The 115,343-nt window shown below is 41.3% G+C and carries 96 protein-coding genes, 1 tRNA gene and 2 rRNA genes; 68 read left to right on the plus strand and 31 right to left on the minus strand.

What is annotated here, in order from left to right:
* The 3 genes from AC19MV_RS12000 to AC19MV_RS12010 all read left to right on the plus strand — a co-directional run.
* Nucleotides 1-85, plus strand: a 23S ribosomal RNA gene (locus AC19MV_RS12000); the annotation flags it as partial.
* Nucleotides 86-231: 146 nt separating this feature from the next.
* Nucleotides 232-347, plus strand: a 5S ribosomal RNA gene (gene rrf, locus AC19MV_RS12005).
* A 104-nt stretch (nucleotides 348-451) separates the two neighbouring features.
* A tRNA-Asp gene (locus AC19MV_RS12010) sits at nucleotides 452-528 on the plus strand.
* A 399-nt stretch (nucleotides 529-927) separates the two neighbouring features.
* Here the strand turns inward: AC19MV_RS12010 and rbsK are convergent.
* Together rbsK and rihA are read right to left on the minus strand one after the other, a co-directional pair.
* Nucleotides 928-1,836 carry a ribokinase gene (gene rbsK / locus AC19MV_RS12015; RefSeq protein WP_498307792.1) on the minus strand — a complete coding sequence of 303 codons (909 nt, stop codon included), beginning with the start codon at nucleotides 1,834-1,836 and terminating at the stop codon, nucleotides 928-930.
* A 48-nt stretch (nucleotides 1,837-1,884) separates the two neighbouring features.
* Nucleotides 1,885-2,817, minus strand: a complete 933-nt coding sequence (gene rihA, locus AC19MV_RS12020; RefSeq protein WP_498307794.1) for a pyrimidine-specific ribonucleoside hydrolase RihA — start codon at nucleotides 2,815-2,817, stop codon at nucleotides 1,885-1,887.
* 242 nt (nucleotides 2,818-3,059) lie between these two features.
* Here rihA and AC19MV_RS12025 point away from each other — a divergent pair, with 242 nt between their 5' ends.
* Both AC19MV_RS12025 and AC19MV_RS12030 read left to right on the plus strand, forming a co-directional pair.
* Nucleotides 3,060-3,311: a YkgJ family cysteine cluster protein gene (locus AC19MV_RS12025; RefSeq protein WP_432405936.1), complete on the plus strand. Its 252-nt coding sequence runs from the start codon at nucleotides 3,060-3,062 to the stop codon at nucleotides 3,309-3,311.
* A 35-nt stretch (nucleotides 3,312-3,346) separates the two neighbouring features.
* Nucleotides 3,347-3,802: an Rrf2 family transcriptional regulator gene (locus AC19MV_RS12030; protein ID WP_160056216.1), complete on the plus strand. Its 456-nt coding sequence runs from the start codon at nucleotides 3,347-3,349 to the stop codon at nucleotides 3,800-3,802.
* Here the strand turns inward: AC19MV_RS12030 and AC19MV_RS12035 are convergent.
* The 3 genes from AC19MV_RS12035 to gpmM form a co-directional block, all read right to left on the minus strand.
* Nucleotides 3,777-4,535: a divergent polysaccharide deacetylase family protein gene (locus tag AC19MV_RS12035; protein ID WP_498307796.1), complete on the minus strand. Its 759-nt coding sequence runs from the start codon at nucleotides 4,533-4,535 to the stop codon at nucleotides 3,777-3,779. The genes AC19MV_RS12030 and AC19MV_RS12035 overlap by 26 nt on opposite strands.
* Nucleotides 4,536-4,667: 132 nt before the next feature.
* Entirely contained in the window at nucleotides 4,668-5,801 is a 1,134-nt protein-coding gene (locus AC19MV_RS12040) for a murein hydrolase activator EnvC family protein (RefSeq protein WP_498307798.1), read from the minus strand.
* 10 nt (nucleotides 5,802-5,811) lie between these two features.
* Complete coding sequence (gene gpmM, locus AC19MV_RS12045; protein ID WP_498307800.1) at nucleotides 5,812-7,353, minus strand: 2,3-bisphosphoglycerate-independent phosphoglycerate mutase; 1,542 nt, start codon at nucleotides 7,351-7,353, stop codon at nucleotides 5,812-5,814.
* A 240-nt stretch (nucleotides 7,354-7,593) separates the two neighbouring features.
* On the opposite strand from gpmM, the gene AC19MV_RS12050 reads away from it, so the two are divergent.
* The 13 genes from AC19MV_RS12050 (at nucleotide 7,594) to AC19MV_RS12110 (ending at nucleotide 28,915) form a co-directional block, all read left to right on the plus strand.
* The gene (locus tag AC19MV_RS12050) at nucleotides 7,594-8,028 is read left to right on the plus strand and encodes a rhodanese-like domain-containing protein (protein WP_432405921.1); all 435 of its coding nucleotides are present in this window, start codon (nucleotides 7,594-7,596) and stop codon (nucleotides 8,026-8,028) included.
* 203 nt (nucleotides 8,029-8,231) lie between these two features.
* Complete coding sequence (gene secB / locus AC19MV_RS12055; protein ID WP_188958027.1) at nucleotides 8,232-8,705, plus strand: protein-export chaperone SecB; 474 nt, start codon at nucleotides 8,232-8,234, stop codon at nucleotides 8,703-8,705.
* 3 nt (nucleotides 8,706-8,708) lie between these two features.
* Nucleotides 8,709-9,725: an NAD(P)H-dependent glycerol-3-phosphate dehydrogenase gene (gpsA, locus tag AC19MV_RS12060; protein ID WP_498298567.1), complete on the plus strand. Its 1,017-nt coding sequence runs from the start codon at nucleotides 8,709-8,711 to the stop codon at nucleotides 9,723-9,725.
* 125 nt (nucleotides 9,726-9,850) lie between these two features.
* Nucleotides 9,851-11,032 (plus strand): BaiN/RdsA family NAD(P)/FAD-dependent oxidoreductase, encoded by a 1,182-nt coding sequence (locus tag AC19MV_RS12065; protein WP_498307802.1) that lies wholly within the window; start codon nucleotides 9,851-9,853, stop codon nucleotides 11,030-11,032.
* Nucleotides 11,033-11,578: 546 nt separating this feature from the next.
* On the plus strand, nucleotides 11,579-12,244 hold the full coding sequence (queC, locus tag AC19MV_RS12070) for a 7-cyano-7-deazaguanine synthase QueC (protein WP_498307804.1): 666 nt from the start codon (nucleotides 11,579-11,581) through the stop codon (nucleotides 12,242-12,244).
* Between the two features lie 54 nt (nucleotides 12,245-12,298).
* Nucleotides 12,299-15,412, plus strand: a complete 3,114-nt coding sequence (dpdE, locus tag AC19MV_RS12075) for a protein DpdE (protein ID WP_498307806.1) — start codon at nucleotides 12,299-12,301, stop codon at nucleotides 15,410-15,412.
* The gene (dpdF, locus tag AC19MV_RS12080) at nucleotides 15,412-17,823 is read left to right on the plus strand and encodes a protein DpdF (protein ID WP_498307808.1); all 2,412 of its coding nucleotides are present in this window, start codon (nucleotides 15,412-15,414) and stop codon (nucleotides 17,821-17,823) included. The genes dpdE and dpdF overlap by 1 nt, the downstream gene beginning before the upstream one ends.
* 2 nt (nucleotides 17,824-17,825) lie before the next feature.
* Complete coding sequence (dpdG, locus tag AC19MV_RS12085) at nucleotides 17,826-18,824, plus strand: protein DpdG (protein WP_498307810.1); 999 nt, start codon at nucleotides 17,826-17,828, stop codon at nucleotides 18,822-18,824.
* The gene (gene dpdH / locus AC19MV_RS12090) at nucleotides 18,824-21,964 is read left to right on the plus strand and encodes a protein DpdH (protein WP_498307812.1); all 3,141 of its coding nucleotides are present in this window, start codon (nucleotides 18,824-18,826) and stop codon (nucleotides 21,962-21,964) included. Before dpdG ends, dpdH begins: the two co-directional genes overlap by 1 nt.
* Entirely contained in the window at nucleotides 21,954-22,688 is a 735-nt protein-coding gene (dpdI, locus tag AC19MV_RS12095) for a protein DpdI (RefSeq protein WP_498307814.1), read from the plus strand. Before dpdH ends, dpdI begins: the two co-directional genes overlap by 11 nt.
* Nucleotides 22,689-22,699: 11 nt before the next feature.
* On the plus strand, nucleotides 22,700-27,154 hold the full coding sequence (gene dpdJ / locus AC19MV_RS12100) for a protein DpdJ (RefSeq protein WP_498307816.1): 4,455 nt from the start codon (nucleotides 22,700-22,702) through the stop codon (nucleotides 27,152-27,154).
* A complete protein-coding gene (gene dpdK / locus AC19MV_RS12105; RefSeq protein ID WP_498307818.1) occupies nucleotides 27,151-27,714 on the plus strand; it encodes a phospholipase D-like domain-containing protein DpdK in 564 nt (187 codons plus the stop codon). The genes dpdJ and dpdK overlap by 4 nt, the downstream gene beginning before the upstream one ends.
* Nucleotides 27,698-28,915 carry a hypothetical protein gene (locus AC19MV_RS12110; protein ID WP_498307820.1) on the plus strand — a complete coding sequence of 406 codons (1,218 nt, stop codon included), beginning with the start codon at nucleotides 27,698-27,700 and terminating at the stop codon, nucleotides 28,913-28,915. Before dpdK ends, AC19MV_RS12110 begins: the two co-directional genes overlap by 17 nt.
* 427 nt (nucleotides 28,916-29,342) lie before the next feature.
* Here AC19MV_RS12110 and dbpB read toward each other — a convergent pair whose 3' ends face one another.
* From dbpB to queD, 4 genes are all read right to left on the minus strand, one after another.
* Nucleotides 29,343-30,440 (minus strand): DGQHR domain-containing protein DpdB, encoded by a 1,098-nt coding sequence (gene dbpB / locus AC19MV_RS12115; RefSeq protein ID WP_498307821.1) that lies wholly within the window; start codon nucleotides 30,438-30,440, stop codon nucleotides 29,343-29,345.
* Nucleotides 30,441-30,449: 9 nt separating this feature from the next.
* The gene (gene dpdA, locus AC19MV_RS12120; protein WP_498307823.1) at nucleotides 30,450-31,691 is read right to left on the minus strand and encodes a tRNA-guanine transglycosylase DpdA; all 1,242 of its coding nucleotides are present in this window, start codon (nucleotides 31,689-31,691) and stop codon (nucleotides 30,450-30,452) included.
* Nucleotides 31,688-32,527, minus strand: a complete 840-nt coding sequence (locus AC19MV_RS12125; RefSeq protein WP_498307824.1) for a hypothetical protein — start codon at nucleotides 32,525-32,527, stop codon at nucleotides 31,688-31,690. The genes dpdA and AC19MV_RS12125 overlap by 4 nt, the downstream gene beginning before the upstream one ends.
* Before the next feature lie 86 nt (nucleotides 32,528-32,613).
* Entirely contained in the window at nucleotides 32,614-32,982 is a 369-nt protein-coding gene (gene queD, locus AC19MV_RS12130) for a 6-carboxytetrahydropterin synthase QueD (RefSeq protein ID WP_498307826.1), read from the minus strand.
* Nucleotides 32,983-33,210: 228 nt separating this feature from the next.
* Between queD and AC19MV_RS12135 the strand changes: the two genes are divergently transcribed.
* A complete protein-coding gene (locus tag AC19MV_RS12135) occupies nucleotides 33,211-33,405 on the plus strand; it encodes a hypothetical protein (protein ID WP_498307827.1) in 195 nt (64 codons plus the stop codon).
* Nucleotides 33,406-33,961: 556 nt separating this feature from the next.
* Here AC19MV_RS12135 and AC19MV_RS12140 read toward each other — a convergent pair.
* Nucleotides 33,962-35,140 (minus strand): hypothetical protein, encoded by a 1,179-nt coding sequence (locus AC19MV_RS12140; RefSeq protein WP_498307829.1) that lies wholly within the window; start codon nucleotides 35,138-35,140, stop codon nucleotides 33,962-33,964.
* A gap of 757 nt (nucleotides 35,141-35,897) precedes the next feature.
* Between AC19MV_RS12140 and AC19MV_RS12145 the strand changes: the two genes are divergently transcribed.
* From AC19MV_RS12145 to AC19MV_RS12185, 9 genes are all read left to right on the plus strand, one after another.
* On the plus strand, nucleotides 35,898-36,707 hold the full coding sequence (locus AC19MV_RS12145; protein ID WP_498307830.1) for a TnsA endonuclease N-terminal domain-containing protein: 810 nt from the start codon (nucleotides 35,898-35,900) through the stop codon (nucleotides 36,705-36,707).
* A gap of 233 nt (nucleotides 36,708-36,940) precedes the next feature.
* On the plus strand, nucleotides 36,941-38,926 hold the full coding sequence (locus AC19MV_RS12150; RefSeq protein ID WP_498307832.1) for a TnsB C-terminal domain-containing protein: 1,986 nt from the start codon (nucleotides 36,941-36,943) through the stop codon (nucleotides 38,924-38,926).
* Nucleotides 38,926-40,398 (plus strand): TniB family NTP-binding protein, encoded by a 1,473-nt coding sequence (locus AC19MV_RS12155; protein ID WP_498307834.1) that lies wholly within the window; start codon nucleotides 38,926-38,928, stop codon nucleotides 40,396-40,398. Before AC19MV_RS12150 ends, AC19MV_RS12155 begins: the two co-directional genes overlap by 1 nt.
* Nucleotides 40,395-41,285 (plus strand): TniQ family protein, encoded by an 891-nt coding sequence (locus tag AC19MV_RS12160; RefSeq protein WP_498307836.1) that lies wholly within the window; start codon nucleotides 40,395-40,397, stop codon nucleotides 41,283-41,285. The genes AC19MV_RS12155 and AC19MV_RS12160 overlap by 4 nt, the downstream gene beginning before the upstream one ends.
* Nucleotides 41,282-42,868 carry a TnsD family Tn7-like transposition protein gene (locus tag AC19MV_RS12165; protein ID WP_498307838.1) on the plus strand — a complete coding sequence of 529 codons (1,587 nt, stop codon included), beginning with the start codon at nucleotides 41,282-41,284 and terminating at the stop codon, nucleotides 42,866-42,868. Before AC19MV_RS12160 ends, AC19MV_RS12165 begins: the two co-directional genes overlap by 4 nt.
* 240 nt (nucleotides 42,869-43,108) lie before the next feature.
* Nucleotides 43,109-43,960, plus strand: coding sequence for a hypothetical protein (locus tag AC19MV_RS12170; RefSeq protein ID WP_498307840.1), 852 nt, complete (start codon nucleotides 43,109-43,111; stop codon nucleotides 43,958-43,960).
* On the plus strand, nucleotides 43,950-44,720 hold the full coding sequence (locus AC19MV_RS12175) for a hypothetical protein (protein ID WP_498307842.1): 771 nt from the start codon (nucleotides 43,950-43,952) through the stop codon (nucleotides 44,718-44,720). Before AC19MV_RS12170 ends, AC19MV_RS12175 begins: the two co-directional genes overlap by 11 nt.
* Before the next feature lie 63 nt (nucleotides 44,721-44,783).
* Nucleotides 44,784-45,089, plus strand: a complete 306-nt coding sequence (locus AC19MV_RS12180) for a hypothetical protein (protein ID WP_498307844.1) — start codon at nucleotides 44,784-44,786, stop codon at nucleotides 45,087-45,089.
* Nucleotides 45,090-45,198: 109 nt separating this feature from the next.
* Complete coding sequence (locus tag AC19MV_RS12185; RefSeq protein ID WP_498307846.1) at nucleotides 45,199-45,510, plus strand: hypothetical protein; 312 nt, start codon at nucleotides 45,199-45,201, stop codon at nucleotides 45,508-45,510.
* A 141-nt stretch (nucleotides 45,511-45,651) separates the two neighbouring features.
* Here the strand turns inward: AC19MV_RS12185 and AC19MV_RS12190 are convergent, their stop codons facing one another.
* The gene (locus AC19MV_RS12190) at nucleotides 45,652-45,906 is read right to left on the minus strand and encodes a type II toxin-antitoxin system Phd/YefM family antitoxin (RefSeq protein WP_498307848.1); all 255 of its coding nucleotides are present in this window, start codon (nucleotides 45,904-45,906) and stop codon (nucleotides 45,652-45,654) included.
* Between the two features lie 524 nt (nucleotides 45,907-46,430).
* On the opposite strand from AC19MV_RS12190, the gene AC19MV_RS12195 reads away from it, so the two are divergent.
* From AC19MV_RS12195 to AC19MV_RS12210, 4 genes are all read left to right on the plus strand, one after another.
* Nucleotides 46,431-47,876: a hypothetical protein gene (locus AC19MV_RS12195; RefSeq protein WP_498307849.1), complete on the plus strand. Its 1,446-nt coding sequence runs from the start codon at nucleotides 46,431-46,433 to the stop codon at nucleotides 47,874-47,876.
* Between the two features lie 48 nt (nucleotides 47,877-47,924).
* Nucleotides 47,925-48,854, plus strand: coding sequence for an NYN domain-containing protein (locus AC19MV_RS12200; RefSeq protein ID WP_498307851.1), 930 nt, complete (start codon nucleotides 47,925-47,927; stop codon nucleotides 48,852-48,854).
* 77 nt (nucleotides 48,855-48,931) lie between these two features.
* Nucleotides 48,932-49,903 (plus strand): HNH endonuclease, encoded by a 972-nt coding sequence (locus AC19MV_RS12205; RefSeq protein WP_498307853.1) that lies wholly within the window; start codon nucleotides 48,932-48,934, stop codon nucleotides 49,901-49,903.
* A 74-nt stretch (nucleotides 49,904-49,977) separates the two neighbouring features.
* Complete coding sequence (locus AC19MV_RS12210) at nucleotides 49,978-51,315, plus strand: competence protein CoiA family protein (RefSeq protein ID WP_498307854.1); 1,338 nt, start codon at nucleotides 49,978-49,980, stop codon at nucleotides 51,313-51,315.
* A 121-nt stretch (nucleotides 51,316-51,436) separates the two neighbouring features.
* On the opposite strand, the gene AC19MV_RS12215 is transcribed toward AC19MV_RS12210, so the two are convergent.
* The 3 genes from AC19MV_RS12215 to AC19MV_RS12225 all read right to left on the minus strand — a co-directional run bounded on the left by AC19MV_RS12215 (nucleotide 51,437) and on the right by AC19MV_RS12225 (nucleotide 54,028).
* Complete coding sequence (locus AC19MV_RS12215) at nucleotides 51,437-51,688, minus strand: AbrB/MazE/SpoVT family DNA-binding domain-containing protein (protein WP_498307856.1); 252 nt, start codon at nucleotides 51,686-51,688, stop codon at nucleotides 51,437-51,439.
* A gap of 658 nt (nucleotides 51,689-52,346) precedes the next feature.
* Nucleotides 52,347-53,408, minus strand: coding sequence for a nucleotidyl transferase AbiEii/AbiGii toxin family protein (locus AC19MV_RS12220; RefSeq protein WP_498307858.1), 1,062 nt, complete (start codon nucleotides 53,406-53,408; stop codon nucleotides 52,347-52,349).
* Nucleotides 53,405-54,028: a DUF6088 family protein gene (locus tag AC19MV_RS12225; protein ID WP_498307860.1), complete on the minus strand. Its 624-nt coding sequence runs from the start codon at nucleotides 54,026-54,028 to the stop codon at nucleotides 53,405-53,407. The genes AC19MV_RS12220 and AC19MV_RS12225 overlap by 4 nt, the downstream gene beginning before the upstream one ends.
* Before the next feature lie 115 nt (nucleotides 54,029-54,143).
* Between AC19MV_RS12225 and AC19MV_RS12230 the strand changes: the two genes are divergently transcribed.
* Nucleotides 54,144-56,486, plus strand: coding sequence for a TOTE conflict system archaeo-eukaryotic primase domain-containing protein (locus AC19MV_RS12230; protein ID WP_498307862.1), 2,343 nt, complete (start codon nucleotides 54,144-54,146; stop codon nucleotides 56,484-56,486).
* A 369-nt stretch (nucleotides 56,487-56,855) separates the two neighbouring features.
* Here the strand turns inward: AC19MV_RS12230 and AC19MV_RS12235 are convergent, their stop codons facing one another.
* The gene (locus AC19MV_RS12235) at nucleotides 56,856-58,667 is read right to left on the minus strand and encodes a hypothetical protein (protein WP_498307864.1); all 1,812 of its coding nucleotides are present in this window, start codon (nucleotides 58,665-58,667) and stop codon (nucleotides 56,856-56,858) included.
* A 483-nt stretch (nucleotides 58,668-59,150) separates the two neighbouring features.
* Complete coding sequence (locus tag AC19MV_RS12240) at nucleotides 59,151-59,849, minus strand: NUDIX hydrolase (protein WP_498307866.1); 699 nt, start codon at nucleotides 59,847-59,849, stop codon at nucleotides 59,151-59,153.
* A 141-nt stretch (nucleotides 59,850-59,990) separates the two neighbouring features.
* Here AC19MV_RS12240 and AC19MV_RS12245 point away from each other — a divergent pair, with 141 nt between their 5' ends.
* The 15 genes from AC19MV_RS12245 (at nucleotide 59,991) to AC19MV_RS12315 (ending at nucleotide 76,309) form a co-directional block, all read left to right on the plus strand.
* The gene (locus AC19MV_RS12245; RefSeq protein WP_498307868.1) at nucleotides 59,991-61,016 is read left to right on the plus strand and encodes an SPFH domain-containing protein; all 1,026 of its coding nucleotides are present in this window, start codon (nucleotides 59,991-59,993) and stop codon (nucleotides 61,014-61,016) included.
* On the plus strand, nucleotides 61,013-61,939 hold the full coding sequence (locus AC19MV_RS12250; RefSeq protein WP_498307870.1) for an NAD(+)/NADH kinase: 927 nt from the start codon (nucleotides 61,013-61,015) through the stop codon (nucleotides 61,937-61,939). The genes AC19MV_RS12245 and AC19MV_RS12250 overlap by 4 nt, the downstream gene beginning before the upstream one ends.
* Nucleotides 61,940-62,089: 150 nt before the next feature.
* Nucleotides 62,090-62,944 (plus strand): ribose-phosphate diphosphokinase, encoded by an 855-nt coding sequence (gene prs / locus AC19MV_RS12255; protein ID WP_498307872.1) that lies wholly within the window; start codon nucleotides 62,090-62,092, stop codon nucleotides 62,942-62,944.
* A gap of 10 nt (nucleotides 62,945-62,954) precedes the next feature.
* The gene (locus AC19MV_RS12260) at nucleotides 62,955-64,550 is read left to right on the plus strand and encodes a nicotinate phosphoribosyltransferase (RefSeq protein WP_498307874.1); all 1,596 of its coding nucleotides are present in this window, start codon (nucleotides 62,955-62,957) and stop codon (nucleotides 64,548-64,550) included.
* Nucleotides 64,551-64,671: 121 nt separating this feature from the next.
* On the plus strand, nucleotides 64,672-65,493 hold the full coding sequence (locus AC19MV_RS12265; protein WP_498307876.1) for a metalloregulator ArsR/SmtB family transcription factor: 822 nt from the start codon (nucleotides 64,672-64,674) through the stop codon (nucleotides 65,491-65,493).
* 60 nt (nucleotides 65,494-65,553) lie between these two features.
* Nucleotides 65,554-65,964 carry a phosphatase domain-containing putative toxin gene (locus tag AC19MV_RS12270; RefSeq protein ID WP_498307878.1) on the plus strand — a complete coding sequence of 137 codons (411 nt, stop codon included), beginning with the start codon at nucleotides 65,554-65,556 and terminating at the stop codon, nucleotides 65,962-65,964.
* Nucleotides 65,965-66,160: 196 nt separating this feature from the next.
* Nucleotides 66,161-67,171, plus strand: coding sequence for an ArsJ-associated glyceraldehyde-3-phosphate dehydrogenase (locus AC19MV_RS12275; RefSeq protein WP_498307880.1), 1,011 nt, complete (start codon nucleotides 66,161-66,163; stop codon nucleotides 67,169-67,171).
* Between the two features lie 6 nt (nucleotides 67,172-67,177).
* Nucleotides 67,178-68,389, plus strand: coding sequence for an organoarsenical effux MFS transporter ArsJ (arsJ, locus tag AC19MV_RS12280; protein ID WP_498307882.1), 1,212 nt, complete (start codon nucleotides 67,178-67,180; stop codon nucleotides 68,387-68,389).
* A gap of 376 nt (nucleotides 68,390-68,765) precedes the next feature.
* On the plus strand, nucleotides 68,766-68,939 hold the full coding sequence (locus AC19MV_RS12285) for a DUF1328 domain-containing protein (RefSeq protein WP_498307884.1): 174 nt from the start codon (nucleotides 68,766-68,768) through the stop codon (nucleotides 68,937-68,939).
* Nucleotides 68,940-69,095: 156 nt separating this feature from the next.
* Nucleotides 69,096-69,290, plus strand: a complete 195-nt coding sequence (locus tag AC19MV_RS12290; protein WP_188958052.1) for a hypothetical protein — start codon at nucleotides 69,096-69,098, stop codon at nucleotides 69,288-69,290.
* A gap of 69 nt (nucleotides 69,291-69,359) precedes the next feature.
* A complete protein-coding gene (locus tag AC19MV_RS12295; protein WP_498307885.1) occupies nucleotides 69,360-71,003 on the plus strand; it encodes a diacylglycerol kinase family protein in 1,644 nt (547 codons plus the stop codon).
* Nucleotides 71,004-71,802: 799 nt separating this feature from the next.
* Nucleotides 71,803-73,185, plus strand: coding sequence for a hypothetical protein (locus AC19MV_RS12300; protein ID WP_498307887.1), 1,383 nt, complete (start codon nucleotides 71,803-71,805; stop codon nucleotides 73,183-73,185).
* A complete protein-coding gene (locus tag AC19MV_RS12305) occupies nucleotides 73,182-73,988 on the plus strand; it encodes a hypothetical protein (RefSeq protein WP_498307888.1) in 807 nt (268 codons plus the stop codon). The genes AC19MV_RS12300 and AC19MV_RS12305 overlap by 4 nt, the downstream gene beginning before the upstream one ends.
* Before the next feature lie 9 nt (nucleotides 73,989-73,997).
* Nucleotides 73,998-75,410 (plus strand): hypothetical protein, encoded by a 1,413-nt coding sequence (locus AC19MV_RS12310; protein ID WP_498307890.1) that lies wholly within the window; start codon nucleotides 73,998-74,000, stop codon nucleotides 75,408-75,410.
* Nucleotides 75,407-76,309, plus strand: coding sequence for a hypothetical protein (locus AC19MV_RS12315; protein WP_498307892.1), 903 nt, complete (start codon nucleotides 75,407-75,409; stop codon nucleotides 76,307-76,309). The genes AC19MV_RS12310 and AC19MV_RS12315 overlap by 4 nt, the downstream gene beginning before the upstream one ends.
* Before the next feature lie 665 nt (nucleotides 76,310-76,974).
* Here the strand turns inward: AC19MV_RS12315 and AC19MV_RS12320 are convergent.
* Complete coding sequence (locus AC19MV_RS12320; RefSeq protein ID WP_498307894.1) at nucleotides 76,975-78,336, minus strand: sigma-54 interaction domain-containing protein; 1,362 nt, start codon at nucleotides 78,334-78,336, stop codon at nucleotides 76,975-76,977.
* 260 nt (nucleotides 78,337-78,596) lie between these two features.
* On the opposite strand from AC19MV_RS12320, the gene AC19MV_RS12325 reads away from it, so the two are divergent.
* The 5 genes from AC19MV_RS12325 (at nucleotide 78,597) to AC19MV_RS12345 (ending at nucleotide 81,631) form a co-directional block, all read left to right on the plus strand.
* A complete protein-coding gene (locus AC19MV_RS12325; RefSeq protein ID WP_432402184.1) occupies nucleotides 78,597-79,091 on the plus strand; it encodes a hypothetical protein in 495 nt (164 codons plus the stop codon).
* Nucleotides 79,092-79,264: 173 nt separating this feature from the next.
* Entirely contained in the window at nucleotides 79,265-79,825 is a 561-nt protein-coding gene (locus AC19MV_RS12330; RefSeq protein ID WP_498298541.1) for a BON domain-containing protein, read from the plus strand.
* Nucleotides 79,826-79,937: 112 nt separating this feature from the next.
* A complete protein-coding gene (locus tag AC19MV_RS12335) occupies nucleotides 79,938-80,207 on the plus strand; it encodes a hypothetical protein (RefSeq protein ID WP_498307896.1) in 270 nt (89 codons plus the stop codon).
* A gap of 186 nt (nucleotides 80,208-80,393) precedes the next feature.
* Nucleotides 80,394-80,978, plus strand: coding sequence for a TetR/AcrR family transcriptional regulator (locus AC19MV_RS12340; RefSeq protein WP_432402188.1), 585 nt, complete (start codon nucleotides 80,394-80,396; stop codon nucleotides 80,976-80,978).
* Nucleotides 80,979-81,076: 98 nt separating this feature from the next.
* Nucleotides 81,077-81,631, plus strand: a complete 555-nt coding sequence (locus AC19MV_RS12345) for an NlpC/P60 family protein (RefSeq protein ID WP_498307897.1) — start codon at nucleotides 81,077-81,079, stop codon at nucleotides 81,629-81,631.
* A gap of 101 nt (nucleotides 81,632-81,732) precedes the next feature.
* Here the strand turns inward: AC19MV_RS12345 and AC19MV_RS12350 are convergent, their stop codons facing one another.
* Both AC19MV_RS12350 and AC19MV_RS12355 read right to left on the minus strand, forming a co-directional pair.
* Nucleotides 81,733-84,870 (minus strand): efflux RND transporter permease subunit, encoded by a 3,138-nt coding sequence (locus AC19MV_RS12350; protein WP_498307898.1) that lies wholly within the window; start codon nucleotides 84,868-84,870, stop codon nucleotides 81,733-81,735.
* 11 nt (nucleotides 84,871-84,881) lie between these two features.
* Nucleotides 84,882-86,117 (minus strand): efflux RND transporter periplasmic adaptor subunit, encoded by a 1,236-nt coding sequence (locus AC19MV_RS12355; RefSeq protein WP_432402194.1) that lies wholly within the window; start codon nucleotides 86,115-86,117, stop codon nucleotides 84,882-84,884.
* A gap of 400 nt (nucleotides 86,118-86,517) precedes the next feature.
* Here AC19MV_RS12355 and AC19MV_RS12360 point away from each other — a divergent pair, with 400 nt between their 5' ends.
* Nucleotides 86,518-87,138, plus strand: a complete 621-nt coding sequence (locus AC19MV_RS12360) for a TetR/AcrR family transcriptional regulator (protein ID WP_498307899.1) — start codon at nucleotides 86,518-86,520, stop codon at nucleotides 87,136-87,138.
* Nucleotides 87,139-87,301: 163 nt separating this feature from the next.
* On the opposite strand, the gene AC19MV_RS12365 is transcribed toward AC19MV_RS12360, so the two are convergent.
* Nucleotides 87,302-87,796 (minus strand): prepilin-type N-terminal cleavage/methylation domain-containing protein, encoded by a 495-nt coding sequence (locus AC19MV_RS12365; protein WP_498307900.1) that lies wholly within the window; start codon nucleotides 87,794-87,796, stop codon nucleotides 87,302-87,304.
* Nucleotides 87,797-87,996: 200 nt separating this feature from the next.
* Between AC19MV_RS12365 and mog the strand changes: the two genes are divergently transcribed.
* Nucleotides 87,997-88,530, plus strand: coding sequence for a molybdopterin adenylyltransferase (gene mog, locus AC19MV_RS12370; protein ID WP_432402200.1), 534 nt, complete (start codon nucleotides 87,997-87,999; stop codon nucleotides 88,528-88,530).
* A 182-nt stretch (nucleotides 88,531-88,712) separates the two neighbouring features.
* Here mog and AC19MV_RS12375 read toward each other — a convergent pair whose 3' ends face one another.
* The 4 genes from AC19MV_RS12375 to AC19MV_RS12390 form a co-directional block, all read right to left on the minus strand.
* Nucleotides 88,713-88,937 carry a hypothetical protein gene (locus AC19MV_RS12375; protein ID WP_498307902.1) on the minus strand — a complete coding sequence of 75 codons (225 nt, stop codon included), beginning with the start codon at nucleotides 88,935-88,937 and terminating at the stop codon, nucleotides 88,713-88,715.
* Between the two features lie 121 nt (nucleotides 88,938-89,058).
* Nucleotides 89,059-90,192 (minus strand): ABC transporter permease, encoded by a 1,134-nt coding sequence (locus AC19MV_RS12380; RefSeq protein WP_432402206.1) that lies wholly within the window; start codon nucleotides 90,190-90,192, stop codon nucleotides 89,059-89,061.
* Nucleotides 90,192-90,926 (minus strand): ABC transporter ATP-binding protein, encoded by a 735-nt coding sequence (locus AC19MV_RS12385; RefSeq protein ID WP_498307904.1) that lies wholly within the window; start codon nucleotides 90,924-90,926, stop codon nucleotides 90,192-90,194. The genes AC19MV_RS12380 and AC19MV_RS12385 overlap by 1 nt, the downstream gene beginning before the upstream one ends.
* Before the next feature lie 2 nt (nucleotides 90,927-90,928).
* Nucleotides 90,929-92,596: an alpha/beta hydrolase gene (locus AC19MV_RS12390; RefSeq protein WP_498307906.1), complete on the minus strand. Its 1,668-nt coding sequence runs from the start codon at nucleotides 92,594-92,596 to the stop codon at nucleotides 90,929-90,931.
* A gap of 94 nt (nucleotides 92,597-92,690) precedes the next feature.
* Between AC19MV_RS12390 and AC19MV_RS12395 the strand changes: the two genes are divergently transcribed.
* From AC19MV_RS12395 to AC19MV_RS12425, 7 genes are all read left to right on the plus strand, one after another.
* Nucleotides 92,691-93,068: a GntR family transcriptional regulator gene (locus AC19MV_RS12395; protein ID WP_498298521.1), complete on the plus strand. Its 378-nt coding sequence runs from the start codon at nucleotides 92,691-92,693 to the stop codon at nucleotides 93,066-93,068.
* A 36-nt stretch (nucleotides 93,069-93,104) separates the two neighbouring features.
* Nucleotides 93,105-93,974, plus strand: a complete 870-nt coding sequence (locus AC19MV_RS12400; RefSeq protein ID WP_498307908.1) for an ABC transporter ATP-binding protein — start codon at nucleotides 93,105-93,107, stop codon at nucleotides 93,972-93,974.
* Nucleotides 93,971-95,263, plus strand: a complete 1,293-nt coding sequence (locus AC19MV_RS12405) for an ABC transporter permease (RefSeq protein ID WP_498307910.1) — start codon at nucleotides 93,971-93,973, stop codon at nucleotides 95,261-95,263. Before AC19MV_RS12400 ends, AC19MV_RS12405 begins: the two co-directional genes overlap by 4 nt.
* A 140-nt stretch (nucleotides 95,264-95,403) precedes the next feature.
* On the plus strand, nucleotides 95,404-97,197 hold the full coding sequence (locus tag AC19MV_RS12410) for an AMP-dependent synthetase/ligase (RefSeq protein ID WP_498307912.1): 1,794 nt from the start codon (nucleotides 95,404-95,406) through the stop codon (nucleotides 97,195-97,197).
* A gap of 240 nt (nucleotides 97,198-97,437) precedes the next feature.
* Complete coding sequence (locus AC19MV_RS12415; RefSeq protein WP_498307914.1) at nucleotides 97,438-97,917, plus strand: hypothetical protein; 480 nt, start codon at nucleotides 97,438-97,440, stop codon at nucleotides 97,915-97,917.
* 261 nt (nucleotides 97,918-98,178) lie between these two features.
* On the plus strand, nucleotides 98,179-98,694 hold the full coding sequence (locus tag AC19MV_RS12420; RefSeq protein ID WP_432402223.1) for a hypothetical protein: 516 nt from the start codon (nucleotides 98,179-98,181) through the stop codon (nucleotides 98,692-98,694).
* Between the two features lie 304 nt (nucleotides 98,695-98,998).
* Entirely contained in the window at nucleotides 98,999-99,391 is a 393-nt protein-coding gene (locus AC19MV_RS12425) for an acyl-CoA thioesterase (RefSeq protein ID WP_432402411.1), read from the plus strand.
* On the opposite strand, the gene AC19MV_RS12430 is transcribed toward AC19MV_RS12425, so the two are convergent.
* Both AC19MV_RS12430 and AC19MV_RS12435 read right to left on the minus strand, forming a co-directional pair.
* Entirely contained in the window at nucleotides 99,392-99,649 is a 258-nt protein-coding gene (locus AC19MV_RS12430) for a GNAT family N-acetyltransferase (RefSeq protein WP_432402225.1), read from the minus strand. It abuts the gene before it with no gap.
* A 46-nt stretch (nucleotides 99,650-99,695) separates the two neighbouring features.
* Nucleotides 99,696-100,118, minus strand: a complete 423-nt coding sequence (locus tag AC19MV_RS12435) for an acyl-CoA thioesterase (RefSeq protein ID WP_432402227.1) — start codon at nucleotides 100,116-100,118, stop codon at nucleotides 99,696-99,698.
* Nucleotides 100,119-100,237: 119 nt separating this feature from the next.
* On the opposite strand from AC19MV_RS12435, the gene AC19MV_RS12440 reads away from it, so the two are divergent.
* Entirely contained in the window at nucleotides 100,238-101,272 is a 1,035-nt protein-coding gene (locus tag AC19MV_RS12440; RefSeq protein WP_432402229.1) for a hypothetical protein, read from the plus strand.
* Nucleotides 101,273-101,374: 102 nt separating this feature from the next.
* Here AC19MV_RS12440 and mtnC read toward each other — a convergent pair whose 3' ends face one another.
* Nucleotides 101,375-102,055, minus strand: a complete 681-nt coding sequence (mtnC, locus tag AC19MV_RS12445; RefSeq protein WP_498298507.1) for an acireductone synthase — start codon at nucleotides 102,053-102,055, stop codon at nucleotides 101,375-101,377.
* A 202-nt stretch (nucleotides 102,056-102,257) separates the two neighbouring features.
* Here mtnC and AC19MV_RS12450 point away from each other — a divergent pair, with 202 nt between their 5' ends.
* Nucleotides 102,258-103,475: an alpha/beta hydrolase-fold protein gene (locus tag AC19MV_RS12450; RefSeq protein ID WP_498307916.1), complete on the plus strand. Its 1,218-nt coding sequence runs from the start codon at nucleotides 102,258-102,260 to the stop codon at nucleotides 103,473-103,475.
* Between the two features lie 78 nt (nucleotides 103,476-103,553).
* On the opposite strand, the gene AC19MV_RS12455 is transcribed toward AC19MV_RS12450, so the two are convergent.
* The gene (locus tag AC19MV_RS12455) at nucleotides 103,554-105,422 is read right to left on the minus strand and encodes a DUF885 domain-containing protein (protein WP_498307918.1); all 1,869 of its coding nucleotides are present in this window, start codon (nucleotides 105,420-105,422) and stop codon (nucleotides 103,554-103,556) included.
* Nucleotides 105,423-105,836: 414 nt separating this feature from the next.
* Between AC19MV_RS12455 and AC19MV_RS12460 the strand changes: the two genes are divergently transcribed.
* On the plus strand, nucleotides 105,837-106,076 hold the full coding sequence (locus tag AC19MV_RS12460; protein WP_498307919.1) for an HP1242/YdcH family protein: 240 nt from the start codon (nucleotides 105,837-105,839) through the stop codon (nucleotides 106,074-106,076).
* Nucleotides 106,077-106,620: 544 nt separating this feature from the next.
* Here the strand turns inward: AC19MV_RS12460 and AC19MV_RS12465 are convergent.
* The 3 genes from AC19MV_RS12465 to hutI form a co-directional block, all read right to left on the minus strand.
* Nucleotides 106,621-108,285, minus strand: coding sequence for an amidohydrolase (locus tag AC19MV_RS12465; protein WP_498307921.1), 1,665 nt, complete (start codon nucleotides 108,283-108,285; stop codon nucleotides 106,621-106,623).
* 120 nt (nucleotides 108,286-108,405) lie between these two features.
* A complete protein-coding gene (locus tag AC19MV_RS12470; RefSeq protein WP_498307923.1) occupies nucleotides 108,406-109,182 on the minus strand; it encodes a haloacid dehalogenase type II in 777 nt (258 codons plus the stop codon).
* 206 nt (nucleotides 109,183-109,388) lie between these two features.
* Nucleotides 109,389-110,621, minus strand: coding sequence for an imidazolonepropionase (hutI, locus tag AC19MV_RS12475; RefSeq protein ID WP_498307924.1), 1,233 nt, complete (start codon nucleotides 110,619-110,621; stop codon nucleotides 109,389-109,391).
* 134 nt (nucleotides 110,622-110,755) lie between these two features.
* Between hutI and hutC the strand changes: the two genes are divergently transcribed.
* The 3 genes from hutC (at nucleotide 110,756) to hutH (ending at nucleotide 114,821) form a co-directional block, all read left to right on the plus strand.
* Nucleotides 110,756-111,460: a histidine utilization transcriptional repressor HutC gene (hutC, locus tag AC19MV_RS12480; RefSeq protein ID WP_498307926.1), complete on the plus strand. Its 705-nt coding sequence runs from the start codon at nucleotides 110,756-110,758 to the stop codon at nucleotides 111,458-111,460.
* A 148-nt stretch (nucleotides 111,461-111,608) separates the two neighbouring features.
* Nucleotides 111,609-113,279, plus strand: coding sequence for a urocanate hydratase (hutU, locus tag AC19MV_RS12485; protein WP_498307928.1), 1,671 nt, complete (start codon nucleotides 111,609-111,611; stop codon nucleotides 113,277-113,279).
* A 3-nt stretch (nucleotides 113,280-113,282) separates the two neighbouring features.
* Nucleotides 113,283-114,821, plus strand: coding sequence for a histidine ammonia-lyase (gene hutH, locus AC19MV_RS12490; protein WP_498307930.1), 1,539 nt, complete (start codon nucleotides 113,283-113,285; stop codon nucleotides 114,819-114,821).
* Nucleotides 114,822-115,343 lie beyond the last annotated feature (522 nt).

Genomic DNA, 115,343 nt, shown 5'->3' on the forward strand with positions numbered 1-115,343 from the left:
GAGACTACTACGTTGATAGGCAAGGTGTGTAAGCGTTGTGAGGCGTTGAGCTAACTTGTACTAATGACCCGTGAGGCTTAACCATACAACCCAGATGGGTTTTACTGATACGACTTAGTATTAGAATGGGGCACTTAAGCGGTGTGAGAACTCAAACTCAGATAGAAACAATCAGCTTTCCGAATTATTATTTAATGCATCAAGATTAATGCATTAGATAAACAAAATTTGTCTGGAAACCATAGAGCTGTGGCACCACCTGATCCCATTCCGAACTCAGAAGTGAAACACAGTATCGCCGATGGTAGTGTGGGGTCTCCCCATGCGAGAGTAGGTCATTTCCAGGCGCCTAATTTCTCTGAAAAGAGAGGCTCGTAAGAGCAAGTCTCCTAGTAATGACACACTAGCGACTTAAAAAGCATTTAGCATCCTGCGTAAGCAACTTGCTAAAGGAGCGGTAGTTCAGTTGGTTAGAATACCGGCCTGTCACGCCGGGGGTCGCGGGTTCGAGTCCCGTCCGCTCCGCCAATTACATCGAAGCCTCGTCTAACGACGAGGCTTTTTTGTATCTGTAATTTAAAGCGATTACTGAAGTTGGAGCGGTAGCTCAGCTAGGACGCAATGTTCACGAGGCTGAAATTCCCGAGATTGTTTGGTATTCACCCTATTTATTCGGGTGGTAGAGTTCTATAAGTTATAGGCGCTTGTTAAACTGATGTCGCGGGTTCATTTTTATCACAAATCAGTCTCCGCTAATGACATCGAAGCCTCATCTAATGACGAGGCTTTTTTGTATTTGAAATTTAAAACTAATACTGAAGTTGGGAGGTAGCTCTGTTAGATAAGAATGTTATCGTGATCTCTTAGTCATTCCATCGGCATTGTTTGTAGATTCTCTGTCATGGTCAAGCAAAATGGCTGTGATGATTAATTTAATTGATCTCGGTAAGGAATACTGCTTTGGGCGCCATGATGAGTCACTGCAATTGACGATGCTTTATTGGCGAAGATAACCGCATCTATAAGCTTATGTCCCTCATCTAATGCCACCATCAATGCTCCATTAAATGTATCCCCAGCTGCTACCGTATCAACCGCATTGACTATGGGTGCTGGTATGATTTGTCCAGAACCTTGCTCGCTAATATATGCGCCTTTACTGCCAAGGGTAATAATGACCTTGTTAACACCCTGTTTATGAAGATAATTAGCTGCTTTAGCTGCGCTGCTTTGATCAACAACTTTTATCCCAGTCAGTGTGAACGCTTCGGTTTCATTGGGTGTAATGATATCTACCAAGCTCAGTATGTCATCAGGTAATTTTGTAGCAGGTGCTGGATTGAGTATTGTTGTGCATTGATGCCTTCTCGCCAACAATAAAGCCTCATGAACACTCTCGATAGAGGTTTCTAGTTGGATAAGCATATATTTTGCCTGGATAAATGATGCTTGCTGTTGTTGTATGTGCTGAGTTGATAAGTATGCATTTGCTCCTGGGACTACCCCGATACTATTTTCACCCAGCTGATTAACAAAAATCATCGCTGTTCCTGTACTTTGACCTGGTATTTGATAGCACCCCGTTAGATCGATTCCATCAGAGGCCCATGCATCGCGCATGGCTTTGGCATTAGCGTCGTCACCTAGAGCAGAGATAAAGCTCACCGTTTGTTGTGAACTACATAAGCGTGCAGCTGCGACAGCTTGATTTGCTCCCTTACCACCTAATTCTAAGCGGTATTGTTGACATATTAAGGTTTCACCAGCGTGAGGAAGCTTATCAAATGTCAGAACGTGATCGGCATTAGCACTGCCGACGACTAATAAAGTGCTCATGAATATCCTTTATTGTCATGCAGACAACATCTGCATGACATTGATGGTTTAGTAATCGTTTAGACGCTCAACAATAAAGTCGACAAATCCTTTACGGTCGATATTAAACAATACTTTTGTATTGTGTGGCTTGCCTGTTAATTGATAACGATCGACCACAGTCATACCTTGAGTGTGTTCGCCTTTGGTTTCAACGCCAACCCAACAATCTACAGCTGTAAATAATGACGGATTTAAAAGCCAGGCTATGGTGCATGGATCATGAAGCGGCGCACCGGTAAAGCCCCATTTAGGATCTCGATGATAAATCATAAAGAAGTCGAGTAACTCTGCAACGCATTGTGCAATTGGGTTGTTAATGACTCTTATACGCTCGATATCTTCATCCATAATTTGCGCTTCATGAGTAACATCTAAGCCACACATAACGATTGGAATACCCGATTTAAACACCATATCAGCTGCTTCAGGGTCGACAAAAATATTAAATTCAGCAGCGGGTGTCCAATTGCCTACTCCTGCTGCGCCACCCATAAGTACAATACTGTCGACATTATGATGTAGTTCTGGGTGAGCGGATAAAAATAGCGCAATATTAGTCAGCGGACCGGTAGGAACGAGCGTCACCGGTTGTTTGCTGTTTTTGACTTTTTCTGCAATCAGCTCAATTGCTGTTTGGTTGACAGGTGCAAATGCGGGATCGGGTAACTTAGGGCCATCAAGACCACTTTCGCCATGCACATTGTCTGCAATAATCAATTCTCGCGCTAAAGGTTTAGGTGCTCCTGCTGCCACAGGTATATCATGTCTGCCAAGTAAGGTGAGCACACGTAAAGCATTATTGAGGGTTTTATCTGGCGTTTGATTACCGGCGCTGGTCGTCACTGCAAGGACGTCTAATTTGTCTGAGCTTAGTGCTAGAATTAATGAGATGGCATCGTCATGGCCTGGGTCGCAATCGAGAATAACTGGACGTTTCATTGGTAATTTCCTTATTTCTGAAGAGAGTCTACTGTACCACTATGATTGTTGTCGGTTTAATGCTTAAAAACTAAAATGTGATCTAATATACGCCGATATAGTGGTCATGAAAAAGTATCACAGATAACTTGCCTCAGCTTACCTGTTGTTTCAATTATTGTGTGTCCGAATAATGTAATTAAACATGTCTATATGGCATTGTTTTTAAATAAAATCTGTCGTTATAATCAGTAGGAATACTTATGAATTGCCGTTTGGGTTGTGGTGCTTGCTGCATTGCACCTTCAATTACCAGCCCCATTCCGGGGATGCCAAATGGTAAACCAGCTGGTGTGCGTTGTATTCAATTGAATGACGACAATCTGTGTATGATTTTCGGTCAACCAGAGCGCCCCGATGTCTGCGGAGCGTTTTCTGCAAGTATTGACGTTTGTGGTACGACAAATGAGCAAGCTTTATGGTTGATCACTGATTTAGAATCTTCGACATGCTAACCTTCGATTATTATTTACTTTGGATAATTTAAATCATGCAATTGACTCGATATACGGACTTTGGTATTCGGATTTTAATGTATCTCGCGGTGCAACCAGAGCGAGAAACTTTGTTTCGAATTGCAGAAGTCACCAGCGTATTTGATTTATCGTCGAACCACGTGGCTAAAATTATTCATCAGTTAGGAAAGTTGGGCTATTTGCAGACTATTCGCGGTAAAAGTGGTGGGTTTAAGCTTGCTAAAACTGCTGATCAGCTCCATCTAGGCCAATTGGTCCGTGATTTAGAGCATTCGCTCGCACCAATTGATTGTGAATCGCCTTATTGCCGTTTTACGCCTATTTGTAAGCTCAAAGGCGTGTTAGGTAAAGCTGTAGCCGCATATCTGGCTGTGCTCGACCAATATACTTTGGCTGATATTGTTGATAATCGGTCTGATATTTTGGCAACGTTACCTGACTTGTCTATTTCAGTGTTGCAGTTGGATTAGCTTGATTTGAGGTGGCAAGGTCAATGTCATCAAATAACTGCGAGGTTTTCACCAACACAATACCATTGGCTTCTAAACGGGCGAGATTAGCACGTAAAAAGCAAATGGTTTCAGGATAAGGATGTGCAATGGCAACGAGCTTACCTTGCTGCTTTGTTCTTTGGATCATTATCTTAAACTGCTTTTCAAGTCCGCGTGGACTGACATCATTATCTAAAAATACATGCCTTCTTAGTAATGGCACTCCAAGTTGATTCGCCGTATCACTCGCCTTAGTGTATTTAGTCGTCACGCTGTCGACAAAAAACAGTTGCTGTTGCTTGAGGCTTTGCATCACCCATAACATAGGATCGTCCATTTGGGTTAATAAGCTACCCATATGATTATTAGCCCCTTTGGCAAAAGGAATGCTATTAAATGCGGATTGTAGCTGCTGTTTTATTTGTGCTTCACTCATGTCGTTAGTTAACCCACCTGGACCTAATGCTTTACCGTTTAAGGCCTGCATAGGCAGATGCAACATGATCTCGTGGCCCTTTTTGTGACCATCGTTAGCCAGTTTTTGGCCCAAAGGTGTATGAGGTAATACTGATAAGGTAATGTTTTGCGGTAGCGTTAATGCGGCTTCGTCAGTTAGCCGATAACCAATATCATCAATGATAATGGCTAACTTAGCAGCGCTTGCAGGGAATATACTGCACAAGCAAAGTAAAATAATGAATTGAATTCGCACGTTAACTTATCTTTTTATGGGTTATGGTTATCTGATTATTCATTCGGTCGATTTATAGTTACAATTCACAGCCTAAAACGGCCTGTTAGTTAGCAGTGTAATTGTTTATTAACATAAGGCATCACGAAAACCTTAGCGGCAGTAATAAGCCGGGTCGACCGCCTTACCCTTATTACGTATTTCAAAGTATAACCCTGGTTCGCTTTGTCCGCCCGAGCTACCAACAAGGGCAATAGAGTCCCCGCTTTTAACCATGTCACCAGGTTGTCTTAACAGTGTTTGTGCATGGCCATATAAGCTCATGTAGCCTTTGCCGTGGTCAATAACTAACACCATACCAAATCCGCGTAACCAATCGGCGTAAATGACTTTACCTGATGCGACAGCATAAATATTTTGCCCTTCAGGTGCGGCCAATACACTACCTTTCCAAACAATTTGCCCTGAACGACTGCTGCCAAAGCGTTTGCTCATTCGGCCTTTAGTCGGCCATTTTAACTTGCCACGTTGATTGGCTAAACCGTCCATAGTGGGGTTAGCCTTAGCGGTAACCATGGCTTGCTGAACTATTCGTTTTAAACTGGCTTCTTCTATTTGCAATTGTTCCAGTTCAGCACCTTTGCTCGACAAGGTTCGCTGAAGCTGGGTTAGCGTTTGTTTACGCTGCCCTTGTTCTTTCGATAATTGCTGGGCCTGCTTTTTTTGCTCAATCACCAATGCATTGAGTTTTTGTTGTGAAGTGACTTGCTGTTGCTTCACTTTATCTAAATCAATGCTGGTTTGTTTTAGCTGTTTAATCGCTTTAATTCGGGCATTATTTAAAAATTGGTAATAAGCGAGCATGCGCTCAACGGTTGCCGGGTTCTGCTGATTCAACATCATTTTTGTGTAATCATGATTACCCGCAAGATATGCGCTAGATAATTGTTTTGATAAGGTTTCTTGTTGACTACTTTTTACGGTGGCGAGCTCGACTTGTTGTTTGTCTAATTCGCGTAATTTGGTATTAACGGCGGCCAATGAGGTTTGTGATTGATTAACTTTTTGCGCCGCTTTAGCAATGGCTTGTTCATCGCTTTTTAATAAAGCGATCAGCTTTTCGCGTTGTTTACTGGTATCTTTTAGCGAGTTTTGCTGTTGGTTTATTTGTGCTTGAATAGACTTTAACGCCGATTGACGAGAGGTCAGGTCAGCACTATTTGCCGTACATGAAAGGATTAGAAAGCCAGCAACAATGCTGGCTTTAATAAATAAACGAGTTATCACGAGTTAATGTTTACTCTTTAAGGTCAATGATACAGCGTCCACTCATTTCTTTCGGGATGCTTTGGCCCATCAAGGTTAACATAGTTGGCGCAATATCGCTCAAACGTCCACCATCTTTTATTACGGCATCACGACCGACATAAACGAACGGCACCAAGTTACTTGTGTGAGCTGTAAATGCTTGTCCGTTAGAAGGATCTTTCATTTTTTCGGCATTACCATGATCGGCAGTAATCAAGCATTCGCCATCAACTTTAGCTAATGCTTCAACAACACGACCAATGCAGGCATCAACCGCCTCACAAGCTTTAACTGCGGCATCAAAGTTACCGCTATGGCCGACCATATCACCATTGGGATAGTTACAAATGATCACATCATATTTTGTCGATTCTATCGCCGCGACCAATTTATCGGTTAATTCAGTCGAGCTCATTTCAGGCTGCAGATCATACGTAGCAACCTTAGGCGACTGAATCAAAATACGATCTTCTCCTTTGAATGGCTCTTCTTTGCCGCCATTGAAAAAGAAAGTCACATGAGCATATTTTTCAGTTTCCGAAATACGCAGCTGGGTTTTACCCAAGTTTTGTAGGGTTTCACCCAAGGTATTCACTAAATCACTTGATGGATAGGCTACCGGAGCATTAATGTCTGCCGCGTAGTCTGTTAACATCACAAAGTTGATTTTTGGTGTTTTATTACGTTTAAAACCATCAAAATCAGGGTTCACGAAAGTGCGAGTGATTTGGCGAGCACGATCGGCGCGGAAATTCATAAATATCAATGCATCGTTGTCGTTTAACTCTGCCGCTTGGCCTCGAGCATCAACAATGGCAGATGCAGCAACAAACTCATCATTTTCATCACGCGCATAAGCCGCTTCAAGTGCTTCTGGTGCGCTTGTGTAGCTAAACTTACCTTTGCCTTCAGTAATTAATTCGTAGGCTTGCGAGACACGATCCCAACGATTATCACGGTCCATTGCAAAATAACGACCAATAATCGATGCAGTACGGCCATGACCTAATGAAGCAAATAGCTCATCAAAATGAACTAAACTATTTTTAGCGCTACGGGGTGGCGTATCACGGCCATCTAAAAAGGCATGTAAGTAGACTTTTGTTGCACCGCGCTCAACAGCCATACGACACATCGCTTCAATGTGCTCTTCATGGCTGTGTACACCACCGGCAGACAACAGTCCCATGAGGTGCACCGCACCATTTGCAGCAATAGCTTTGTCTACAGCGTCGCAAAGAGCAGCATTTTTTTCAAACTCATGATCGGCAATGGCTTTACTGATACGAGTGAGTTCTTGATACACAATTCGACCAGAGCCAATATTAATATGACCCACTTCAGAGTTGCCCATCTGGCCATCGGGTAATCCAACATCAATTCCAGAACCTGAAATAAGACTGTGAGGGTATTGGGCATTGAGCTTATCTAAGACAGGAGTATTGGCATGAAAAACCGCATTATCTTGCGTATCTTCACTGTAGCCCCAGCCATCAAGGATAAGTAGTGCTAAAGGACGTTTCTTAGTCATTTGCAAGTACCTTTTAAGTTAAAAATGGAAGTGTTATAAAATTTCAATTGTATGAATATTACTACTTATCGATAGCGTGCAAAAGCCATATAGGTTTGAAGATATAACTAAAGCATTCATTAAAGTGGCGCCGGTCACGAATAAACACGTTATTTAGGCGTTTCACTAATGAAAACTAACAAGCAAAACGATATACTCGGTGGCATCTCATCTTAGTCATCGTCAGAGAAATCAGTAATTATGCAAGAGTACATGGAATTTTTTAAAGCTAATCCAATGTTAAGTTTAGCGTGGGTCGGTTTGTTTGTGGCGCTAGTAGTGAGTGTCATTAAATCTGGTACATCAAAAGTGAAAAACGTCAGTCATCAAGAGCTAACCATCATGGTTAACAAGCAAGATGCCAAAGTTGTTGATGTACGCGGTAAAGAAGAATTTAAGAAAGGCCACATTGTTGATGCACTAAACGTGACCTTGTCTGAAATTAAAAATAATCAAGTATCAAACCTTGAAAAGTACAAAACTAGCCCCATTATAATAGTATGTAACTCAGGTATGACATCGTCACAAGCAGCTCAACTCCTTATTAAACAAGGTTTTGAAAACGTGTTCAACCTTAAAGGTGGCATGGGCGAATGGCAGGGTGCAAATTTACCCGTAGTTAAAAGCAAGCGTTAATACGCCGCTTAATATATGCAGTGTTAACAAATTGGGAATGCGCTAGCACTGCTTATAAACAAGGTTTTGTTGAAAGCTTTTCAGCAAAATCAACTTTACGGGACAGCACTAACGATAAGTCAATCGATTGATTATTAGTTGCGAAAGCCCAACACAATTAGCTTCACAGAAAAGCTAAATAACACATATATAGGTAGGACATTATGGCTGAAGTCGCAAACAACGAAGCACAAGCACCACAATTTAACATTCAGCGTATTTATACAAAGGATTTGTCTTTTGAAACGCCAAACAGCCCAGCTGTATTCCAGAAAGAATGGAACCCAGAAGTAAAATTAGACTTAGACACTCGCAGCAACAAATTGTCTGATGACACATTCGAAGTGATTTTATCGCTTACTGTTACCGCAAAAAATGGCGACGAAACAGCATTCCTATGTGAAGTACAGCAAGCGGGTATCTTCTCTATCTCTGGTTTAACAGAGCCGCAACTTGCTCATTCTTTAGGTGCATACTGCCCTAACGTGTTGTTCCCATACGCACGTGAATTAGTCGGTAACTTAGTTGGCCGTGGTACATTCCCACAACTAAACCTAGCGCCAGTTAACTTTGACGCACTATTTGCTCAGTATGTTCAACAGCGTCAGGCTGCTGCAACTGAAGAAGCAACAGCATAATTTATGAGTAACACTGCCGAAATTACGGTATTAGGGGCGGGGTCTTATGGCACCGCCCTTGCTATTTCTTTGGCAAGCAACGGCCATAAGACTTTGCTTTGGGGTCACGATCCTAAAAGCATGCAAGTATTAGCAGACAGCCGCAGCAATGAACGGTTTTTGCCTGGCATTCAGTTTCCTGATTGTTTAGCAATCGAACCTGACTTAGGTAAAGCCTTAGCCGCTAGCAAGAATATTTTGGTTGTTGTACCAAGCCATGTATTTGGTGATGTACTTAAACAAGCTAAGCCATTATTGCGCGAAGATGCACGTATTGTATGGGCTACCAAGGGTTTAGAGCCTGAAACTGGCCGTTTATTACAAGACGTTGCACGTGAGCAGTTAGGAGAACAGTATCCATTAGCGGTATTGTCAGGCCCAACGTTTGCGAAAGAACTCGCCGCAGGCTTACCTACTGCCATTTCGGTTGCAGGTACTTGCCCTCAGTTCACCCACGACTTAGTTGAACTACTCCACAGCCCAAAACGTTTACGTGTTTATGCTAACGACGACTTTACTGGTATCCAATTAGGCGGCGCGGTTAAAAACGTTATTGCCATTGGTGCAGGTATGTCAGACGGTATTGGCTTTGGTGCTAATGCACGTACTGCATTAATTACCCGTGGATTAGTTGAGCTGACTCGTTTAGGTGAAGCGCTTGGCGCCGATGCATCTACCTTTATGGGGATGGCAGGTTTAGGTGACTTAGTGCTGACATGTACCGACAATCAGTCGCGTAATCGTCGCTTTGGTTTGGCGCTAGGCCAAGGTAAAGATGTGATGACCGCACAAGATGAAATTGGTCAAGTCGTTGAAGGTTACCGTAACACCAAAGAAGTGTTTACTTTAGCCAAACGCCTAGGGGTAGAAATGCCCATCACTGAGCAAATCTATCAAGTGCTATACCAAGGTAAAGCGCCAGTAGAAGCAGCAAAAGAGTTACTTAGCCGAGACAAAAAATCTGAAACACTCAAAAAATAGTGCAACAGAGCAGCTAAGTTAACCGTGAGTAGATATCAAAAAGGATGCTAAAATAGCATCCTTTTTTGCATTTTAAAGTGCAACTCTTAATACAAATAACCAATTTGAACAGTGTGGAGTCAAACGTGAAACATCATGACGTAATCATTATCGGTGCAGGCGCAGCAGGGTTAATGTGTGCTGCAACAGCGGGCTATCGAGGTCGTGATGTGTTGGTGCTCGACAATGCCAAACAAGCTGGTCGTAAAATTTTGATTAGTGGCGGTGGCCGCTGTAATTTCACTAATCAAAAGGTTGAGCCACATCAGTTTATTTGTGGCAATCCACACTTTGTTAAATCGGCTCTAGCGCGTTATCGCTCAAGTGATTTTATTGAGTTGGTTGAACGCCATGGTATTGAATATCACGAGCGCGATCACGGTCAGTTATTTTGCAACGATTCAGCCAAAGACATCGTCACCATGTTAATGACTGAATGCGAATGGGCTGGGGCGAAAGTAACACTTCGCACTGAGATTTTATCGGTTAACAAAACTGATACCGGCTTTCATTTAAGCACCTCAAGCGGTGATTTAAGTTGTGAGTCGTTAGTGATAGCGACGGGTGGCTTATCAATGCCAAAACTTGGCGCAACACCTTACGGTTATAAGCTTGCTGAGCAATTTGGCTTAAAAGTATTAACGACCAACGCTGGCTTAGTGCCTTTTACTTGGCATGCAGATCAAAAAATCCGCTTTGAGCCGTTATCGGGTATTGCTGTGCCAACAACCATTACCGCCCAAGATGGTACTCAATTTAGCGAAGCGTTATTGTTTACTCATCGAGGCCTATCTGGCCCAGCAGTACTGCAAATTTCTAATTACTGGCAGCCAGGTGAAGCAATTTCTATCAATTTATTACCGGGTGAAAACGCGTTAGATAAAATTGAATTTGCACTGAAACATCATCCAAAACAAAGCCTACGCAATACCTTAAGCCAGTGGTTACCTAAGCGTTTGGTTGAAACACTATTTGACGAGTCTCAACTGGATAAAGCATTAAACCAACTCGGCCACGGCGAGCGTGAACAACTTGCTCAAAGCTTAAATGACTGGTCAATTGTTATGAATGGCACTGAAGGTTATCGCACCGCAGAAGTCACTTTAGGTGGTGTTGACACCAATGAGTTATCTTCAAAAACCATGCAAGCTAATAACGTCCCAGGATTATACTTTATAGGTGAGGTAATGGACGTAAGTGGTTGGTTAGGCGGGTTTAATTTTCAATGGGCCTGGTCATCTGGCGTTGCAGCAGGATTGGCAGTTTAATTGAAATGATGAAATTAAAACGAAGACTGTTTGAATTCAACGAAGACAATCTTTTTGTGCAAATTGCTTTAAAATAATCTATATGATTGATTGTTAAGCTTAAAAGATTGTCTTCGTTTTTAATGAAATTCTTAAGGTAATTCTGGTTGGGTGTTCTGACCCCCAGAGATAAATTACTATCCAACTATCATGGATAGATAAAGTTCCATTTTTCCGCCCATCACAATTTGTTCAACGAGTTATATCCAGAGTTCAAATAAACGTTATTTGTGTTCAATATAGTAATTACTTTTAATGTATCCCTGATTTTTCCAATACAGAAAAATAGTTCTGACCAGAACTTGGCTTTTTACAACACAAAGAAGTTGAAAAAATTGTGAACTGCAACATTGAAGTTTAGAAAGAGTTAAAGATCGTAAATCATAGAATAAAGCTTGTATGTTCAAAATTTTAGTCGATAGTTGTAAATTGCTAAAAATTCTACTTATTTAGCTTTAATTAAAATGATATGTTTAGTATGTAGTTCTTATTGGATTCGAGGTTTTTATGGATAAAGCGATTATTGTCTTTAGTGGTGGTCAAGATTCCACAACATGCTTAGTTCAAGCATTAACCCTTTATAAAGAGGTTCATGCCATAACGTTTAATTATGGACAAAGACATAGTGAAGAAATTGAAGTGGCCAAAAATTTAGCTAAAAAGCTAAATGTAGCCAGTCATAAAGTACTAGATGTGACAATGCTTAATGAGTTAGCGGTATCGGCTTTGACAAGAGATAATATCCTTGTTTCACATGAGCTTATGGAAAATGGATTGCCAAATACATTTGTTCCTGGCCGCAATATTTTATTTTTAACTCTTGCTGGGATTTATGCATATCAAGTTGGTGCCGATGTCGTTATCACGGGGGTATGTGAGACTGACTTTTCTGGCTATCCAGATTGTCGAGATGAATTTGTTAAATCTATGCAAGAGGCTTTGTGTAAAGGGATGGATAGGGATATTACTATCTCTACTCCGCTTATGTGGTTAAATAAGGCTGAAACATGGGCTCTTGCTGATAAATACCAAAGTTTAGATCTAATCCGTAATGAAACGTTAACCTGTTACAACGGAGTTATAGGTGATGGATGTGGTGATTGTCCATCTTGCTTATTGAGGAAACGCGGTTTAGATGAGTACTTGAACAGCACAGGTACAACTTCGAAATGATAAGTCGGATTTAGTTCTCTGAGATAAGCTTTTTTGATACGGACTTCATTTTAAGTGATTGATATTATGTCAGAAATATTTGTTGGTGCTTTAGTTGTTACTTCCAACGTTTTCAAAGGAATAGGCAAGGTTAAGTCTATCGATTCAAACTCGATGACTGCATCTGTAGGTTTTTTTTGTTCTCCCTTGACTCCTTATGCAAATGTTATTGACGTGGCTTTATGCGATCTTAAGGTTGTTACATCTTTGGGGGTTAGAGAAGAAGTATTCGTTCAGTTTCCCAATTCGAAAACCTGGAAAATTGGTCACTATGATGGTGAAAGGCCAGGCAATCAGGCGTTAGTCACCTTCTCCAGTAGTCTGCGCGATGTTTTTGACTTTACTGAGTTGTTTGTCCCAAATGCTAATCCAGAAAACGAATACAATCCATATGCATATCTAAAAGGACAAGCAACGTCACCTCCTTATATTTGCGGTGCTTTATCAGCATTCTATCAAGCCTATTATGAACAAAGACGATCTTGTCGTTCCATCTCTTCGCTGATTTCAAGTTCCGTTGAGTTAGAAAAGCACCAACTTGCCGTTGTCTACGAAATACTCAAAGACACAGAAAAAAAATACTTGTTATGTGATGAGGTAGGCTTAGGAAAAACAATCGAAGCCGGTTTTATCATTCGTCAACATGTCCTTGAGCGTGGGCATGATAGTCGAGTGTTGATTTTGGTCCCCCCTCCCTTGGTTGGACAATGGCAAACAGAATTATCAACACGATTTCATCTTGGCGATCTGCTAAATACGAATCCTGGCAACATAGAACCTAAGATCCATATTTGTTCTTTTACTGAAGCACTTATGTACTCAGATGTTCCTTCGATGGTTGTTGTGGATGAAGCGCACCAGATTTCAAGCTTCCCTTTTCGCGGCAGGTTTAAGGAAACGACGCAGTATGGTGCAATTGCCGAACTTTCGCATAAAGCGGAGATCACCTTGCTATTGACTGGAACGCCAATGACTGGTCATAAATCAGCCTATTTTGCTCTTTTGCATCTACTCAATAAACAGTATTTTCCGCTTAACGACCAAGCAATAGAAACATTTAATCAGACTTTACCTCAGCAGGGACGACTCAGAGAGATTTACCGTCTATTCAAGCCTGAAAACGATGATGGTTTGATAGATAGTGCGCTGGATGATCTCGAAAGCTTTGATTTACGAGACGATGATTTGTATCAACTTAGCGCTGCATTAAAACCGTTGGTGGATATGTTCGCTGAGGAAGTAGACTCAGTTGCTCGTGACCTAGCGATCAAAGCACTTGCGGATCATCTGGGAAGAAAATATCTCTATGATTACAAAATGTTGCGAAACTCACGTGCAACGGGCTTCGAAACGGCCCAACACAGTGAAATAGAGGCTCTCTTCCCTGGGTTAAATCCTACTGAGTTGATTCATTGGTGCGCGCCGGAAGAGGGAGCTTATCTAGATGAACTTTTTGAGCAGTACCGTAGTGAAGCCATTTTTGATCTCGGGTCATTTCTCACACTATCCGTCTCTGACTTTAAACAATGGTCAGAGTCCTTGCTAACAAGCCCATTGTGCTTCGCGGGCAAAATTAGGGCGTATCTGGCAACAAATGAGTTATCAGAGACTGAAGTTGAACATTGGCAGCACATGTTGGCACAGGCCGATGATGAGCAAAGCCAAAAAAATATGGCGCTGAGCGAGGCATTAGATGAATGGTTAGCAGCGAATGAAAACGGCAAAGCTGTTATTTTCTGTGGCGAAAAACAAACAGCGGACAACGTATTCGAGTATTTATCCGCGCAACTAAATGTGGGTATTGAACGGCATGGTTCCAAAGAGGCTATCGAGTTCAATTCAGATGATGAAATACGCATCTTAGTGTGTGATGAAAAAGGGGAAGATGGGTTAAACCTGCAAGGTAAAAGGCGTCTTTCAGTTCATTACAGCATGCCTATTTTGCTTAGCCGACTAGAACAACGAAATGGTCGCTTGAATCGATATAGTGCTTTATCAAAAGGTGTTAGCCCTATTGATACATTTATTTTGGCGCCCGCACGAGACACTTTTTACACTAAGTGGATTGAGGTTCTGAAAGAAGGTGTTGGTTGTTTCGAATACTATCGTGCCAATATTCAAGATGAGATCGACCAAAAACTAGATCAACTCGTCTGGCCAAATATTCGTGATAATGGCTACTCCGCTTTAGACTCCGCGATTTATGACTTGCAAATATGCACAAAAGAGATCTATCGAAGTCGAGAGATTATTGCGAAATTGGCGACGGTTGATCTCGATGCCGAAAAAGCGGAAAAGATCTTAACCCAACTGCGCCAATCGGATGAAATTTTTGAAGAGTCCAGCGCACTAAGTCAATGGATTACGGCGGGAATTCTCTTTGACAGAAAAAAAGAAGGTGAAGACCTTTATCGTTTTCGTTTCCAGTCAGGAAGAACCAAGTTGAGTTCATCCATCCTGTTAAGTAAATGTATTGTAGGTATAGACTTTGAATCTTCATCTTACGACGCACCCGTAACTCGCGCACTGTCGTTTTCGAGAAGGAGTTGTGTTGAAAATGGCAGTTACCCGCTAAGGTATGGTCAACCATTCGTAGATGCTATTGCGGATGTTTCTAAATCCTCTCCTTTTGGCAATAGCAGTGCGATAATCCGTCAGATAGTTGGAAATATTGAGCCGAAATTGTTTTTCATCCCTCAATGGTTAGTTGAAGCAGACTTTTTATCTAAATCTGAGCAAATTGCGTTGGACTCTGTGGCTCCTCCTATCGTGATTTCTACTGTTTATACAGAAAAGGGTCAACAGGAGTCAACAGCGATCATCAATACACTGATTACCGCGCCATATAGCAATGGCGGCACTCGCGTGTTCCATGGTGATCAACCGATTAATTATAAAGACACCAATATTACAATTTCGGGCGAACAGGAATTAGTTGATATTTGGGCGTTAGTCGAACAGCAGATAGATAAAACACGCTTTGATTCTGCGTTAGATGAGGCCTATAGAGCAAGTAAAGATGATGCTGTTAAAGCGTTTTACGAAGGCGCAGAATTTGCTGACGATATTACAGCAAAAGCTACGCTTTTAACTATCAAGTATGTGCTCCTCCTTGGAGGGCTTTCGTAATGCACTTTTGGGACATTTATCCATTAAACAAGAAGACGGAACTTCTTCGCAATATTGAAGTGTTCAATGAAACGCAATTTAAGAGTCGGTTAATAAGCGCTTTAGACTCTCCTAATTTCAGTCTCAATGAGTTTTGGTATTTAGTTAAAGATTTGCTCGCTGGGGATAACAAGGGTAACCAATCTAGCCTTTTCCTTGGGATCAGACCGACCCCAAAGCAGTTTAATATTGCTCTGAAATGTGGGTTGAAGTTTGATGCAACGTTAATGTCAGTAGTTCTGGATCTCGGTGCTTTGTCAAAATATATAAAGCCTGTTTATGCGCTGATTAAAAAGCGCTACTCCGTAGAACCTGCACATGACCCGATCCTGAAAAAGTTAAACTTACCTTATTCGACTTATACCAGTCATGTTCAACAGGAAGCGGTGAGAACGGCGCTTTCATCAAAGACTGACGCTACGGTTATCGTCAATCTGCCTACAGGGTGTGGAAAAACCCTTGTGACAGAGGCGCTGATGGCATTTTCAAAAACGGATGAGTTAAACATCGTTGTTGTCCCCACCACTGCATTGGCGCTAGATCAGGCTCGGAGAATGAAAACCTTTATCCAAAACATGGGTTTTGCCGTGGCGTCAGAATACGCCTGGCGGGGCGATTTGAGACTGGAAGTAAAGGCGCGGATAAAGACGGATATTTTGTCGGGTCAGCAACGGGTATTGTTTGTCTCTCCAGAATCTATGGTAGGAAGCCTTCTACCAACGCTGTTTAAAATAACAAAGTCGCAAAAACTGAAGAATGTGATTTTTGATGAGGCCCACCTTATTGATACGTGGGGAGAGTCGTTTCGCCCTGAGTTTCAAAAAGTTGGCGCCTTTTTGAATTCATTAAGACAGATGGGCGGAGTATTTAGAACTGTTTTCCTTTCAGCGACATTCTCCGAACAAACATTAACTACCATCAATACACTCTTTGGTCAGCCAGAGAAACATCCAGTTTTAGTTAATGGTGCATTTCTACGCCCTGAGTTGATTCCACGAAAGACAAAAGTAACTGAGGATACCTATTTTGACGATATTATCGACAAGGTATTATCTAGCCCTAAACCTCTGATCGTGTATGGTGCGACAAAAGCTGATTGTACTGACCTTTATAATCGTTTAACTGCACTGGAGATTGCGCGATTTCGCCTATTTACCGGTGACACTAATGACGACGAAAGAAATCGTGTCATTCGTGATTGGAGTGAAAATGATGTCGATATTATCGTTGCGACTTCTGCTTTTGGTGTTGGAATGGATAAAAGTGATGTGCGAACAGTTATCCATGCGGGTATCAGCGAAAATATTGATGCGTTTTATCAAGAAATCGGTCGTAGTGGGCGTGATGGTAAAGCTGCGTATTGTGAAGTTATTTACCATGAAAAGCAGTTAAACCGCCGAAGTCAAAATAAAAAAATTAGCACAGAAATTGGTTATGCACGTTGGCAGTCTATGTGGAAGCACAGAACTGAAATATCGGATGGTATCTATCTGGTTCGTGTTAGTACTCAGGCGAATCATATTGAGCGGAACACTGATGCCAATGAAATATGGAACTGGAAAACTCTCTTATTGATGCAGCGTGCTGGCTTAATTCGCCTCTCCTATCCAGATGTATCACCTGTGTCGAGTGATAAAGAAGATCAGCGTGCTTTTTGGGAAGATTTTTCAAACAAAATTTTAGTTGAAACATTGCAAGATCGACATGTAATTAAAGAAACATGGGAAAGCATTGTCACTCCTCACCGAAATCATGAAATTATCACTGCAAATCAGCGAGTTAGTTACTTATTGCGTTGGGTGAATGGCCAAGCCAAACTTTGTGAAATTTTACAAAACAGTTATCAACTAGACGGATACATGCCTATCAATGCATGTGGAACCTGTGATGTTACCAATAATACCCCAGAGCGACTTTCTCTCGTGGGTGAGAGTGTTCGCGTAACAAAACCAACAGAAGATTACCCTGAAAATAGATTGTACTATTTTGAATCTTCGACTCAGGCAGTAGAGGATATTATTAAAGCATTCAGACGATCACTGCTTGATGGTAACGTAGATATGCTTGTGTGCTCTGAACAATTCCTTAAAGGTGCGGAGCCCTATTTAAACGATCTGAAGTTCCTTGTTTGGTTCTATGCTCCACTTTCAGACTATTTAAACGACAAATCCGCGCTTAACGATTATCCGAAGTTTATTATCCAAGACGATGTTAGCGACTTTAAAGCGTTAAAATTACCGGATGATTGGCTAGAAAAACATTCGAATATTTTTGTAGCTAACGCTCATCTTAACGACCCTGTTCATCCTTATCGTAAATGGTGGGAGTCGGATAACTCTATACAACCATTGACATCTATAGTGAATTCATAATTATGGCAATTATAAATAACGCAAACCGAGGCAGTCATATCCCGACGCTGCTACTTATCGATGAGTTGCTGACGAAATATCGCACCAAAAACCTAGGTAAATACTTTCCGCGTTCACAATTATTAGGGGCTGCAATGCCAGAATCCCTTTATTTGAAAAATGAGAAAGATGAGTCTGGAAAGTACAGTGTAAATACCAACGCAAAAGATAAAATGACAGAGACGTTGGACTTTTGGTCTGAATACGGCCTGTGGGATTCGCTAGTTGAGAATAGCGAAAAAGGTTACAAATGTAGTGATCTTACGGCCACACATCGGAATTTGCCTAAACGTATTTTGGATGTGATCTCTCAGCATTATTACCCTGATGGTGACCTACGTATTACGCTGGAAGAGTTTAGAAATAACGCTGAGCTTTCACGAGATTTCAGTACGTTTGTTTTTGTTATGTGCTTTTTCCTGTATCAGGAAGAATCTAACTTGCAAAACCAGAATTTTCTTACCCAAGGTAAAGCCCGAGAAATGATGTCTGGTGTAGTCCAAAGTGGCGATGTCAGAATTACTTTTAATAAGTCAGAAGAATCTGGTGTTATGGACTACGGTCACTTTCTCGGTTTTTTTGAGGTTGTTGGAAAAGATACCTATATTGTTGACCCTACACGATTTGTGATGTGGTATTTAAGCGACATTTTTGAGAGCCAGTCTACCTTGTCAATCCAGGAGTTTTTGGACAAGTTAAATCGCATTCTCCCAATTTTTGATTTCGGGCCATATCAAGAAGATCTTCCTAACTATCTGAATGAAAAACGACCTTCTATGAGTTTTAACCATGGTAACTTGCTAATGTCGTCTGCATTAAGCCTTGCTTTGTTCCGATTGGAAAAGATGAAACTGATCCGACTGGAAGCACGCTCAGATAGCACTGTACGTTTTGATTTAAGTTTGCCGACTTCTAAGGTTACGCAAGTGACACACATTCATTTTGTTGGTGAGGTAGTGTAATGAGTATTCAAGCGTACTGGCCGATTGACGTCAATGTCCACGACTGCATTCTTAGTGAAGCGGAACGACTGAGCGATAAACTTCTCGTTGCCGTTCACCACCCGACAAAATTAATTTCAACTGACTATGGCACCCAAACACCAGAGGTCAAAACCCAGCAAGATTTGCTAGAGAGACTGCTCAATACAAACGACATCATTCCACTATTAGGGGAATCAGGAAGTGGTAAGTCGCACTTGATTCGTTGGCTTCATGCTGTTGCGAATACTCATCCGAAGGCAATAGCAGAAAGCTGGCATATTATTCGAATTCCTAAAAATGCCAGTCTTTCACAAGTACTGGGTATCATGCTTAAAGGGCTAGATGGCGAGATTTTCGAGCAAGCTCGTGAACGTATTGGCCAAGTGAGTAACTCGCTAAGTGAGGAAACTACCCGAGACTTACTATTTACGCACATCAATGAAGCGTTAAAAAATCTGCCTGAACAACTGGGAAATGAAGGACGATCTCTTCAGGCTGAAGGGAAGTTAACGTCTGAAAAGAGAACCCAAATTCGAGATAAAATTAATTTTTCCACGCAACTAAATCACTTTTTCGCTGACCCACACATTAAGGCAAAATTCTCAGGGGCAAAGTCGGTTATCAATAACCGAGTGTCGAGATTAATCGAAAGTAAGAGTTATGCTGATCTACTTGACGAACATTTTGATTTGTCTGAAAGCGATTTTTTGTTTTCTTCCAGTGAAGAAGTCTCTGTTCATCTTGGCAGTCAGGCAAAAACTGCATACAGGAACTTACAGTTAGAGTCTGATGAGTCTAAACGTAAAATGGCATCTGTAGTTACTAATCAAGCGATAGCGCGGGCATGTAAGCTCATGTTTAACCGATTGTTCCAGTTTAGCACCGGTAACTTCCAGGACTTATTTAAAGAAATACGTAAGCACCTATTGGCGGAAAATAAGACCTTAGTTGTGCTAGTGGAAGACCTTGCTGCGATTTCCGCAATTGATGACGTTTTGATTGAAAGTTTGTTAGAACAAGATCAAAACGACGGTGTACAGGTTTTGTGCCGAATGAAGTCTGTCATCGCCGCAACGGATGGTCTAGAAAGCTACCAAAGCCATAGAAGTACCATATGGACACGCGGTACCTATGAATGGCGCTTACCGTCTGATAATGACATTCGACAATTTCCGCAACTTACTTTTACCGGTGATGAGGTTCTGGATTTTTGCGCACGATATATCAACGCAGCCCGCCATGGCTTAGAAGGTATTAAGCAATTTTCGGATGAAACAAAAGTTAGTGAAGGTATTCCTATTTGGAATCAAGACCTGAGCGATGCGGATAGCAAAATCCTTAAAGAGTTTGGTTATTCCCCAAATGGTATTCCGCTGTTTCCTTACAATAAACAAGCTATTTTAAAATTAGCTCAAAAACATGTGTTTAGTGGTGGTCGCCCTCGCTTCAATCCTCGCGTAGCAATTCAACAGGTGTTACTGGCCATACTTCGAGATCACAATAAGAACTTCCAAAATGGACAGTATCCGAGTGCATGGTTTGAAGGGCAGTTAAATGAGTTTCGTCATGACGAAACAGCGCAGAAAATCTTACATAAAGTTTCTAATGCTGAGATGGCAAAGCGACTTGTTGGCTTTATGTCTTTGTACAGCGATGCTGAATCTGCTGAGAATAACTTTGCGCAGATTAGTGCGGGGCAAGCCCATGTGTTTGGCCTTGATGCATCAATTTTTGAAGAAGATGCTACCATGGCGTCAACCGGGAAAATTACGTTTGTAGAACCACCTCTAAAACCAGAACCATCCATTGAGATGCCCCAAAAAAAGCTAGAACCCAGCAAAGAGAGTCCTGCTCAAAATGCGTTAAAGATAAAGGTGAATGATTGGTTTGCAGGTATAGCGCAATTAGATCAGGGATTAAGTAATCAATTACGTCAAGGCCTATATCAAATGCTGGAACAGCACAAAGGTTTCTCTGACTACTCCGTTGAGAAGTCGAGTAAATGGGGGCCACAAGAAAATAAAAGTTTGCTTGATTACGTCCTAAAAGAGCGCTCGATTATCAATATTGGTGTTCCGGGATCGGCGACCAACAATTCCAACAAGAAGGTAGTGCATGCTTTTGCTGAAGGTGAACTATCTGGCTCACTAGAGTCAATGGATTTGAAAAGACAAATGTTGGCCATTTTGCGTTTTACTGAAAATAACCCAACTGAAAAATCAAAAGCAGATCAAGCAAAAGGATGGTACTACCCGGAAGGCTTTGAGGATTACATTTATTACCAAGAATTTGCGCGTAAATGGGTTCCGTCTGCGATGAAAACTTGCCTGAAAGTTGCTAAAAAATCGGGTGTCAGGCCTTTAGAGCAACAAATTGCGCTAGCAAATAATCTAGGCGTTGATATATCGGTTAAGTCTCAGAGACTCAGTAACCTTGTGCTTAACTCTGAGCATATTAAGGACAAATTAGCTGATCCGATTAACGACCGTCACAAAGAAGTGCTAGACAGATGGCTTGAAGGATGGGATAGCAACCGTGCTAAGTGGTTGCGTACCGTTTCAGTGGGGACAAATAATGCGATCCACCCTATTGATTTCCAAAGCGTCTATAAGATGATTAATGAAGTATCTAGTAGCAGTTCCGAATTGTTGCCTATCATTCGTGAGCTTAATACTGAGGCACAACTGTTTGCAGAGTATCTCGATGGAACGGAGACTAAAGTACAACTAATGGAACTTCTGGAGTCGCTTGATCTGATTTACAAACAGATCCCCGACGAGATGATACCCAAGTACCATGTTCAAATAGCAACAGTGCGTAGCAGGGTTAAGGGGTTACAAAAAATCGTAACCTCGGAGACGCCTAAATCTGTTTTGGGGCTTAAAGGCAGTAATGACCCCTTGAGGTTACTACACAAGATAAGTGGACAAGAACTGAAAAAGTGGAAAGAGGTACTCGAAGACTGGAAAGCTATCTTCCCTCAAACTATCAGAATTATTCAGAAGTTTAATCACGAAAATGGTTCAACCAAGGTTGAACACTATAAGCAAGCGATCAACGACCGCTTGACGGTACTGGAAGCAAGCCTAGTGGCAATAGGAGGTCAGGATGAGTCTTAAAGACCAACTTGCACAACTGCAGCAAGAGATTGTTTATTATAGAGATGCAGCCAGTCTGGAAGAAATAAAAAATTCGATGAAGACAATTTCAGAGCGAATAGATGGCGCAACCAGAGGGATAGAAAGCGAAGCAAGAAAGCATGAGTGCCTGAAAAAAATCGAAGACGTTGAGGTGTTTGTTGAAGGAGGGGGGGATGCTTTGCTGCATACGACAGAGAATCTACAAGCTTTTAAATCACTCTGGTTGGAAGTCGAACACGAAAGTATATCGGATGAAAAAAATACACTCTACTCATTAACTGAGGCGCTGAAGCAAACTGCGAAATTGTATTCGGATACTCACCACCAGGTATGGCGTAGCTGGTCCGAAGATAAAAAAAGTCTTGCACAAGTGGATGAGTTCATATTGGAACAACAGAAAAAAGTGCATGGTAACGTAGATATCTACAATCGATATGTCAGGGCAAAAAAAGACTTCGATGAACAAGTTGAAGTTTTTAATTTCGATTCCGTTAGTTTGCTGCGTATTCAACAACTCGCACAAAAGTGCGCAGAATTAAAAGGCGAAATGAATACTGAAAATCTCCCCGAAGGTGTGAAGAAACTATTCGATGAGTTGAACCGCATCGGTGGTGTTGCGCTTGTTTCGATGTTGACTCCAGACGTCATGCAATGGTTAGCGGATAATAATAAATTAAATAGCTTAGTTATTAAGCAGCGTTAGTGAGTAAGCCAATGGATACACAAAAGCTAATTGAAATACTCGATAGGATCGAGAATAAGGAATCTGAACTTTTATCTTGGGGGGATATCGAAGTATCTTCGACTGAATCTGAAATTCGGGAAAGTATCCGAGAGTCTGGCGTCAACGATATTTTTATCGATGAGTATTTTGATGCTTTGAAAAGTCGTTGCTTTATATTTGAAGTCGACTCTAGGAAATATCGCTCAAGAATGGCTGAAACCGTTCGACTCCAGGTGCTTTCACGTCAGTGGTTTAGAAATAAAGATGTGGAAGATACCAAACCTCTGATTTCTGACTTTCGTTTTTTAAAACGGGCACGTCAATACCCGAAGCGAAATCAGCATGCTAAAACGCTGATTGATAATTGGGAAAAAAATAGACTTCTTAAATCGGAAGATGAGAAAGTCATACTCAGCAATCTTCTTAATAATGGCGATGACTGGTTTCAGTTGTCAGGTTTCCAGGTGCGCTCGACAGAGCGTATTTTAGAAAAGTTTGATAAGCATAAATACAAGAACACATTGGATGCCAGTGCGACAATCGTTTGTGCGGGAACGGGTAGCGGTAAAACGCTGTCTTTCTATCTCCCAGCTATAACCAAGTTGGCGGCAAACTTGCTCCAAGATGATCAGCATCGAGTTCGAATTCTGGCGATTTATCCTCGCAAGGAACTGCTCAAAGATCAGTTTGCAGAAACCTATAAAGAAGCACGTAAACTGGATGACTACCTGCGTTCAAAAGGTAGGCGAAAAATATCCATAGGCACCTTCTATGGCGATACCTTTTATGAAAGTTACACCAAAGATGGTGCTATTTTTGAAGCAATGGTCTGCCCGCAAAAAACAAATGGAATACATTGTGGTGGCACACTTAGTTTCCGTAAAACCTCTAAACAGGTTGTTTGTCTCTCCTGTAATTCAGTGTTGCCTGAAGACGAAATTCTGGTGACAAGAGAGCGCGTGAAACAATCGCCGCCAGATATCCTCTTTACGACCACGGAGATGCTGAATCAGCGCCTTAGTGACGGTTACTTCAATCATCTTTTCGGTGTAACTCGAGATCAAAAATCAATTCCATTGGTATTGTTAGATGAGGTGCATACCTATGAAGGGAGTACTGGCGCACAAACATCGTATCTTCTGAAGCGCTGGATGAAGTTCAGTGGAATCAAACCGCATTTTGTTGGTTTATCTGCTACTTTGGCAGACGCGAAGAATTTTTTTGCAGATCTGACCGGCACTAAATCCCACTTGACCGAATTGGTTGAGTCTTTCGATCATGAATTAGAGGAAGAAGGCGCTGAATATATGTTGGCCCTGCGCGGCGATCCAGCTTCACAAACGGGTTTATTATCTGCCACGATTCAGGCAACCATGCTGGGAAGTCGCCTGCTGGATAGACACCAAGGGACGGAGAAGAATATATCGCAAGGTCTCTTTGGGCAGAAGGCGTTTGTCTTTACTGATGATCTTGATGTGATTAACCGTCTTTACAATGACTATCTAGATGCGGAAGGTAACAAAGACTTCTACGGTGAAATAAGACCCAGAGAGGGAGACGATTCAACACTCGCTTGGTTGCGTTCACCATACAACCCAAACTATAACCAAGAGGTTCAAAAGGCGTTAGGATTGGATTGGTCTTCTGCTGAGAAAATTGGCCACAACTTATCAGACTCTACACAGGTAGAAAGAACATCCAGCCAAGACAGTGGAATTAGTCAAACAGCGAATGTGGTGGTCGCAACGGCCTCACTGGAAGTGGGGTATAACGACCCTGATGTAGGCCTTGTCATTCAGCATAAAGCACCACGTAATGTTGCTTCTTATTTGCAACGTAAGGGGCGTGCTGGTCGACGGCGTGGCATGCGTCCGTGGATGTATACCATCTTGTCAGACTTCGGTAGGGATCGAATTGCGTTTCAGCAATACGAACAATTAATTGATCCAAAGGTTAAAACGACAAAGTTGCCAATTGAAAACTCTCACATACATAAAATGCATGCTGCGCTCGCTACACTAGAGTGGTTAGTGAAAGAATACCGGTTGGATCGGGTAAATGTTTGGGCTGTGCTAAGGGATCCAAATCGAACTAACAAATTCGGAAAACTTGCTAATGAGAAAAGCCTGCTGCAACTTAAGAATGCCGTTACTGATGCAATTACATCGCAGGCAAAAATACGCCTGTTGACTGACTATGTCCAAAGTACGCTTGCCTTGAGTGATGAGCAGGTTAAAGTGGTGATGTGGGCGCCGCCTCGTTCGATAATGATGTCCTTTCTGCCTGAACTGCGACAGAACTTGCAGTTCAAATGGGGGGCCAAAGGAAAACGTTGGGATAGTTTGGTCGAACAGCAGTCTGGCCCAATGCCTAAGTATATTTCTTCACAATTGTTTTCTGCACTAGATACACAAGCGCTGACTATTGCATTGGATCGTTCAACCAAAAATGAACCCCGGACAAACAGCGAGTTAATGGCCTTCTTCCAAGCATTAAAAGAGTTTGCGCCAGGCCGAATGTCTAAGCGCTATACAGTGAAATCTTTGAATGTACCAGACTGGCTAGTACCTGCAGACTTTAATCCATTACCAGATACTACGTTGGATGTTGAATTCAATATCGAAGAGGCATTTGGCAGTATCAATAAACAGATTCACCAGGAAGACATTCTGTTTGATGGTGAGATTATTCAGGTATACCAACCGAGGTTTATTCGAACTCAGCGCTCAACTAATCCGGCACTCGGCAACAAAAGCAGTAGCGTTTCACAATGGAATTTTGATATCTCAGAACCTAAATCGCTTAGTCGCATTGGGGTACCTGAGAATACTGAGTGGTACAATGTGCTGCACGGTATCGAGTTTTTTACTCACGACAGTTCTACTCCTGTGGAGTTAGTGCGCTTTTGCTCTGGCGCAAAGGCAAGCATTCCATTTTCTAGCGGTGATAACGCTAATGTCAATTTCAAATGGACGCTTGAAGGTAAGCCTGTGGCTATCGGTACCAAGTTATGGGTAGATAGCGCCAAATTTTCGTTCTGGTTTTCTGAAGCAGATATAAAGGGCCTTCTTCTTCACCAGCAAAATAAAAAAGCCTTGTATTACCAATATCTTCAGTATGAGTTCGTTAATTCAGACACTTACAAAGATAACTATTTCTTTGCAAACTGGGTATTCGAATGCCTGATATGTTCGTTGCTTGTTTTAAGTGAACAGAATGGGCAACTATTACATAGGTCCTTTGAGTACCTTTATTCAAAGGATGGAAAGCAAGTTGTCTACGGGGTTATTAACGGGCTTTTTCAGAGACGAGAAACCGCGGATGGTAACGATGAAGAGCAAGATCTTCACAAGCGCCTAACTGAGTACTTTGCCGAAGAAAACAATTTGCATGAGATGAAAGAGGCGTTAAGGCTTGAGACAGATTATGCAGATAACCCTGCTTATTACCTCTGGGCTAAAGACTTACTGGGACAAACCTTGTGCGGGGGCATTAATGCCATGTTCCTGAAGTTAGTCTCAGACGTATCGGAGCAATCCTTTAGCATGGATCATCGCTGGGACGGAGAACAACTCAACGTATGGGTAAATGAAAATGAAGTTGGTGGAATTGGTTATATCACTAAGTTTAAAGAGACGTTTAAGGAAGACCCACTTCGCACACTTGGGCACTTGACTCATGCGTTTGAAATCGGGGAGTACGAACAGGTGAATTTCGACCTGCAGTATTTTCTAAATGAGTTGAAAGGTAACATAATACTTCGTGACACCCTTAATCAGGTACGTAGCGCGCGATCACTGACTGAACGTTCAGAAAATACAAAAAGATTAAAACAGCAGATTGCTAAACTCGGCATATTACCCACTCATACTTGGGAGAGCGTTTTATATTCGAGAGTATTAAAAAGCGGTGCTAATGAAAAGTCAGATCTGCGACTAGCTGAACTCCTGAAGCAATGGACGGACTATGAAGAACGGGGGGATCTTGAACTCCCTCTACATATAGCATCTTACATGCTTGCGGCCAAGTTGGGTGGGACTTATAGCGATGTTTACCGAGAGAAAAATCGTATTCAGGCTCGTATGTGGCAGAGAGGGGCAATGATCCGCGAGCAAGAGTTAGCCTTTTATAACCCGTTTAGTGCCACCAAAAATAAAACTGAACGGCTATTGCTATCGAAAGTCATTACAAATACAGAAACATTGGTGGACTACGATGAAAGTGGTGAATGGGAACTGACATTGTCAAATTCTTTGCAAACCACAGGAAAAGGCATCTTGGTGTTTACAGATTATCAAAGAACCTCTGTGAAGGCTGTGATTAGTCAATTAAATGTCAGCATGTTGGAGTACAATAAAATGCTGTTCTATCCACGTATAACTAAGTTGCAAACCCAATTCTCTTCGATACATGTGACCGTAGAAGTGAGAGACATTTTACAATGATTGTACAAGATGAGCGCTCTATCGAAACTAAAGAGGCTATTGGACGAGCACATATAAAGGATCTGCTTTCGTCTTTGCTGGTGGCGGAATCATTAAACCCCGGTGTGATATATATATTAAGCCCCTGGATTTCTGATTTTCCGGTTCTAGATAACACAACAGGAAACTTCGACGCCGTTAACCCGAGATGGGGACATCGTCAGGTATATTTCTTTGAACTTCTTCAAAACTGTGTAGAGGTTGGAGCTACGCTGAAATTAGCGATTAGGGAGAACAGAGAGAAAATGCATCAACTAGAGCAAAATCTCTGCAATTATCCTTCCCGGTTTAAAGTGGTTGAACTGAAAGATCTCCACGAAAAAGGACTATTGACCGACTGCGCGCTGATCCGTGGTTCAATGAACTTCACCTATTTTGGGGCAACGGTAAATTATGAGTGTATTACTTATACTACTAATCCAGCCCAAATAGCAGAAAAAAGAAATACCTATGAAGATCTGTACTTTAAAGACGTGCAGGCTAAAGAAGAATGTACGGAGGACGATGATGACTGGTATTGAGTCTATTTTGCTTAGTTTTTTTGAAGGTGATAACAAGATTACGCTTGAAAGCAAATATAGTAATAAAGTCGAACTAGCAAAATCAGTCCTTCTAAGGCCCGGTAAGATTAAATATCTGGTTGGTTACCCACAAAATTGTGACCCTACCTTCTATGTTTTATGCGAAACAGAGGAGTTAATGGAGCACACCAAAGATTGGCTTAACTGTGCCTTACCAAGGTTTTGTTGCAAGTATGCACGGAAATGCAAAGAGGCAGAGTATCAGTTCGAGTCAGTGTTACTTGAGCAATGGCCACATGGCTTCTTAAAGGTTTCAATATGGAGTCAACAACACACTCAATTTGACAAAGATAATTACCGAAAATTTATTCCGTATGCTTTTGAACAAATGCAATCAGCACTAGAGGAAATGATCTCTCGTTTCGAGAGTTCTCCAGTCATTAAACAAGACTCTAATAAGTCTATAGGAATGTTGATAAAAGGATTTATCCAAGCTTACAAAGATAATGATCTCGATCTGATGGAGTTACACTATCGTGAAATTATATCCAGAGAGGAACTTGAACGGCGTAACAAAGATACGTTGAAGTTCATGTTTCTTGAAAAAGAACGGAAGTGGTCAACCATAGTTCGCTTTGCTCATGAGCGGAACGTGATGTCCCAAGTGATTTCCAGCGGTGTGGTGACGGCCATTATGAATGCCTTGGTTTATCAGTCGTGCGAGGATGAAAAGGCCCTAAAAAACTTTGAGGTCGATTGGCCTTCTCTTTATGTCAGTGCACAAGATTTTTGTCCTTTACTAACAATTACACCTTCTTTTGATACTGAGTCAGACTGGTATCTATGGGCTATTTTGGCATACACCTTAAATATAGAAGGCTTTGCGGAAAAGGTCGGTAGTTATGTTGACAAGGCTTGGTTACGTCAACTTCTTGAGCGAGACATTAGTATGAATGCACAAAAAGTGATGTTAGTAGAAGTTTTAGATGTCGTCAATTTAACTTACGAAGAACAGACCGTTAGTCAAGTGCTGAATTATGCTCAAAACTGCCATGAGTCCGAGTTGATGAGTTTGTATGAATGGCTTGAGGCGGCACCTGTCAAAATTAAGCTTTCGATAAAAGCACAAGTGCCGTTGCGAAGACTCTGGCAACAGGTAGAGTCAAATGTAGCTAGTTGTTTGGAAACAAGCACTGTTTAGACCTTTACATCCGAGGATAATTGCCATGTCTGGACTTAAAAATAGTAATACCACATCAATAGAATAGAGGCTTCGCTTCTTAATAGTACCTAAAACAGTCTGTATCAGGGCGTGTTTGATTCGAATTTATCGATTGGGTTTTTAACCGGTTTGTGGTTTTACCGTTCTTACGATTAGCATCTTCAGTGCTCTCCAAGTAGACATCTAGTTCCGCCAACGCAGATTTAGTAGGTTGCTTAATCAAAGTGCTTAAAATGCTATCCTTGCCCGTAAGGCTTTACTTTTAAGCAGACCTTGAATTGCAACATTAATACCAAAAGTGGGTGTTGTCATATATCATCTCTTCTGGATATAAGTTAAAGAAATGATACAGAAATTTGTATACTACCCACATTGCGATGGCGAGGACTCAAATCGCAGATATTAATTAGCTCCAAACTTCAGTTCTATATTTTCTAAGTAAATAGTTAGTCAATATTTGAATGTCTTTACTAATATTCTGTAACTCATTCCATTTTACTTTTTGGTCTGTACCAAAATCCCAATAACCGTTAGTCCATTTGCAGAATTCTGAAAGTTCTATCAAGTCTGCTTTAAAGTGAGTATATGAGGTTATCTCTTCTCGTTCTTCTGTATGATATCTCTCAGAAATAGCATCCATTAGATGACCTAATGCCGTTATGCCGGCGCCATGCATTAGACGAGATTTTTTGGGATTTACTCCCCAAGCATCGGGGAATACTTCTGCAACTGCTTCCCAGAAATTACATAACAAATTAACCATTTTATCGGCATCGCCTAACCCAGTACTTGGATCTCTAAAGCGATAAAGAGCGCCTTCGCTTAAACTACTTTCGATTAGTTTGAGTATTGAGTTATCTTTGATCATACCATCAGGATTTGTTGCTGTTTTTATCATTCCTTTCATCGGCGAATCTTCGCCATGATTCAACTTGTCTAATAATTTAGCTGGAAATCTTTTCTTTTGAAGAGTTAGTGACAACTTTGTTTCGGTATAAGGAAGTAACTCATATATTAACCCTTTAGGTAGAGGTTTCGTTGAGTTAACTAAAATGAATTGTTCACGTTGTTCCTGTGCATCGTTAGTTATAAAAGCACTTACAGGCATTTGAAAGTCACCAATTTCTGCGTCTCTAAGTGCAGCTGCACGTTGCTGTCCATCAACAACCCAACCAGGTTTGTCTTCATCGTCATTGGCGATCGGTATTATTAAATAGCCAAATTCTGTATTTTCTGGGCTAGCTAACTCAAATTTTACTCTATCATCAAATGCAATAACTAAAGCATTAGGTATCATGGGATTATCAGATTCAAGGTATCTTTTGATTTCTCTTATATGGTTAGAAACCTCAGGTCTTTGATAACCGACTAACTCATTTTCATGCCTCTTAACTCTTGATATTGCAGCTATCGATTCAATGTCTTTCCCTTTTACAGAAAAGCTGAATAATTCTCTATCTGGCCCTTGCTTAATTTTCAGCGCCGGTACTCTTAACTCTTTCATGGAATATTCCTATTTGATTAAGGAAAGCTCTTTTTGAAGCTTTTGATATGCGATATATAAGTTGTGAAATCCTCTTCTTCTATTGCGAGAGGCACCTCTTTTCATCATCACATGTATGCCAATATCTTGGCATACATCACAGTTGCAGCTTTTCCAAGGTTGTTCTGTTAATGCTGTTTCTATCGCATCTCGTCGTGATTTTTTTGGATTATATAATTTTTCATATTCACATAATCGATCTAAGACTATTTTTTTGTCTTCTAACCCCTTATCAAACTTGATAAGTGCCTGCAAACAAGATTTTTCTAGTCTTTTTGCTTCATCATGGTCAACTGTTCCTGAGGCTACTAGTTTGCGCATAGAGTTATTTGCTTCAACTTGAGGAACAGATATAGAAGTATAGTTATCACCATGAGTGTGATAGTTGAACTTATCATCTTTAAGTCCTTGCATTAATGGAGCTGTAGAATCAAAACTACTAACTCCAGCAGATGCGAACTCTTTGATATGATTTAATCTATTGATGCCTAGTAAATGGAATTGAGTATCAGATAGTCTGACTTCTTTTACTTTCTCTAGGACTGAGAGGATATCTTTGGTTTTTAGGGGGATCATGCCTCCCAAGGCAATCCTTGTGTAGCCCATAGATTGCAGTTTATTTACCGAATCAGTATATGATTCAGGATCCCAACCGTGCGCAACGCCATATGGTTTATAAGATTGGGATAAACTTTCTTTAAAAAATAGATTAGCTAACTCTAGAGTTATTTCTTTTCTTCTCTTGCACTCGATGAGTTGTTCAGAACTAAATTTTGTGCTCGATTCTTTTTGGGATTTTGCAAATTCAAAAATAATATGATCGAGTGAAATACCGTATGTAAATCCTGAGTTTACATAGAATTCGATTACGTCATGTATCGAATATGGAGGAACTTCATGGTTCGCATAGCTAAATGCACCGCAATCCCCTATCGTAGAGTATGATTTAGGTAATCTAAAAAATTTGTAAATTCCTTCACGAAAAAATCGTTGTCTTTGAGCTACAGAATATCGACCCTTTACTCCACTAAGGCCATCTACAATTGCCTTGGATACAAGTATTCCATCATATACAGGTTGTGAAAAAATTTCGTGAGCATATTTATCATCTCTTTGGATCACTCTATGTTCATTACTTGTTTCTTTTTCAAAGTCAAAAGTTGGATCTACATAATCATGACTGTCAGGGAAATAAAACTTAACTTTGTTCACTTATGATTCTCTTGTATGCGTTTGAAAATTTTCCCAAACCTTTTTTGTTCACAGGCAAAACCATCACTTCTAAAAGCATTCAATAGTGCGGTTGAAGATGCATTTTGAAAGTCGATTTTTAACATTCCACCTATGTAATCAGCAACTTGATCGTCGCTTAATTTGATTCTATCAAATTTTTTTGCTGGTTTAGATAACTTCTGTAGTTGAAAGTATTTTTTATTTACCTGACTTATAAAATCATCAGCTAAATTTAAGTCTTTCAACAAATATCTAGCCAATCGAATATTTAATGAAATCCTGCTTCCTTGTAGTAGTTCACAAAAGTCTTCGGTTGCTATTCGCATCAGTGGTTGTAGGCTTGGTGGCAGTTCAACTCTACTCGTAATGATAATTGTATTCTTTTCTGTAACATAACCTGACTTTTGTAACTTTAAAAGTTCAGGAAAAATGACTTTCAAATATTGAGGTGAAGCCGATATACAAAAATTGTCGTTCTGATGGCTTTTAACCATTGAACTTATATCGTGTTGGTATGTTTGGGTCCGGTTTAAGTGTAACTGTTCCCACCAAGTGATATTGTCTTGATTGCTGTCATTTGTATTTGAGAACAAACTAACCGAATTTTCGTTACTACTACTAAATGTTGCATCATAGGAACAAATCTTATCTTGTCCGGAAATAAAGCCAAAACCAGCCGATAGAATCCAAAGTGGTATTCCATTTGAATTTATGTCTTTAGCTACCTTCCAGTGATCCCCGGCATATGTGTTTATTGCCAAATCTCTACTTTTGTTGCTGGAAATTGCATCAACCCAATCTTTAATATTTGGCATATCCCTATTCAAAATATCAGCAAAAGATACCTTATTTTGGAGGTGTTTTCGCTTCCCATTCGTGCAGTTCGTTATCAAATGAACTTTCAAGAACATTTTCCTCTGTAAATAACACCAGATGTACATGTTTCCATCAATTCGACAGCACTTAATTGAGGTAAACGTTGAATAAGTTTCTGCCAAATCCATACAGCTATAACCTCGGCAGTAGGATTTTCAAGGCCTTCTATGTCATTGAGATATCTATGGTCTAGCTGATCATATACAGGTTTAAATATTTCTTTAAGGTCCCCAAAATCAACAAACCAGCCCAGTAGTGGGTCAGGTTCGCCAGTTAGATGAAGTCTTACTTTATATGAATGACCATGTAACCTTCCACACTTATGATTTGCAGGCACATTTGGAAGTTTATGTGCAGATTCAAAAGTAAATTCTTTATAAATTTCAATGGTCATAATGCTCAACAAGCCTTTAGCAGGTTAGGTTATAGTATTGTATGCTACGATTATACACTAGAAGTTAGGCACTAGCTACTGCCTCTATCCGTATGTAACCTGCGTTTTTATTGGTAAACTCGAAGGATTTATTTTATGATTTTTCATTGTGAGTTCTAGTCGAAGAACTGAAAGTGAAGAGTCTCAATTATTAACAAATAGCATGTGTATTTAGGAGATTAATTGTTTATGAGTCCGGAAATGAAAGAAGCGTTTGTAAAAATTATAGTGACTTTAGAGAATGATCACCATGGGTGTAAAGAAGAGGCTATAAATATTGCTAAAACTGCGTTAGGGATAAAGATAGAACATAATACTATTCGGGAAATGATTAACAGTCTTGATGATAAGTATATCCAAGATTTTATGACCAAAATCCTTTAAATCTTTTTAATCCTTATCTATCAAATTAACATACATTTTATCCTCCTTGGTATATAGGGGGATTTTTATTACCGACTAAGTTCTACTTTCTATATGTATGTACTCTTATTTTAAAGGCCATCCTAAATACGTGTTGCTCAGATAAGAGTTTTTATTCGTTAACAGGTGTCCACCATAGTCTTTTGGAAAATATTTTATCCTGTTGTGCCCAGGGCAACCACATGAGTGTGTGTTTTTTGCTCACAATGAATGTTTTCAGTATAGAATCAATTCCAATCATTCTTGAGGTGATAACATTCCGAACAAACGTAGTTTGATAAATACACTCAATTTGTTCATAAAACGTTCGCGATCTGCAGTGATATCAAGCTCTTGTAATTAGGCTTTTGTGTTAATACATATTAATCATCGTCATCTTGCGTTTCTTGTTCGCTTTGACACGATTGACATATTTCTCCCGTGACACCCGATGCCCCATTTTCCCCAGTGAAATAGAGTGTGCAGTAACAATTGGCACATTGAATTTGATTTGTCATTTCCCTTTCCTTAACGATGACTAATAAATATATTCTGCTGTAGATATTAGTGCACCTTCCTTAGCGAGAAGGTGTCTAATTTCATAAGGATTTTGTCTTATACCGCAGCAGTCGTAGATGGTAATTAACTCGTCAATTATTTTTGATTTATCGATTTCTCCAATTAAAAACGTATGTTGTAAATTGGCTGATAAAGATCTTCCTCTACAAGATGGAAGGTACAAGTTAACGAGTAAAAAATATCGATTAGAGTCGGTTATCAGTAACTCAATATCGAGAGTACATGGCTCGATATTGAGACGGTGACTTTCTATGGTTTGACGATCCCAGGTTTCATTTAATAATGAGTTAATTAGTTGGTTACTGTGTAGATCAAATTGACCGTTTTCTTTGCATACTGTTCGGCCGCTAATGATTATTTCATTTGTGCTAATTTTACTGCGTTCGTCATGTGTTTTAGCGAGTAAATCTGTAATATTTACACCTTGATCTTTGAGATAGCAGAGCAGGTACATCCGAGTCCAAAATTGGCTATCGTATTCATGATGACTCCCTTCGAAGTAATCTTTGCATAAATTGAACATGCACCTGTGAAGATCGCTACTTCCTTGTTGTTCATCAATAAATTTAGGAGGTACATCTAAATCATGTTCTGCCGAATAATTAATGCAGATGGGTGGGCACTTTGTTGCTCGTAGGTCTTCATCAATATCTGCAGCTTTTGTGCCTAACAATTTTGATAACGGATCTTTATGCGGAACTCTAGACGTTACTTGAGACATAATGTTCTGCTGTTGACTGCAGATATAAGCAAACCAGTCTTTTGCGGTAGAGTGTTCGAGCAATGCGTCGATATTGATATCTGTTAAAAACTCTTTGAATTGTTCACTAGCGAAATACTCTTCTGTTTTAAGAAATAAATCATATACTTTGATGTTTGATAGCATTGATTCAAAACTTTTAGCTCGCTGTACAAGTATGTATCTCCCCTTGTGAAGTTGCTCAAAGCCAAATTCGTTAATCAATTTATCTTTTTGTTCTTGAGATAATCTCCACTTTCCTTTTTTCCCTTCAGATATTCTTGATTCAGCAACGCCAGCTATCTTAGCAACTGCTTTATTTGTTTTTTCCTCTGTACAACGCTTAAGTAAGGAAATTGTTTCTTCAGAAGAGACTGCACCACGTTGTGACTTTTCCATGATTTTATCCAATGACTATTTAGTTAACCAAAGAATACCTGGATATAAATTACAGTAAACTGTAATTTGACTGTAATTAATTACAAAATCAACTTGGTTTTGTATCGAGAAATACCGTGTCATAATTAAAAAGGGAACATTAGTAATATATAAGGCTCATCTAATTGAGTCTAAATACGGCTATGTCCTCTCTTGTTGATGCTCAATAAGAATTGAATAAACTTACCCATATATTTTGTTTAAACTTCAGTATTTTTGTTGTTATTGGGTGCTTAATTGCTCAATAGAATGCTTTTAACATTAATTTTTGTTCATCTTTGTCCACTCATAACGTGCTTATTTCCTGAATTATGAAGATTATTTATGGCGATATTTTTAGCACTTTTCTAGACATTTTCCGATTATTGATTTTTCAGGTGTACATTTTCCGAACAATATTCTTTTCAATTACAAATCGTTTATCCCCATGATAAATGCAGAAAAAACGTAGTTTTTATTAGGGGATAAATTGCTTTCGACGTCATTTTTAACCAAGAGTTTGAAAGCACTTATTTTTAAAAATTAAAGTATAAATTATTTCTTTTTTAAAAATAAATACAATGACTTATATCAAATAAAGAGTGCGTTGACCTTTTTGTTTTTTACATCTAAATTGCGATCAAATCAATTTTTAGTGAGGGTCTTATGTCTAGTAGTGATCTTAGTGTTATGTATTCTTGTGTAACTCCAATTTCTCCTGTTTTGGAGTGAGCGGGTTATGAAACGCACAGGTAAAATGACAATTGAAAGACAGCAGAAGTGGTTCGATGTTCATCGTCGCAGTATTGAACTAGACGAGGTAATTTACGAACCGTTTTGGCGCGTTGAAGACGTCCGAAGTTCTGGTGTCAAAACTAAAATAGCCCATTTTTCAACGCCCAATCGTGTCATGCACCTTCTGTCACAAAACGAACTCTGGATGTATCTATCGCTTGTGAAAATGCGCTATGTTGTTGAGATTTATGAGCAATATGCTATTCCTCTCGAGTTCTCCATTCCAATTGCCAGACAACTGGGCGTGAAACATCCTGTTTACATAGGTTCCCAAGGTGTACCAATTGTCCAAACCATTGATTTTGTTTCAACATTAATTGATGGCTCACGTGTGGCTCACCCCGTTAAACAGGAATCCGATGCGTTGCGTGAGCGCACGATGGAAAAATTAGCGATTCAAAAAGCATATTGTGAGCTAGAACATATTGATTATCAGATGGTTACGAGTACAGAACTGCGCACTGTTAAAAGCGAGAATCTTGAAGCCCTTTTTCGTCACCGTCAGATACAACCCTTTTTGCACTCCCTATTTGAAAAATGGTTGAGCAATTTTATTGGCTGTTTATCTGATGACCGACATTGTCGAACCAGCGACATTATCGATATTTCCTCCGGTATTAGTGGAATCAATTTTTCACAGGCAGTCTCATTTTTTTACCATGCTTTGTGGTGCGAACGTTTAAGCATGAATTGGACTCAGCGTTTAAAGCTCGAATTAGCAGCGTCAGATTTAGGTATATATCCATGCAATTGACTCATAGTCCTGATACCAACCAAATATTGAAAATAAACCTTGGTTTTGGTCCCAGTGAAGACGCCGATCAAGAGTGTTTTATTGGTGATAAAATAATCAAAGAGGATTACCTGGTGGTCAATATTGATATCCCGCTAAATGTTGCATTTGCTATCAATCTCGACTCTGTCGCTAAATTTCCTATTCAACTGGAATACAGTGAATTACTGAATAAAATCAATGATGAATCGTTAGTGCTATTTGAAATGGACTGGCCTATCGATGCATTAATGGATCTCGATAGTTTACCAGAACACAAGAGAAAGAAGGCGCTTGAGCGGTATCAAGTTATAGAGCCTTTACTGAAAGACCTCGACAATGTGCTGCGCAACGATTATGGGCAAAACTGTATTGCACATGTCATCGAGCAAACCGGGCGTAGCAAACAGTATGTATACGACTGTCTATATTCGTATTTCAGGCTCGGTCAGCGCCGATCTGGATTATATTTACCCATGGGTAAAAATACGAACCATCTTCCTAAAAAACGAGAGTTACGCGTAAAACCAGGGCGTCCGAATACGGATATCGCTAGAGGCAAGATTCTCGACGAGTATGATTATAAAAATTTTAAAGCAGCTAAACGTCTTTATGCAAAACGTAATGGACCGTTTATTTCTGCTGTTTTTATGCTAATGACAAGAAAGCATTACTTTTCATCAAGAATTAAGAATGATTTTCATACCGCACAAAAAACTAAACGTCGTTTTAAAGTTGAGTTAGTAGCACCAGATAAAAGACCAACTTATAACCAGTTTTACTATTGGTTGTGTAAAGAGTTTGGCGGTAATTTACCTGCCAGAGATAAAAGTCGTCAGAATGTTATTGAAAATAAAAAAGACAATGCCGGCAGAAAAGGTGACGCATATGCGCATGTTATTGCACCTGGGCAAGTTTTTGAAATCGATGAGACCCCATTTACTGAAGAACTTGTGTCAGTTTTCGACCCCACTCGCTCGACTAAAATTGGCAAAGCCACCCTATATTTCATCATAGATGTATTCAGTAAAGCTATTGTGGGTCTGTACATCACAACAGAAAACCCTTCATACAATACGGTTCGTCAGGCCATTTTTAATAGTGCGCGTGATAAACAGGTCTGGTTTGATGAAATGGGACTCAATTTTGACGCCACTTACTGGCCAGAATCTGGCGTTGCGACAACTTATTTTGTTGATAAAGCTGAGTTTCATAACAAAATTTCGGAGGGACCGATCTCTGATTTACCAGTAAGCGTTAAATTTTCTCGCTCGGGTCGCGGTGATGATAAGCCCAATGTTGAGCAGCTTTTTCATATTTTTCAAGGTTATTTCAAAGGTATTAGTAAAGGTAATCAAACCCGGTCTCAACAAGATATCGCGCGTCAATTAGCGCGAAAACATGCTTGTCTGACCATTCACGAGCTTTATCAAATTGCCATCGTTTACGTGTTTTATCATAACAATAATCGCGTAATTCCAGATTACCCTAAAGAAAAAATCATGGTATGCGACACCATTCCTAGTATTCCAGCGCAATTGTGGGCCTGGGGAGAGAGAAATCGCCCCGGTTATTTGCTCAATCTACCGGATGATGAACTTTATTTTAAATTGCTGACCAAAGGCGAGATCACGGTTCATCGTGATCACTTATATCTCAAAGAAAAAGGCCTTCGATATAACTGTGAGTGGATTTTAGAGAGCGGCCTTCAAGAGCGCAAGCTCCCCAATCAGCGCAGTCTGATTTTACCATGCAGATATAACATTGAAATTGTTGATGTTATTTTGATTTGCACATCAGACGGGTTAAAAGTAGCGACGTTAGATCATAAACATAATTGTTTTGCAGGACTGTCTTTTGAACAAGTTAAGCAACACAAAGCACAAGAACTTGAAGAGAATGCGCTTGCCATTGAAGACCAACTGCAATATTTGCTGGGCGTCGAAATGTTTATTGAACACAAACTGACTCAAGCTGAAAAAGAAAAAGTTGCGGGCACGATGCCCAGTCTTGCAAAAATTAAAGACAGTAGAAAGTTTGAAGCGCTCGTTAATCGTCAAAGCGATTTAAATCGCTATCTGCAAACACTGCATTCACAAAGTATTCTCGGATTCACTCAACAAAATGATGCTGTAGATGAAAATGAAAATGAAGATGAACACAAAACGTATTCAGCATTCTATCAAGAAGAGAATAAATAATGAAAAAAACGTTACCCATTTCAATCGCATCCGCCCAATATCGACATTCAAATGTCTCGTCATATCAAGGGAATCCGCTCATTCTGGCTTTGCCTAAACGTCTAGAGCCTGAGCGATTTATAACAGTTATGTCTCGCATTATTCAAGCCGAGATTAATGATGTCGACATGCCTGATGATGATCGAATCGCACAGTTAAGGAACATTCGTCAGATGTTGATTATGACGCCACAACATCTTGATTTGTACAATGAATTATACGACCTGATTTGTAATGGCTATGTCGACAGAAATCCGACTCGTGTTGAAGTCATCGCGTGGAGTTATGATATCGCGGATAGTCATATCAATATTAAAAATATAGAACGTCCACTCCTAGAAATGGCGGGGACTGCTACCACTGCTGATGCGATGTTTATAACGGGCATATCTGGAAACGGTAAGTCACGAGCGATTGAGTCTATTCTGACGAATCTATTTCCTACAGTCATTGAGCATCAAACTGATTCGTTAAGTGAACCACAGATCACTTATATCAAAGTCGATATGCCGCATAACGCCAGTCGCCCAGGACTTATCCACCAGATTCTCTGTGAAGTTGATAACGCGCTTGCGGCGAGTCGTTGCGCTAAAACGGGTTACGCCCAATCTGTGAAGAAAACGAGTGGCAAATATTTAGATATTTCCAGCATGATGGCGGTACTTCGTAGTGTATTAATCAGACATCATGTGGGGCTACTCATCATTGATGAATTTCAAAATTTGCAGGTTGCCTCGAAACGTTATAGCGAAGAAATGATACAGTTTTTTGATGAGCTGACTAATACATTGTCCATTCCCAATGTGAAAATTGGTACACCCGATACGCTATTTATTTTTGATAAAAAAGGCCGTCATAAGCGCCGTATTGGTGTCACTTTTGAGTTGTCACGATTCACTCAGCAGCATGACTGTGATCGCATGACGAAAGCGCTATTTGCATACCAGCCGATCAAAAAGCCTGTTGAAATGAAAGATGATATGGTGGCGTTGTTATTTGATCTCTCAGCTGGTGTCCCATCCATTCTAATTACGCTGTGGGAAGCTTGTCTCATTGAGGCCATTCGCAGTGGCAAAGAAACACTTTCGCTGAAATTGATTCAGCAAACGTTTAAAAAACGCTTTCCGCTCATGCGCATGGTTACACGTAATATTAATCAAGGTAAAAAAGGGCGACATTCCGATTTACTGACTGTACAGCAATACCTCGACTCAGGAAATAACACGCTAGCAATCAAACACCTACAGAGTTTCATGTCATCAACGGAATTAACCTCTGATAGCGCTAAAGCCGTTAAAACTGATATTGATAATTTGATAACATCGAATGAATTCTCTGAAGCGGATTTACAAAAATTAGCAAAAATTAAAACGGATTTAGATAGCAAACGCGGACCCAAACGTCCACCTCAAACTTTGGATCATGACGAATGATCCGTGTTGCATTGTTGCCAGGTGAACATGTGTATAGCGCATTCGTTCGAGAGCGTATGTTATCGGGGCAAATGCACATTAATACCAAGCGATTTTTTGAGATAAATGACATTGCGTATCATCAAATGCATTCGCAGCTGTCGTTAAATAAAGATCTCCTGAGTATTATTCGAAAAATGGATTTGTCTCCGGAGAAAATCATAAATACTCAACTGGAGCACACGCCCGTATCGCTCTGGTTATTGAGTGCACCTCTTTGTGGGGCGGAATATACTGTACCTAACAATATGGCGTTTACTGCGTTAAATATTGACCGGCGTTGGCGCTTCTGCCCGCAATGCGTGGCCGTAGATAAAGCGCAGCATGGTGTGTCGTACTGGCATAGTACCCATCATCTCTGTGGTGCCAAGGTATGCCATATTCATGATCAGGTTTTATACTCTCATGATGAGTTAAGAGTGTTGACCTTTACACTTCCCCATCATTGGTCAGATACCGCTGATGCAATGACAGTTCAACCTTGGGAAGTCGAATGGCAACCGTTTATCTACCATGTTGATAAAACGATAAAAGCAGATCCTCTTTGGCCCAATCGAGTAAAGGCACAAATTCGCCGATATTTGAATTGTGAGTCTCAATTGCCCCTGAAGCAGAGCGAGCATAAACGCTTCGATGTGTTAGCGAAGCAAATGACGGCTGAATTAGGTCAAGAATGTATGGCTGGATTATTTTCGTCGAGTCGACCTGACAGAAGATTGAAAACCAACATACTTTGGGCGACGTTATCTGGCCAAAATCAAGAGGCAAAAGTACGACATCCATTATTCTGGTTAGTGATTATTTTCTGGCTGCGCAATGAATTGTCAGAGTGCCAGCATTTGGTATGAAAAACCTCACGCCTTATGCTAACGAATCAATTTTCAGTTGGGTGGTGCGATACCACCTAATGTGCAGCGTGGGACATGAAAAAAATACTTATCAAACCCTATTTGAACAACCCAAAATTCGCCTGCATCCCTATCTACCTCACTCAATAGGCTATCTAACCGGTCTCGGTGGACTCACCGCACAGCAGTGGTTAGTTCAACATACGTTATATCCGCTATTTCAGTTTTTTGGTCATGATGCAGAGCAAAAGCTGTTGTCTGTCATGCTTCATGGCACGGGTAATCCGGTCATTACCGCCAATATTCCTCATTCAAGGTTCAACTTCTCTGCTGGCCATCGGGTGTGCCCATTGTGTTTGTCTGAACACCGACAGATCACGGGTACTCCGATGTTTGATATACGTCATCAAATTCCTGGGCTCATTGTTTGCCCTCTTCATCACTGTTTGCTGGTGGTGTTAGCCAGTGGCGATGCCGGACTAGATCGGCGATTGACGTTTCACCATGCAGCCATGACTCCTCATGTCTATCGTGTTGAACATCAAATGAGCATTGATTTTGCAAAGTTTTGTTGGGACTTCCTCGAACTCATCAAAAACGTACCCTGCGATTTAACGTTGTTGCATACCCACTATCGACAGCAATTAATGCACAAGGGGTTTATGACTCGCTCCGGGCAGATCCGCATGGCCAAGTTAGTGCGTGCTATTTCTGAGTGCTATCAAGATATGGTGTTTGATCTTGATAGGACATTTGAGTTTGGCGAGCGTTTTTTAGGGCCATTAATTCGCGATAAAACCCAGACGTTAAGCCATCCGTTTAAACATCTGATTTTAGGTTTTTGGTTGTTTGATAACGATCCTCTTGGTTTTTTAGGGCAAGAAAGCCCATTTCAACTGATGCCCACCTTTAATGCCCCTGTAGTGGTTAATGATGATCGTGAGCGTATTTTGTCTCTGTTGTCTGAGGATTTGAGTATGTCGCAGATTGAGACGATGACGGGGCGTAGTCGCTGTTATATCCGCCGTATTGCAGAGCTTGCAGGGATAAAGCATTCCAGCAATGCCAATGCGTTTTCGCACAGACAACGTCATTGGGTGCTGTTGCTAGGATATCTTGGGCGACATCGACACGATATTGCGCGATCTGTTGGGGTGGGGGTGGGTTATGTGGAACAGCTTATCTCTAATACACCTGGGTTGGTGCTGTGGCGCCAGCAATTAAGTGCAATGAGGAAGCATCAGGCGTCTGTGATTGAGCTACTTGATGCGCGTCAGTGTCATCCTGACTGGCGTAGAAAAGAGCTTAAAGCCCACCACAGCCGGGCATTTTTTCATCTATATCATCATGACCGTGATTGCTTGGAAGCTATTTTACCTCCTGCGTTGAAACCATTAAAACAAAGTAAGAATTGGGACGCTGAGGATGAACGGTTAGCTTTGGCGATTACCCAGCTTGAGGGCGCAGTGTCGATGTCATTAACGGCGATAGGAGCAAAAGTGCGTGATAAAGGGAATTTGATTAAACGCCTCGATAAGTTGCCATTAACGAAGGCGCTGTTGGTGAAATTGGGGGTGAAGTGAGGATGCGTCCAATGGGAGGTTATGTTAAATCGGTGAGTTTGCTTGTGTTTATGCGGTGTTGGCGAGAATTCAGGGCATAAAGGCGTATTTTGAGTGGTGATGTTGCATTCAATGACGGCTAAATGGGGTGAAAGTTTGTTTCAGATTATGCTGACATTTCGACTTGGTGATGGGCGGTAGGTGGTTGGCATCAAATTGAGGCTGTAAGGGGAGTTTTTACATGTTTTTAAGGAGTGTTGAATGGGACATGAGAATAAAAAACGCGTGTATTGTTTGAAGGCTAAACCGCTTTATGCTGCTGAAAACCAAGGACTCTATCACCAACGAGGTGTTCAACCTTTGTTTTGTCATTGTAATGCGAATGATGAACTTGTGGCGCTGGTGATGGATTTACGGGAACAGTTGATGGCTTTGGATTTATACCAGGTGAGTAAAGTGTATCCAGGTGCTCGGTGGTTTTTTGAGTTAGGTGATCGTTACTACTCTCAGGTGACAAGCTTTATCCATGTGACCCACAAGATGGTTTATTTCAGCGGTCATTTATTACCTTATGATTCGCCACAATTTCAGTCTTGTGCTATCCCCATTGCGGAGTTGTTATTCAATCAAGGCGAATTCAAAAACATAGATCCTGTGGTGCACTATCACCCTCGAGTGAAAGGGTTGATTGATGAGATTGTGTCTAAAGAAGCAGAACTCAGTCGCCGATTCGATCAGGCTTGCGCACTGGAGCGATTAGTTGATGCGATGGGCGAACTTGATGAAGTGACGTCGGTAATCAATACAGATTTAGAGGCTCATCAGCATCGATTGAAAATGGAGGCGAGTGAGTTGAGCTATCAGTATGATCAATTAGAGCGGGATATCGAAGCATTGAGTTTGAAGATGCTTTATCAGTGCTTTCAGGTGCAAGTAGGTGATTGGGTGGCATCCAATGTACTGACAAGAGGAAAAACAATTCAATTAGTGGTGGCATCTGCGAGTTATTCAAATGGATGGTTGTTTATTAATGGCACTAACGTGACTCAAAAAGGGGTGGTGGGAAAACGTGATGAGCGCATAGCACTAAAGGTATTACCTGATGAACATTGAAAGCAAGTTGAAACAGATAAGGACAAGCCGAAAGCGCAGAGTTGTTCTGCCCTTTCATCCAATGCCCATCGGTGGCATCGACATTTCTGATGAGTTGTTTGCAGGGGTCATGATTTTCATTAAAGCATTGTTTAAGCGATTAAAGGTGCAGCAGTTTGATATTCAAGTGACGCATTGGGGGGAAATATTTTTAGTCGAGCCAAGTCGTGGCATGTTTATCCAGTTATCCGTTCATTTGAGGGTGAATGATGTTGATGTTAAACAGGTGAAGCAGGATCTTAAGTCTGATGATTATAAGGCCTATCAAGATGAGTGCTTTGCTCATGAGTCATTGTGTGTATCGTTTCGGGTAAATCGTTCAGGCACGCAGTGGCGGCGTTTTCCACTAGATGTCACATCGGTGTCTTTTGATAACGTAATATCGACGATCATTAAGGCTATGCACTTAAACGTTGCAAATTTAACACCCACCGTAAAGCATGAATCGAGTCGTGATATTCACACCATTGATGTCGATGATGTGGTGGCATTAATCCGTTATGGTGCGGCAAAACTTGGCCCAGATTCTCAATTTGCGAGCATCATCAGTGGCGATCGTGAATTTTTGTATGTGAAAGGCTTTACCCTTGATGGCTCTCAGTTGAGGTTTTCGAGTTTTAATCTTAGACAGTATCAGTATTGTCTGTCACCGCAATCAATGAAGGTCATGAAGATATTGATCCCTGATGCGGGAGACACGGTTGTTGAGTTTGTGAGTTGAGCAAATGATGTAATTGATAAGCTCATCAATACCGGTGGGCATTTTATGGTGAATGGAGGCGTTATGAAGCAGGACATTATCGGTTTTTGTGAATATTTTGCAACTGGTGAAGGGATGACTTATATGCTCATGTCAGGTACTGAAGAAGCGATAAAAGACTTTGCTGGCCCTTATTTCTCAATAGGATTAACCTTTTTTTCATTTGAAGATATGAGAAAAGCACTTATTGCTGGTGGGTCCAACGACATTGATAATCCCATAGTTAAAGCCGCAGAGATGTTAAATGGACACTTACCCACTGTCGCTAAGTTGATACAGAAATACGGTTATTGTGAGTTTACATACAAGTTGCATTACAACCTGGCTTAGTTGTATTTGACTAGGTGGAACAATTTTATGTGCTACCACAAAGTAACTGGACTGATGATAAGTAAATTCTAAATTGGGTATATCTAACATGAGCAAAAAGCCGATATCTATGGATTCTTTAAAAAATAAGATAGCAAAGCAAGACTCTCAAGACTTAAGCGCTTGCAATAGACTAATGTTCGGTAATATTTTTGAAATTATAGATAAGGATAAAGCGATCCTTCTCAAGGAAAGGTCAGATATGTGTATCGTAATCAGGGAAATTTTGACGGCAAATAAGATAGCAAATTCTGCCGAGCATAAGATAGCTTTAAAACGGATTGAACAATTGTGGAATGCTGAACCTGATACAGAGTTGGGAAATGAACTAGATGAATTGGTAAAAATTGTTTGCCAATATGAAGAGAAATTCTTGGGTTAGGCATACGAGCAGAGAGGGCCACTTTAGCAGGCCTTACCATCTGTTTTCAGAAAGCATTCATTAGGTCACGAGCTAAGGTAATACTCCTTAAAATCTAGCTTTTTGCCACATTTATCCAGCTTTTAATGTTAAAAAGAAAATTTAAAGATCATTTTTATTAACTTCTATTTCTGGCTGGTTTTGACGTTCTTCAAATAAAGATGTTAATTCGACATCTTCAAGTTTATCCATCATTGCTTCATATGTATCAGCTGGAACACAGTAAAAGACAGGTTTATTACGATTTAATACTGCAACAGGTAAGCCTTCACCTTGCTCAACAGCCTTCATGGGGTTTCTTTTAAACGCAATTAAATCAATAGTATAATAAGTTAATACGGGTCTAATGGTTTGCATGATAAAACCCTCCTTGTAATGGTCTATGTTTTGATAATTGAGCGTTTTGAAGTGGTCTTGCTTATAACTTACCCCGAAAAGTAGTAAATCCAAATGCCAAAATCGTCTATATCTGGACATTGATATAGCTATAAAACGGCGGTGAGCTTTGGTTGGCCACTACAATAAGCCTACTAAATACTTAGTGAGTTTTAGTTTGACTCTAGAGATGAACGTTATGCCCTACGAACAGGAATAAGTATTATATAGGTTGAATATAAGTCTTTTATAAGTTTTTTTGGTTGAATCTTATGTCAATTGTTTATTTTTTAATATTTGTTGCTTTTATCACTGCTTACTGGCGTTTTTATAGCGATATTATGAAAATTTAAAATTGATGCATAAGTCTTTTTTTTATTTATCACTCTGTTTTAATTCGTTTTAATTTTAAATGTATAAGTTTTTTATAAGTAAAATACTTCTTTATCTCGTTGTTTGCATGTGTAAAACTAATTTCGAATTATTAATTAGGAGCGAGAATTCACATGCAAGAAAAAAATGAAATTCTCTTCCCTGTCGATGCGACTGAAAAGCATCCACATACTAGGGAAGTTATAAAGTTAGCTGAAAATGCTGGGATTAGCTTGACCGAAATAAGCGAGATGCTTAAGTGCTCTCAGCCTTATGTAAGCCAGTTAAAGGCTGGAAAAGGGAAAGCAAAAATTGCTGATTTAGAACCGTTGATTAGTCTTCTTTCACCGAAATTACCAGGCGACAGCTTTTACACTTATACCGTTTTTCGAGAAGCAAAACCTCTACTGCCAGATGATTGGGAACAGCAAGTCTTAATGGAAGGGTTGGCGAAGGCTTCTCTTGAGACCGAGCATGGACGTTATCCTGTGGGAGATGAAGGTTTTGACATTGTAGAAGAGCATCATTTTGACGCTCTCGATCATATTGATGAGAATGGTCACACGTATCGATATAATCATTCTCCTTTAGGTTTCATTCGTGAAATTAAAGATAGGGAAAATGAACTAAGAGAAGCATATGACATCTATCTTTCTGAAATAAAAGCTGAAAATGAGAGTTTGGAACGTGATGATGAAGCACTGAAAAGATGGACTACAGATATTATTCGCAATTTGCCTTTACACAGTGAGTTAACAGATCAAGCCATACAGATTGAAGATACGTTGAATCGGCTTTTAAAGCCAAGGTATGACAATGCAAACCGATCAGCAGTACCGAAGACTTGGAGAAACTCTACTTTAATCGAGGCTTGCAGAGCTGCTGCAAGTCGCTTACAAATTCCTCCATTAATAAAGCCATATATTCAGGAGGTGCCTTTAGATTTTTCTGATTCAGAGTTGGTTCTTGCACCAGATATGCATGCTGCTAGATTACTAAAAAAACTTGAATCGTATCAAAAACAATTTGATACGATGAGACTTAAGAAAAGGAATCTATTTAGATTAAAGGATCTATATCAACAAAGTAAGTTGTCCACAATTTTGAATCAGATAACTCCAGATCCACGCAATATGCCTAATTGGGGAGAATATGGTAAAGAATTATTTGGTAATTACGTTTGTAAAGTATTTCGCTCGGCTAATATTCCGCCCTATGAAATTAATCTAAGTGAAGCTTTTTTACAGTGGTCTAGTTGCATAGAGTACCAAGTTGATGAAGAGCAAGTGCAGATCTGTGGGAAAATGCTGCATTCTGAGACTCTTGATGGAATTCAAATTGTAATTCATGAGCTCAATTCAAAGAAGTTTGTATACCTTTATACCTTTTATTGTGAGGCGCTCAAGTGTGAGGTCACCCTATTGTCAAAACCACTTTCGGCTGTGCAACTTCTGGAACAACTTAAGGCTGAAGATGGGGGGGACACCTGGGCTGGTGAAGTTGGTCCGCTGATTATTAAATTAAAAAATTCTCTAAGTCAAAGTGGCTATAGAGTTCCAGGAATTCGCGCCGTTTATTAGTGGGGTTGCGCCTGCTGAATGCAGGCTTTATTGACAAGGATTGTAATTATGTCAGCTTTAACATTCGCAGTATTAGTCGATGGTGAAAATGCATCACAAGTTCAATATGCATCAATGCTTGAGGAAGTAGAAAAGTACGGCACTGTAGCAATTAAATGGGTTTATGCTGATTGGACTGCTAGAGAGCAAGGTAGCTGGCAAGATATTCTTCATGAGACGGCATCAAGCCCAAAACAACAGTTCCACTACGGTAAAGATGCTGCCGACCATGCTTTAGTCATGGATGCTATTGAGTTGATTAGTAATAATCAACGAATAAATGCTATTTGTATCGTATCAAGTGATGGTGGATTTTATAGTTTAGCGCAACGAATTCGTGAGAAAGGGTTGCATGTGATGGCTATCGGCAAAGAAAACACACCAGAAAGGTTTCGTAAAGCTTGTCATAATTTTGTGTTTACGAAAAACTTATCTGATCCTGTTACTCGTTTAAGTCACCAAGATCTTAATGCTTTGCTTGTTGATTCCTATCTAAGATGTGCAGAAAGTAATGAGCCGGTATATTTAGGGGATATGGGGAATATGCTAAAGATGTTTGATTCATCTTTTGACCCTAGAAATTATGGTTTTTTAAGCTTAAAGAAGCTAATAAAGGATAAAGCAGAACTTTTTGAGATTGTTGATGAAAAAGTTGATCAATGTTTTATTGCTATGCGCACAAGTAACAAAAAAGCGTCAGGAACAACTGTGCAAGGTGTTATACGAAAATTAGACTCAAAAAGAGAGTTTGGTTTCATTTCTTCCAATCAAGGTGATTACCATTTTAGCTTTATTGAAGTACAGGGAAATACTACGCTATTAAAGGAAGGTAAGACCGTTTGGTTTAAAGTTCCTGATATAGATTCGAAGAAGGATTTAGCTAGTGGGCAGTGTCCTTCAGCTAAAAATATTGTATTGAATAAGCAGCAAGTTGCTTAAGCCAATACTTATAAAAAGTTGCTTTATTTTGTAAGTGACTACCATTAATTAGTTCTTATAATTAGAAAGGGATTCCTATGAAAAAGACTTCGATTGATCGATTTTTGAATGCGAGGGAGTTTCAACAGGTTAAGTATTTTGTTTGTAGCAAAGGAGTTGCGTGGCGAGATTGTGGTTCGGATTTTTTAAATATTAAAAGTGCACTTTTTGGCGATAAAGGGGCAAATAGATTGTTAAATGAACCTACTACGCACCTTAGCAATCAAATTTCGCGTTATGGCTTTCCTTATTTTTGTGCAATCTGGCTTGTTAGTGAACCGGATGGTTTAGATTTAGCGCTTTTGGTTGACGAAAATGAAATAGCTTTTGTGCCTGTTTCTTCTGTAGATGGATTCTCTAAGGTCAATGTTTATGCTTGGGAGAGAAAAAACATTACAGATAAAGCTGGTCTTATGCAGGACGCTGAAAAGATGCGAGCCAAGTTACGTTCAATATTTTTACAGTCTTCAGATAAGCTTTCTTTGTCTGAGGCTGCTTTCGATAAATTTGTGGAAGCTAAAGCAGTTCAGATTCAATCTACCGACATCATTGATGATTTAACCGAATTCTTAGGTCTTGGAAAACTGACAGAAACACAATCGCTGGTTAAAAGCCGTGTTGGTCAAGGGCGGTTTAGAAAAGATTTGATCGAGTATTGGGGGCAATGCGCAGTAACAAACTGTAAGACATTATCTTTATTAAGGGCATCGCATATAAAACCTTGGGCTGCTTCAGATAATATAGAACGACTAGATGTATATAATGGGTTATTACTAACCCCAGGTTTGGATGTAGCCTTCGATGCTGGACTTATAACATTTTTACCTACTGGGGAAATGATGGTATCTGAATATCTTCCAATTTCAGATCTTCCTTATTTAGGTATTTTTGAAGCCACACAGAAAATTGAGCACCTGAAAGAAGAACATACGAAATATCTTAATTATCACAGAGAGTATGTGTTTGAGTGTTGGTTGAAAAGCAATACAATGCCGCTAAAGCTAGTTTAAAAAAACTCACACAATCAATACTGGCAAAAGCTTTTCGAGGTGAGTTTGTCGGTTAGCAGTAATATGGAAGTGACATGAGTAAAATTGTTTTAGTAAGACAAAACTCGACAGGCAAAAAAATCAGTGCTCAAGCTATTTTGGATGGAAATGCGCAGAAGTTTTCTTTTGAACGAATGGCAGATGCGCATCATCGCTCTGTTACGGGCGACTCACAATATTCATGTCCAATGTGTAATGAACCGTTGTCTATTAAAACGTCTTACAATAGTAATAGGTTCTTTTCTCATAACCCTAACTCTCCAGATTGCGAATGGAAAACTGATGATGAAAGACCAGACATACCCTCTGAATTAACGGCATCTGAAGGTCGCTTACATAAGTATTATAAAGCGATGATTCAATTAGCGTTAAGCCGAACCGAAGATGTCGAAGAAATTGATTCCGAAGTTTGGGTTTATATTGATGACGCGAAAAAAAAATATCGACAGCCTGATGTGCAATGTAAGTACAAAGGAGTCCCAATAGCGTTTGAGGTTCAAGTTTCCAACTTGGCACCAGACATAATAGTCGCGAGAGAAAAAGACTATGAGAGTATTGGTTGGAAACTCATTTGGCTACTGCCGATGGAAAAACGCTTTATTACACGAGAGGATATTCTTCATAACCCTTATTCAAATGCTTTTGTGTGCTCAATTAACTCAACGTTGGTTGACCTTTGGGAAAAAGAACAAACGATTAGTTTTCAATGCCCCGTCTGGAAACCGTCAATAGGCCATAGCAAGGTAGTTGATGGTAGTGAATACCATACTTTCAACCTTGATGATGTAATTACCTCTTTACCCGAAGATGATGGCTACTTAATGCCTAGCGACTTTAATTTTCCTAAAGGCACAGTGAAATACTTAATAGAGGTTGGCACTGAAAATCTACTCAACATACTTTCATGTCCAGATGATTATCGAAGTCCCAGTAATCGCACACCTCAAGACTTAGCATTGGACGATTTCTTCCTTAGACAACTTGAATTCACTCAAAACCTTAAAAATGCTGTACGACTTATTGGCAGCATTAAAGTTGGTAAAAGCCTCTGGGAAATTGAAGGTGGTCTTGAAAAAGCGCTACTCTTTAAACTCTACCCAAGAATTTTAGATAATGATCAAACGTTGAGTAAAAAGTATGCAACGTTTCTACCAGCAGCACTCGCGGCAGCATTAACTTATAATCCAGATCTTTTAGATACTGAAGTTTTTGGTGCTCTAATAGCTGAACTGCACGAAAATGAGATATTTGGAGATGTAGAAACGCCTTTAGACTCTATAACAGGGCGAGGAGATGATTTTCTCTTAGCAATGTTTCCAAGACTTTCAATGTTTTGGAAACAGGCATTTATTAAAGATTATATAGAGTTATAGGCTCGAAAGTTTAATGGGCGAAATGGATCAAATAATTCCAAATTATAATGTAGTGGCTAATTCAACAGGCACATACATCGCCCTTACTTGCTCTAAATTCAATTTGTAGTGATCAAGATATTTAGAAAGGTTCCTTACCTACAGCAGGTGCATCAAGCCATTCTTGCTCTTCTGGCGATATAGGTGTCGATTTATCACATTTTGCCAGTAATTCCTCCAGAGAATACTCATGCTTTGGGTTAAGTATTAGTCTTCCATTATCGATCGTTAAATGAATAGTTGCTCCTAGTTTTAAATTTAGTTCTTCAAGAATTGTCGGAGGAATTGTTAGCATTACGCAGTCACCTATTTTAAGCAGTTTCGATGTAACCATGACTGTTCTCCTATAGGTTTACATTCAGTAAATATAGTTTCGATTATGGTGTTGTACAAGGATAATAACTTCAATGCGCTAGTGGACTTACATATTAGCCAACGGAGGGGCTGACTGCTTAAATATAATTAAAACAGCATCTTAAGATTGTCTTCGTTTTAATTCCATGAAAGTACTAAACATAGCAACGCTGCATCAGGTGTCACAGCCTTACTTTGTCTTCGTTCTAATTCCACGATTACATAATTGAAATGATGAAATTAAAACGAAGACTATTTGAATTAAACGAAGACAAACTTTTTGTGCAAATTGCTTTTAATTTCAATCAATGGACTCTTTAGAAGGTAAGGTAGTAAAGCGAGACATTCAAGACTTAAATGCTTGCGAGGGACCAGTGTTCGATAATATTTTTGAGTTATAGATGAGGATAAAGCGATTTTTCTCAAAGATAGCTCAGATATGTGTATCGTTATCAGGGAAATTTTGACAGCAAATAAGATATCGCATTCTGCCGAGCATAAGCTAGCTTTGAAACGGATAAAGTAATGCAGAACTTGATACAGAGTTGAGAAATGAGCAAGATGATTCGGGTGGAATTGTTTGCCAGTATGAAGAGCAGTTCTTGAACTTGTTGTGCTTTTAATTCTATTTGAGCTTCCTACAACAATGACTTGATATGTTCATTGAATTCATTTTGTGTTGCTTCAAGCCGTGTAACTATGGTGTCGAATGGATCTGGCGTGGTAAAAAACATGCCACCAGCAACAGCCTCGGCATGATCATGTGCAATACCCGCTAACCTTTTAACTTCTGGGATCAGTTTTAGTTTACCTTGAAGTATCTCTTCGTAGTCAACCCCAGCGCTTGCCCAACGGTGCTTTTTCATTCCAATAACGGCAAACATGGCTTCAGAAGTATTTAGGGGATCGGCAAACTCCATATTTAGAAGGCAATCTACATCGTACCAATGTCGAGCGAGTCTATTTGGGTTGGGGGCTTTTTCTTGGGTTGAAAATTGGTGTAATGCCGTTAATTTTTCCCAGAGAATGAAATCCCTCTGATATGCCATTACGCTAGCTTTTGGTAGTGCTAGTGATGTGAAATCAGGAATGCTGTCCATATAGCAATCAATATCGATGATTTCAGTTGGCTTACCTCTGTTTCTTCCGCCAAACTCCAATAATATATGATCAAGCTGGTAGTCATTATTGCTGTGGGTTACACGTGGAAAATGGATATCAATTTTTTCACCATGCGAGTCAGGTTCAAGCTCGGCAGACAGCCCTTCTATGTTGTACTGCGCAAGACGATGATTCAGCTTTTCAACTAAGTCGTTGCTCCACTGCATAAGACGTTTCTGTTGCTCATCTCTAAACTTCTTATTTTGGCTATTGCTCTGAATGCTCTTTTGCCATGCTGCAAGCTCAACATCTACTGACAATCCAGACAGATCGGCCCAATGAATCGATAAATCAATATCTTCGGAGAAACGCTCAATAGCGCTCCAGCATTTACTGAGTGCTGTTCCACCTTTAAATGCTACCGAGCAGTCACCGAGTAACTTTTCGTCGTATAGTAGGCGAAGAATTTCAGTAACCCAGATATCTTTTTCCAAAAAGTTAGCCACTAAACCATGCTCATGTTGTTGGGCAGCATATGAAAACATGTTTGCAAGGTCTTCATGTTTAGATTTATCGGCGTACAGGTCAAAAATACTCATGATTGAAGACTGTTTTCTAGCTGATTTAATTTAGGTTTCCATATTACTAATGCTGGACTATTACTCAACTTTCTAATAACCCTAACAGCTTCTTTTTCTTGTAAATTTAAGCGTTTTATAGCCATCATTAAGGTAGATACTGGGGTGTGTTCAGGCGAAAGGGAAAGTAACCCTCTAAATAAGGCTCCCTCAGGTTTGTTTATCCACTGTAATTTGGTTTCAGTCGTGTGTTTTACTTGGACAACTTCATTGCCAACGTGAAACTCACGAGATGGTCCAGTTGTCCAATATACGGTTTTAACTGGTGCCTGAGTTTGCATACCGAGCCGATAAGCCACTTCTAGCCCTTGAGGGGTTATTTTATACTTGTTACTCCGCGCCCATGTCTTCGCTACTTCTTCAGCTTTTGCTGTAATGTTAATCGAGGGGATACTGGCTAAGGGTTTTGGACGAGAATAAATGCCTTTTGCTAAACGAGCAACTTGGCCTTCTTTGGTTAATCGGCTCATCGCCTTTTGAACAGATGTCGTAGTGCCTAGAGAGTAAAAACTCTCTATGGAAAATGGAACTCCTCGTTTCATTCGAGATAATCTATTGGCAACTAACGCTGAAACAGACACTGTTAATATCCTGACAAGATGTAATTGGTGTGCTTTAATTGTACCCCAGTTAAAATAAGGTTTGTAGCTATATTTGTGTCAGAATTAACCAAGTCACAATGGGAGGCTAAGGGTTATGTCTTCAAATGCTGAACTAGAAATTATAGATAAAAGACTTTCTGAACTAGAAAGTGAGCGACAAATCTTGCTCGCAAGACGCTCAGCTTTGCTGAACTCTAATCTTACGGTGTTACGCTTAAACACTGCTCAGAAGATAGATATCTATATGGGACTTTTTCGTGGACGAAAAGATATTTATGCTAATCGCTGGCAAAATAAGGAAGGACGTGGCGGCTACTCGGTTAGTTGCCATAATGAATGGCAACAAGGCATATGCTTTAAACCTAAAGTAAAATGTACAGAATGTGTTAATCAAGCATTTAAGTTGTTAGACCAAAGCGCCATATACGGCCACCTTTCAGGTAAACAGACTGTAGGTTTATACCCACTTTTAGAGGATAATTCTTGTTGGTTGCTTGCTGCTGATTTTGATAAGTCAGATTGGCAAGTCGCAGTGCAAGCTTTTAGAAAAGCGTGTAATGAACTGAATATTTCTTGTAGTGTGGAGCGATCTCGCTCAGGCAATGGAGCACATGTATGGGTGTTTTTTGAATCACCAGTATCAGCGAAAGATGCTAGACAACTAGGTTTTACATTGCTCGACAAAGCGATGGAGTTTCATGCAGGAATTTCATTTGAGTCTTATGATCGACTTTTTCCTAATCAGGTTTTTTTACCGATTGGAGGGTTTGGTAACTTAATTGCACTTCCTTTGCAGTATATTCCTCGTCAGCAGGCTAATAGTGTATTTATTAATGAAAACTTAATGCCATATGCTGATCAGTGGGCATATTTGACCTCTGTTAAAAAGGTGACTAAACAACAATTAAACGCGATTGTGATAGACACACCTGAGTTAAAGTCTGATTTAAATAGGAAACCTTGGGAATTAAATTATTCAACAAAATCAGAGTCGATTAGTGGCTGCCCTAAAAAACTAGTATTAGTGTTAGCAAATCGCATATATGTGAACATTACTGAATTACCGCAGCCTTTGTTGGCAAAACTAAAGCGAATTGCTAGCTTCTCAAATCCAGTCTTTTTTAAAACTCAAGCTTTGCGTTTTTCTACCAATGGGATCCCGCGCTTTATTTGCTTAGCAGAATTAGATAATGGCTATTTATCATTGCCTCGAGGTTGTTTTGATGAGGTGTTACGTTTACTCCAAGGCAATATGATTGAAATAGAGTTGGATGATAAACGTAAACTGGGAGTGCGCCTGATGGGATTAACTTTTAATGGTGAGTTGAGGTCTGAGCAGAAGAAAGCTGTTGCTGTATTGACAAAGCATGACACTGGTATACTTCATGCGCCTACGGCATTTGGTAAAACAATCACCGCAATTGGTCTAATCCATCAACGCAAAGTAAATACTCTTATTTTAGTCCACAGCCGACAGTTATTGGATCAATGGAAAGAGCGTTTAACGGCATTTCTTGAAGGTTGCGATGTGGGTTTAATAGGCAGTGGTAAACGAAAACCAACAGGGCAAGTTGATATCGCGACTTACCAGAGCTTGATTAACCGCAAAGATAACACTATCGCTCCGTTGTTGTATGATTATGGTCAAGTCATCATTGATGAATGCCATCATATTTCAGCACCCAATTACGAAAGGTTGCTGAATGAGGTTCATGCAAAATATATCTTAGGGATCACTGCTACTCCGAATCGTCAGGATGGTCATCAGCCGATAATCTTTATGCAGGCCGGACCAATAAGGCATGTAGTGGCTAATGAAGAGAGTAAGTTTATTCAACAAGTTAAGCTCACAAAGTTACAATCAGAATTGCCATCAGATCTATTAGATGAAGATAGTCGTCCACATATAGCAGATGTTTATCGTTGGTTGATGAATGATGATAAGAGAAATGCCCTTATTATTTCTGATGTGTTAATGACTGTTTCGCAACAAAAGCATCCTATCATCCTAACTGAGCGGCGGGAGCATGCTGAGATATTAGGTGAGCTATTGTTAAAAAATAAGATTAGCTTTTCGCTCTTGCGTGGTGCTATGGGCATTAAAGAGCGAGATCGTGTAATGGCTTCAATTAATTATACTCAAGTCATAGTGGCAACAGGAAAATATATTGGTGAAGGATTTGATTTACCAAAGTTAGATACTTTGTTTCTAGTATTGCCGATCTCTTGGAAAGGTTCGCTTATTCAATATGTTGGTCGAATACAAAGGCAGTTTAAAGGTAAAGATAAGGTAGTAGTGTTTGACTATCTCGACTCTGCTTTACCTATGCTTAACAGAATGTATCAGAAGAGAGCTAAGGGTTATACTGCTTTGGGGTATAGCATTACTGAGAAAAGCGGTGAATTGCTTCAGGCTAAACTCTTTTTGGATTTATAGGTCAATTTGTAAGCATCGTAATTTAAAAATATTCAGGTAATATTTCAGTAATCTCGAGTTTGTTAACGCTTTTTAGTAAGTCATTAACAATTACCGATATGTACTAATTATCTCTTATTAACAATGATTTGTGATTGTCTTCGCTACAATTTCATTAAAGTGTTAAATATTGCCGTCCATTAGCAAGGCCTGCAGCCTTACTTTGTCTTCGCTCCAATTCTACGCTTACATAATTGAAATGATGAAATTAAAACGAAGACTATTTGAATTAAACGAAGACAAACTTTTTGTGCAAATTGCTTTATGATAACCAATGTGATTGATTTTTAAGCTTAAAGTTTGTCTTCGCTCTATATTGTATTAAGCGCGTTATCGTTTGCGTCTTTGGAGCAAAAGTGCTGTATTGCTTCTAAGTAACAGCAATACAAAGAGAAACACTAAGACGTTAACTCCTATACTGCCACCACTTGAACCACCTTCAGAACCATTACCATTAACTTCAACCTCTAGTGGAAACTTAAGTATTCCACCTTGGCCATCATTGACCGTAACGCCTATGGAGTATTTTCCTGTTTGAGCCGAAATGATTTGTAATCCCCCATAATCATCCACAATTGAGTTCGGTGGAAGGTTGGCAAATGTGTAGATTAAAGGGCTATCGTAATCAGGGTCCCAAACTAAATCTTGCATGGCAATTTCATAAGAACCACCTGCTTTTAAGTACTCCTTGTTCAGTGGGCTTATTAACTCTGGTGCATCATTTATATTTTTAAAATGGATAAAAAAACTGGTGAGAAGTTTTGTGCCTGAAAATACTTCAACCCTGGACCTATCGATCATTTCATAGTTACCACCACTGGATGGAACGAATAGATCCTTTTTCCCTGGCTTACCTGTTATTTTTTCGCCGTCAAACGTTAATGGTGCTGGCAGCCCTTTTATCGTCAATTGACTTGGGTTGGTATAATAGTTTTTGAGGTTGATCTCATTGTATTGATCTTGTGTCCACTCAAAACTATTTAGAGAGTCTAATTGTGTGATAGGTAATGTGTTAGCAAGTTGAAAAGACTGAATAATTTTAGCCGACTGAGCTATGCTTAGCCCATATTCCTCCTCAATAAGAATGCATTCACTCATCGCAAGTAAATTTCGGGTTTGATTTGTATAATGTAACGATAATTTTTCTTTACTGTAAATTATCGCTCTACATGTAGGCCCTAACCCATAGTCTGTATCTGCTACAAATTGTACAGGTAAATTTATATCCTCAACCCCACGTCCTGGAGTGAAGCCTGAGTCTGACCATTGATCATTTCCATAAATGTAATGTTTGTCAGGATACAAATTAGTATTACCGGAGTAGATAAATAATTCTGATTTAGTGCTGAGTGCAGTAATCCCTTTCAATCTAACATTACTTGGTAAACTAATATCATTTAGTAAAAAAATATTACCGAATTCATCGAAGCGGAATATGTATGCCTTAGCTATGCCTGTGTTGCTATCAGATATTTCAAACAGAAATTGATTAAAACCAGCTAGGAAATAAGTTCGGTAAAAAGCTGATGTTGTGAAATTTGATAAGTCAGGTAATTCACCTTGAACATCTTGGCAAGTGATGTCTGTAACATTCACGGTGCAGTGTGTCGCGATGATGGCATTTTGAGAATATATCAAGCTAAATATAGTGTTTTCAGATGATTGAGTAACATTGATATACCCCCCCATACCAGGGAAAAGCTCTACTTCTTTGACCAGTTTAAACCCATCATTTAAATCAATACTTGAAAGATAATTACTGGAGTCGAGGTTGTCTTGATTACTGATAATTAATTTATCGTCAATCTTTGCGACAATCTTGAAGTTAATGTATTCATTATCCGCGAAATCGAGTACGACTTTTTGATTGAATTCAAGTAAATGCGATGTTGGTTCATATTGCCAAATATAAAGTGTCTGTACAGTGATATCTGAGTCGAGATTATTGCCAATTAAATAAAGCGTATTTGTTGATTTATCAAAGTGATATGTTCTTACGCTGTCAGGGTATAGCTCTTGTTGTTCTTCCCTGTAATCAAGCGTTTGCAAGATGTTAAAGGCATCTTCTGCGGCACTCGAAAAACACATTAAGCTCATGCTGGCTAGGATGAACCCGCGACAAAAAACCACAAACTTATTCATTGAAAATCCGTTATCCAATTTAGTTAGCCGTAATCTATCCGACATTTATAAATGTTTCAAGTATGTTAACCAGCCCGAATGGATCATTATTTTAACGCTAAAATGATCTATTCGTTTTTAATTGAACTTAGGCATTAATAAAGGGGGGAGGCGGCAAGAGCTAACATCAATATTACACGTGATTTAAAACCATGCTGGTGGGTTATTTTTATGTATTTTGCTAAACATTATCGGTCAAAAATGACGTGTGAAGCTTGCCATAATCTTGCCAATATATTAGAAACTAAATGTCTATCTCATGTTGAATAGTGACCCTTTTAGACAAACTCAATGAAGAGTCAGTGTATTTGGGGTTAACTGACGTCAGCCTTATAACATGTTCGGCGTAATTCAACATAGTGTTGCATGAACAAGAAAAATACTCGCGCTAAAGACACAATATGCCATCGAATATCGATGGCTGTGGCTATTAGATTCACTCCATTAAACACTTAAATTCCGCTCAAAGTTAACAATGTCTACATCCGGTTTTATTTTATAAAGTTGGGCTAAACGGCCACCGGATTTAACTTTTTCATCTATCGTTGCAAACATTTCAGAAGCTTCAATACGACGAATTAAGCTCTTACGTTGAATCGATTTACCGATAATTGTTTCAATAACGGTTTTGAGTTGTCCGATCGTAAAATATTCAGGCAAGCAGTATACGGGGACCATGGAATATAACGCTTTTTGTTGAAGACGCAGTTGCGCTTGCTCAATAATGTATTGATGGTCAAAAGCAATGGATAAGCTTTTTAATTGATTAACATCAATCCACTGCACGTCTTCCACTGTGTCTATATGCGATGACACATCTTGTTCAGCAATTAATGCAAAATAAACCAAGGTAACGCTGAAGCCTCTTGGATCTCTATCTTTACTTGAAAATGCCTGTAGTTGTTCAATGTAAGGTGGCGCAACACTGGTTTTTTCTTTTAGCTTTCTCAGTGCGGTTTTATCCGTTGTGTCATCAATATCAATATCAACAAACCCGCCAGGTAATCCCCAGCAACCTATAAATGGTTGGTTAGCACGCTTTACCATAAGCACTTTTAAGGCCGCATCTTTTACGGTAAATAGCACACTATCTACGGTAAATAATGGGTTTTTGAACTGGTTGATATCGTATTCTTCAGTCATTTCTATTTATCACAACCTCTTTATGTCTTTACGACACATTAATGATTCGTCAGTGTTTCGTCAATTAAAAATAAACATTGACACAATAATGTCTCAGAGACAATAATAATTGTGTCAAAGGGACATTAACTGGAGGTTGTTATGTTTGGTTTAAAATATATAAAAGCAGATCCATCTACACACTTGATGCTATTTAAAAAAGGCAATGTTATTCAAGAGGGCGTCGGAGTCAGTTTTTTCTACTATGCGCCAAACTCATCATTGGTTGCTATTCCAAGTAACAGTAAGGAACTCCCTTTTGTCTTCAGACTACAAACGGCCGACTTCCAAGAGTTAAGTCTTCAGGGACAAATTACTTATCGGATTGAAAAACCACGTGAGGCAGCAAAAATGCTCAATTTTACTATTGAGCCTACAGGGCAGTATGTTTCTGATGACCCTAAAAAATTAGACGAACGTGTTCAGCGAGCAGTACAAGTGTTACTGCGTAATCATATTGAGTCTATGACATTAAAAAATGCATTAACATGCGCTCGACAGCTGACGTTAGACCTTAAGCAAGGATTGACTAGTATTGACGCGATTACGAGTTTAGGGGTGGGGATTACGGATGTATCACTCACCGCAATTAAACCTACGCCAGAAACAGGCAAGGCACTAGAGGCGGAAATTAGAGAAAGTTTGTTGAAAGAAGCCGACTCAGCAATCTATGCAAGACGTCTAGCCAGTATTGAGCAAGAAAAGAGTGTTAAAGAGTCTGAGCTAGAGACAGAAAAAGCGATTCAAAAGAAACAGCAAGATCTTGAAACATCGAAGTTAGAAGCCGCACGACTTCGCAAGCAACAACAATTTAAAATTAATCAAGAAACCATCCAAGCTCAAATAGAAGATGAGAAGCAATTAGAGCAGTTAGTTACCATTAATGCTGCAAACGAAAGAGCGCGTGGAGATGTGCAAGCCTATAAAATACAAGTGCAGATGCAAGCCTATCAAAATATTGATATTGAAAAGCTTAAAGTCATGAGTATGAGTGGCATGAAGCCTGAGCAATTGATTGCACAGGCAATCGAAAACTTGACTCAAGGGGACAATAAGATTGGCAATCTAAATTTCTCACCAGATTTATTATTGGCGTTAACGAATCGACAAGATGGGGGGCGCGGATGATTTCAAACCGAAAAATGGTGGTCGTGACTCGCAAAACTCGACTTGAAGAGCTTAAGCAAAAATATTGTACTTTAGGCCAAGCGAAGTTTTATCTTGAGCATTTAGGTGAATCATTTACCGACTACGAAGAAGAAAATCATCTTTACACTAATGTTATCAATATTGCTGTTGATTACCTTAAAACGATTAGCCGCGTACAATTGCTTGAACGAAGTGTATTGTCTACTTACCTATTTTCACCAGACGACATTGTTATAGTGATTGGACAAGATGGTTTGGTCGCGAATACTTTGAAGTATCTCAATGGACAACCCGTTATTGCGATTAACCCCATGCCATCAGTGTATGCGGGTAAACTGCTACCTTTTTTGATAGGGGAGCTAAAAGATATTGTTTTACAAACCTTAAGCGGTGCTGTCACCACTGACAATATTTCTATGGCAGAAGTGAACACCAATTTAGGCCAGACGCTTTTAGCCGTAAACGATATATTCATTGGTCCGAAAACACATTCATCTGCACGTTATACATTATCCATTAATGAGCAACATGAAGAGCAAAGTTCAAGCGGTGTGATCATCAGTACCGGCTTGGGATCTACGGGTTGGTTTAAAAGTATTCTGGCAGGTGCAAGAGGTATCGCAAAGCAACCTATTCAGGATGAGCTTACAGACGGTTTTCCGTGGGCAAGCCCATATCTCTATTACTCCGTTAGGGAGCCATTTCCTTCAATTAAAACCGGTTGCGAACTCGTTTTTGGTCAAATTTCAAATCAATCTGGTTTTTCTATGACATCAAAAATGCCTGAAAACGGAGTGATATTTTCAGATGGTATTGAACAAGACGCCATTGAGTTCAATGCAGGTGTCGTTGCCTATATTTCAATGAGTTCACGTGTTGGCCATTTGATTAAAAAAGAGTAATTTTTTTAATATCAGTTAGTTGAATTAGCTGTTACTCTTTTTCCTTACACACCAATATTAGTGTCTCACTGACACAAACACCTTGCTTAAGATTAGCGTCTTTGTTATATTCAATAGTGTCCTACAGACACTATATTAAAAGGAGTTAACATGAATGTATTTAGTCACGATGTATCAGGAAATAAAACGGTATTTAACTATGACACTTTTACTTTTTCTGGCGGTGAAGAGCATATCCGCTTTAATATAGAAGAGATATTAACGTCAGTAAAAATCGAAATTTTTGCTCGTTTAACCAGTTCATCTCAAATTGTAAAATTAATGGTGGCAGTCGATGCACTAAGAAGACTGTCAAATGACAGTATCCCAATTGAACTCGTTATCCCTTATTTCCCTTATGCTCGCCAAGATAGAGTCTGTGTCGAAGGAGAAGCGTTAGGTGCTTCTGTTATGGCAAACTTTATCAATCAACTTAATTTTTCTAAAGTCACAATATGGGATGCTCATAGTGACGTATCTCCAGCGCTGTTACACCGAGTCGTTAATATTCCTCAATTGTCATTGCTTATGCGTTACGAAGCGTTATGCCAACGCCTAGCCACGGGAGAGTTAACACTTATTTCTCCTGATGCTGGTGCCAGTAAAAAAACGATAAAAATTGCCGAAGCATTTAAGGGCGAACCTGAGGTTATTCAAGCTCAGAAAATTCGAGATCTTAAAAGTGGTGACATTATCAGTACCGAAATCTTAGGTGACGTTCAAGGCAAAAAAGTGCTGATTGCAGATGACATTTGTGATGGCGGACGTACTTTTATTGAACTTGCTAAGGTCCTAAGAGATAAAGGCGCTATTGAAGTTTCATTGTTTATTACCCACGGTATTTTCTCAAAAGGCCTAGATGTGTTTGAAGGGTTAATCGATACGATTTACACCACAGATTCGTTTAAACCCGCAGAAGAGTTTACACAAAATAAAAGCATAAAGTTACACATCATCGAGATGTAAGGAAACCCTCATGACTATTACCGCTGCAAGTATGCAAAAAGATGTTTACAAAGAATTTCATAGCCGTGCTTATCATCCAGACGTCACTGAGGTATATGCAAACTTTACCTCAAGAAGTGGCAAGTTAAGTAATGTAGATAATAACGACAAAGTTGCTTTTGTGGGTTTACAGTACTTCATTAAAAGCTATTTACAGGACGAATGGGCTGAATTTTTTAATGTGGATAAAGCCTCTGCCGTTGCCAATCATAAACGTATTCTGAGTGCGATGTTAGGTTACCCCGTTAATGTTCAATATCTAGAAGACCTTCACGATTTAGGTTATTTACCACTCAAAATTAAAGCGTTACCAGAAGGTACATTGGTTCCTTATTTGGTACCACCTATCACTGTTGTTAACACCAAAGAAGGTTTTCAGTGGTTAACTAACATGATTGAAACCGTGTTGAGTTGTGAAAATTGGCCCATTCAAACAAGTGCAACAACGTCAGTTGCCTATTTAAAAGTATTCAAAGAGTTTGCAGAAAAAACCGGGTTACCAATGGATTTTGTGCCTTTTCAGGGGCATGACTTCAGCTTTAGAGGCATGTTTGGTAAACAAGCTGCGGCAATGAGTGGTTTTGGTCATTTGGCTTCTGGTTTAGTCGGTACAGATACCATTCCAGCTGTGCTGTTTGCTGAGAAATATTATGGTGCCAACGTTGATACTGAGCTTGTAGGTTGTTCTGTTGATGCGACTGAACATTCGGTGACATGTTCTTGGATCATGGAAGGCGAAATTGAGTTCTTTAGATATTTGATGAAAGAACAGTCGCCAAAAGGAATATTGAGTGTGGTGTCTGACACTTGGGACTTCTGGACGTTGGTGACGGAATATTTACCTCAGTTAAAGCAAGAGATCATGGTCCGTGAAGGCACATTAGTTATCCGCCCAGACTCAGGTGATCCGGTAAAAATTCTGACCGGATATAAAGTTTCTCCAGTCTCTGACTATGCAGAACTGTTTAATACTCAAAATGAGGCTGAAAAAGAGGCCATTATCAATGGTTATGAAGCTTACCGTTGGAATGGAAACTATTTTGCTTTTGAAGAAGAGCAAACCATTAGCTTAATGGATTTTGAAATCAAAGGGCTTATTGAATGCCTTTGGGATATTTTTGGTGGCACTACCACAGACAAAGGTTTTAAGTTACTTGATGAGCATATTGGTGCTATTTACGGTGACGCAATTACATTACCGCGCCAACGTCAAATATTACAGCGTTTAATGGATAAAGGCTTTGCGTCTAAAGTGGTTTTAGGCATTGGTTCGTATAGCTACCAGTATGTCACCCGTGATACTCATGGCTCAGCAGTTAAAGCAACCAGTGTGGTTAAAAACGGTGAGCGGGTCGCGATATTTAAAGATCCTAAAACAGATACTAAGAAAAAATCAGCTAAAGGCTTACTTAAAATCGAGCGCGTTGATGGTGAGTTAGTGTTGTTTGATGATGTTACAGAGATTGAAGAGGATCAAGGTTTACTTGAGACTGTTTTTGAAAATGGACATCTAGTTAAAGAAACGTCACTTGAACAAATACGACAAGTGATTAACGACCAAATTTAATAATAATATCCAATATTAAGCCTATTCATTATCCTGAATAGGCTTTTTTATTGCCTCAACCTTGTATATGTAAATATTCATATATACACTGTTTTTAAGATCCCAGCTGAGCCCGTCATTTATGAAAAAGAAAAGCGTATTGTTTTTGTGTACTGGAAATTCTGCCCGTTCACAAATGGCTGAGGCGTTATTAAGGAGCAAGGCCGCCGATCAATTTGAGGTTTTCAGCGCGGGTACTGAGCCGGAGCAAGTTGACCCAAGGGCGATTGAAGCAATCCAAAAGTTTGGTGTCGACGCCAGTCATTTAGTGTCTAAAAATGTACAAACCTTTGCTGGGCAAGCCTTTGACTACGTGATTACGCTTTGCGATAAAGCCAATAGCGAATGTCGCAGTTTTCCTGGGGCTGGCAAGCAACTCGCCTGGGATTTCCCCGATCCTAAAACGCGCAAAGGTAACCATCCTTTCTCCAGCACTTTAACCGAGCTTAACAATCGCTTATCAATGTTTTTGCTGGTGGAACGTAAGGCGTCTGCAACAGCACCCATTGAAACACCAGCCGAAGTTGAACCGCTCGCCGAAGAGGCGCTAACCGATGTCGATCCCATCGCGTTTTATAAATGCTTAACCGACGATATCCGTCTAAAAACCTTAATGCTGACTCATTATCATGGTGAGCTGTGTGTGTGTGAGTTAATGCAAGCGCTAGATGAAGAGAGCCAACCTAAAGTGTCGCGCAACTTAGCCTTATTGAAAAAAGCCAACATTCTTAGCGATAGAAAACATGGCCAATGGGTGTTTTATCGCATTAATTCAGCATTACCGTTATGGATTAAGTCGGTGATTGCGCAAACGACCGAAAATAACATAGCGTTAATTTTGCCGTATCTTGAGCGCCTAGACGCTATGAAAAACCGCCCTGATAAAGTCAGTTTCTGCCGTTAAATTTTTCTGTCTATTCGCCTCGGTACAAGTACCCGTTGTAATCGATTTTTGGAGTCAAAAATGTTGCTACATCCGTTTGATATTTTGCCATTAGACCCACTCAATGAGAATGGCGCTAAATTGATTTTCACCCCATGCCCAGGCACTAAAGAACAAGCATTAGCTGAGTCATTAAGTACGTTAAAAGCAGCGGGCACTCAAATGTTGCTTACTCTGATGTTTGACGAAGAAATGGCCCACAATAATGCCAGCGATTTAGCCGCACAATGTGCCAAACAGGGCATTACATGGGTGCAGTTGCCTATTTTAGATGACGCCGCACCGGGCGCTGAATTTGAAGCAAGCTGGTTAGCTAATAAAGCGCAAATCTTAGATTTGATGCATAACCAGGGCACAATTGCTGTGCATTGCAAAGGCGGGTCAGGGCGCACAGGGCTAGTGATTGGGTTGATTCTTGCCAGCTTAGGTTAGCCAAAAGACAAGGTTGTTAGTGCAGTACAAGCATTGCGACCCAAAGCATTAGCGCACCCAGTACAGCGCGAATATTTTGATGCGTTTACTCTATGACCTTTTTCATAAGAGATTGTTGATAAAAGACTGCTGATAAAAGATTACTGACTAAAGGCTACTGATTAATAAGCCAAATAACATTATTTAGGACAATATTATGAAAATTAAAATCGGAATTAATGGCTTTGGCCGTATGGGACGTTTATCAATGCGCGCAGCGTACGATTGGGACGACGTAGAAATTGTTCATATTAACGATCCTGCTGGCGACGCCGCAACGTTAGCCCACTTAATGACCTTTGATTCAGTACATGGGCACTGGCATCACGAGGCGACTCATCAAGGCGATGCCATTGTGATTAACGGCAAAGCTATTCCATGTACTCAAAACAAAGCTACTCAAGATACCGATTGGTCACAATGCGATGTAGTGATTGAAGCCTCAGGTAAAATTAAAACCAAGGCCTTGTTGCAAGCGTATTTAGAGCAAGGTGTTAAGCGTGTTGTGGTTACAGCACCAGTGAAAGAAGAGGGCGTGCTCAATATTGTGATGGGCGTAAATGATGACCTTTATGATAAAGCGATTCACCCGATTGTGACGGCTGCGTCTTGTACCACCAACTGTTTAGCGCCAGTGGTAAAAGTTATCCACGAAAAAATCGGCATTAAACATGGTTCGATGACCACAATCCACGACATCACTAATACCCAAACAATCTTAGATGCTCCGCACGCTGATTTACGCCGTGCCCGTGCCTGTGGTATCAGTTTAATCCCCACCACAACCGGTTCTGCTACTGCTATTACTCACATTTTTCCTGAGCTTAAAGGCAAACTAAATGGTCATGCTATTCGGGTTCCACTGGCCAATGCATCGATTACCGATTGTGTGTTTGAACTTGCTCGCGGCACTACAGTACAAGAAGTGAATCAATTGCTTAAACAAGCTGCTGACAATGAGCTTAAAGACATTATGGGCTATGAAGAGCGCCCATTAGTGTCTGTTGATTATAAAACCGATCCACGTTCAAGCATTATTGATGCCTTGTCGACCATGGTAGTTAACGACACCCAATTGAAATTATACGTGTGGTACGACAATGAGTGGGGATACGCTAACCGCACTGCTGAGCTTGCCCGCAAAGTTGGCCTAGCAGATAAGGAATAACCCAGCATGGGGCTGATATCACTGAGCGCATTGCCGCCGCAGATTAAACAATACCTGATTATTACCGGTAATTATTGGGCGTTTACCTTAACGGATGGTGCGCTACGTATGCTGGTGGTGTTGTACTTTCATCAGCTCGGTTACACCCCGCTTAACATTGCCATGCTGTTTTTGTTTTATGAAATCTTTGGCGTAGTGACCAACCTGGTTGGCGGTTGGTTAGGTGCAAGGCTGGGGTTAAATAACACCATGAACATTGGTCTTGGGCTGCAAATTGTCGCCCTTGCCATGTTAACTGTACCCGCCGATATGCTTACCGTGGTGTATGTGATGGCGGCGCAGGCCTTGTCTGGTATTGCCAAAGATCTCAATAAAATGAGTGCCAAAAGCGCGATTAAAATGCTGGTGCCTGGTGATGCTCAGGGTAAGTTGTATCAGTGGGTCGCGATTCTTACGGGGTCTAAAAATGCCTTAAAAGGGGTGGGTTTCTTTTTAGGTGGGTTATTACTGACATTACTTGAGTTTCGCGGCGCAGTGATACTCATGGCAGCTATGTTGGCAGTCGTGTGGTTGATGAGTTTATTCAGCTTAAAAGCCGATTTAGGTAAAGCTAAAAACAAGCCTAAATTTACTGATATGTTCTCAAAAAGCTCGGCGATTAATATGCTGTCGGCGGCGCGGATGTTTTTGTTTGGTGCCCGCGACGTGTGGTTTGTGGTGGCATTGCCAGTGTTTTTAGCGGTTACCTTTCAGTGGGACCATTGGTGGGTTGGCGGCTTTATGGCCTGCTGGGTGATTGGTTACGGTATTGTGCAATCATTTGCGCCGTACTTTACTGGCAAAAAACAAGGCAAGGTGCCAACAGGGCATTCGGCTTTTTTATGGGCTAGTTATTTATTGCTTATCCCAGCAGCCATTGCATTAGCGTTACATTTTGACTTTTATATTCAACAGTCATTAATCGCCGGTTTATTGTTGTTTGGTGCGGTGTTTGCGATTAATTCATCGCTGCACAGCTACCTTATTGTCAGCTATGCCGGACATGATGGTGTATCACTCGATGTAGGCTTTTATTATATGGCCAATGCTATGGGGCGCTTAATTGGTACGGTATTGTCGGGCTGGGTGTATCAACAATATGGTCTAGAAGCCTGTTTGTGGATCTCGAGTGCATTTGTCGCTTTAGCGGCGCTTATATCCATTAAATTACCAAGATAAAGATGCGATAAATCGTAAATTAACATCATAAAAAATAGGGTTGCCATTGTTGGCAGCCCTTTTTTACATCTGTTGGTTTCCCATTAGGCTTTGAGCCTGAAACTCTTACCGAATAGTCGGTAAAAATTGCTTACGTAGGTTTGGGTTTCTGATTTCCCTTTTAATCCGCATAACTTTTTATTTTATTAATTTCAGGTGCTTATGATTGTTTTTGAAAGTTGGCACGATGCTGGCTTTAGTTAGTATACGAACAATGAGAAACATACGAACGATAAGAAGTATACAAAACACAGACATACAGAGTTCATCGCACGTACTAATATCGTTTATGCATATTCAATACATTTAAGACAAACCGTATACCAAGGAGGTTTTTATGTTGGGCTGGACATTAATTTTTTTAGTGATAGCAGTGATTGCAGGTCTATTGGGTTTTAGCGGTATTGCAGGTGCAGCCGCAGGGATCGCCAAATTTATTTTCTTTATCTTTGTGGTGTTGTTGTTAATTTCGCTTGTGTCGAATGCGCTGCGTGGTAAATCACCTCGATAACAGTCATTTAAATAACAGGTATCCAAACAATAGTCATTTAAACAGCAGCCATCTAAATAATAAACATGGCTTAATTGTTAATTAAGCATATCTTAATGTAGCTAGTAGAAGCATCTGCCAGCAATTAAGTCTTTACCATCATCAAGGAGATGAATTATGAAATTATTAAAATTAATCACAATGGCAAGTTTTATGGTGTTATTAACTGCTGGTTTATCAGCATGTTCAGATAACAAAGCCGAAAATGCCGGTGAGAAGGTCGATGAGATGATTCAAGATGCGGGTAATGCAGTTGAGGATGCTTGTGAAGATGTAAAAGAAGGCATGAAAGCCGAAGATCCAGACTGTTAATAATATAACGGCACTCATGCATTAGGCATGAGTGCCGCTTTTTATTATTTCACTCCAGGAGGACCGATTATGCCGACCCAAATCCACATTAAATATTATTACACCCTTGGTACTTTTATCGCGTTGTGTTTATGCATCGCGTTACCAAATGTAGTGCTGCAAGTGGCGTTTGGCTGGGTGGCATTGTCTTTAGCTCTAGTCAGCTCTGCGTATTGGTTTAATAGCGCGGGGATTTTTCGTAAAAGCCAGGATGGCAGTATCCCGTGGTATATCAGTTGGAGTTTTGTGCCGTTTTTAATGGGCTGTCAGGCGTATAACTCATGGGCAAGAAAGCACGATAAAGTGCCGGCAATTCAAAAGATAGATAAACAATTGTATTTAGCGTGCCGTTTGTTTCCAAGCGACGTTGAGCAATTAAAACGTGAAAAAATAGGGGCTATTTTAGATGTGACCGCCGAGTTTGATGCACTTGAATGGACCTTAGTGGACGAAAATATCGAGTATTTAAATATTCCGGTGTTAGACCATAATGTGCCAACCGTTGCGCAATTAAATCAAGCCGTAAACTGGTTACACACTCAGGTACGCAAAGGTAATAATGTGGTAGTGCATTGCGCCTTAGGCCGAGGCCGTTCAGTATTAGTGTTAGCCGCGTATTTAGTGTGCCGCGATAAAAACCGTCAGTTTACCGAAGTGCTCAAAAGCATTAATGATATTCGTCAAACGGCACGCTTGAACAAGTGGCAGTTAGCGGGCGTTGAAAAAATGCATCAAAAGCAGCAAATTAATATCCATAAACAAGCTTGGTTGATAGTTAATCCTGTGTCGGGTGGCGGTAAATGGCACGATGAAGCCGATCATATTAAACAAACCCTATCGCGCTATTTTCAGCTTAATGTGTTGTACACCACTAAAGATAAATCGGCGGTGCAATTAGCCGAACAAGCTAAAGAAAAAGGTGCCGATATCGTCATAGCCTGTGGTGGCGATGGCACGGTTAACGAGGTCGCCTCGGTGTTGGTCGACAGTGATATTTATTTAGGCATTATCCCAATGGGCACCACTAATGCGTTAAGCCACACCTTATTTGGTGTCACAAGTAAGTTAATACCCGTGTCGCAGGCGTTAGATATTTTAATTCAAGGTCATCACCAACGTATTGATACCGCAGTGTGTAACGACATCATTATGTTACTGCTGGTGGGGTTAGGGTTTGAGCATAAAATGATTCAAAAAGCCGACCGCGAAACCAAGAACGACATGGGTCAGTTAGCGTATTTAAATGGTTTATGGGAAGCCATTGATGAAAATCAATCGTTATCGCTACGCTTACAGCTCGATGATGGTGAAACCCACACTATCGACACCACCAGTTTAGTGGTTGCCAATGCCGCGCCATTTTCCAGCGTATTAGCTCAGGGTAATGGCGAACCGATTATTAATGATGGTTTACTCGACATTACCTGGATTGAGGCAAGTGACACCTCGCCACAACAATTGCTTAGCATGACCGAGTTATTGTTTGCAGGCTTAACAGGCAGTCGAGACCAAAACGCTGCAAATAGTGCGATTCATCATCAACAGGCGAAAAAAATCTATTTAACAACCGATACTCAGTTTAAGTACGTGATTGATGGCGAGCTGTTTGAGGCTGATGATATGCGTATTGAGGTGAAACCTAAGTCGTTGTCTGTGATGATTCCACAAGGGTAATTTTCATTTTATGGCCTACGGCCATTAAGGTCGTGATGCTTCGCCCACGACAGGTGAATAAACGTTAGTTTGATTCAAGTATATCTATATAGGTCGGTTAGTTTAAATTTGTCTTCCCGGCAATGTTTTTGAGCCGGGATCCAGGTGTTTTTTTGCTTATGGCCTGCGGCCACTAACGTCGTGGCGCTTCGCCCACACCAGAGCAAGAGGAAACCAACGGCTGTTCCCTCTTGGATCTCCCAGCCGCCACATCAAAATTATCTGGAAAGCGATAATTTCGCGACGTGGTCAAATCCAACTTTTAACTTCGTCTGAGTGTTCTTCAGCCACCTCTTTATGGTAAAGAATGAAAATGCTAACGCTTCATATGGGGCGTCCCCTCCCCTCTAAAGCTAGCTGGCTCTGATAGGCAGGATGCCTTGAAGCACATGGGTGTGCGAGAAAGGCCATGGCCAGCTAACGTCATTTTCTCAAGTTCAGAGATATATGTAAGCAATTTCAAGTAAGGGGGGAACGTTCGTTTGTGTACGAAAAATATCTTGACATAATTTGTAATAAAACTTTCTCTGTAGCCACTAAATATCGTGTACATAACCATCTAAATAACAACAATATAGCGATTTATTGTCGAACTACTAGAAAAGGAGTATAAAGATAGAAATATGTACCTGTTAAACATCAGAAAGATTGATTTAGAGGCTGTTGATTAAACCTTGTCCAGCTATTGGTATAAATGGAAGGTATGGTCATGACTATATAACGAAAAGAACCTAATAGTTGAATAATATAGAGAATAGTGATGTTCAAAGGGATTAATAAAAAAACTATTGTATCAGTTTACAAGCCAGTAGAGTTTCCTGCGGATACAGCAGAGGAACTAGCAATTCAGTTAGATGTGGATAACGTAGCCAAACGTATGGCGCGACAAGATATGCCTCCTAGTGAATCAACCAGTATTGACGCTCAAGAGCTACAGTTTAAACAAGAAATTGAAAAGCGAGCTATTCAAGCCAAGGCTCGTATTCAACAAGATGCTAATTCTAAAGAAATGCAAATCAACGAGATTTCAATCGAACGAGATCTTGCTGATCTAACAGCCATTCCTGAGACCTTCGCCAATACGATTAATCGTGAATATCAAGAAAACGAGGCGGAGTTAAAACAGTTAAAAGAACAATACACTGTCGCCTTGGATGATCTGCAGGGATTTAAACGAATGCATGTTCTGCGCCGTGAAGCTGATTATCCTTCGAGCAGTTTAAAATCATTTGGATTATTATTTCTAATGTTGGTTTTGGAAACAGCTTTAAACGCTTCTTTTTTTGCACAAGGCGACGATCTAGGTTTATTAGGTGGCGCCATTCAAGCTTTCTTAATTTCATTAGTGAATGTTTGCTTTGGCTTTATGGTGGGATATTTCATTCTTCCTTGGAAAAATTATGTTTCGTCGGTGAATAGAATTTTAGCTCTGGTTTCTAGTATTGTGTTTGGAGTTTCAGCATTAGCAGGGAACTTAGGTGTTGGACATTATCGTGATGCTATGAGTATTGATCCTGATAATGGCGCTAAAGTTGCCTTAGCAAACTTTTTAGAAGGCCCTTTTGCACTTCACGAATTCAACTCGTGGCTACTGGTGGCATTAGGAGTTATCGTATTTTGTACCTCTGTTTATAAAGGCTATTATTGGGATGATATTTATCCCGGGTTTGGTCGTATTTCACGACGCGTCCAAGAAGCAAAAAATGAACTTATAGAAGGAAAAGTTGAACTATGCGATTCGATTCATGATGTCTATGAGGAACATGTTAAACAAGCTGATAAACATTATAAAAAAATGCAGCAAGACAAACAAATGTTAGGGATTTTATTCTCATCAATTAAAAACGACTTTAGTTTATACAGAAACTATTTATCAAACTTAAATAATGCATACCAGTACTTGATTACTCTGTATAGGCAGACAAACAAAAAGGAACGCGAGAGTCCTGCACCTACTTATTTTTCTGAAAATATTGTTATTTCATTTGATGAATTAACACAAGTCAGTGAACCTACAGATCACAGACAAAAGTTTGAAGACTGTCTTAATAAGGCTGCGGCAGAGTTTCCTGAAATCAAAAATAAACTTTTGACCTCTCAATCCGAAAAAATTAAGTTAATTGATGAGATTTGCAAAGTATGAGTCGACGCAAAGCAGCACAGAAACGTAAAGATGATTTTTTAGGGGTCGCTCTGATAATATTTTCAGCGATGGTAGTAAGCCTAGGCATTTACTTTTACATGGACCAAAGCCAGAAACAAGTTAACCGCAATAAAGACGATAACTGTCGTATTGATGGAGTAGTCACGAAAGAGACTGTACTTTTAGTCGATACAACTGATTCTGTCAATCCAACCCAATATCAGACAATCAAAAATAAACTTGAACAGATACTTGAGAGTGCTGAAGTAGATGAAAGGGTATCGGTGTACACCATCACCGAATCTGCAGAAAAGAACACTCCAATCTTGGTAACGTGTAACCCTGGTGACGGAGCTGATAAAAGTGAGTGGACTTCGAATAAAAGACAGTTAAAAGAAAACTGGGAGCATAAATTTAAAGAAAAACTTGAATTTGCAGTGACTGAGTTACTGGATTCAGAGCTGGCCAAACAGTCGCCAATAATGGAAGCGATTAAATCTGTTGGCGTCTACTCTTTTTCCACATCAAAAGCACCTGTTAAGCAACTAATTATAGTATCTGATTTATTGCATCACACTGACGGTTTATCTCAATACAGAGCACCTAAATTAAAGTTTAACATAGTAGAGAAAAGCCCTTATCTAGCTTCTGTGTTGGCCAATTTAAACGGTGCTAGGATTGAGATACTTTATTTGACAAGACCTAAGGATCACTCCAGACAAGGTCGTACCCATATTTTATTTTGGGAAAAATATTTCGAGAAAAGCAATAGTGTAGTTACAAAAATTAGCAACGTGAATTAAGGCGTAAAGATGGAAAGCAAAGAAAAAATATCAGGATGGCAAACGGGTATTGTTGAACGAATGTCATTAAAAAATTTATTCATAATCGCTGTGCTAGTAGGAGCCTTTTTCACGTTTATTGGATCACAAATTAACTCAACATTTTTAGGGTTTTGGGTGCCTGTTACTATCATTCTTATATATTGCACAATAGTATGGCAAGGCTCGTCAGACGTGCCACCAGTAATTGCAGGTGACAGTTGTTACTATTTAGGTTTTATTTTTACCCTGATATCACTTATAGCTTCATTATTATTACTTTCCGAAGGCCCAGAAGCTGGAAAAGTTAATTTTAGTCAGATCGTTTCATCATTTGGTGTTGCGCTAGTGACAACAGTTATTGGATTAATTGCACGTTTGCTCATTACATCATTTGATATCGAAACCAAACAGCGCCAAGTGCAGATTGAACGCGATATAGAGCAATCATTAGAAGTATTTAAAGGGCAAATCGATGTTCTGATTAATACTGTAACTTCGAGTGTCATTAAAGTAAGCGCTGAAACTCAACAAGTAATAATAGGCACCCTACAAGAATACGAAACAGTAAATAGTAATGTTCTACAAAAATTCGAAGCAAGTTTTGATGAATGCCAGATTAAATTTACTAATGCAGTTAATAATCTCATTGATAAAGTTAACTCCATTGAAGTGTCCAAAGATGTAATTACAAAGCCAGTGCTAGAATCAATTAAAGACCTAACTGATAATCTGGCAGGTTTTAGTCATAGTTTCACTATAGGAGCTAAGCAGTTACAGACCAATAATGAACAGCTCGCTTATCATATTGCCGGTAGTACTGATACTATCAACAAACATATCAATGGCTTTGAAGCTCAGTTAAATGTAGTAGTCAATGAACAGGCAAACAGTTATCGCCAGACTCTTACAGAAATTGGAAATGCTGTATTGTCAAGTATAGGAGATATCAAAGACTTTAAGCTAGAAGTGGAGGATAACATATCCTCAAAAGTGGAAAAGTTAAGTACGCAATTTGCAGATTTATCAACAGCTATGGATATATCAGTTCCAGCCCTAACATCTTCGATGAAGACCTTGTTCGATGAATCATCGATTATCCATACGCAACTGGCTGACTCCCCTAAAATAATTCAAACATATATCTCTGGTTTGAATGAGTTATCAGAGAAGTTTAAATCTTTAGCTACAAATATACCGCAGTTGGAAAGTTTCAGTGAACAATTGTCTAAATTTGAAGAGCTATTGGCAGTTTCAAGCAAGCAAACGCTGGAAACCTACAAAAGATTTGACGAAAGTGCTGCCGCAACAGAAGAATATACAAATCAGGTTGCCAAAGATATCTCAACTGTGTATAGCAACCTAGCACAGGAAATTCAGAAATTGCGGGGCGCTGCTGCGTGAAATCTGAAGTGACTGGACGGAGCAAAAGCTCAATATTAGATACATCATTGACTGAATTAGCATTTATTTTCTTTTTTATTTTACTTTTAGTGTCAGTATGGAAATTAAACGAACAGGAAAGTAAATTAACAGAACTGGTGACACTCAACAATAATCAACAATTGATTATTCACAGCACACATGCTGACAGTGAGTTAATAGACAAAATTAAAGAACAAGTTGGTGAGGATAACTTTGAGGAGTATTTTTCTGAAATCGTTAAATTAAAAGAGCGTGTTGAAAGAGTAAGCCAATTAGAACTTGAACTTCAGCAAAAAAAATCTGATTTAAAACTACTTGAAGATAAAATGGCTGAAATATTTAAAAATGAAGACATAGAACAAGCAATAGCCAAAATAGAAGAAGTTGCAAGGTTCAAAGAACTCATATCAACAGCCCTACCAAATGAGTCGCAGCTGGATAAGGCATTAAATATGCTTCTGATCCAACTAAGAGATGCAAAAGGTCAAAACAATAACTTGCGTCAACAAATTGTAAAACTTGGAAACGGCCTCGATCACCCACCTTGTTGGGCAGATTCAGAAACAGGCTCCATAGAATATATGTTCGATGTAACTATCCATGAGGACGGTGTTACTTTTGCTAGAGGCTGGCCAGATTCCAGAAATGAGCAAGCTATTGCGGATCCAAACATAGTTGGTGCAATTGGTTTATATAAAAGTAATCAAGAACACCTAATGAAAACAACAATTATTTACGAAGATTCAGTTAAGAATAGCTGCAGACATTTTGTGCGTATATCAGATAAAGCAATTTCAAAGGATGCATTCAAAAAAAACCTATTCGCGATAGAAAAGCACTTCTATAAAAAGCTAACAGAGACTAAGTATGGAAACTAATAAGCAGCATCTGAGCGAAGCCAGAAAGGAATTTTTAAGTGAATTCGTGAAGATAAAATACATAATTGAAATTCATACTGAAAAGAAAAAAAGTACGGATAGAGTAAATTTCTTTTATTCTATAAAAAAAATACTTGGTTTTAAGATTTAATACTTTGAGGCGAAAACTATCCGACACAGAGGGTAGCTTTAGATAATAAATAAGTTAGTATTATTTAAAATACTCTCATTCAATTTTATTCTTTAAAATCTGCAGATTAAGTAAAAATTGATGAGTTAATCGTGGATATTTGCGAGCTGACCGTCCGACCCATGGACGGGTCGGCCGAGCTACATGGATGTACTTGCTGCGTGTCAGTGAGTGAATGCCATGATCAAGCCATAACAGTAAACATTTCAGATGCATTCTTTGCTGTGGGCGAAGCGCCACGACGTTAGTGGCCGTAGGCCATATGTACAAAAGTACAAAAGTACAAAAGTACAAAAGTACAAAGCTAACACCTGGATCCCGGCTCAAAAGCACTGCCGGGATGACAATATTGGTGTGTCCCAGCTTAAAATTATTGCCGGGATGATAATATTGGTGTGTCCCGGCTTAAAATTATTGCCGGGATGATTAGGTTGGTGGATTCCAACTCAGAACCACTGCCGGGATGATGAGTTTCTTAATCTTCTGAGCTGGTTTGGTCTTCGTATTTACTCAGTTTGTTGTACAAGGTTTTGACACTAATGCCGAGTTGTTTAGCTGTGTCATTTTTATTGCCGGCGGTTTGATCGAGTGCTTGATAAATTGCCACTTTTTCAAGTTCATCTAAACGCATACCTGTGGGGATTTGTACATCGTCTTCCGCTGACTCGGTAGACGGTTCTAACGGGTTAATATTGATATGGCTGACATCAATAATGTCGTCGGCAAGAATATAAGCGCGTTCGATTGCATGCTTTAACTCTCGCACATTACCAGGCCATTTTTGTTGTTGAATAAGAGCTAAAGCATCGTCGGTAAAGACTTTGCTGAGTTTTTCTGCAGCATTGCGGTAGGCTAAAAAGTGCTGGGCGAGTCCGCTAATGTCGTTGCCACGGTCACGTAGCGGCGGCACGTTGATAGGGAAATGCGCTAAGCGGAAATACAAATCTTCACGAAAATGTCCGTTTTCAATGGCTTTAGCGGGATCGCGGTTGGTTGCTGCCACAATACGCACATTGGCTTTTTTTACATTAGGGCTGCCGACTTGGCGATATTCGTTATTTTCGAGTACCCGCAACAGTTTAACCTGATGCTCGAGTGGCATTTCGGTGACTTCGTCTAAAAATAACGTGCCACCCTCAGCTTGCTCAAATACGCCGGAATGATCTCTATGTGCGCCTGTAAACGCGCCTTTCACATGGCCAAATAATTCACTGTCGACTAGTTCTGGGCTTAATGCGCCACAGTTAATGGCAATAAATGGCTCGTTAACTCGGTTGCTGGCTAAGTGAATCGTATTAGCAACCAACTCTTTGCCGGCTCCACTTTCACCAATAATCAATACATTACTGTCTGTTACCGCAACCTTACGCGTCGTTCTGTACAGCTTGTGCATGGCTCGTGATGAACCCACTAGTAAGCCATATTGATCAAGTTCGCTTGAAAAAGGTTGGTGTTTTTTAGCTGATTTGGTCACTAAGTCTTGGGCAAAATCTTCTAAGGTATCGTCAATCAACGTCATATCGTAAGGCTGACGAAAATGATAACCCGCCCCAGTCGCCATTAATTTGTCTAGGTTGGGGTTCGGTTTGCCTTCGCTTAAAAAGATAAATTCGATATCAGCCATTAATTCGCTATTGGCGATATCGAGATAGTCTTGTTGGCTTAAATTGGCGAGTTCGATAATGGCCACATCTACGGCATTGTCTTCAAGTTGAGCTAACCAAGGTCGCTCGATGCTACTGGCTATTTTATTGAAATGTTGGCAACTCGGAATTTGTAAGAGCTGAGTTTGTGTTTGCGGCTGGCGCAAATGGTAAAAAAGTACTGGACGACCCATGCCGATATCACTCCCTGTCTGTTAATAACCAATGTATGTCGAAGATGTAGATTTGACAATTACAGACGGTAATTTTTTCCTGTTCGGCGTTTTCTCCGAGGCTTGTTTATTAGCATAACAATTTAAAATCAGTAGGTTAATTAAACTTTGTCAATGTGCACGGATTATGCAAGTAAACATAATGACTTAATTTTACATTTATTAGCAAGTCATCATGCATGTTAATGATAATCATTAACTAATGATAAGGAGATATGACGTTGAATAGAACACGATCAAATGAGGTTATGCACGACGGAAGCGACTTATGGTTACTCAATGAAGCCATTGATTTATGCCAAGCAGGGCAACAGTTTTATACCCAGGCCACAAAGGGGGCCGACGACTACAATATCAAACGTATTTTTAGCCATATGGCAGAGATCAGAAAAAGTATCTTAAGCCGACTAACGGCATTGTTTAAGCAGGTTGAGCCGAGATATCCGCAAACGATTGAGAGTATTAATACGTTAAGGCCGTCACTGAGCCCTTTTTATGCCGAAGCAGAGAGAGCCATAGAACAAAAGCGTTTGGCAAAAGCCATTAAGGTACTGGTTACCGCAGAACAGTATGTGTTAAATCGACTGAAACTTGCCGCTAAGCGTGCCAATAGCCAACAAGTCACCCGGCAATTGGCTGAGGGCATCGCATCGCTGCAAATAAGCTGCGACAGCATGAAAAACTTGCAGTTTAACGAGTCGACTCCATCACCCTGAAAATTTTACATCATGTCGGTAAAAAAGTCCGATATTCACTCACTGCTATTAACGGATTTACAGTGAAATAAAATAACAAGTTATTTTAAAACAGACAGTTATAAAACTTGGCACAGTTCGCGCATTACCTAATATGTAAAACAGCATTAACACTAACAATGGAGAATATCTTTATGAAAAAGACTACATTATCAGTATTAACAAGCATCGTTCTTGGTTCAATGGCATTTACTGCAAACGCAGCTCAAGATTGGCAGGATGATGCAAAAGATGCATGGATTGATGGTAAAGCTGAAACCACGTTACTGTTAAACACCAACTTAAACTCTTTTGATATTAATACCGACGTAATAGACGGTAATGTGACCTTAACGGGTAAAGTAAACAGCAGTGTTGATAAAGCGCTGGCTGCAGAATTAGTAAAAAGTGTCGATGGCGTTAACGAAGTTAATAACGAATTAACGGTGATGAAGCAGCACCACAGCGACAAAGATCATGACAGTGATACTTTAGCCGACACCTTAACTGACTCGAAAGTGGCAACCGTGGTGAAAACGCGTTTATTATTTTCAACCGACATATCGGGTACCGAGATTGATGTAGACGTTGAGAATGGCGTAGTCACCTTAGAAGGTACGGTGTCGAGTGATGCCGAACGTGATTTAGCCCTAACCATTGCCAAAAATACCGATGACGTTAAAGAGGTTGTCGATGAGTTACGCATTACTGGGTAATCGTGATTGATATAGCATATTATTAACCAGCCTTCGGGCTGGTTTTTTTATGAGGCAATTTTTAATAGGGTCACTTTTTAATGGAGTAACTTTTTACTGGGGCAAGCATGATATGCATGATGACAAAATAAGCCGCGATTATTTGGTAGTATCACCGAGATATTGCTCTATTTTGGTTGTGGCAGCGAGTGCACAGTTAAGCGGTTGCAGTAGCATGTTATGCCAGGCGCAAACAGACAAGGCGACCGATCCCATAAGCCAGTATGACCAGCAAAAACAGTGTGAGCAGCGGGTGAATCAACATATCGATGATGAACGTCGCCAACAACGCTCAGACATTCAACAGTTGCTAGACGAATCTATTAAGCAAAATACCCGCTAACTTTTTCACGCAGACCTGAGCATCGCTGTTTTACTACTCAGCGCTTGTACCAAGACTTTACGCCAATACCTTATCTGTTCTTTTTCATCATTTTATCTGTAATTGTGTCCAATGTTATCGATAAACTGGAAATGCGTAGACGACTGGTCTATTTTTGTTTATCGTAGCGCCAAAATTGGAGATCCTATGAACAAAAATACTACCAGTAAGCAGTCAATTTGTGCTGTCGGTGAAAAGCTGTTTGCTTTACATGGATACAGCGCAGTTGGGATTAAACTTATTCTTGATGAAGTGGGCATTCCGAAAGGCTCGTTTTATCACTATTTTGCCAGTAAAGAAGCGTTTGCCGCAGAAGTCGCACAATACTATTTTGGGCAACGTATTGCGCCGATTGCCATGGACCCTAACGCTAGCTTTAAAACCAATGTGACAGCTGTATTAGGCGGCTACCATCAACTGATCGAATTTTTGTTTAGTGACAGTCAGCCCCGTGGCTGTTTAATGGGTAATTTATTGGTTGAAGTCAATCCGCAAATGACCTTATTGCATAAAACGCTTAATCAACTGTTTGACCAGTGGTTGAGTCTGTTTAATGCCCTTATTGAACAAGGTCAGCAGCAAGGTTTTATTAAAACCGATATGACAGCGAACGTATTATCGAACATTTTTTGGTCAAATTGGCAAGGGACTATGCTACGCTGTCAAATTAAAGCGGATAAAACAGCAGCAAAGCGCGCCATTGTGCAATGTATGCAGCTGATTACCCGTTAAATTAACCTTTATTCAGTGGCTTGTGACGTATTTTGATTGTGTATTTATCTAAAGGTCTTTATATTTCGGTGATTTTTTCGGGTCTGGAGTGAGTCGAGTTGGCTAAAAGAATATTATTTGCTTGTTTAGTGGTGTTGTTGTCTGCGTGTGCATCAAACCCGCCAGTGGTACGAGCCCCTAAACCTGTGGTGGTTCCACCTATGCTTAAGCTTGAGCCGCCTAAGTGGAGTGAGTCAAACTTACTGAGTTTTCATGATCAATGGAAAGGCACACCCTATCGTTTAGGTGGCCTGAGCCGTAACGGTATTGATTGTTCGGGTTTTGTGTATTTGGCTTACCTAGACATTGTTGGCAGTAAATTACCGCGTTCGGTGAATGCGCAACGTATTTTAGGTAAAGAAGTCCCAAGAAGTCAGCTTGTTATTGGCGATCTAGTATTTTTCAAAACAGGTAGAACCGCACGCCATGTGGGGATTTACATGGGCCAGGATAAGTTTTTACACGCCTCAACTAAAAAAGGCGTTAAGATTTCTAGCTTAAATAATGTCTATTGGAAACCTCGTTATTGGTTTGCTAAGCGCCTAAACAAGCCGATAGAACAGCAAAATATGTCGATAGCCAGTTTAGCTGATTACGCGCGATATCAGGATTAACCCGTAAACCTGAGTTTGATCTGCGTTTGAGATAGATAATAAAAAAGAGGTAAACCGTAAGGTTTACCTCTTTTTTGTTTTTACACTAATGAAGTCGCTAGCTATTTAGCTTCTAAAGGCTTAACTCGTTTAGCCAGCGCATAATAAAAGAGTGGCGTCAGTAACAGACCAAATATGGTCACACCAATCATACCGGCAAACACTGCCACACCAATTGCTTGACGCATTTCGGCACCTGGGCCACTCGAGAACACCATCGGCACTACACCCATAATGAAGGCGATAGACGTCATTAAAATTGGGCGTAAACGTAAGCGGCCCGCTTCAAGAATGGCATCGAATGGTGATAATCCTTTGTCTTGCAGCTCTTTAGCAAATTCAACAATCAAGATAGCGTTTTTGGTCGCCAGCCCCACCAGAACAATCAGTCCGATTTGGGTAAAGATGTTGTTATCGCCACCGTAAATTAATACGCCACTGATTGCCGACAGAATCGTCATCGGAATAATCAAGATAATCGCCAACGGTAAACTTAGGCTTTCATATTGCGCGGCTAATACCATAAACACTAATAAAATGATTAATGGGAAAATATACACGCCCGCATTACCTGCCAATATCTGTTGGTAGGTGATTTCAGTCCACTCGTAAGTCATGCCATTAGGCAGTGTTTCAGCTAAGATTTTTTCAATCGCAGCTTGTGCTTCACCACTACTAAACCCAGGTGCAGCACCGCCGTTAAGCTCTGCGGTAGTAAAACCGTTATAGTGCATAACGCGATCTGGACCTGCGACATTGGCAACGTTAATAAACGAGCCAATCGGTACCATTTCACCCTGATTATTACGTACCTTGAGCTGAGAAATCTGCTCTGGTGTTTGTCTAAACTGTTCGTCAGCTTGAACATTTACCTGGTATGTACGGCCAAATTGGTTGAAGTCGTTAGCATAAACCGAGCCCATGTAACCTTGTAGCGTGGCAAACAGTTCGTCTAACGATACGGCTTGCTGCTTGGCTTTGGTACGGTCTACTTCAACTTCAAGTTGCGGCACGCTGACTTGATAACTTGAGAACACACCGGCTAACTCAGGTGTTGCCCACGCTTTTTGCATTACTTGCATGGTGACTTTATACAATTCTTCGTAACCGTAATCTCCACGATCTTGAATTTGTAATCTAAAGCCGCCAATTGTCCCTAAACCTTGAACTGGTGGTGGTGGGAAAATGGCAATAAATGCACCGTCAATCGCGGCAAACTTTTGGTTTAACGCTGCGGCAATGGCGCCAGCTGATAACGATGGATCTTTACGGTCGGCAAAGTCATCGAGCGGTGTAAATAAAATCGCGCTATTGGTACTGTTGGTAAAGCCGTTAATGCTTAAGCCTGGGAAGGCTACTGCATGAGCCACACCCGGTTGATCGAGTGCAATACGCGACATTTCTTTCACGATAGCTTCGGTGCGATCAAGTGATGCGGCATCGGGCAGCTGTGCAAAGGCAATCAAGTATTGCTTGTCTTGGCCGGGCACGTAACCGGTTGGCGTGCTGGCAAATTGTAAACCTGTTACGGCGACTAGACCGATATACAACACGCCAACAACCACACCAAAACGAATCACTTTTTTCACTATCCAGCCGTAACCGTCTGACAATTTTGCAAAGAAGCGGTTAAACGGTGCAAATAACCAACCGCCGAGCATTTTGTCCATGCCACGGGTTAAAAAATCTTTCTTATCGTGATGACTCTTAAGCAGCAATGCAGCTAATGCAGGGCTTAAGGTTAACGAGTTAATCGCCGAAATAAAGGTCGAAATAGTAATGGTTAAGGCAAACTGTTTATAGAACTGACCGGTTAACCCTGACATAAATGCCGTTGGAATAAATACCGCTGCCAATACTAATGTGGTGGCGATAATCGGGCCGGTCACTTCCTTCATGGCTTTTTGCGTGGCCGCTAAAGGTGCTAAACCTTCTTGGATATTACGCTCAACGTTTTCCACTACAACAATGGCGTCGTCGACCACAATACCAATCGCCAGCACTAAGCCGAACAATGATAATGCATTAAGCGAGAAGCCCATTAAGTGCATAAAGGCAAACGTGCCGACAAGCGAAACCGGTACCGCCACTAATGGAATAATAGAAGCGCGCCAGGTTTGTAAAAACAGCACCACGACTAACACCACGAGTAAAATGGCTTCTAGCAGGGTTTTAACAACCGCTTCAATCGAACCGCGTACAAATACCGTAGGGTCATAAACGATGTCGTAAGTTAAGCCTTCTGGGAAGGTGGCCGACAACTCTTTCATTTTGGCGCGAACGTCATCAGAAATCTGAATCGCGTTTGAGCCAGACGCCTGGAATACCGGTAATGCCGCAGCATCTTTATTGTCTAGCATTGAACGCAGTGCATAAGTTGATGCGCCTAATTCAACACGAGCAACATCTTTTAAGCGAGTGATTTGAGCCTGGTCGCCTACTTTTACAATAATGTCTTCAAATTCTTCTACGTTGTTTAAACGGCCCTTTAGGTTGATCAGTAGCTGAAAATCACTTTCGCCACTAGGTTGAGCACCTAGGCTACCTGCGGCAGCTTGTTGGTTTTGCTCACGAATAGCGGCAACCACGTCATTTGGCGACAAACCAATTGCAGCCATTTTATTAGGGTCTAACCACACACGCATACTGTAGTCGCCCGCGCCAAATACGCGTACAGCACCTACACCTTCAATCCGTGCGAGTTCGTCTTTAACTTTTAACACCGCATAGTTAGACAAGTACAACATGTCATAACGGTTATCGGGTGAGGTTAAATGCACCACCATGGTTAAGTCTGGTGATGATTTTTCGGTCACAATACCTAAACGCTGTACTTCTTGTGGCAAACGCGGTTTAGCGCGTTCAACACGGCTTTGTACCTGGGTTTGCGCTAAATCAACATCAGTACCAATCGCAAACGTGATCGTTAAGGTCATGCGGCCATCAGAGGTCGCTTGAGAGGACATGTAAAGCATGTTCTCAACGCCGTTAATTTCTTGCTCTAGTGGTGATGCTACGGTTTCGGCGATTACTTTTGGGTTTGCGCCAGGGTAGTTAGCGGTTACCACCACCGTTGGCGGTACCACTTCTGGGTATTCGGTGATCGGTAACTGCCAAACCGCTATCGCACCAGAGATAAAAAATAATAGCGATAAAACAGCGGCAAAAATCGGTCTTTTAATAAAGAATTGCGACAACATGAAAGTATTCCTTAGCCTTGACTTGCTTCATCAGCAACTTGTGCTGTGAGCGGCTGATTATCAAATAGTAACTGCGCCTGGTGCAGTGCTTCTATTTGGCTGCTTTCGGCCATTTCGGTTAATTTTGGAGTGATAGTGACGCTAGGACGCACTTTTTGTAAGCTATTAACGACAATTTTCTCATCTGGTTGCAAACCCTTGGTTACGATACGTAAGCCGTGGATTTTTTCACCTAAAGTAATGCTACGGTATTCAAGGGTGTTTTCATCGTTAACCACTAACACGTACTTGTTGCTTAGGTCAGTAAAGATGGCCTTGTCGTCGATTAAAATACCTTGATATGACGCACTACCTGCAATGCTAATACGGGCAAATAAGCCAGGCATTAACATGTTGTCTGGGTTAGCAAACGTAGCTCGTACACGGATAGTACCGGTTTGTTGATTGACTGAGTTGTCGACAAAATCGATCACACCTTGATAAGTAAATTCGGTTTCATTGGCCAATGCCATTAATACCGTGTTGTTACCTGAGCGTGGATCCTGGCGTTTGTTTTCAACTGAAAGCGATGCATATTTAAGGTAAGTTTGCTCGTCGATATCAAAGTACGCATACATGTTTTCGATTGAAACTAGGCTAGTCAGCTGAGTTTGTCCCGCAGTGACATAGTTGCCCGCGGTTTCATTGGCATAAGATACGCGGCCAGTAATTGGCGCGGTGACTTGGGTGTATTCAAGGTTTAGCTTGGCACTGGTTAACGCCGCTTTCACCGAGGCTACAGCCGCAGCTGTTTGGTGCATGTTGCTGCGACGAGTATCAATTAACTCTTCAGAAACCGCTTGTTGACTAAACAATTTGTTTGCACGGTCAAAGTCATTTTTTGCCAATTGGTTAGCCGATTGCGCACTGGTTAGCTCAGCTTGAAGACGTTCGACTTCAGCGGTAAACACGTTTGAGTCAATGGTAAACAACACATCGCCTTTGTTAACCAATGCCCCTTCTTTAAAGTTTACTGATTCGATATAACCCGACACGCGCGGTACCAATGTGACTTTTTCTGGTGCTTGTAAGCGCCCAGTAAACTGGTCCCACTCGGTAATACGTTCATGAATGACGTTAGCAACACTCACTTCAGGGGCTGCAGGTGCACCTGCTTGTTGTTGCGCTGGAGCTTGCCCACAAGCCACAAGTAGTAATGCCGTTAGGCTAACTAACAACGTGGATTGAATTGATTTAAATATAGTCATGTTACTTTCCTCTAATCAATAGCTTTTACGTTGTTTAACGGGCTACTGGTTGCGTTACTTTTTGTCTGTTGCTACAGTTTTATACCGGTCGGTATGAAATTGTTCTGTACCGAACGGTAATATATAGATTAAAATAACCCTGTCAACGTATTTTGTACCGATGAGTATGAAATTATTTTGACCAAATGTTCATTTAGTGTGAAGATGAAATAAGCACATACGACAAAGTGTTTGTTGTGGCGCACATCAATGGGTAATTAATCACTCATTTTGTGATAAGTCGGCACACAATTAGCACAATTTGTGGTTTAATAATGCGCATAAATATGCCCGTCTTAGATTAGTGTTTTTATTTAACACTATGATAATAAAGGGTTCGTTAAAATATGAGGTACAACTTATGACAATAACTAAAGCCGCTTGTGTTGGTCGCCCACGTGGGTTTGATATCGACATCGCTTTGGAGCAAGCGCTTAATGTGTTTTGGCGTAACGGTTATGAAGGGACTTCTTTAAACGAACTCACCGAGGCGATGGGCATTAAAAAGCCAAGTCTATATGCGGCATTTGGCAATAAAGAGCAGTTGTTCTTTAAAGCTATCGACTTATATGAAAATCGACCAGACTCACTGTTTAATATTGCCTTTCAGCACGATCACATTGCCGATGTCATCCGCGGATTATTGCTCGGTGCTGCTGCCCAGTTTACCGATTGCAGCCACCCACAAGGTTGCGCGTTAATTAACAGCACATTGTCGTGTAGTGAAGCGAGCGAGTCGATTAAACAAACCGTGTTAGCGCGTAAATTAAAGCATAAGCAACAGTTGGCCGATCGATTTGAGCAAGCTAAGCAAAAAGGCGAATTACAAGAGCGTTGTGAACCTGTGGTATTGGCTAGCCTGATGACCGCATTGTTTCAAGGTTTGTCGATGCAGGCGTCGGAAGGGGCAAGCGTTGATGAGTTGCAGCAAGTCGCGACTATGGCGGCTGAAGGTATTTTAACGGTTAGTGTTAAGCGTTAATGCTTTTAAACGTTTATCAGTTTTAAGCACCTATAAGTCTTAAACGGTAGTTCAGCGTTAAGCGTAAGTGCAACGATAAATCCAATATCGATAAAGCGCGAGTAAACTAGTGGCGAACAGTATCAATCTTGTGGATTTATTGAGTTCAGTGTGAGCTTGGAAATTAACAACCGCTAGTCGTTAGGCTGTAAAAGGCAGGTGCTGGCTGAGATGAGTCAACATTGTAAAGCAGATTACAGTTGTCAAACGTGGCAAACCCCTTAGGCACTATGTACATAGATGCTCCGCCAGGTACGTTAAATATTCCCCAATCAGCAGTAATCGCATCATTTGCACCAACCATCACTTCAAATGAACCATCAAGAGCCAATGTAACATTAGCCCCAAGAGGCGTTAAATATCCGACTCTAGTCGTCACAGCATTCCCATTCAATGTCACCGACCCTGGGTCGAGTTTTTCCTGGCCAGCCAATACTGCCTTTGAATACACTAGGGTATTAGCCGACTTTAATGCACCTTGTAAGCCATTTAAATTGGCAATGACCGCATCACTTTTTAAGTTTATAAATTTCGGCGCAGCGACTACCGCTAAAATCCCTAAAATAATAATCACTACCACTAATTCAATCAGGGTAAAACCGCGTTGTTGTTTTTGCATAATAAAATCCAATGTTTGAATAGCTGCGATTAGTATAAGGAACCGCCTGGCTGATGTCATTTTTTGAGACGGTTTGCATTTATGGGTCTGTAATTTTGTGATGTAGATGTTTTTTGGTAGATTAGCTGCCTATAACTAAATTCTTGATTTAACCTCCATGCGAATCGAGGTTAATGACCCCATATTAGGGAAATATCACCATGAGTAAAGCTAAAATCGGCATCGTGACCGTCAGTGACCGTGCTAGTGCGGGTATATATGAAGACTTATCTGGTAAAGCCATTATTGATGTATTGAGTGAGTATTTAACTTCAGAGTGGGAGCCTGTATACAAGGTGATCCCAGATGAACAAGATGTCATTGAAGCCACCTTGATTGATCTTGCTGATAACCAAGATTGCTGCTTAATTGTCACCACAGGTGGCACCGGCCCGGCAAAACGCGATGTCACCCCTGAAGCAACTGAAGCCGTGTGCGATCGCATGATGCCAGGCTTTGGTGAGCTGATGCGCGCGGAGTCATTAAAGTTTGTCCCTACAGCTATTTTATCACGTCAAACAGCAGGGCTACGTGCCGATTCGCTAATAGTAAATTTACCCGGCAAACCTAAGTCTATCCGTGAATGTTTAGACGCGGTATTTCCCGCTATTCCGTATTGCATCGACTTAATGGACGGTCCATTTTTGGTGTGTGACGAAGCGGTCATTAAGCCATTTAGACCGAAAGCGAAGTAAGTGTGACATGACATAGCAGTCACGCTAAATCCTGTTCTGCAGAAATACCGCTCCGTAGCAATACAAATCAGTATTACTAAAATGCCGTCAACTATGACGGCATTTTTTATTTTTGGGCATGTTTATCGGTATTGTTGCTGGATAAGTTTATAAGGGCAGCTGCGAACGATGGAGTACCAAGCTTACAATTTTTTAAACTGCTGCTTTAAATCAAAGTCGCTGTCGGTTACCAATCTTTCCAGCACTTGTATGCGCTCAATCAATGCCTGGTTTTGTGCTTTCATGTCTGCGAGACCATCGGCTTCGGCTTTTTGTTTGTGCTTTAAATAGTGCTTAAACATTTCGGATGCCGTAGTACCAACAATTACGATAAATACCAGTGCGATAATCGCCATATCATCGTTCATAATCACTCCTTAATTATTCAACCTTGTATATTATCCAGCCTTAACGGATTGCCGCGAAGGCTGGATGACGTTTACATATTTTTATCAGTTATTCGTTATTAGTCACTCTTGGTAAAAAAACTTATAAACCAAAGACCACTTTTTCACTTTTTAGTGACTTCTCTAATCCTGCGGCCAGTGCTACAGCAATGATTAAGGTGGCCACCGATGACACGATTAACTGCATCATTGGGATTTCGCGGCCTTTAATAAAGTCCATTAACGCTTGTTGCTGACCCGATACCGGTAACCATTGCAGTACGTCTGGGGCAATGTTGTAACTGGCTGCCATTGACAGTGCCAGCGGTACAAATAACACCATGGTTAAGTATGACTGCGCTTCTTTAAAGGTTTTGGCCATAAACGACACATACAATTGCAAGGTAGCAGCCATGAGTGCGACAGGGATTCCGACCAGGAACATAAGCCCCATAAAGTCCTGGCTAATGTTGACGGTAAAGCCAATTTCTTGCCAAGGCACAAAGGGGTAGGCCACTTTTGATACCAGCAAGATTAAAATGAGTCCTAGCAGTGCAAAGCAGGTTACTGCAATAATTTTACCGATGACTAATTCGCGGGTGCTCATTGGGTGACTGAGCAGTAATGCCAGTGAGTTACGCTCACGTTCGCCGGCACTGGTGTCGATGGCGAGGTTCATGCCAGAAATAAACACTGAATACATCATGGTGAAAATAGCGATGCCTAAGATCATCCCGCCTTTAGAATCTGCCGTGGCCTTGTCTTCAACATTGATTTTGATTGGCTGAGTAATGCGCGGATTAATCCCGCGGGCAATTAAGCGAATACTGCCCATTTCCGAACTGTACGTTTGTAATTGACGCTCAAGACGGCGAATAGACTTTTGCAGCTTTTCATCTGAGTTATCAGCAACCAATAACACTTCTGCCGGTTTGGCCTTGGCCATGTTAGCGGCGTAATCGTCACTGATGGTTAAGATGATTTTTTTCGCTTCGTCATCGTCACCATGATTAATGCCGTTATTGCTTAAGTAGCGCACTAAATCTGGGGCGTTATTGGCATTATTAATCTTGATGCTAAGATCTTCTGGGCTAGACAGTTGACCAATTAACACCATAAATAGGCCACACATGATCAGTGGCGTACCCATGGCATAATATAAACCTGCCATGACAGAGCGTTTGTCTCGTGCGGCATCAATAAGTTCTTTGCGCACCATTGCGAGTATCATTTTCATTATGCTGCAATCCCTTCGTCAGTACCGATAAGTTCGATAAATGCATCTTCTAGTGAGTCTTTGCCGGTTTGTTGACACAGTTCGTCAGGGCTACCAATGGCGACTACTTTGCCGTTTGCCATCACAATGACCCGGTCACATAATGCGGCGACTTCTTGCATGACATGACTTGAAAACAATACACAGTGACCTTTCGCTTTAAGTTGCAATAAAATGTCGCGCAGTAAGCGGGTACTCATCACATCAAGTCCGCGGGTGGGCTCATCTAAAATGATGTTACTTGGCTGATGCACTATGGCTTGTGCCAGTGCGGTTTTCATCCGCTGACCTTGCGAGAAACCTTTACAGCGACGGTCGCTAATGTCTTCTAGCTTTAATTGCGCAATCACATTGGCTGTGGCTTCTTTGGCTTGCTTGCGTGACATGCCGCTGAGCTCTGCAAAGAAACTAATGTATTCACGCGGTGTAAGGCGCTCGTACAATCCAAATGGATCAGGAAATAAGCCTAATTGCTTTTTTGCACCTATTGGGTCAATCGCTACATCAATATTGTCTACTGTGGCGGTGCCAGAGTCTGGTTTGAGCAAACCAAATAAAGTGCGTAAGCAGGTGGTTTTTCCGGCGCCATTAGGCCCAAGTAACCCGGTGATTTGACCATTTTCAGCGCTAAAGCTTAAATCGTCTAACGCCTGCACATCGCCAATTTTTTTGGTTAAGTTTGCAACAGTAATCATGACTATTCCTTATCTGCAGCAGTGTTTGCTGGCGCTGTTGTGTCGGTTTGAGTGTCAGAGCTTGCCGGTGCAGCGTCTGTCGATTTGGTGTCTGTTGCTTTACCCTCTGTTGATTCTGGTTCAGAGGTTGCGGCTACCGGTAGTATTTCTACCGTGTTGGCATTGAGGTAAAAGCTGCGGCGTACGTCTTTTTGTAAACATTCACCGTCAATGTCTTTTAATGATCCTTGTTCCACCAGTTGAGCCACTAAATCATTACCACAACTTTGATAGGCCACTCCGTGCGTCGCGTAAGGTGCAATAAAATGCTTCGACTTGGTAAGCTTTTCTTGTGCCAATGCCCCCCAGTTTGGTGGTGTCGCAGGGTCAAGCTCGCCAGACAATAATAGGGTAGGTATGTCGCTGTCGACGGGCTCGCTAAAGCTGTCATCTTCAGGGGATATTTGCCATACCTGGCAGGTTTTTTCTAGTCCATCTAGCATGCTGCCACTGATATAAGACTCTTTAGCATCTTTACGCATTTGTTCGGTAATGCGGTGAATATCTTCGCCACATACTATTGACGCGTGCATGCCAATGGCAATGCCTGTGCTGTCGGCAGTTAAAGCGTAAATACCTAAAATGGGTTGGTAGTTGCCTTGTGCTGCCTGGTGTATCGCGTGAGGAATAAGCGCACGGATATTGGGCATATACATTGCCATGCGGATAGCCCCTGAGTACTTACTGCGAGTGAGCAAAAAGTCGCTAGGTTCATCGGTTTGTGGGTCGCGCACTTTTTGGCTAATCGGTGCATCTGCAAGTTGTTGATCGACTTGATTGTATTCGTCGACTAAATCAGGAAACTGCTGCTGACATTCAGGAGTGCTTTTACAATCGCGCCACAGCACATTTAAACCCCGTTCAATGGAGCTACCAATGGCGACGACGCTCTGCTGCATAGGCACTACACCGTCTAATGTTACCGTGGCTAGTGCTTCAGGGTAATGACGCATATAAAGCTGTGCCATGCGTGTACCATAAGAAATACCGTAAACATGCAGCTTTTTGTAACCTAAATATTCGCGAACCGCTTCAAAGTCTTTTAATGCGGTGTTACTGCCGTATTGGGTAACGTCTGCATCAATCTTCGCTAAACATTTTTCGGTTATCGCCAACATGTCGAGGTTGTCTTCATTAACGCTGAGCGCATTTAAATCACCGTCATCGCAGCTCAAAATGTTTGATTGGCCAGTACCGCGTTGGTCGATGAGTAAAATATCGCGTTGCTGGCGTACCTTAGTCAACATGCTGTTAAAGCCTGCGGCATTTTCGATAGCCGATTGGCCTGGGCCGCCAGCGATGGCTAATAGCGCTTCATCTGGGTGGGTGTTTTTAATTGCGGGTAAAATTGCAAAATGAATGTCGATTTGCTTACCGTCAGGTTGCTTTGGATTTTCTGGTACGCTGATTTTTCCGCATTGAAACTGCTCGTCTAGGCCATCTAAATAACAGGTGGTTGTTTTAGCTGGCGCAGTCATTGCGGTGTCTGCGGTATCTGCAGCACTGTTGTTAGCAAGCAAAATGGCCACTGCAACTGCAACCCAGCGGCTAGCGCGAGTTACCGATTGGCATAAACCTAAAGCGCGTAATCGCGATATTGAGCTTGTGTTGATAAACTTCCTGTTGATCATCGGAACGTTTCCTTTTTGCATTTCATGACGATTATGATACCTTAACATCTAGTGTATGAGTGTATCAATGTATTAATACAGTTGCTAAAGGCTAATGTTAGAATTACTAAATGTCAACCCCAGCAGTGGCGAACCCATTTATCGACAATTGCACGATCAAATCGTGCGCTTAATTGTCGGCGGCCAATTGCACCCTGAAGATGTACTGCCTTCAGTGCGCCAATTGGCCGAACATTTGGCGGTAAACCCAATGACAGTGTCGCGTGCGATGCAACAACTTGTCGACCAGGGCTGGGTTGAGCGTCGTCGTGGCCAGCCGTCACGCGTGGCCGCCAGAACCTCTGCGAATAATGCTTCTGGTAGCAGTTTATTAGCACCGCAGTTAAGCGCATTAGTTGAGCAAGCACAACAATTAGGTGTGGATTACGACGAGTTACAGCAATTGTTAAAGCAGTTTTGGGATAAAAAGTAGTTATTATTTAGTTGAATGTTGATAGGAAAGTCGAACATGGAAGCCGAAGATAAGCCCGTTTTACAGTTTAATCTAGTCAATAAAATCTATGCCGAGACAACTAAGTCTGCAACCGGACATAAGGTGTTGAGCGATTTGTCGATGACACTTTACCCTGGCATGGTGGTAGGATTACTCGGTCAAAACGGCGCGGGTAAATCGACATTAATGCGTTGCGCGTTAGGGATTGTCGATATCGACAGCGGCAACATCAATACCTTAGGTGAATCGCCTGAAGCGCTATCTATTGCCGCAAAACAGCGTATTGGTTATGTACCACAACAGCCTTTTGGTTATGAAGGCTTCACCATCGATAAAGCCTTAGAATTGCACCGCAGTTTTTATTCCCATTGGGACATCGCTTTAGAGCAAGATTGGTTAAAGCGTTTTGATTTAGATGTCACTCAAGCCGTGCAAAAACTGTCTGTCGGCCAGCGCCAATCTTTAGCATTAATCATGGCGATGGCGTATCGACCAAGCTTGTTATTACTCGACGAACCCGTCGCTAGCCTTGACCCTATCGCCCGTCGCCAATTTATGGGTGACTTATTTGATCTCGCCCTCGATTCTGGCTCGGCAGTTTTATTTTCATCGCACATCACCTCCGATTTAGAACGTGTCGCCAGCCATGTTGCACTAATTAAAAAAGGCGAGTTAGTGCTGTTTAAAGAAATTGATGCCCTGCGTGAAGAGGTTAAATTACTCAGTATTGGCGATGACACTCAGTTACCTGCAAGCTATAAAATATTAAGCCAAACCGGACAAACCGTGCTGGTGGATACCCAGGGTAATCCAGAGGTTATTGCAGGTGTACAAAATGAAAAATCATTAAATTTAGAACAGTTATTTATGGAGCTGCACCGATGAATGCGCTGCAAACTCATAGCCCACAAGCTACATGGCGTAAACCATACCAAGGGATGTTGCGCTTATGGTTATATGACTTAGGCAGTGTCAGCTTTTTGGGCACAAGCCTGCTTGGGTTGGTATTGGGGATTGTGTTGCTAATCAGTGGAAAAACTGGCGTGGTGAGTTTGGTTTTTGCAATGTCGACAGTCTCAGCCGCTGCCAGTATTGCCTGGCAGTTAAATCGTTTAGTGGCGACTGAGAACAGCCAATTAATTCCGGGTTATCAAGCCAATGTATTGCAACAATCACTGACTATTGCAATCGCTATTATTAGTTTGCAGGTGTTGGCTTGTGTGATCTTTTCGGCGTATGACGTGATAGCGCAATTGTGGTTAGCCGTTGCGGTAGGACTTGGATTTATTTGGCTCTGCTTGTGGCGTAGCCACTATTTTCACTTATCTTTTGCGCTGTTTATTATGGTGCCATTTTTAGACGAGCTCGCCTCTAGTGTGTCGCAGTGGGCCAGTTTAATCATTGTCGCTATGCTGTTTTATCGTGTGACTGTTTTGTGTCGGCAACTGCGCTGGAACAGCGATGCTCGGGTGGTGTATCTCAATGCTGTGCAAATGGGTTTGATGTGGTTACCGAGTATTAAAGGTCTCGCGTGGATTAGCAGATTCGAGCGCTTGTTTCATCCAATGAATTTCTTTATTGGCCCAGTATTAACCATGATGATGTTAGCCCTGCCTGTTATTGCTATCGGGTTAATGCTGTTTTCGTGGCTGTTTGACTTTAACTTGCCTGCGATGTTTTTAATTGCTCAGTTCTCGGTAATAAGCTGTGCGATTATTCATTGGAGCCGTATTCAGCGTTGGCGTGCCACCGAAAGCTTATTTTTATTGCCTTGTTATAGCGGGTTAAACGGGATGAAAGACGCCTTTTTTTACAGCCAATATCGTTTTATTGCGGCTATGGTGTTCATTGTCACAGGGATTGGTTTATTGCAATTCTTGTTTGATCCACAATTTAGCTTATTGTTTTTAGTCCACTTAGGGTTAAGCACCTTTTGGGGTTGCGCAATTATGCTCGGCACTGGGTCGGCAAGCCGTAATAGCCACCAAGCAACCGCGGCAATGTTGGTGGTGTTTGTACACTCTATAATCGTGTCGATGAGTTTTGCCGCACTAAGAGATGGCGACAGTATTACCCCGTGGCTATTGCTGGATATTCCGTTAGCCGTAGTGGGTGTGTTGGCATTAAGCTGGGGTAAACGTCAACTTTGGAAGCATGGCATCACCGCGCCTTAAACCGGCGTTTGTTGTTTATCAGTTTTGCTTGTGAACGTGATGTTAATCGCACTTATAGAGTAAAAGCTCTTATGGTTTTAATTGGCTTAAGGTAGAATGCAAAAAGCGGAACACCTGTAAGCTAAAAAGGCCACTGTTAAATGTCATTAAATCAATACCACGTCGTACGACTTCTGCAACAGCAAAGTCAGTCTTTAGGCAATAATATTGCTCTAGAAGGCTTCGAAATGCCAGCTCCTTGGCATACTGTTACTTGGAATAAATTCAATACATTAACTGACACTGTTGCCCAGCTGCTGATTGAGTTTGGCTTACAAGTGCAAGACAAAGTAGTGATATTGTCACAAAACTGCCCACAGTGGACTTGTGCTGATATTGGTGCACTTAAAGCGCGTAATGTAGTGGTGCCTGTCTATCCAACCAGTACACTTGAACAAGCGGTGTTTATTGTTAATGACGCTCAAGCAAAATTAATTTTTGCTGGCAATCAGCAGCAATATGACATGGCGTGTGACATTGCCGCTCAAGCCGACTGTGTGCAACAGATTGTCGTGTTTGATGCCAATGTTAGCTTACGCGCCGATCATCACCTGTATTTTGATTCGCTATTAACCGCACAATTTAATCCAAGTGTGACCCAGGAGTTAACCAGCCGACTAGCCAATACCAATCTTGACGACTTGCTCACATTGATTTATACCTCTGGCACAACTGGTAACCCAAAAGGGGTGATGATCGATTACCGCAATTTTGCCTCGATGATCAATCAACATGACCAAAAATTACCTTTTACCGCCGGTGATGTGTCTTTAGCCTTTTTGCCGTTAAGCCATGTATTTGAACGCGGCTGGAGCATGTATGTATTGTGCCGTGGCGGACATAACGTTTATTTAAATGACACCAATAAAATTAAACAAGCTCTGGTTGCCGTTAAGCCACACACCTTATGTGTCGTGCCACGATTTTTAGAAAAAATTTACAGTGCCGTGCACGACAAAGTCGGTAAAGCGTCTAAAGCACGCCAAGCATTGTTCGCCTGGGCGATGAAAGTCGGTAAGCGTCAATTTGAAGTAGACCAAGGCCGTGTTAAATCGAGTTTATGGTTAAGTGCCCAGTGGACGCTGGCGAACAAGCTGGTTTACAGCAAATTACAGCAAGTGCTCGGCGGCCGACTTAAATTTATGCCAGTGGGCGGCGCGGCACTCGATGTCAATGTGGGTAACTTTTTCCACAGCATTGGCGTACCGGTATTGTGTGGTTACGGCATGACCGAAACCTGTGCCACAGTAACGTGTAATACCCTAGATAATCGCGTGCCAGGCTCAAACGGTAAGCCGTTAGAGGCCATGCAAATCAGGCTGGGCAAAGACGATGAGATTTTAGTCCGTGGCGACACGGTAATGCGTGGTTATTACAATCGCCCCGATGACACCGCCGAAGCCTTTGAAGACGGCTGGCTAAGAACTGGTGATGCCGGGCGTATTGATGAACAAGGTAACTTGTATATTACCGACCGCATCAAAGAGTTAATGAAAACCTCTAACGGTAAATACATTGCCCCACAGCGCGTTGAAGGTAAGGTTGCTTGTTGCCCGTTTATTGAACAAGTGGCCATAGTTGCCGATGCACGCAATTACGTGTCAGCGCTTATTGTGCCAGCATTTGAAGCGTTAAATACCTGGGCTACTGCGCAGGGCATACATGTTGAAAACCCAATTGAGTTGTTACGTCACTCACAAGTGGTGGCTCATTTTGAGCAGCGATTAATCGAGTTGCAACATGAGCTAGCTGGGTTTGAAAAAATCAAAAAATTCACCTTGTTGCACGAAGCATTCTCGATGGAATCTGGACTTATCACCCCAACACTAAAGCTGCGTCGTAAAATGATTTACAGTAAATATCACAGTGAAATTAATGCCATGTACGGGCAGTAACGCTTCATCAAGAACATCCCCAAAGGACGCATTCGCGTCCTTTTTAGTAATACTTAGTGATAATTGTCAGTATTTCCAGTAGCGGTACAATACTCTATTTTAAAATTAGGCAGCATAGAGGGAACTATGGAAATTATCACGGTAAATGGAAAGCCTGTTTTTAGATCTAGCACTCAGTCGTGTTATGACAATCATTTAGCTAGAAAATTGCTAGTGATGTTTTGAAGAGATGAGTGTTGAATGATGAAAAATACGCAAGGTGAGGATGTTACTTTTGGGGGATTTCCGCCCTTGTTGTCATTTATAACCTTTTTAATTGCTTCTGTGCTGATGACTATATCATTAGGTGTAGGGGCATCTGTTGCAATGAATTTTTATTTTGACCCTTCACCAGAAGCGATTTTAGGCGTGTTAGCCGTTTTATCTATCATTTTTTTCTTGGTGAATTACCAAGTTATTCTAGGTTCATTTTTTGCCGTTAAGGTTCTAAAGCTATTCCAATATGCTCTCTTAGTTTTACTGATCCCTATTGTGATAATAGAAGACTTTTCCGTGGAATTATTTATTGTTAAATTGGTTTCAGCAGTTTTAGCGATGAGCTCAATTTTTATTTTAGACATTAAAAAATATCGAATTTTTGTTCAACATCGATTAAATAGTGTTGAAGACTATAAATCTGTTCTTGCGGAGATAGCTGCTGAAGAAGGCGCTAAATATTAAAACCGCTCTTCGTTGATTAAACTCACTTGTAGATCTGTTTTATTGGTCAAAAAGTGTAATTAGTCCTTGGACGTTACGCGCCTTAATTTACCTAGTTATTTCAGGTGAGTTAATAAAATTAATGGCTCGAAAAGGCAACATAAAAATTATCCATGAATTTCGTTTACATTTAATGGATGCCGTTGGAGTTTCAATGAGCGTTTCTGGTAGCCTATTCAATGGAACAATGGCTATTGGTATATATGAAGAGCTAGCTGATTGATGAAAAGACAAACTAAAAAGAAAAGTGATGGCGATATTGTCGGATTATTTCCACCTATGAAGTCCATAGGGGCTTTTTTAGCTACGATACTATTCATGATGCTTGCCATATCACTTTTAAATTTTCTCATTTTAGAGTTTTATTTTGGTATAGTTGATATAGGGAGCGAGCTTCTATTCTTATATTTTGCGGCATTAGTAATTCTTTTCAATGGCTTCAATTATGCAATTGTTAGAGGATCTTTCTTTGCTGTAAAAGTCTTAAAATGGTATTTCTATATTTTATTTATTATATTTTTGCCGACAGTGTTTTTAATCGCACAAGAGGCCACATTTATTTATGCATATCTGTTAGCCGTCATTGTTTTATTCATGTCACTTTACCTGTTACAGAGTAAATACTATCAAATTTTTGTTGAGTATCAGTTTGATGCTTTAGAGGACATCAAGGAAGTTCGTGCTGAAATAGCGGCTGAAGTTGCAGCAGACAAAGCTAAGCATGGAAATAAGTTCTAGTTGTTTGGCTTTAGAGTGACAATGATTTAAGCCGAAATTTGATGGCATTTTGTCTGTTTAGTTGATTTTGGCCATCATAGATGAGTACGATTCCCAATCGAGAAAATAATTTTATTTAATTTTTTAGATGGTTACTGTTTGCCCCCCTAACATGCCCCCATAATTCCTTCGCAATAAAGACATTTTTAATGACCTTGAGTGAGATGTGTCGTTAGAATGGGTTAATGACATTTGTTCATCGAAAAACATCAATGGACTCAACATAATAAGAAAGGACTTTTTTGTGGCAGACACTCAATTTAGCATGACCCTTAAACCGCGTTTTTGTGAAACCGATGCTTTAGGGCACATCAATAACACCGTGATCCCTGTGTGGTTTGAAGCAGCGCGTGAGCCGATTTTTGATATTGTAAATCCGGGGCAAGATTTAACTAAATGGAATATGATTATTGCCGGTTTTACCATCGCCTTCGCCGCGCCAACCTACTACGGCACAGAAGTGACGGTGAAAACTCACATTAGCCGTTTGGGCAACAGTAGTTTTGATATTTTACAAAGCTGTTGGCAAAACGGTAAAAAAACCGCAGAAGCCACTACCACCATGGTGCATTACAATTATCAAACCGAAAAAAGCGAACCATTGGCCGACAATGTGCGCCAGCAATTAGCTGCGTTAACGGGTCCGGTTAACGGCTAATTAACGCAAAAACTTAACCACATAACTGCAGCTGGCATTAATATGAAAACCTTCAGATTTTGCCCATGCCAGCCCAGTACGCACTAGCTTTTCTGCAATCCCCTGGCCGCGCAATGCTGGTGGAACAAAGGTGCGATGAAAATCAATACTTTGGTCCGCTAAGTGGTATTCAAGCATGGCTTCAACTCCTTGAATGTTGACCACAAAACGATGTTGTTCGGCTTGGTGCTCTACGGTGACGACGTCTTGATTACTCATGGTGTTATCCTTGTAGTGTATTGATTTCAATATTTATTACAGACATTTACTGATGCTTCGATAGGGCGGCCAGTAATTCTGGGGTTAATTTGGCTTTTTGTCCCGTTTTAAAGTTAAACATCACCACTTTAGCCCAGCCCTGTGTTGTGACCGATTGCTGAGCCTGGCTAAACACGGTGTAATGCATCACGAAGCGGTCTTCTGTAATGTCGCTAATTTTGATGCCTACAATAATTGAGTCAGGAAACGTCAGCGGGCGCTTAAAGCGGGCGTTAGTTTCGCTTAATACCGGGCCTACACCTGTGGTTTTTAAGTCGGCAAGTAGGTTAATTTGATTAAAGAAATCGAGACGCGCCGTTTCAAAATACTTAAAGTAGACCGAATTATTAACATGTTGCAGTGCATCCATTTCCCCCCAGGCGACTTGAATTTGAGTGCTGATAGCGTGTTTGGCTAAAAAGTCTTCCATGGGATACCCTGTGTGAGATTAAAATTAAACGCTTGTTTGAAAGCGTCGTTAATCTACCAGCCACAAGACGGAACAACAAGGGTTATGGCCACTGGCCGACAATTTATAAGGACTTTATCTTGCCAAAACCGACATTATTAACCACCTCTAGCACATGGCTGTCGTCTGGTTGGGCGGTATTTTCAGCACGGCTAACAAGGTTACAAACCCAACTAAGCTTACCGCAAAAGTTGTATCTGCTTGCGATAGTATTATTGTTTACTACAGACTCTGTGGTGTGGGTAGCAGTGATTAGTGTTATTGCAATGTCGATTGAGTTTTGGCATTTGTTTGAACGTATGTGGCACAGTTTGGCGGGTAAGGCGGTGTTATTATTGTTTTATGCCATAGTGGCTAACTTTGCGGTTGCCAGTTCAAGCTCGGTGGTAAACGATGTAGTGGGCGTGGCATCGAACAGTTTCAATTACACTCACAACTTTGCAATATTGCTCTATATTCCTGCGTGGAGCGTGATTATGAGCAGTATTGTGTTGTTGCTTTTACAGCTTATTTTCCCGCTAATGTTTAGCGTGTCGTTTTTATTGCGTCCTTTTGGCGTGACTAATTTTAGACTGATTAATCATCAACATTTTCATCGCACCACATTTTGGGTGCGAGTGGTGCTTGCGGCTGTGGTGTTGTATCACTTAGCCATGTTAATGGATCTTTACGGCCAAGTAGAAAAAGCCTTAGACGACCCGCAAGTAGTGCAACTCGTTGAGGCCCAACCTGAAGAAGCGTTGATAGTCGAAAATGATTTAGCTTTGGTTGCGAGCGGCCTAGCAAAAGAGGTGAAGCCGAAACCTAAACCAGTACCTAAAGCTAAAACGGCGGCAGAAATAGAGCGTGAAAAAGAATTAGACGCTATTGATGAAATTGCTAAACAACCTTATAACCAACTACGCAGCCAGTATTTTTCGAGCGTGCGTAAAGCGATTGCCTTATTTGCGTTCCAGCTTGAGGCCAATGCCAAATCGCGTTGTAAAAAGTCAGCGAAGTCGCATGTGGTAGAGCTTAATGATTATGAAATTTTAGAGATCACCCCTGATATCAATGGCGAATATGGTTACCATTTTGAAGTGAAGAAATGCATTTCGCCGGCGTTTCCCAGTTAAGTCTGGTGAGTTATAGTGAGCTAGGTGAACGAGCTTTGCTTTTAACGAAAACAAAAAACGACCTTAAGGTCGTTTTTTAGTCATATTGTTTAAACCTGAGGCTTAGTCAAAATGCAGCTCATTAAAACTGGTCACTTTTTTACAATCTGCTTGGCGCTGGCCGGCAAATCGAAGCATTTGGCAGGTTGTCATTCCCGCTGCTGCAGCGGCTTTTAGCTCTTCAGCAACATCTGACACAAACAAAATTTGCTTTGGCTTGAGGCTAATCGTATTGCAAATGTTGCAGTAGGCTTGCTTGTCTAATTTATTGCCAGTGCGACTATCAAAATGGCCGCTAAATGAAGGGGTTAAATCACCTGAGTCAGAGTGGCTAAATAACAGTTTTTGTGCTTCGACAGAACCTGAAGAAAAGCTATAAATACGGATACCTTTTTCTTTAATGCGCTCAATGCTGTCGATAAAATCAGGGTAAATATGCCCTGTAAAATCAACACGATTGTAGCCTTGCTTCCAAATCAAACCTTGTAAGGTTTTCAGAGGAGTAACTTTACGGTCTTCGTCGATCCACTGCTGTAAAATTTCGGTCACACGCGCTAACGAGGCATCTTGCTCAAGGGCGATATCTTTAATGTCGCTGATGCAACAATCAACCAAAACATTGTGTTGGTTTTGCTCAAGAAACTCAGCCATTGCAGTGCGTGAATATGGAAATAACACATCCTGAATAAAGTTAAGATCGGTAGTGGTACCGGCGGTATCAACGATGATAGCTCTAATACTCATAAGATTTGTGACTCCCAAACAATAATTAACTTAATGATGATCCTATGCTTTATTGGCCGCTAAGGCTAGTGCTATTGATTATATTGCGTCGAGGTTTGACGACTTTTAGTACAAGATGTGAGCTAGATTTAGATAATGCTAAATTGCCTTGTGTTAGTGGGTCTGTTAGGTTCAACAAGGTGTATAAAACAAGGACGATAATATGGCTACAGTAATTAACGGCTACACCACTAAGGGATTGAATTTATGGGGGCGATGCCTGTTTATTGGCTCGCTGTTACTGAGTGTCATCGCTGTAAATACCCATGCTGCGAATGCGCCGAAAATTGATGCATTTCCACAACCGCAAACCGAGATCCTCAGCGTTAACTTAAACTCATTTAGCACCGCGGCCGACTTTGTTGTGACGTTACCTCATGGCTATGCCGAGCACCCCGACAAACGTTATGTGGTGTTATTGGATCTCCATCCTCGCAGTCATTTGTATTTAAGCGGTATGCACGATTGGATGAGCCATAATGGTGGTTGGCCGTGGTTAGACACCATTATTATTACTGCGCCAAATGGCCATAAAGGGTTGGGGGAGTTAAAGTCTGCCGCGATTGAGAAACGAGGCGATCAAGGATTACTCGACTTTTTTGAACAGCATTTGCTGCCAGCCATCGACAAACAATACCGCACCAATGGCTTTCGAATTTTTAACGGCTTTACTGGCAATGCTGGCTTAGTGTTGCATAGCTTACTCAATCGTCCTCAGTTATTTAATGCTTATATTGCTGCCAGCCCAGTGCTGTCTGATGATTTTGCCTTTGTGCTAAACGATGCGCCTAAGCGGCTTAACACTCTCAAGGGTAAGCAAAGATTGTTGTTTATGAGCACCAGTGACAGCGATTTTGAACAAAGACAACTCGACTCGTTTGCCATGCTTGAAGATATGCTTGTAACCCACGCCAATGCGCAACTGAGTTATAAAATAAAACGATTGGATGGCAGTTACTATATGACGCAACCCATTTTGGCGACGGCCATGGGTATCGAGATGATATTTAACGATGTGCATACTGTATTGGCTGCAGACTCCGCAATATCACAACAAGGAACGAGTGCGATTTTAGCCTACTATAAACGCTTGTCTGATGACGTGTATGGTTTTGATGTACCCGCTATTGATTCGTTATTGGCACTTGGAGACAGTTTTGTTGACAATAATCCTGCACAAGCGATTGCGGTCTATCAAGATACGCTAAATGCTTATCCGAAGGCGCATACCGCGTATCATGCTTTAGCCATAGTATATGCGGACTCAGGCGAGTTAACTAAAGCGATTGCAGCTGAAAAACAAGCCTTAGCAAATACTGAACATCCGTTTTATCTGAACAAATACACTCAGCAATTAGCGACATTTCAACAGACGGAATAATAAATCAATCGGTAAATGCAAAATGTCACAGGGCAAGTGTTGCCCTGTGACAGGTATCATTATGGCGTGTTAATCCGTTTATTGTGCGGTTTCGCTGGTTAGCCACTGGTTAATTTTTTGTTCCATTAAATCCAGCGGCAATGCGCCGTTTTCTAATAAACGGTCGTGAAACACTTTAATGTCGAACTTATCGCCTAAGGTTTGTTTGGCTTTTTCACGTAACTCAATAATTTTCAATTCACCGAGTTTGTAACCTAGCGCTTGCCCTGGCCATACGGTGTAACGTTCAATTTCGGCTGTGGCTTCTGATTGATGAATTCCTTCGGTGGCAATGGCATAGTCAATGGCTTGCTCGCGGCTCCAGTCTTTTGCATGCATGCCAGTATCTACGACTAAACGCACTGCACGATGCAGCTCAGATTGTAGGCGCCCAATATCGTCAATTGGGTCATCGGCATAAATGCCCATTTCGGCAGCTAAACGTTCAGCATACAAGGCCCAACCTTCACCCGCAGCGTTAGAGTAAAACACGGTACTGAGTAATGGCAGCTCATCAGATAAGCCAATAATGGTTTGCAAATGATGCCCGGGATTGGTTTCGTGGTAAGTCAGGGTTTGCAATGAATATGATGGCAATGAAGCCGTGTCATATAAGCTTATCCAAAACGTACCTTTACGGCTGCCATCTTGTGATGGTGCATCGTAAAATGCGCCACTAGTTGATGCCGCACGGCTGTCTGGTACCGCTTCAATCGCTACGTCTTGATTGGGTAAACGACCAAACCATTGCGGCAACTTAGCGTCAATAAGTGCTAAATCAGCATCAATATCGGCCATCAGCTGTTGCTTGCCTTCAGGTGTATTGGGGTAAAGGTATTTGGGATCATTTAGCAATATCTGCATGCGCTCACCCACAGTGCCGTTAACATAGCCGACTTTTTTCAGTAATCCGTCCATTTCTGCGGTGATACGTGCAACCTCTGTTAACCCAAGCTGATGAATATCCTCAGCGGTTCTGTTTGAGTTACCTAAATGCTGGATCATTGCTTTGTACAGCTTTGCACCTTGGGGTAGGTGGCCAATACCTGCATTATGGCGAGCCTTGGGCTGCACAGCTTCTAGTGCAGCAATTAATTGGCGGGTTGCTGCGTAGTATTTGGTATCGACTAATTCAGCGGCTGATTTAACCAAAACGTCACGATTAACCACGTTAGCCGTATTGAGTTTAGCGTTAAAGCTGGTGACTAAAGGGTGAGTTTTTGCCGGGCCACTTATTTGAGATTTTAAGCCGATCAAGGTGTTATTAATCACAAAGTCTGGCGGGATAACACCCACTTCTACATCATGGTTTAATTTGTCGATTAAGGTGCCCATCGCCGCAGGGTACATGCTTAAGCGAGTTAAATAAGCCTCTGCTTCGGCGGTATTGGTGACGGCAAATTTGTCTTCCATGTAACCTGGAAACTCAATCTGTAAGCCTGATAAATGATTCACAGCATAAGGTAAAAACCACACGCCATATTCGCCCAAGACCGTGCCATAATTAACTACTTTAGCGGGTAATAATGCGCCTTTAATTTCAGACTCAATGGCCGCTAAGCTGACTTTTTCTGATTCGGTTAACGTTTTAACGTCAATGGCTTCAAGCTGCTTGAGCATCGCTTTTAAGCCATTACGCCGATGGGTTTCACCTGATGGGCTGTAGTCAGTGAGTTTTGACATGATTGTGGCATTGATGCTGGCATCACTGACACCATAATAAGTGGCAATTTCTGGGCGCATGACAAAGAAATCTTTAGTTATTGAGGCCATTTGTTGCTTAAGGCTTTGGCTTGTCGCGGCGCTAGTTTGGCTCGCTTCACCTGTTGTGCTGTCGGTTGGGGTTGCTGAGTCAGTACATCCGCTGACAAGTAGGGCGATTACTAGGGCGTTTATTATTTTATTCATGGATTACTCTGCCGGGCTGGTTGGCGAATTAGGCTACATAGCCAATGACTTCTCGTTATACTTCTCGTTACTTGTGCTAACGACTTATGCCAACTACTTATGTAAGTGAATTAGTCGGTTTTGCTAGTCAATCAAGGTGTTGAATGTCGATGGCTTTTACGGTTATTGACGACGGTTACTGACTAGGTTTTTTCACCAGAGGTGTAAGCTTGGTGATGTATCGTGTCCGATTTTGGTTATGGTAGCAGTTTTTAGCGTTAGATCACGATTTTACCGAGTACAGAAATATAGTCTAACCTTAGGACTGTTTAATACTGTTATTTAATCCCCTTATTAGCGCCTTATTTAGTGCGCAATATTGCTACAAATCCTTAGAACTGCTTATTAATACGGTTAAATATAAAGGAGCGAGATATGTTAGGTGAAAGCCATGCGTTATTAGTCGATTTTCCTGAGTACACAGTGACCATTTTAACGTTAATTGATGGTGACAGTGAGTTTGCTGCCAATGCTCGTCGATATCATGATTTAGACACTGAAATCCGCAAATTAGAGTTGAGAAATTCCCCAACGAGTGATGAGTTTATGCATCAAGCTAAACACGAGCGATCTGTGCTTAAAGATAAGCTTCATCTTCAATTTACTAAAGCATAGAGGTTTTTCGGCTGCGAGGTGTCGATAGTATTTTTCATCTTCCCGGCAGTGTTTTTAAGCCGGGATCTAGGTGTTAGTTTTTGTCGTGTTTACTCATGCCCTGTGGTCACTAACGTCGTGGCGTTTCGCCCACAACAGACCAAGAGGAAACCAACGGCTGTTCCCTCTTTCTTTTTTATAAAAGAACTGGCCCAGCCGCCACATCAAAATTATCCCATTTGATTTAAATAATAGAGGCGATAATTCGCGACGTGGTTAAATCCAGCTTTTTGACTGCGCTTATAGCCAGCTTCGGCCCATCTTGTCATAAAGAGTGAAAATGCTAACGCATCAGATGGGTGTCTGATGTGAATTCCTTCACATCAGACAAGTGGCTGAGCAACAGGGATGTACTGGTGCGTGTCGGAGAGTGAATGCCATGATGAACCTATGAAATGAGTATTCAGTGATACATTCTTGGCTCTAAGGTTTTCAAGCTAATTCAAGCTAATTCAAGCTAATTCAAACTCGATCTAATACACAATTAATTCATGCTTTATATCATTTACTCTTTCACAAACACCTGACGGCCGTTTACCCAGGTGGCGATGACTTTGTTTTGCCATATTTGTTGCGGGTTGATAGCAAAGTAATCGTCCTCAACCAGAATAAAGTCTGCTTTCTTGCCGGATTCTAGCGTACCTAATAACTGCTCTTGGTGGCCGGCATAGGCTGCGTCGATGGTGAAGCTTTTAAACGCTTCAATACGCGACAATTTCTCACCCGCTAACCAACCATCTAAAGGTTTGTTGAGATGATCTTGACGGGTGACAGAAGCGTGTAGACCAAAAAATGGGTTTGGCGATTCAATAGGAAAGTCTGAACCATTGGCGATGACCGCATTAGCGTTTAACAATTTACGCCAAGCATACGCACCGGCGAGGCGGGCTTTGCCTAAGCGGTTTTCAGCCATGTTCTTGTCACTGGTGGCGTGGGTTGCTTGCACTGACGCGATAACGCCAAGCTGAGCAAAGCGGGGCACGTCGGCAAGGTCGAGTATTTGTGCATGTTCAACCCGGTGGCGTAATGCTTTTGAGTCAGTTGCTGCGATGGCGGTTTGATATTTATTGAGCACCACTTGGTTGGCGTTGTCGCCAATGGCATGGGTGTTGACCTGAAATCCGGCTTTCATTGCCTGTAAAATGAGTTTGCCTAATTGCTCGTCTGAATACAGCATTAAACCTTTGTGACCGGGTTGATCTGAATATTCTTTAATTAACGCAGCACCGCGGCTACCTAAGGCGCCGTCGGCAGATATTTTTACACTGTCGACTTTAAACATGTCGTCGGCAGTGGTGATGTGGCCTTGTTTTAAGATGTTATCAAACCTTGGATCTTCAACCGACAGCATGCCATTGACTCGTACGCTCATGGCATTGTTAGCCGCCAAATGTTGATATGCTTTAATGTTATCGATGCTGATCCCGGCATCATGTACGCTCGTGAGTCCGTATGAGGCTAAGCTGTCCATTGCTAGGGATAAGGTTGATTGTAATTGCTGCTGATTAAGGTCTGGAATGATGTTAAAGACTAAGTTCATCGCATTATCGATAAGCACACCGGTAGGGTTACCTTGCTCGTCTTTAACTATTTCGCCGCCTTCTGGCGCAACAGTCGTGGCGGAAATTCCGGCCAGAGCTAACGCTTTGCTATTAACCCAAATGGCATGGCCATCAACACGGCTAAAAGATACTGGATTAGCTGTAAAGGCTTTATCTAATGTGTCTTTGGTTGGGAATTGTTTGCTGTCCCATAACTCCTGGTTCCACCCGCGGCCCATTAACCAACTGCCTGTGGGGTTTTTCTTAATGAATGCTTGGGCGCGTGTTACGGCGTCTTGTTCGCTACTGGTGTTGGTTAAATCAGCGGTTAATAAGCTTAAGCCGTAACTGAGCACATGACCGTGGGCGTCGATTAATCCTGGCAGTAAGGTTTTACCTTTACCATCAATGGTGATGATATCGGTTGAAGAGGGTAAAGTCTGGTCTTTGGTGAAGAGTTGGTCGACTTTATCGTCGGTGAACTGAATGGCATTAAAGGTGTGTAATTTACCGTTAACTAAGGTGTAGCCATTAACATCATGCACTAATGTGGTTTGCGCAACGGTGCTGGCGCTTAAACCGGTAAGGCACAATGCTACCGACAGTGCTAAATACCCTTTTTTCATCATTTTATCCCTTTATGCAATTCATAATTCAACACTTATTAAATGTTAATTAATCGTTAATGGCAAGGGCTAAAACAATTGAAAAAATCGCCTAACAGGGTTAGGCGATTGTGGTGCTGATGCTTATTTAAATTTAGCTAACGTTTTCGCTAAATCATTCACATCTAGCACGTTGTAGTCAGGCTGTGCCGCAAGTGGGAACAACACTTTACCAGGACGACGAATAAATGCAGTTTGTAGGCCTGCCTTATCGGCACCAGCAATATCCCAACCGTGGGCTGCAGCCATTAGGGCTTCGTTAGCGTTAACGCCTAAATCTTTAATGGCCCATTGGTAAGTGCTTAAATGCGGCTTAAATACACCAACAGACTCGATGCTTAAGTTTGCATCAAAATATTGGCTTAAGTTTGCATTTTTAAGCTGTAATTGAACGCCTTCTAATGATGAATTCGTTAAGGTTACGAGCTTATAACCTTGAGCTTTTAATGCCGCTAAACCCTCTGCAACATCTGGATGCGCTGGTAAAGAGCGTAATGGCGTAACAATAGCGGTTTTAGCTTGTTCGTGAGTGATGGCAATGCCGTTAATTTCGGCCACCATTTCGAGTGATGCCACTCCAATATTACCAAACGATTGATACTCGCCAGTCGCTGAAACCACTAAAGAGTGATGCAACATGGTTGAGAACCATAATGGCAATAAATCGTCACGACCATTTAGCGCAGTACCGACTGATTTACGCATATTTTCTAGATCTAACAGGGTTTCATTCACATCAAAAATAATCACTTTTGGCTTGGTGAGTTGTGCTGCTGATTCTGTTGAGTCATTAGCAAAAGCGTTGCTGCTGTTAAGCAACAAAAATGCACTAGCAAGTGATAGTAGTGTGCGGATTTTCATAATACCTCTGTCAATATAGGTTAGGTTAAGGATAAATAATTTTGAGCGTTCGTTCATAATATGCCTAGCCTAAATGAAATAGAGCTTAAAATCACCCTTTAATTGATATTGGCTGTTGAGTGAAACCGTGATCGTGTGTTTGAAATGAACTTTAAATACGCTAAAAACCGGCGGCAGTCATAGCATACCAACGCCGGATATATAGCTTAGCGAGGCAGGGCAACCACCTGGCCATTTTTGACCACGCTTTGACAAGGATTAACCCCATAGGCATACGCCAGTTGCGCAGGAGTGCTGATATCCCATAAGCAAAAATCGGCCTGTTTGCCCACAGTAATACTGCCAACGCGATGCTCGAGCCCTAATGCCTTGGCGGCATTAAGGGTCACACCTTGTAAGGCTTCTTCTGGGGTTAACCTAAATAAGGTACAAGCCATGTTAAGCATTAATAAGGTTGAACAAATCGGTGATGAACCGGGGTTAAAGTCGCTGGCAATCACCATCGGCACCTTGTATTGACGCAGTAAATCGATTGGTGGTAATTGAGTTTCGCGTAAAAAGTAAAAAGCCCCGGGTAATAAGGTCGCGCAGGTACCACTTTCGCTTATCGCTTTAACTCCCGCCTCGTCTAAATACTCAATATGATCAACCGACTTAGCATTCAAGCTTGCGGCTAAGGCGCTACCACCCATATTAGATAACTGTTCAGCGTGTAGTTTTATCTGCAACCCGGCTTGTTTAGCCGCGCTTAATACTCGCTCAGTTTGCTCAAGATTAAAGGCGATATTTTCGCAAAATACATCAACAGCATCCGCTAAACCTTCCGCAATAACTGCGGGCAGCATGTCATTAATCACAAGGTCGACATAACCGTCTATATCGTTCTGGTATTCTGGCGGAATGGCATGGGCGCCTAAAAATGTGGTGCTAACATCGATATGATGATGCTCGCCAAGCTCACGAGCGACCCGCAATAGTTTGAGTTCGGTTGCGGTATTTAAGCCGTAACCCGATTTAATCTCAACGGTGGTAACACCTTCCCTGGCGAGGGCATTTAAGCGTTGGCGGCCTAATTCAAATAACTCTGCTTCGTCGGCATCGCGACAGGCATTAACCGTTGAAATAATACCGCCACCTGCGCGGGCAATATCTTGATAACTGGCGCCTTGGAGTCGTTGTTCAAACTCGTTGGCGCGATTGCCAGCAAACACCAAGTGAGTGTGCGCGTCGATAAGTCCTGGGGTTATCCAACCCCCTTTACCTCTGTAAACCGGCGTTGCCAAAACATCAAATTCGGGCAGTTCACTGCGAGGGCCGACCCAGGCTATTTTACCGTCTTTTACGGCAATCGCAGCTTGAGGTATCGTCCCGTAAGCACCATGAACACTCGGGTCCATCGTTGCTACGTTGACATCTATCCAGACTTGATCCCACACCATTAAAACCCCTAGAAAGACAAAATCGCGGTAAATAATTATTCGCTAAACAATACTTGTTTTAACTTGTATATACAAGGTAGAGTTGATGCAGTAATAAACAATCATCCTATTTTAATGAGCGTGGAAACCCTGATATGGCCCAAGCAAAATTTGCCCAAATTAAACAATTTATTTTGAGCCGTATTGAAACAGGCGAATGGCAAGAAAACGAACGCGTGCCGTCTGAAAACCAATTAACGGACTTGTTTGCGTGTAGTCGCATGACCGCAAGGCGGGCGTTAACAGAGCTGGTGGACTCGGGCGTGTTAGAGCGTACTCAAGGCGTGGGGACTTTTGTTGCGGGGTTAAAATCACAATCGTCACTGTTGGCCATTCGTAATATTGCCGACGAAATTAAAGACCGTGGCCATGGTTATAGCGTTACACCGCTTGAGTTAACACAAATATCTGCCACAACCGTTGTCGCAAATGCGTTAGGGCTTGAGGTTGGCAGTCCGGTGTTTTATTCGGTTTTGGTGCATTGCGAGCAAGGTTTGCCCCTGCAAGTGGAAGAGCGATTTGTTAATCCTACGTTGGTTCCCAATTATTTAGCACAAGACTTTACGTTGCAGACGCCCCACGAATATCTCTCTGCCGTAGCGCCGTTAACTGAAGCGCGCCATACCGTTGAAGCCATCATGGCCAATGAACGATTACAGCAGCAATTAGCGATAACTGCGACTGAACCTTGTTTACAAATTTTACGCCGCACCTGGTCGCGCCAAGGAGTGGTGAGTTTTGCACGGCTAGTGCATCCCGGTAGCAAGTTTAAATTAACCTCTGCGTTGGTAAACAAATGATGCCAATCAATGAATTTATCGTACCCAGTTAGCAGCTATAAGATTAATACCTAAAACCTAGACCTAAGACCTAAGACCTAAGACCTAAAATTTATCACAACAAGACCAATAAAAAACCAAACCGAATTAATCGGTTGAAGAGGATAATATGGACAAACGACACGACCCAAGCCGTCGCATTATTGCGCCACACGGTACTCAATTACAGTGTAAAAGTTGGCTAACCGAAGCGGCAATGCGGATGTTAATGAACAACCTTCACCCCGATGTGGCTGAACGCCCGGAAGATTTAGTGGTATACGGCGGTATTGGGCGCGCCGCACGTGACTGGCAAAGTTACGACAAAATTATTGAAGTATTGCAGCGCCTTGAAGACGATGAAACCTTATTGGTGCAGTCGGGTAAACCTGTTGGGGTGTTTACTACACATGCGAATGCGCCAAGAGTGATTATTGCTAACTCAAACCTAGTGCCACATTGGGCTAACTGGGAGCACTTTAACGAGCTCGATAAAAAAGGCCTGGCGATGTACGGCCAAATGACCGCTGGTTCGTGGATTTACATTGGTTCGCAAGGCATTGTGCAAGGTACTTACGAAACCTTTGTTGCCATGGCAAAGCAGCACTTTAATGGCTCGTCAGCAGGTAAGTGGATTTTAACTGGTGGCTTAGGCGGCATGGGCGGCGCACAACCAATGGCCGGTACCATGGCGGGTTACTCGGTACTCACCTGCGAAGTGGATGAAACCCGTATCGATTTTCGCATGCGCACGGGGTACGTCGACAAAAAAGCCACATCATTAGACCAAGCCTTAGCGATGATTTACGAAGCAAACCAAAACGGCAAGCCTGTTTCAGTCGGTTTATTAGCCAATGCTGCTGATGTGTTTACTGAGTTAGTGACCCGCGGTATTACCCCTGATGTGGTGACCGACCAAACTTCCGCGCACGATCCATTAAACGGCTATTTACCGCAAGGTTGGAGCTTAGAATACGCAGCGAAAATGCGTAAAACTGACGAAGCTGCTGTGGTTAAAGCCGCTAAACAGTCGATGGCGGTGCAAGTGAAAGCCATGTTGGCATTGCAAGCAGCAGGCGCAGCTACGACCGATTATGGCAATAATATTCGTCAAATGGCATTTGATGAAGGTGTAACAAATGCCTTTGATTTCCCTGGATTTGTGCCTGCGTATGTTCGACCTCTATTTTGTGAAGGTATTGGACCATTTCGTTGGGTTGCGCTGTCTGGCGATCCTGAGGATATCTACAAAACCGACGCTAAAGTTAAAGAGCTTATTCCTGATAACCCCCATTTACACAATTGGCTCGATATGGCGCGTGAGCGCATTGCGTTTCAAGGTTTGCCTGCACGTATTTGCTGGGTCGGTTTAAAAGATCGTGCCCGTTTAGCGTTAGCGTTTAATGAAATGGTCAAAAACGGCGAGTTGTCGGCCCCAGTAGTCATTGGCCGAGACCATTTAGATTCAGGCTCGGTTGCCAGCCCCAATCGTGAAACCGAAGCCATGCTTGATGGCTCAGATGCGGTGTCAGATTGGCCATTGATGAATGCGTTATTAAATACCGCCAGTGGCGCCACCTGGGTGTCGTTGCATCATGGTGGCGGTGTCGGCATGGGCTTTAGTCAGCATTCTGGTGTGGTGATTGTGGCCGATGGTACCGATGAGGCGGCTGTTAGGCTAGGGCGCGTATTGTGGAATGACCCTGCAACTGGGGTGATGCGTCATGCCGATGCGGGTTACGACCTTGCAAAAAAATGTGCCAAAGAGCAAGGCTTAGACCTGCCAATGTTAGGAGCATAACCCATGTCGACTTACTCATTTGAATTGATCCCAGGCACCTTAACACTGGCACAAGTCCGTGCTATTAGCCGTAATAGCGTTAAGCTAACGCTTGCCAAAGATGCGATTAAAGACATTAATCAAAGTGCTGAAATTGTCCAGCAAGTGCTGCGTGAAGGTCGTACTGTATATGGTATTAACACTGGGTTTGGCTTGTTAGCCAACACCAAAATAGCGCCGCAAGATTTACAAGTTTTGCAGCGTTCAATTGTGTTGTCCCATGCCGCAGGTATTGGCCAATATATGCAAGATGCCACGGTGCGTTTAATGATGGTGTTAAAAATTAACTCATTAAGCCGTGGGTTTTCTGGTATTCGTTTAGAGGTGATTGAATTTTTAATTCAGTTAGTGAATGCCGGCGTATATCCGTGCGTACCCGAAAAAGGCTCTGTAGGTGCGTCTGGCGACTTAGCACCATTAGCACATATGTGTTTGCCATTATTAGGCGAAGGCGAAATGAGCTACCAGGGACAGATTATACCGGCAAGCGAAGGACTAGAGATTGCAGGATTAGCACCGATTGAGCTGGCCGCTAAAGAAGGCTTGGCATTATTAAATGGCACGCAAGCATCGACCGCATTAGCGCTTGAAGGCCTGTTTAATGCAGAAGATTTGTTTGCCGCCAGCTCTGTTATTGGCGCCATGAGTGTAGAGGCGGCAATGGGCAGTCGTAGTCCATTTGATGCACGTATTCATGCGGCGCGTGGTCAAAAAGGTCAAATTGATTCGGCGGCGATATTTCGTCATTTGTTAACAAGCGAGTCAGAGATCAGCCAAAGCCATACCAATTGCGAAAAGGTGCAAGATCCATACTCACTGCGTTGTCAGCCACAAGTATTGGGTGCGTGTTTAACTCAAATTCGCCAAGCAGCAGAGGTGTTAGGCACTGAAGCCAATGGCGTCACCGACAATCCGCTCGTGTTTCAAGATACTGGCGACATTATTTCGGGTGGTAACTTCCACGCTGAACCAGTGGCAATGGCGGCAGATAATTTGGCGATCGCGATTGCTGAAATGGGCTCGATTGCTGAGCGACGTATGGCATTATTAATTGACTCTAGCTTGTCAAAGTTACCACCCTTTTTAGTTAATAATGGTGGGGTGAATTCAGGCTTTATGATTGCCCAGGTCACGGCAGCCGCACTGGCGTCTGAAAACAAAACCTATGCGCATCCTGCTTCGGTAGACAGCTTACCAACATCGGCAAACCAAGAGGATCATGTGTCGATGGCCACTTTTGCCGCGCGACGCTTGCGTGACATGAGCGAAAACACCCGCGGCGTGCTCGCCATTGAATTATTGGCTGCGGCGCAAGGGCTAGATTTTAGAGTCCCATTGCAACCCAGTGCATCAGTGGCTTTGGCTAAAGCAGAGTTAAGGGAGGTTGTGTCGTTTTATGATCAGGACCGCTACTTTGCCCCAGATATCGAAAACTCGGTCGATTTATTGCTTAGTGCCAGTTTCAATCGACTATTACCGCAAGGGTTAATGCCAAGCTTTTAGGTCAGATTTTTAGACAACACTTTTGTCCACACTTTTAGCGTTAAATTAATACCCAATCAACTTGAAGATACGTGTTTCAGAGCTTCACCGTGTTTTCAATACTAGGCGCGTTAATGCGGTAATGTAGGCACCTTATAAATTAGCGCAACAACGTAGTGGAAACACGGTGAAACTCCCAAGGGGCAAGTTTTACACGCGTTTATGCTGTGTTATTGATTTTGGAAAGGGAACGACCATTACCCGCAATCAATGCCTTGCTTAAACGCGTGTAAATTCTTGCTGAAATCGAGCATCTTCAGGTTGTTTGGGTATATATAATAAAAGGGCCGCAAGGTCCTTTTTATTCGGTAAAATTTCTGAAATATTGCTGGTGGTATGTTGAGTTAAGGTTATTGAATGAATGTGCTGAATTGAATCGTCATTTAAGTGCATAATGTTGGCTGTAAACCTTTACACTCTGGTTTGTCTTTTTGGATATTAAACGTTCTTTTGTGTAAAGGACAATGTTGCTAAGGATTGTGT

Source organism: Shewanella sp. MF05913 (assembly GCF_059758095.1).

Coding starts and splice junctions, on each gene's coding strand:
- rbsK (WP_498307792.1), bottom strand. CDS start 1,836: ATGAGCACTTTATTAGTCGTCGGCAGTGCTAATGCCGATCACGTTCTG.
- rihA (WP_498307794.1), bottom strand. CDS start 2,817: ATGAAACGTCCAGTTATTCTCGATTGCGACCCAGGCCATGACGATGCC.
- AC19MV_RS12025 (WP_432405936.1), top strand. CDS start 3,060: ATGAATTGCCGTTTGGGTTGTGGTGCTTGCTGCATTGCACCTTCAATT.
- AC19MV_RS12030 (WP_160056216.1), top strand. CDS start 3,347: ATGCAATTGACTCGATATACGGACTTTGGTATTCGGATTTTAATGTAT.
- gpmM (WP_498307800.1), bottom strand. CDS start 7,353: ATGACTAAGAAACGTCCTTTAGCACTACTTATCCTTGATGGCTGGGGC.
- AC19MV_RS12050 (WP_432405921.1), top strand. CDS start 7,594: ATGCAAGAGTACATGGAATTTTTTAAAGCTAATCCAATGTTAAGTTTA.
- secB (WP_188958027.1), top strand. CDS start 8,232: ATGGCTGAAGTCGCAAACAACGAAGCACAAGCACCACAATTTAACATT.
- gpsA (WP_498298567.1), top strand. CDS start 8,709: ATGAGTAACACTGCCGAAATTACGGTATTAGGGGCGGGGTCTTATGGC.
- queC (WP_498307804.1), top strand. CDS start 11,579: ATGGATAAAGCGATTATTGTCTTTAGTGGTGGTCAAGATTCCACAACA.
- dpdF (WP_498307808.1), top strand. CDS start 15,412: ATGCACTTTTGGGACATTTATCCATTAAACAAGAAGACGGAACTTCTT.
- dpdG (WP_498307810.1), top strand. CDS start 17,826: ATGGCAATTATAAATAACGCAAACCGAGGCAGTCATATCCCGACGCTG.
- dpdH (WP_498307812.1), top strand. CDS start 18,824: ATGAGTATTCAAGCGTACTGGCCGATTGACGTCAATGTCCACGACTGC.
- dpdI (WP_498307814.1), top strand. CDS start 21,954: ATGAGTCTTAAAGACCAACTTGCACAACTGCAGCAAGAGATTGTTTAT.
- dpdJ (WP_498307816.1), top strand. CDS start 22,700: ATGGATACACAAAAGCTAATTGAAATACTCGATAGGATCGAGAATAAG.
- dpdK (WP_498307818.1), top strand. CDS start 27,151: ATGATTGTACAAGATGAGCGCTCTATCGAAACTAAAGAGGCTATTGGA.
- AC19MV_RS12110 (WP_498307820.1), top strand. CDS start 27,698: ATGATGACTGGTATTGAGTCTATTTTGCTTAGTTTTTTTGAAGGTGAT.
- dbpB (WP_498307821.1), bottom strand. CDS start 30,440: ATGAAAGAGTTAAGAGTACCGGCGCTGAAAATTAAGCAAGGGCCAGAT.
- AC19MV_RS12125 (WP_498307824.1), bottom strand. CDS start 32,527: ATGCCAAATATTAAAGATTGGGTTGATGCAATTTCCAGCAACAAAAGT.
- queD (WP_498307826.1), bottom strand. CDS start 32,982: ATGACCATTGAAATTTATAAAGAATTTACTTTTGAATCTGCACATAAA.
- AC19MV_RS12135 (WP_498307827.1), top strand. CDS start 33,211: ATGAGTCCGGAAATGAAAGAAGCGTTTGTAAAAATTATAGTGACTTTA.
- AC19MV_RS12140 (WP_498307829.1), bottom strand. CDS start 35,140: ATGGAAAAGTCACAACGTGGTGCAGTCTCTTCTGAAGAAACAATTTCC.
- AC19MV_RS12145 (WP_498307830.1), top strand. CDS start 35,898: ATGAAACGCACAGGTAAAATGACAATTGAAAGACAGCAGAAGTGGTTC.
- AC19MV_RS12155 (WP_498307834.1), top strand. CDS start 38,926: ATGAAAAAAACGTTACCCATTTCAATCGCATCCGCCCAATATCGACAT.
- AC19MV_RS12160 (WP_498307836.1), top strand. CDS start 40,395: ATGATCCGTGTTGCATTGTTGCCAGGTGAACATGTGTATAGCGCATTC.
- AC19MV_RS12165 (WP_498307838.1), top strand. CDS start 41,282: ATGAAAAACCTCACGCCTTATGCTAACGAATCAATTTTCAGTTGGGTG.
- AC19MV_RS12170 (WP_498307840.1), top strand. CDS start 43,109: ATGGGACATGAGAATAAAAAACGCGTGTATTGTTTGAAGGCTAAACCG.
- AC19MV_RS12175 (WP_498307842.1), top strand. CDS start 43,950: ATGAACATTGAAAGCAAGTTGAAACAGATAAGGACAAGCCGAAAGCGC.
- AC19MV_RS12180 (WP_498307844.1), top strand. CDS start 44,784: ATGAAGCAGGACATTATCGGTTTTTGTGAATATTTTGCAACTGGTGAA.
- AC19MV_RS12185 (WP_498307846.1), top strand. CDS start 45,199: ATGGATTCTTTAAAAAATAAGATAGCAAAGCAAGACTCTCAAGACTTA.
- AC19MV_RS12190 (WP_498307848.1), bottom strand. CDS start 45,906: ATGCAAACCATTAGACCCGTATTAACTTATTATACTATTGATTTAATT.
- AC19MV_RS12195 (WP_498307849.1), top strand. CDS start 46,431: ATGCAAGAAAAAAATGAAATTCTCTTCCCTGTCGATGCGACTGAAAAG.
- AC19MV_RS12200 (WP_498307851.1), top strand. CDS start 47,925: ATGTCAGCTTTAACATTCGCAGTATTAGTCGATGGTGAAAATGCATCA.
- AC19MV_RS12205 (WP_498307853.1), top strand. CDS start 48,932: ATGAAAAAGACTTCGATTGATCGATTTTTGAATGCGAGGGAGTTTCAA.
- AC19MV_RS12210 (WP_498307854.1), top strand. CDS start 49,978: ATGAGTAAAATTGTTTTAGTAAGACAAAACTCGACAGGCAAAAAAATC.
- AC19MV_RS12215 (WP_498307856.1), bottom strand. CDS start 51,688: ATGGTTACATCGAAACTGCTTAAAATAGGTGACTGCGTAATGCTAACA.
- AC19MV_RS12220 (WP_498307858.1), bottom strand. CDS start 53,408: ATGAGTATTTTTGACCTGTACGCCGATAAATCTAAACATGAAGACCTT.
- AC19MV_RS12230 (WP_498307862.1), top strand. CDS start 54,144: ATGTCTTCAAATGCTGAACTAGAAATTATAGATAAAAGACTTTCTGAA.
- AC19MV_RS12235 (WP_498307864.1), bottom strand. CDS start 58,667: ATGAATAAGTTTGTGGTTTTTTGTCGCGGGTTCATCCTAGCCAGCATG.
- AC19MV_RS12240 (WP_498307866.1), bottom strand. CDS start 59,849: ATGACTGAAGAATACGATATCAACCAGTTCAAAAACCCATTATTTACC.
- AC19MV_RS12245 (WP_498307868.1), top strand. CDS start 59,991: ATGTTTGGTTTAAAATATATAAAAGCAGATCCATCTACACACTTGATG.
- AC19MV_RS12250 (WP_498307870.1), top strand. CDS start 61,013: ATGATTTCAAACCGAAAAATGGTGGTCGTGACTCGCAAAACTCGACTT.
- prs (WP_498307872.1), top strand. CDS start 62,090: ATGAATGTATTTAGTCACGATGTATCAGGAAATAAAACGGTATTTAAC.
- AC19MV_RS12260 (WP_498307874.1), top strand. CDS start 62,955: ATGACTATTACCGCTGCAAGTATGCAAAAAGATGTTTACAAAGAATTT.
- AC19MV_RS12265 (WP_498307876.1), top strand. CDS start 64,672: ATGAAAAAGAAAAGCGTATTGTTTTTGTGTACTGGAAATTCTGCCCGT.
- AC19MV_RS12270 (WP_498307878.1), top strand. CDS start 65,554: ATGTTGCTACATCCGTTTGATATTTTGCCATTAGACCCACTCAATGAG.
- AC19MV_RS12275 (WP_498307880.1), top strand. CDS start 66,161: ATGAAAATTAAAATCGGAATTAATGGCTTTGGCCGTATGGGACGTTTA.
- arsJ (WP_498307882.1), top strand. CDS start 67,178: ATGGGGCTGATATCACTGAGCGCATTGCCGCCGCAGATTAAACAATAC.
- AC19MV_RS12285 (WP_498307884.1), top strand. CDS start 68,766: ATGTTGGGCTGGACATTAATTTTTTTAGTGATAGCAGTGATTGCAGGT.
- AC19MV_RS12290 (WP_188958052.1), top strand. CDS start 69,096: ATGAAATTATTAAAATTAATCACAATGGCAAGTTTTATGGTGTTATTA.
- AC19MV_RS12295 (WP_498307885.1), top strand. CDS start 69,360: ATGCCGACCCAAATCCACATTAAATATTATTACACCCTTGGTACTTTT.
- AC19MV_RS12300 (WP_498307887.1), top strand. CDS start 71,803: ATGTTCAAAGGGATTAATAAAAAAACTATTGTATCAGTTTACAAGCCA.
- AC19MV_RS12305 (WP_498307888.1), top strand. CDS start 73,182: ATGAGTCGACGCAAAGCAGCACAGAAACGTAAAGATGATTTTTTAGGG.
- AC19MV_RS12310 (WP_498307890.1), top strand. CDS start 73,998: ATGGAAAGCAAAGAAAAAATATCAGGATGGCAAACGGGTATTGTTGAA.
- AC19MV_RS12320 (WP_498307894.1), bottom strand. CDS start 78,336: ATGGGTCGTCCAGTACTTTTTTACCATTTGCGCCAGCCGCAAACACAA.
- AC19MV_RS12330 (WP_498298541.1), top strand. CDS start 79,265: ATGAAAAAGACTACATTATCAGTATTAACAAGCATCGTTCTTGGTTCA.
- AC19MV_RS12335 (WP_498307896.1), top strand. CDS start 79,938: ATGCATGATGACAAAATAAGCCGCGATTATTTGGTAGTATCACCGAGA.
- AC19MV_RS12340 (WP_432402188.1), top strand. CDS start 80,394: ATGAACAAAAATACTACCAGTAAGCAGTCAATTTGTGCTGTCGGTGAA.
- AC19MV_RS12350 (WP_498307898.1), bottom strand. CDS start 84,870: ATGTTGTCGCAATTCTTTATTAAAAGACCGATTTTTGCCGCTGTTTTA.
- AC19MV_RS12355 (WP_432402194.1), bottom strand. CDS start 86,117: ATGACTATATTTAAATCAATTCAATCCACGTTGTTAGTTAGCCTAACG.
- AC19MV_RS12360 (WP_498307899.1), top strand. CDS start 86,518: ATGACAATAACTAAAGCCGCTTGTGTTGGTCGCCCACGTGGGTTTGAT.
- AC19MV_RS12365 (WP_498307900.1), bottom strand. CDS start 87,796: ATGCAAAAACAACAACGCGGTTTTACCCTGATTGAATTAGTGGTAGTG.
- mog (WP_432402200.1), top strand. CDS start 87,997: ATGAGTAAAGCTAAAATCGGCATCGTGACCGTCAGTGACCGTGCTAGT.
- AC19MV_RS12375 (WP_498307902.1), bottom strand. CDS start 88,937: ATGAACGATGATATGGCGATTATCGCACTGGTATTTATCGTAATTGTT.
- AC19MV_RS12380 (WP_432402206.1), bottom strand. CDS start 90,192: ATGAAAATGATACTCGCAATGGTGCGCAAAGAACTTATTGATGCCGCA.
- AC19MV_RS12385 (WP_498307904.1), bottom strand. CDS start 90,926: ATGATTACTGTTGCAAACTTAACCAAAAAAATTGGCGATGTGCAGGCG.
- AC19MV_RS12390 (WP_498307906.1), bottom strand. CDS start 92,596: ATGATCAACAGGAAGTTTATCAACACAAGCTCAATATCGCGATTACGC.
- AC19MV_RS12395 (WP_498298521.1), top strand. CDS start 92,691: ATGTTAGAATTACTAAATGTCAACCCCAGCAGTGGCGAACCCATTTAT.
- AC19MV_RS12400 (WP_498307908.1), top strand. CDS start 93,105: ATGGAAGCCGAAGATAAGCCCGTTTTACAGTTTAATCTAGTCAATAAA.
- AC19MV_RS12405 (WP_498307910.1), top strand. CDS start 93,971: ATGAATGCGCTGCAAACTCATAGCCCACAAGCTACATGGCGTAAACCA.
- AC19MV_RS12410 (WP_498307912.1), top strand. CDS start 95,404: ATGTCATTAAATCAATACCACGTCGTACGACTTCTGCAACAGCAAAGT.
- AC19MV_RS12415 (WP_498307914.1), top strand. CDS start 97,438: ATGATGAAAAATACGCAAGGTGAGGATGTTACTTTTGGGGGATTTCCG.
- AC19MV_RS12420 (WP_432402223.1), top strand. CDS start 98,179: ATGAAAAGACAAACTAAAAAGAAAAGTGATGGCGATATTGTCGGATTA.
- AC19MV_RS12425 (WP_432402411.1), top strand. CDS start 98,999: ATGACCCTTAAACCGCGTTTTTGTGAAACCGATGCTTTAGGGCACATC.
- AC19MV_RS12430 (WP_432402225.1), bottom strand. CDS start 99,649: ATGAGTAATCAAGACGTCGTCACCGTAGAGCACCAAGCCGAACAACAT.
- AC19MV_RS12435 (WP_432402227.1), bottom strand. CDS start 100,118: ATGGAAGACTTTTTAGCCAAACACGCTATCAGCACTCAAATTCAAGTC.
- mtnC (WP_498298507.1), bottom strand. CDS start 102,055: ATGAGTATTAGAGCTATCATCGTTGATACCGCCGGTACCACTACCGAT.
- AC19MV_RS12450 (WP_498307916.1), top strand. CDS start 102,258: ATGGCTACAGTAATTAACGGCTACACCACTAAGGGATTGAATTTATGG.
- AC19MV_RS12455 (WP_498307918.1), bottom strand. CDS start 105,422: ATGAATAAAATAATAAACGCCCTAGTAATCGCCCTACTTGTCAGCGGA.
- AC19MV_RS12460 (WP_498307919.1), top strand. CDS start 105,837: ATGTTAGGTGAAAGCCATGCGTTATTAGTCGATTTTCCTGAGTACACA.
- AC19MV_RS12465 (WP_498307921.1), bottom strand. CDS start 108,285: ATGATGAAAAAAGGGTATTTAGCACTGTCGGTAGCATTGTGCCTTACC.
- AC19MV_RS12470 (WP_498307923.1), bottom strand. CDS start 109,182: ATGAAAATCCGCACACTACTATCACTTGCTAGTGCATTTTTGTTGCTT.
- hutI (WP_498307924.1), bottom strand. CDS start 110,621: ATGGTGTGGGATCAAGTCTGGATAGATGTCAACGTAGCAACGATGGAC.
- hutC (WP_498307926.1), top strand. CDS start 110,756: ATGGCCCAAGCAAAATTTGCCCAAATTAAACAATTTATTTTGAGCCGT.
- hutU (WP_498307928.1), top strand. CDS start 111,609: ATGGACAAACGACACGACCCAAGCCGTCGCATTATTGCGCCACACGGT.
- hutH (WP_498307930.1), top strand. CDS start 113,283: ATGTCGACTTACTCATTTGAATTGATCCCAGGCACCTTAACACTGGCA.